This is a genomic window from Armatimonadota bacterium (assembly GCA_022563855.1).
Taxonomy (GTDB): domain Bacteria; phylum Armatimonadota; class Fimbriimonadia; order Fimbriimonadales; family Fimbriimonadaceae; genus JADFMN01.
In genome coordinates this window covers 56,389-166,060 of record JADFMN010000007.1, presented here as the reverse complement: position 1 = coordinate 166,060, position 109,672 = coordinate 56,389, and the positions used below count along the sequence as shown (strand labels likewise).

At 59.8% G+C, this 109,672-nt stretch carries 106 protein-coding genes, 1 tRNA gene and 1 pseudogene (1 of these 108 cut by a window edge); 59 read left to right on the top strand and 49 right to left on the bottom strand.

The window, feature by feature from the left end; translation table 11 throughout:
* Both rpmF and IH944_10320 read right to left on the bottom strand, forming a co-directional pair.
* The coding region (gene rpmF / locus IH944_10325; protein ID MCH7904948.1) for a 50S ribosomal protein L32 at positions 1-162 on the bottom strand (162 nt) is incomplete at its 3' end.
* 36 nt (positions 163-198) lie between these two features.
* Complete coding sequence (locus IH944_10320; protein ID MCH7904947.1) at positions 199-729, bottom strand: DUF177 domain-containing protein; 531 nt, start codon at positions 727-729, stop codon at positions 199-201.
* A 111-nt stretch (positions 730-840) separates the two neighbouring features.
* Between IH944_10320 and IH944_10315 the strand changes: the two genes are divergently transcribed.
* Positions 841-2,442, top strand: coding sequence for an SEC-C domain-containing protein (locus IH944_10315; protein MCH7904946.1), 1,602 nt, complete (start codon positions 841-843; stop codon positions 2,440-2,442).
* A 3-nt stretch (positions 2,443-2,445) separates the two neighbouring features.
* Here IH944_10315 and IH944_10310 read toward each other — a convergent pair whose 3' ends face one another.
* Positions 2,446-3,135 carry a hypothetical protein gene (locus IH944_10310; protein ID MCH7904945.1) on the bottom strand — a complete coding sequence of 230 codons (690 nt, stop codon included), beginning with the start codon at positions 3,133-3,135 and terminating at the stop codon, positions 2,446-2,448.
* A gap of 100 nt (positions 3,136-3,235) precedes the next feature.
* Positions 3,236-3,667 carry an acyl-CoA thioesterase gene (locus IH944_10305; GenBank protein MCH7904944.1) on the bottom strand — a complete coding sequence of 144 codons (432 nt, stop codon included), beginning with the start codon at positions 3,665-3,667 and terminating at the stop codon, positions 3,236-3,238.
* 71 nt (positions 3,668-3,738) lie between these two features.
* Between IH944_10305 and IH944_10300 the strand changes: the two genes are divergently transcribed.
* The 7 genes from IH944_10300 (at position 3,739) to IH944_10270 (ending at position 11,464) form a co-directional block, all read left to right on the top strand.
* Entirely contained in the window at positions 3,739-4,428 is a 690-nt protein-coding gene (locus tag IH944_10300) for an ATP-binding cassette domain-containing protein (GenBank protein ID MCH7904943.1), read from the top strand.
* A complete protein-coding gene (locus IH944_10295) occupies positions 4,421-5,293 on the top strand; it encodes an FtsX-like permease family protein (protein ID MCH7904942.1) in 873 nt (290 codons plus the stop codon). Before IH944_10300 ends, IH944_10295 begins: the two co-directional genes overlap by 8 nt.
* A complete protein-coding gene (locus IH944_10290; protein MCH7904941.1) occupies positions 5,290-6,420 on the top strand; it encodes a peptidoglycan DD-metalloendopeptidase family protein in 1,131 nt (376 codons plus the stop codon). Before IH944_10295 ends, IH944_10290 begins: the two co-directional genes overlap by 4 nt.
* Positions 6,421-6,500: 80 nt before the next feature.
* On the top strand, positions 6,501-7,067 hold the full coding sequence (gene efp, locus IH944_10285) for an elongation factor P (protein MCH7904940.1): 567 nt from the start codon (positions 6,501-6,503) through the stop codon (positions 7,065-7,067).
* Positions 7,068-7,079: 12 nt separating this feature from the next.
* Positions 7,080-8,177 carry a hypothetical protein gene (locus IH944_10280; protein ID MCH7904939.1) on the top strand — a complete coding sequence of 366 codons (1,098 nt, stop codon included), beginning with the start codon at positions 7,080-7,082 and terminating at the stop codon, positions 8,175-8,177.
* Between the two features lie 6 nt (positions 8,178-8,183).
* Entirely contained in the window at positions 8,184-9,245 is a 1,062-nt protein-coding gene (locus IH944_10275; protein MCH7904938.1) for a hypothetical protein, read from the top strand.
* Positions 9,242-11,464, top strand: coding sequence for a hypothetical protein (locus IH944_10270; GenBank protein MCH7904937.1), 2,223 nt, complete (start codon positions 9,242-9,244; stop codon positions 11,462-11,464). The genes IH944_10275 and IH944_10270 overlap by 4 nt, the downstream gene beginning before the upstream one ends.
* Here the strand turns inward: IH944_10270 and IH944_10265 are convergent.
* Positions 11,459-11,534 (bottom strand) — tRNA-Lys (locus IH944_10265). The genes IH944_10270 and IH944_10265 overlap by 6 nt on opposite strands.
* 79 nt (positions 11,535-11,613) lie before the next feature.
* On the opposite strand from IH944_10265, the gene IH944_10260 reads away from it, so the two are divergent.
* Positions 11,614-12,651, top strand: a complete 1,038-nt coding sequence (locus IH944_10260; GenBank protein MCH7904936.1) for a phosphoribosylformylglycinamidine cyclo-ligase — start codon at positions 11,614-11,616, stop codon at positions 12,649-12,651.
* Positions 12,652-12,653: 2 nt separating this feature from the next.
* Here IH944_10260 and IH944_10255 read toward each other — a convergent pair whose 3' ends face one another.
* From IH944_10255 to IH944_10245, 3 genes are read right to left on the bottom strand one after another with little or no spacing between them, the layout of a single operon-like run.
* Complete coding sequence (locus IH944_10255) at positions 12,654-13,133, bottom strand: FHA domain-containing protein (GenBank protein MCH7904935.1); 480 nt, start codon at positions 13,131-13,133, stop codon at positions 12,654-12,656.
* Positions 13,117-14,649: a hypothetical protein gene (locus IH944_10250; GenBank protein ID MCH7904934.1), complete on the bottom strand. Its 1,533-nt coding sequence runs from the start codon at positions 14,647-14,649 to the stop codon at positions 13,117-13,119. The genes IH944_10255 and IH944_10250 overlap by 17 nt, the downstream gene beginning before the upstream one ends.
* Positions 14,643-15,269 (bottom strand): hypothetical protein, encoded by a 627-nt coding sequence (locus IH944_10245; protein ID MCH7904933.1) that lies wholly within the window; start codon positions 15,267-15,269, stop codon positions 14,643-14,645. The genes IH944_10250 and IH944_10245 overlap by 7 nt, the downstream gene beginning before the upstream one ends.
* A gap of 249 nt (positions 15,270-15,518) precedes the next feature.
* On the opposite strand from IH944_10245, the gene dnaA reads away from it, so the two are divergent.
* From dnaA to IH944_10205, 8 genes are read left to right on the top strand one after another with little or no spacing between them, the layout of a single operon-like run.
* A complete protein-coding gene (dnaA, locus tag IH944_10240) occupies positions 15,519-16,916 on the top strand; it encodes a chromosomal replication initiator protein DnaA (GenBank protein MCH7904932.1) in 1,398 nt (465 codons plus the stop codon).
* The gene (locus IH944_10235; GenBank protein ID MCH7904931.1) at positions 16,913-17,665 is read left to right on the top strand and encodes a creatininase family protein; all 753 of its coding nucleotides are present in this window, start codon (positions 16,913-16,915) and stop codon (positions 17,663-17,665) included. The genes dnaA and IH944_10235 overlap by 4 nt, the downstream gene beginning before the upstream one ends.
* 51 nt (positions 17,666-17,716) lie before the next feature.
* Positions 17,717-18,262, top strand: coding sequence for a hypothetical protein (locus tag IH944_10230; protein MCH7904930.1), 546 nt, complete (start codon positions 17,717-17,719; stop codon positions 18,260-18,262).
* A gap of 15 nt (positions 18,263-18,277) precedes the next feature.
* Positions 18,278-19,543 carry a GTPase HflX gene (gene hflX / locus IH944_10225; GenBank protein MCH7904929.1) on the top strand — a complete coding sequence of 422 codons (1,266 nt, stop codon included), beginning with the start codon at positions 18,278-18,280 and terminating at the stop codon, positions 19,541-19,543.
* Positions 19,540-20,364 (top strand): peptide chain release factor N(5)-glutamine methyltransferase, encoded by an 825-nt coding sequence (prmC, locus tag IH944_10220; protein MCH7904928.1) that lies wholly within the window; start codon positions 19,540-19,542, stop codon positions 20,362-20,364. Before hflX ends, prmC begins: the two co-directional genes overlap by 4 nt.
* 21 nt (positions 20,365-20,385) lie before the next feature.
* Positions 20,386-20,919 (top strand): peptide deformylase, encoded by a 534-nt coding sequence (gene def / locus IH944_10215; GenBank protein MCH7904927.1) that lies wholly within the window; start codon positions 20,386-20,388, stop codon positions 20,917-20,919.
* Complete coding sequence (locus IH944_10210; GenBank protein ID MCH7904926.1) at positions 20,916-21,830, top strand: methionyl-tRNA formyltransferase; 915 nt, start codon at positions 20,916-20,918, stop codon at positions 21,828-21,830. Before def ends, IH944_10210 begins: the two co-directional genes overlap by 4 nt.
* A 28-nt stretch (positions 21,831-21,858) precedes the next feature.
* Positions 21,859-23,418, top strand: a complete 1,560-nt coding sequence (locus tag IH944_10205; protein MCH7904925.1) for a PD40 domain-containing protein — start codon at positions 21,859-21,861, stop codon at positions 23,416-23,418.
* On the opposite strand, the gene IH944_10200 is transcribed toward IH944_10205, so the two are convergent.
* From IH944_10200 to lpxK, 4 genes are read right to left on the bottom strand one after another with little or no spacing between them, the layout of a single operon-like run.
* On the bottom strand, positions 23,415-24,338 hold the full coding sequence (locus tag IH944_10200) for a glycosyltransferase family 9 protein (protein ID MCH7904924.1): 924 nt from the start codon (positions 24,336-24,338) through the stop codon (positions 23,415-23,417). The genes IH944_10205 and IH944_10200 overlap by 4 nt on opposite strands.
* Complete coding sequence (locus tag IH944_10195) at positions 24,322-25,293, bottom strand: hypothetical protein (GenBank protein MCH7904923.1); 972 nt, start codon at positions 25,291-25,293, stop codon at positions 24,322-24,324. The genes IH944_10200 and IH944_10195 overlap by 17 nt, the downstream gene beginning before the upstream one ends.
* A complete protein-coding gene (locus IH944_10190; protein MCH7904922.1) occupies positions 25,290-26,186 on the bottom strand; it encodes a lysophospholipid acyltransferase family protein in 897 nt (298 codons plus the stop codon). Before IH944_10190 ends, IH944_10195 begins: the two co-directional genes overlap by 4 nt.
* Positions 26,170-27,144: a tetraacyldisaccharide 4'-kinase gene (gene lpxK / locus IH944_10185; protein MCH7904921.1), complete on the bottom strand. Its 975-nt coding sequence runs from the start codon at positions 27,142-27,144 to the stop codon at positions 26,170-26,172. Before lpxK ends, IH944_10190 begins: the two co-directional genes overlap by 17 nt.
* A 62-nt stretch (positions 27,145-27,206) precedes the next feature.
* Here lpxK and mtaB point away from each other — a divergent pair, with 62 nt between their 5' ends.
* Positions 27,207-28,520 carry a tRNA (N(6)-L-threonylcarbamoyladenosine(37)-C(2))-methylthiotransferase MtaB gene (gene mtaB, locus IH944_10180; GenBank protein ID MCH7904920.1) on the top strand — a complete coding sequence of 438 codons (1,314 nt, stop codon included), beginning with the start codon at positions 27,207-27,209 and terminating at the stop codon, positions 28,518-28,520.
* Positions 28,521-28,679: 159 nt separating this feature from the next.
* Entirely contained in the window at positions 28,680-29,015 is a 336-nt protein-coding gene (locus IH944_10175; protein ID MCH7904919.1) for a histidine triad nucleotide-binding protein, read from the top strand.
* On the opposite strand, the gene IH944_10170 is transcribed toward IH944_10175, so the two are convergent.
* Positions 29,012-30,841, bottom strand: coding sequence for a M14 family metallopeptidase (locus IH944_10170; GenBank protein MCH7904918.1), 1,830 nt, complete (start codon positions 30,839-30,841; stop codon positions 29,012-29,014). The genes IH944_10175 and IH944_10170 overlap by 4 nt on opposite strands.
* A gap of 281 nt (positions 30,842-31,122) precedes the next feature.
* Here IH944_10170 and IH944_10165 point away from each other — a divergent pair, with 281 nt between their 5' ends.
* The 12 genes from IH944_10165 (at position 31,123) to IH944_10110 (ending at position 42,019) form a co-directional block, all read left to right on the top strand.
* Positions 31,123-32,298, top strand: a complete 1,176-nt coding sequence (locus IH944_10165; GenBank protein ID MCH7904917.1) for a DUF1343 domain-containing protein — start codon at positions 31,123-31,125, stop codon at positions 32,296-32,298.
* 243 nt (positions 32,299-32,541) lie between these two features.
* Positions 32,542-33,549, top strand: a complete 1,008-nt coding sequence (locus IH944_10160) for a prepilin-type N-terminal cleavage/methylation domain-containing protein (protein ID MCH7904916.1) — start codon at positions 32,542-32,544, stop codon at positions 33,547-33,549.
* 2 nt (positions 33,550-33,551) lie between these two features.
* A complete protein-coding gene (locus IH944_10155; protein ID MCH7904915.1) occupies positions 33,552-33,728 on the top strand; it encodes a hypothetical protein in 177 nt (58 codons plus the stop codon).
* A gap of 103 nt (positions 33,729-33,831) precedes the next feature.
* On the top strand, positions 33,832-34,161 hold the full coding sequence (locus IH944_10150; GenBank protein ID MCH7904914.1) for a cyclic-di-AMP receptor: 330 nt from the start codon (positions 33,832-33,834) through the stop codon (positions 34,159-34,161).
* Positions 34,142-35,113: a hypothetical protein gene (locus IH944_10145; protein MCH7904913.1), complete on the top strand. Its 972-nt coding sequence runs from the start codon at positions 34,142-34,144 to the stop codon at positions 35,111-35,113. The genes IH944_10150 and IH944_10145 overlap by 20 nt, the downstream gene beginning before the upstream one ends.
* A gap of 40 nt (positions 35,114-35,153) precedes the next feature.
* On the top strand, positions 35,154-35,744 hold the full coding sequence (locus IH944_10140; GenBank protein ID MCH7904912.1) for a sigma-70 family RNA polymerase sigma factor: 591 nt from the start codon (positions 35,154-35,156) through the stop codon (positions 35,742-35,744).
* Positions 35,741-36,199 carry a zf-HC2 domain-containing protein gene (locus tag IH944_10135; protein ID MCH7904911.1) on the top strand — a complete coding sequence of 153 codons (459 nt, stop codon included), beginning with the start codon at positions 35,741-35,743 and terminating at the stop codon, positions 36,197-36,199. The genes IH944_10140 and IH944_10135 overlap by 4 nt, the downstream gene beginning before the upstream one ends.
* 9 nt (positions 36,200-36,208) lie before the next feature.
* Positions 36,209-37,216 (top strand): hypothetical protein, encoded by a 1,008-nt coding sequence (locus IH944_10130; protein ID MCH7904910.1) that lies wholly within the window; start codon positions 36,209-36,211, stop codon positions 37,214-37,216.
* 50 nt (positions 37,217-37,266) lie between these two features.
* Positions 37,267-38,802 (top strand): PDZ domain-containing protein, encoded by a 1,536-nt coding sequence (locus IH944_10125; GenBank protein ID MCH7904909.1) that lies wholly within the window; start codon positions 37,267-37,269, stop codon positions 38,800-38,802.
* A 268-nt stretch (positions 38,803-39,070) separates the two neighbouring features.
* Positions 39,071-39,265, top strand: coding sequence for a hypothetical protein (locus tag IH944_10120; protein ID MCH7904908.1), 195 nt, complete (start codon positions 39,071-39,073; stop codon positions 39,263-39,265).
* A 148-nt stretch (positions 39,266-39,413) separates the two neighbouring features.
* The gene (locus tag IH944_10115; GenBank protein ID MCH7904907.1) at positions 39,414-40,793 is read left to right on the top strand and encodes a DUF1800 domain-containing protein; all 1,380 of its coding nucleotides are present in this window, start codon (positions 39,414-39,416) and stop codon (positions 40,791-40,793) included.
* 26 nt (positions 40,794-40,819) lie between these two features.
* Complete coding sequence (locus IH944_10110; GenBank protein ID MCH7904906.1) at positions 40,820-42,019, top strand: tyrosine--tRNA ligase; 1,200 nt, start codon at positions 40,820-40,822, stop codon at positions 42,017-42,019.
* A gap of 176 nt (positions 42,020-42,195) precedes the next feature.
* On the opposite strand, the gene ftsY is transcribed toward IH944_10110, so the two are convergent.
* Positions 42,196-43,065 carry a signal recognition particle-docking protein FtsY gene (ftsY, locus tag IH944_10105; GenBank protein MCH7904905.1) on the bottom strand — a complete coding sequence of 290 codons (870 nt, stop codon included), beginning with the start codon at positions 43,063-43,065 and terminating at the stop codon, positions 42,196-42,198.
* 57 nt (positions 43,066-43,122) lie between these two features.
* Between ftsY and IH944_10100 the strand changes: the two genes are divergently transcribed.
* The 4 genes from IH944_10100 to IH944_10085 all read left to right on the top strand — a co-directional run bounded on the left by IH944_10100 (position 43,123) and on the right by IH944_10085 (position 47,595).
* Complete coding sequence (locus tag IH944_10100) at positions 43,123-43,584, top strand: hypothetical protein (GenBank protein ID MCH7904904.1); 462 nt, start codon at positions 43,123-43,125, stop codon at positions 43,582-43,584.
* A gap of 113 nt (positions 43,585-43,697) precedes the next feature.
* Entirely contained in the window at positions 43,698-44,363 is a 666-nt protein-coding gene (locus IH944_10095) for an AIM24 family protein (protein MCH7904903.1), read from the top strand.
* 37 nt (positions 44,364-44,400) lie between these two features.
* Positions 44,401-46,077 carry a serine hydrolase gene (locus IH944_10090; GenBank protein ID MCH7904902.1) on the top strand — a complete coding sequence of 559 codons (1,677 nt, stop codon included), beginning with the start codon at positions 44,401-44,403 and terminating at the stop codon, positions 46,075-46,077.
* A gap of 84 nt (positions 46,078-46,161) precedes the next feature.
* On the top strand, positions 46,162-47,595 hold the full coding sequence (locus IH944_10085) for a M20/M25/M40 family metallo-hydrolase (protein MCH7904901.1): 1,434 nt from the start codon (positions 46,162-46,164) through the stop codon (positions 47,593-47,595).
* Here the strand turns inward: IH944_10085 and IH944_10080 are convergent.
* The 7 genes from IH944_10080 to IH944_10050 form a co-directional block, all read right to left on the bottom strand.
* On the bottom strand, positions 47,576-48,043 hold the full coding sequence (locus IH944_10080) for a very short patch repair endonuclease (GenBank protein MCH7904900.1): 468 nt from the start codon (positions 48,041-48,043) through the stop codon (positions 47,576-47,578). The two genes, IH944_10085 and IH944_10080, sit on opposite strands and share 20 nt — an antisense overlap.
* A gap of 9 nt (positions 48,044-48,052) precedes the next feature.
* Positions 48,053-49,849 (bottom strand): elongation factor 4, encoded by a 1,797-nt coding sequence (gene lepA, locus IH944_10075; GenBank protein ID MCH7904899.1) that lies wholly within the window; start codon positions 49,847-49,849, stop codon positions 48,053-48,055.
* Between the two features lie 152 nt (positions 49,850-50,001).
* Positions 50,002-51,504 carry an FAD-binding oxidoreductase gene (locus IH944_10070; protein MCH7904898.1) on the bottom strand — a complete coding sequence of 501 codons (1,503 nt, stop codon included), beginning with the start codon at positions 51,502-51,504 and terminating at the stop codon, positions 50,002-50,004.
* Positions 51,505-51,591: 87 nt separating this feature from the next.
* Entirely contained in the window at positions 51,592-52,185 is a 594-nt protein-coding gene (locus IH944_10065; protein ID MCH7904897.1) for a hypothetical protein, read from the bottom strand.
* A complete protein-coding gene (locus IH944_10060; GenBank protein MCH7904896.1) occupies positions 52,155-52,331 on the bottom strand; it encodes a hypothetical protein in 177 nt (58 codons plus the stop codon). The genes IH944_10065 and IH944_10060 overlap by 31 nt, the downstream gene beginning before the upstream one ends.
* An 80-nt stretch (positions 52,332-52,411) precedes the next feature.
* Positions 52,412-53,596: a saccharopine dehydrogenase NADP-binding domain-containing protein gene (locus tag IH944_10055; GenBank protein MCH7904895.1), complete on the bottom strand. Its 1,185-nt coding sequence runs from the start codon at positions 53,594-53,596 to the stop codon at positions 52,412-52,414.
* A 43-nt stretch (positions 53,597-53,639) separates the two neighbouring features.
* Entirely contained in the window at positions 53,640-54,830 is a 1,191-nt protein-coding gene (locus tag IH944_10050) for a PDZ domain-containing protein (GenBank protein ID MCH7904894.1), read from the bottom strand.
* A gap of 107 nt (positions 54,831-54,937) precedes the next feature.
* Between IH944_10050 and rplA the strand changes: the two genes are divergently transcribed.
* Entirely contained in the window at positions 54,938-55,663 is a 726-nt protein-coding gene (rplA, locus tag IH944_10045; GenBank protein MCH7904893.1) for a 50S ribosomal protein L1, read from the top strand.
* A 55-nt stretch (positions 55,664-55,718) separates the two neighbouring features.
* Here rplA and IH944_10040 read toward each other — a convergent pair whose 3' ends face one another.
* From IH944_10040 to IH944_10025, 4 genes are read right to left on the bottom strand one after another with little or no spacing between them, the layout of a single operon-like run.
* Positions 55,719-56,231 carry a YcxB family protein gene (locus tag IH944_10040; protein ID MCH7904892.1) on the bottom strand — a complete coding sequence of 171 codons (513 nt, stop codon included), beginning with the start codon at positions 56,229-56,231 and terminating at the stop codon, positions 55,719-55,721.
* A 6-nt stretch (positions 56,232-56,237) separates the two neighbouring features.
* On the bottom strand, positions 56,238-57,083 hold the full coding sequence (locus IH944_10035) for a beta-ureidopropionase (GenBank protein ID MCH7904891.1): 846 nt from the start codon (positions 57,081-57,083) through the stop codon (positions 56,238-56,240).
* Between the two features lie 13 nt (positions 57,084-57,096).
* Positions 57,097-59,409 carry a UvrD-helicase domain-containing protein gene (locus IH944_10030; protein ID MCH7904890.1) on the bottom strand — a complete coding sequence of 771 codons (2,313 nt, stop codon included), beginning with the start codon at positions 59,407-59,409 and terminating at the stop codon, positions 57,097-57,099.
* Complete coding sequence (locus tag IH944_10025) at positions 59,406-62,288, bottom strand: hypothetical protein (GenBank protein ID MCH7904889.1); 2,883 nt, start codon at positions 62,286-62,288, stop codon at positions 59,406-59,408. The genes IH944_10030 and IH944_10025 overlap by 4 nt, the downstream gene beginning before the upstream one ends.
* A 15-nt stretch (positions 62,289-62,303) precedes the next feature.
* Here IH944_10025 and IH944_10020 point away from each other — a divergent pair, with 15 nt between their 5' ends.
* Positions 62,304-62,933, top strand: coding sequence for a hypothetical protein (locus IH944_10020; GenBank protein ID MCH7904888.1), 630 nt, complete (start codon positions 62,304-62,306; stop codon positions 62,931-62,933).
* Positions 62,934-62,963: 30 nt separating this feature from the next.
* On the opposite strand, the gene IH944_10015 is transcribed toward IH944_10020, so the two are convergent.
* A complete protein-coding gene (locus tag IH944_10015) occupies positions 62,964-64,394 on the bottom strand; it encodes a hypothetical protein (protein MCH7904887.1) in 1,431 nt (476 codons plus the stop codon).
* Between the two features lie 667 nt (positions 64,395-65,061).
* Here IH944_10015 and IH944_10010 point away from each other — a divergent pair.
* Positions 65,062-65,943 (top strand): isoaspartyl peptidase/L-asparaginase, encoded by an 882-nt coding sequence (locus tag IH944_10010; protein MCH7904886.1) that lies wholly within the window; start codon positions 65,062-65,064, stop codon positions 65,941-65,943.
* On the top strand, positions 65,943-67,784 hold the full coding sequence (gene selB / locus IH944_10005; GenBank protein ID MCH7904885.1) for a selenocysteine-specific translation elongation factor: 1,842 nt from the start codon (positions 65,943-65,945) through the stop codon (positions 67,782-67,784). Before IH944_10010 ends, selB begins: the two co-directional genes overlap by 1 nt.
* Here the strand turns inward: selB and IH944_10000 are convergent.
* From IH944_10000 to IH944_09980, 5 genes are read right to left on the bottom strand one after another with little or no spacing between them, the layout of a single operon-like run.
* Positions 67,781-68,611 (bottom strand): ATP-binding cassette domain-containing protein, encoded by an 831-nt coding sequence (locus IH944_10000; protein MCH7904884.1) that lies wholly within the window; start codon positions 68,609-68,611, stop codon positions 67,781-67,783. The two genes, selB and IH944_10000, sit on opposite strands and share 4 nt — an antisense overlap.
* 5 nt (positions 68,612-68,616) lie before the next feature.
* Positions 68,617-69,687, bottom strand: a complete 1,071-nt coding sequence (locus IH944_09995) for an aminopeptidase P family protein (protein ID MCH7904883.1) — start codon at positions 69,685-69,687, stop codon at positions 68,617-68,619.
* Positions 69,684-70,124, bottom strand: a complete 441-nt coding sequence (gene aroQ / locus IH944_09990) for a type II 3-dehydroquinate dehydratase (GenBank protein MCH7904882.1) — start codon at positions 70,122-70,124, stop codon at positions 69,684-69,686. Before aroQ ends, IH944_09995 begins: the two co-directional genes overlap by 4 nt.
* A 1-nt stretch (position 70,125) precedes the next feature.
* A complete protein-coding gene (locus IH944_09985; protein MCH7904881.1) occupies positions 70,126-70,308 on the bottom strand; it encodes a Trm112 family protein in 183 nt (60 codons plus the stop codon).
* Positions 70,308-71,390, bottom strand: coding sequence for a glycosyltransferase family 4 protein (locus IH944_09980; protein MCH7904880.1), 1,083 nt, complete (start codon positions 71,388-71,390; stop codon positions 70,308-70,310). The genes IH944_09985 and IH944_09980 overlap by 1 nt, the downstream gene beginning before the upstream one ends.
* 96 nt (positions 71,391-71,486) lie before the next feature.
* Between IH944_09980 and IH944_09975 the strand changes: the two genes are divergently transcribed.
* Entirely contained in the window at positions 71,487-71,891 is a 405-nt protein-coding gene (locus tag IH944_09975) for a hypothetical protein (protein ID MCH7904879.1), read from the top strand.
* On the opposite strand, the gene IH944_09970 is transcribed toward IH944_09975, so the two are convergent.
* Genes IH944_09970 through asnS form a run of 3 tightly spaced genes read right to left on the bottom strand, consistent with a single transcriptional unit; the run spans position 71,885 to position 75,810 of the window.
* On the bottom strand, positions 71,885-72,673 hold the full coding sequence (locus IH944_09970) for an ABC transporter ATP-binding protein (protein MCH7904878.1): 789 nt from the start codon (positions 72,671-72,673) through the stop codon (positions 71,885-71,887). The two genes, IH944_09975 and IH944_09970, sit on opposite strands and share 7 nt — an antisense overlap.
* Positions 72,657-74,411: an ABC transporter ATP-binding protein gene (locus IH944_09965; GenBank protein MCH7904877.1), complete on the bottom strand. Its 1,755-nt coding sequence runs from the start codon at positions 74,409-74,411 to the stop codon at positions 72,657-72,659. Before IH944_09965 ends, IH944_09970 begins: the two co-directional genes overlap by 17 nt.
* A 7-nt stretch (positions 74,412-74,418) precedes the next feature.
* Positions 74,419-75,810 carry an asparagine--tRNA ligase gene (gene asnS / locus IH944_09960; GenBank protein MCH7904876.1) on the bottom strand — a complete coding sequence of 464 codons (1,392 nt, stop codon included), beginning with the start codon at positions 75,808-75,810 and terminating at the stop codon, positions 74,419-74,421.
* A 175-nt stretch (positions 75,811-75,985) separates the two neighbouring features.
* Here asnS and IH944_09955 point away from each other — a divergent pair, with 175 nt between their 5' ends.
* From IH944_09955 to IH944_09940, 4 genes are all read left to right on the top strand, one after another.
* Positions 75,986-76,414: a hypothetical protein gene (locus IH944_09955; GenBank protein MCH7904875.1), complete on the top strand. Its 429-nt coding sequence runs from the start codon at positions 75,986-75,988 to the stop codon at positions 76,412-76,414.
* A 141-nt stretch (positions 76,415-76,555) separates the two neighbouring features.
* Positions 76,556-76,972 carry a hypothetical protein gene (locus tag IH944_09950; GenBank protein MCH7904874.1) on the top strand — a complete coding sequence of 139 codons (417 nt, stop codon included), beginning with the start codon at positions 76,556-76,558 and terminating at the stop codon, positions 76,970-76,972.
* A 114-nt stretch (positions 76,973-77,086) separates the two neighbouring features.
* On the top strand, positions 77,087-77,605 hold the full coding sequence (locus tag IH944_09945) for a hypothetical protein (protein ID MCH7904873.1): 519 nt from the start codon (positions 77,087-77,089) through the stop codon (positions 77,603-77,605).
* 253 nt (positions 77,606-77,858) lie between these two features.
* On the top strand, positions 77,859-78,539 hold the full coding sequence (locus tag IH944_09940; protein MCH7904872.1) for a hypothetical protein: 681 nt from the start codon (positions 77,859-77,861) through the stop codon (positions 78,537-78,539).
* A gap of 57 nt (positions 78,540-78,596) precedes the next feature.
* Here the strand turns inward: IH944_09940 and IH944_09935 are convergent, their stop codons facing one another.
* Entirely contained in the window at positions 78,597-79,454 is an 858-nt protein-coding gene (locus tag IH944_09935) for a M48 family metallopeptidase (protein MCH7904871.1), read from the bottom strand.
* A gap of 147 nt (positions 79,455-79,601) precedes the next feature.
* Positions 79,602-80,105, bottom strand: a complete 504-nt coding sequence (locus IH944_09930) for a DinB family protein (protein ID MCH7904870.1) — start codon at positions 80,103-80,105, stop codon at positions 79,602-79,604.
* A 96-nt stretch (positions 80,106-80,201) separates the two neighbouring features.
* On the opposite strand from IH944_09930, the gene IH944_09925 reads away from it, so the two are divergent.
* On the top strand, positions 80,202-81,011 hold the full coding sequence (locus IH944_09925) for a PhzF family phenazine biosynthesis protein (GenBank protein MCH7904869.1): 810 nt from the start codon (positions 80,202-80,204) through the stop codon (positions 81,009-81,011).
* Positions 81,012-81,023: 12 nt separating this feature from the next.
* Positions 81,024-83,150, top strand: coding sequence for a hypothetical protein (locus tag IH944_09920; GenBank protein ID MCH7904868.1), 2,127 nt, complete (start codon positions 81,024-81,026; stop codon positions 83,148-83,150).
* Positions 83,151-83,234: 84 nt separating this feature from the next.
* Here the strand turns inward: IH944_09920 and IH944_09915 are convergent, their stop codons facing one another.
* The 5 genes and pseudogenes from IH944_09915 to IH944_09895 all read right to left on the bottom strand — a co-directional run bounded on the left by IH944_09915 (position 83,235) and on the right by IH944_09895 (position 86,017).
* A complete protein-coding gene (locus IH944_09915; protein MCH7904867.1) occupies positions 83,235-83,720 on the bottom strand; it encodes a chemotaxis protein CheX in 486 nt (161 codons plus the stop codon).
* A gap of 25 nt (positions 83,721-83,745) precedes the next feature.
* A pseudogene (locus IH944_09910) lies at positions 83,746-83,901 on the bottom strand (response regulator).
* A gap of 94 nt (positions 83,902-83,995) precedes the next feature.
* Positions 83,996-84,862, bottom strand: coding sequence for an HDOD domain-containing protein (locus IH944_09905; protein MCH7904866.1), 867 nt, complete (start codon positions 84,860-84,862; stop codon positions 83,996-83,998).
* Positions 84,863-84,872: 10 nt separating this feature from the next.
* Positions 84,873-85,388: a chemotaxis protein CheD gene (locus IH944_09900; protein MCH7904865.1), complete on the bottom strand. Its 516-nt coding sequence runs from the start codon at positions 85,386-85,388 to the stop codon at positions 84,873-84,875.
* Positions 85,388-86,017 (bottom strand): chemotaxis protein CheC, encoded by a 630-nt coding sequence (locus tag IH944_09895; GenBank protein ID MCH7904864.1) that lies wholly within the window; start codon positions 86,015-86,017, stop codon positions 85,388-85,390. The genes IH944_09900 and IH944_09895 overlap by 1 nt, the downstream gene beginning before the upstream one ends.
* Positions 86,018-86,406: 389 nt before the next feature.
* Here IH944_09895 and IH944_09890 point away from each other — a divergent pair, with 389 nt between their 5' ends.
* From IH944_09890 to IH944_09870, 5 genes are all read left to right on the top strand, one after another.
* Complete coding sequence (locus tag IH944_09890) at positions 86,407-86,814, top strand: biotin/lipoyl-binding protein (GenBank protein MCH7904863.1); 408 nt, start codon at positions 86,407-86,409, stop codon at positions 86,812-86,814.
* Positions 86,815-86,843: 29 nt separating this feature from the next.
* Entirely contained in the window at positions 86,844-87,200 is a 357-nt protein-coding gene (locus IH944_09885; protein MCH7904862.1) for a hypothetical protein, read from the top strand.
* A 3-nt stretch (positions 87,201-87,203) separates the two neighbouring features.
* A complete protein-coding gene (gene accC, locus IH944_09880; protein MCH7904861.1) occupies positions 87,204-88,577 on the top strand; it encodes an acetyl-CoA carboxylase biotin carboxylase subunit in 1,374 nt (457 codons plus the stop codon).
* Positions 88,570-89,022, top strand: coding sequence for a transcription antitermination factor NusB (gene nusB / locus IH944_09875; GenBank protein ID MCH7904860.1), 453 nt, complete (start codon positions 88,570-88,572; stop codon positions 89,020-89,022). The genes accC and nusB overlap by 8 nt, the downstream gene beginning before the upstream one ends.
* 155 nt (positions 89,023-89,177) lie before the next feature.
* The gene (locus IH944_09870; protein ID MCH7904859.1) at positions 89,178-91,040 is read left to right on the top strand and encodes a hypothetical protein; all 1,863 of its coding nucleotides are present in this window, start codon (positions 89,178-89,180) and stop codon (positions 91,038-91,040) included.
* Positions 91,041-91,068: 28 nt separating this feature from the next.
* On the opposite strand, the gene IH944_09865 is transcribed toward IH944_09870, so the two are convergent.
* Positions 91,069-91,476, bottom strand: coding sequence for a DUF1801 domain-containing protein (locus tag IH944_09865; protein MCH7904858.1), 408 nt, complete (start codon positions 91,474-91,476; stop codon positions 91,069-91,071).
* A gap of 84 nt (positions 91,477-91,560) precedes the next feature.
* On the opposite strand from IH944_09865, the gene IH944_09860 reads away from it, so the two are divergent.
* Positions 91,561-93,438, top strand: coding sequence for a hypothetical protein (locus IH944_09860; protein MCH7904857.1), 1,878 nt, complete (start codon positions 91,561-91,563; stop codon positions 93,436-93,438).
* 27 nt (positions 93,439-93,465) lie between these two features.
* Here the strand turns inward: IH944_09860 and IH944_09855 are convergent, their stop codons facing one another.
* Both IH944_09855 and IH944_09850 read right to left on the bottom strand, forming a co-directional pair.
* Positions 93,466-94,245: a metallopeptidase gene (locus tag IH944_09855; protein ID MCH7904856.1), complete on the bottom strand. Its 780-nt coding sequence runs from the start codon at positions 94,243-94,245 to the stop codon at positions 93,466-93,468.
* Positions 94,194-96,272 carry a S9 family peptidase gene (locus tag IH944_09850; protein ID MCH7904855.1) on the bottom strand — a complete coding sequence of 693 codons (2,079 nt, stop codon included), beginning with the start codon at positions 96,270-96,272 and terminating at the stop codon, positions 94,194-94,196. The genes IH944_09855 and IH944_09850 overlap by 52 nt, the downstream gene beginning before the upstream one ends.
* Positions 96,273-96,539: 267 nt before the next feature.
* Here IH944_09850 and IH944_09845 point away from each other — a divergent pair, with 267 nt between their 5' ends.
* Together IH944_09845 and IH944_09840 are read left to right on the top strand one after the other, a co-directional pair.
* Positions 96,540-97,781: a replication-associated recombination protein A gene (locus IH944_09845; GenBank protein ID MCH7904854.1), complete on the top strand. Its 1,242-nt coding sequence runs from the start codon at positions 96,540-96,542 to the stop codon at positions 97,779-97,781.
* Between the two features lie 286 nt (positions 97,782-98,067).
* The gene (locus IH944_09840) at positions 98,068-98,751 is read left to right on the top strand and encodes a hypothetical protein (GenBank protein ID MCH7904853.1); all 684 of its coding nucleotides are present in this window, start codon (positions 98,068-98,070) and stop codon (positions 98,749-98,751) included.
* A gap of 76 nt (positions 98,752-98,827) precedes the next feature.
* Here IH944_09840 and sufD read toward each other — a convergent pair whose 3' ends face one another.
* Positions 98,828-100,120, bottom strand: a complete 1,293-nt coding sequence (gene sufD, locus IH944_09835) for a Fe-S cluster assembly protein SufD (GenBank protein ID MCH7904852.1) — start codon at positions 100,118-100,120, stop codon at positions 98,828-98,830.
* The gene (gene sufC, locus IH944_09830; protein ID MCH7904851.1) at positions 100,120-100,875 is read right to left on the bottom strand and encodes a Fe-S cluster assembly ATPase SufC; all 756 of its coding nucleotides are present in this window, start codon (positions 100,873-100,875) and stop codon (positions 100,120-100,122) included. The genes sufD and sufC overlap by 1 nt, the downstream gene beginning before the upstream one ends.
* 176 nt (positions 100,876-101,051) lie before the next feature.
* Between sufC and IH944_09825 the strand changes: the two genes are divergently transcribed.
* Positions 101,052-101,507, top strand: coding sequence for a MarR family transcriptional regulator (locus IH944_09825; protein ID MCH7904850.1), 456 nt, complete (start codon positions 101,052-101,054; stop codon positions 101,505-101,507).
* Here the strand turns inward: IH944_09825 and uvrC are convergent.
* Positions 101,504-103,510, bottom strand: a complete 2,007-nt coding sequence (gene uvrC, locus IH944_09820) for an excinuclease ABC subunit UvrC (GenBank protein ID MCH7904849.1) — start codon at positions 103,508-103,510, stop codon at positions 101,504-101,506. The two genes, IH944_09825 and uvrC, sit on opposite strands and share 4 nt — an antisense overlap.
* 57 nt (positions 103,511-103,567) lie before the next feature.
* On the opposite strand from uvrC, the gene IH944_09815 reads away from it, so the two are divergent.
* Entirely contained in the window at positions 103,568-104,797 is a 1,230-nt protein-coding gene (locus IH944_09815; protein ID MCH7904848.1) for a hypothetical protein, read from the top strand.
* Between the two features lie 3 nt (positions 104,798-104,800).
* Here the strand turns inward: IH944_09815 and IH944_09810 are convergent, their stop codons facing one another.
* Complete coding sequence (locus IH944_09810) at positions 104,801-105,556, bottom strand: PspA/IM30 family protein (protein ID MCH7904847.1); 756 nt, start codon at positions 105,554-105,556, stop codon at positions 104,801-104,803.
* A gap of 242 nt (positions 105,557-105,798) precedes the next feature.
* Positions 105,799-106,065: a PspA/IM30 family protein gene (locus IH944_09805; protein MCH7904846.1), complete on the bottom strand. Its 267-nt coding sequence runs from the start codon at positions 106,063-106,065 to the stop codon at positions 105,799-105,801.
* A gap of 184 nt (positions 106,066-106,249) precedes the next feature.
* Here IH944_09805 and atpD point away from each other — a divergent pair, with 184 nt between their 5' ends.
* The 3 genes from atpD to IH944_09790 all read left to right on the top strand — a co-directional run.
* The gene (gene atpD, locus IH944_09800) at positions 106,250-107,683 is read left to right on the top strand and encodes a F0F1 ATP synthase subunit beta (GenBank protein MCH7904845.1); all 1,434 of its coding nucleotides are present in this window, start codon (positions 106,250-106,252) and stop codon (positions 107,681-107,683) included.
* Positions 107,684-107,686: 3 nt separating this feature from the next.
* The gene (gene atpC / locus IH944_09795) at positions 107,687-108,094 is read left to right on the top strand and encodes an ATP synthase F1 subunit epsilon (GenBank protein ID MCH7904844.1); all 408 of its coding nucleotides are present in this window, start codon (positions 107,687-107,689) and stop codon (positions 108,092-108,094) included.
* Between the two features lie 266 nt (positions 108,095-108,360).
* A protein-coding gene (locus tag IH944_09790) for a hypothetical protein (protein ID MCH7904843.1) crosses the window boundary here: on the top strand, positions 108,361-109,672 show its 5' portion. 86 nt of this gene lie beyond the right edge of the window; 1,312 of the gene's 1,398 nt are visible here — the first part of the coding sequence; it begins with the start codon at positions 108,361-108,363; its stop codon lies off the right edge, out of view.

The window sequence follows — 109,672 nt, the reverse complement described above, 5'->3', positions numbered from 1 at the left end:
GACTTGGGCACCTTTGTAGTGCCCGCAGCTAGGACATACCCGGTGTGGATGTTTGGGCTGGTGACAGTTCGGACACTCCGAGAGCGGTTTCTGGACGAGGGCATCGTGGGCACGACGCTTGCCTCTGCGGCTCTTCGAATGACGCCTCTTGGGATTAGCCATGTTCCAATAATCTCCTTGTACTCGCGGGACTTGCAGTCAGCGCTCGAGGACGCTTTTCAGCGGTTGCCACCTCGGGTCGACCGTGTCGCGGACACAAGAACAGCTCTCGATGTTGCGGTTCACACCGCAGACCGGACAGAGTCCCTGGCAGTCGAGTTTGCAAACGGGCTTCATCGGCAACGCGAGCACAATCTGTTCCCAAATCATATGAGCGAGATCGATTTCATCGTCGCGGTAGAAGCTGACAGCAAGATCGTCGTCGCCCAAACCATGTGCGTCTTCCCCTTCCGCGGCGACGTTATCGGATTGGGGCAGATACAAGAGGTCCAGCTCTTCCCGAAGTCGTGCTGTAAACGACTCTAGACAGCGGACACACGAAAACTCGACTTCGGAGACGAGCCGACCGCTGAGGCGATAGGCGTCGCGATCGGCTCTGACGAGCCGCCCGGTGACGTTCACCGCCTTCGTGATCCGAAACTCGCGGGACTCAATGGGGAGAGCCGAAGGGTCCACCGCACGATCGATGTCCTGCCCCTCTGGGGGCACCCTCTCCAAATCGAGTAACACCTTGAGCCCCTTACGTTAAGCCGTGAATTATAGCACGCGAGCTTGCCGGGTCAATAGAGGTGAACAAAAAGGAAACAAAAACTGCAAATTAAGGGGTAAGGGCTACTCGTTTTGCTCGCCGACGCGATCGAGAACAAGAAGTCGGTCAAAGCGCAGGTCGGCAAGGACGCGGACGTCATTTGGAACACCGATCTCGAGAGCTTGAAGCTGAAGCAGATTCAGAGCGTGCTGTCGACTGCCGAGTTGCGAACTGATCCGCTGCACGACGAAGTTGCGCAATGGTTCCTCGAACTGCACGACATTCCTAAGGAGAACAGATCGCACCTCGACGAAGCGCTTCGACACGGCATACCGCACAACGTCTTGAACGCGAAGTACCACGAGCAGGAAGCTGGCATCATCAGCGAGGCTGGCCGCTTGGGCGGCGTCACGGTCGCCACGAACATGGCCGGTCGCGGCGTCGATATCCTGCTCGGAGGCCGGGTCGTGGATGAGACGGTGGTGCTCGCTCGCGCAAAGGAAGAGGAAGAGGGCGGTGTGTCGCCAGAGTTTGCAGATTCCACGGCGAGCTTCCGCAGGGGCGGCAAGGAGCGCGCGGCACCGCCGCTGCCGCTCGACGAGCAGGAGCGAAGCAAGCTGTCAGATACGGTCGTGAAGCTAGGTGGACTGTACATCCTGGGCACTGAGCGACACGAGAGCCGCCGAATCGACAACCAGTTGCGCGGTCGATCAGGACGACAAGGCGACCCCGGCGAAAGTCGGTTCTTCGTCAGCTTAGAGGATCACCTTTGGACCATTTTCAACGCCAAGATGCTTGACAACCCGATGCTGAAGGCGTGGCCGCCGATGGAGGAGGTGAACGCAAAGTTCATCACCAGAATGATTCTCAAGACGCAGGAGCGGATCGAGAATCACTACTTCGAAGCGAGAAAACACGTTCTGGAATACGACGACGTGCTGAACTCACAGCGCGAGCACATCTACGGGCGCCGCCGAGATGTGCTGCTCGGCGCGGACTGCCGCCCAGAGCTGAAGAAGGGCGTAAAAGAGGTCGTTGCAGACATCGTCAAGGAGGGCTGGGTCTTTAGCGACGACGCCGGGGAGACCGTGTTCGAATACGCGAGCGTCTACGATAGGCTGAACAGGCTGTTCCCGCTCGTCGACTACACGTCGCAAGCCAAAGTTGAAAAGCAGGATCCTGATGAGCTAGCCAAATACCTTGGGGACATCGCTATTGAGGCGTACGACAAGAAGGTTGCCGACATCAGCGAAGAGTTCATGCCGCGCATTGAGCAGCACGTCACGCTGAGATCGGTCAACGACAAGTGGATGGAGCATCTCCAGATGATCGATTACATCCGCGAGGGAATCGGCTTGCGCGGCTACGGGCAGACCGATCCGCTCATCGCGTACAAGCGCGAAACACACGACCTGTTCGAGCACACGCTGAAGGCGATCCGCGACCAGTCGACGAAGATGATCTACGTGGCCGAACTGCGACAGGAGCCGACAAAACCAAGCCGCACGCCGATGATGCGGCGGGTGGACGGCGAATCAGGCGTCGCAACGGACAACGGCCAGGCGACCGGTGACTTCAACGAAGTGACTCAGGACTGGTCGAAGGTGCGGCGCAACGACCGATGCCCGTGCGGAAGCGGCAAGAAGTTCAAGGTGTGCCACTATGCGCAGCTAAGGCACAAAGGCATAATCTAACCGTCAGATCTGCGTGTCCAGCCTAGGGCTGTCGGCCAGTCCGGCCAGCGTTGGCGCTAGATGGTGCGTTCTGACTAGATTAAGAGTTTCACGCGCGGCACGCATGTCTTCTGCCAGGCGCGTGAGCAACGGCTCCGCGCTGATCTGTTGCTGCGATCCTGAGTTGGCGAGCGCTGTCAGCGTCTGCAGCACCCCGTTGGGGCCTGTCAAGTAAAGCGTAGCTTGCCGAATCGCAGCTTCAGCAGCCGGTGTGCCGTCGCCAATGCTGCGCTTGCTGTCTGCCTGAGCCGCATAGGCGTGCAATGCCTTCCGCGTCGCGAGATTCTGCGACTGGTCAACGAATATACTCTTGCCCTCGAAGCTGCTGGACTTGACGAGATCGCTCGCCGTGGCGTCCGCCGAGCGAAGAAGCCGCTGATTTGCGAGCCAGGGGGCTTGGGTTGCGGCGTTTTCACGTAGCCCGTCCAGGGTGCTGTTGAGCAGATCCTCGATTTGGCTGACCGTCTGCGCGGCGGCTTCCAGCCGGTCGCTCAACTTTTTGATCTCCCGCACCGAACGCGCGGCATCCAGCTTGGAAGCCGCCGCCGATCGCGCGACGCCGGGAGGAGACGCTTTGCGCGACGCCCAAAAACGAGCCGGGTCGAGCCGGTATTCGTTGCTCGTGCTTGTGTTCGGGTTGATGCCAAAATCCAAGATGGAACCCCGTGAGGTCGCAGTGACCCATTACTGGAATTCCGGCACCTGTATAGGATATGTTACGGCAGAATTGCTGTACATATCCGATGTCTCGCAGTTATGCCAGCGTGCTGTGCTCCGCAGGGTCGCGCATGAGAAGATCGCGGATGTCGCTCGGTATCGCGACCGCCTTCATGCCGTCCCCGACCAGGACGTGCCAGGAGTACCCTTCGGTACACCTCTTTCCCGTCGATTCATTCACGATTTCGTACTGGAACTTCAGTGAGGAGCGTTTGATCTCGGCGAGGCGAACTTCGATGCGTATCGTATCGTCGTACTTGATTTCTCCGCGATACCGAGCCCAAATCTCCACGACCGGCAGTTTGTAGCCGCACTCCTCCATGCTCTTGTAAGTGAACCCCCGGTCGCGGCACCAAGCGCCCCTGGCCTGCTCGAACCACAAAAGGTAGTTCGCGTAGTACGCGTGCCCCATCTGGTCGGTCTCGCCGTATCGCACGCGGATGCGCTCTTCAGTGACAGCGTCGAACATGGACAAGTCTTACCCTCTGGTCGCCGAGCGCAAGCTCGCCGAGGTACCCTTTAGGGGCTTCTGCCAACACCATGGATGGTCAGGCCGCCTATATTCAGTTCGACCGTGTCGAGGTCAAGTACAGCGACGTCGTATCCGGTCTGCGTGGAGTGTCGCTCAGCATCGCCCGCGGCGAGTTCGTGTTCCTGTGCGGGCAGACCGGGTCTGGCAAGAGCACGCTGCTCAAGTGCCTCACCCAAGAGGTGCGCCCGACGGCCGGCAGGGTATTCCTGGACGGTCGGGACATTACGCGAGTTCCGGATTCCGATATCCCGCTGTTGCGCAGAGAGATGGGCATCGTCCCACAGGACTTTGCCCTGTTGCCGACCAAGAGGGTGTGGGAAAACGTCGCCTACGCGCTGCGGGCGCTGGGAAGGAGCAGAAGCGACGTGCGCCGCGCCGTGCCCGAGATTCTCGAACGCGTGAATATCCTACAGCGTGCAGACGCGTTTCCCAACGAGTTGAGCGGTGGCGAGCAGCAGCGAGTCGCGATTGGCCGGGCTCTGATCAACAGTCCGACGGTGTTGCTAGCCGACGAACCAACCGGCAACCTGGACGCCGAGCACAGCGGCGAGATCATGGACCTGCTCGACGACCTGAACGTCCGAGGCACGACGGTGTTGGTTGCGACTCACGATATGCAGATCGTTGAGCGACAGAAGAAGAGAGTTGTCCAGCTAGAGTTCGGCCGTCTCTCGGAGGGCGGTGCCGAGAGTGCTTGATCGCCTAGAGTTCCTGTTTTCGGAGGCGTTTCTGTCGCTGCGTCGAAATCTGTGGATGACGTTTGCGGCAGTGACGACCTCCGCAATGGCGCTGCTCCTGCTCGGAGGGCTCGGCCTGGTGTACATGCGGATCACTGAGTTCGCTGCCACGTTGCCCGGCAAGCTCGACGTGCGGGTGTACATGGAGTACGAGCTGGACCGAGATCTCGCTCTGGAAATAGGCGATGAGATCGCTGCGTTGCCAGAGGTCGCCAAAGTTGAGTTCGTCCCACGTGAGAAGGGCTGGGAGCAATACCAAGAGCAGTTTCCGAACATAACGCACGACTTGGAAAATCCGTTGCCCGACTCGTATAACGTCCGGCTGCAGGAGGTCGGTGACGCTGACGCTGTGGCCTCAAAAGTGCTCGCGATAGAAGGAGTAGACGAGAATGGCGTGGAGTACCGAAGTGACCTCCACAAATTCCTTGATGAGGCGATTCGCCTCATCAAACTGCTAGGGGTCGGACTTGGTGGAATGATGGGCCTGACAAGTGGAGTACTCATATACAACGCAATACGGATGGCAATTTTGGCCAGGCGAAAAGAGATACGGATTATGCAGTTGGTCGGCGCGTCTCGCGCGACTGTCTGGACGCCGCTGCTCATAGAGGGCGTGATCCAGGGCATCCTGGGCGGAGCGGTCGCTGCATCCGTGCTATGGCTGGCGTACGGATTTACACGCGCGCTGATCGCCAGCGTCAGCACTCTGGGCGACACGAGCCGCTTCCCGACCTTGCTTGCTTTCTCAGTTCTCATCATTACCGGGGCACTTTATGGTTTAATTTGCTCGGCGATAGCCGTTCGTGAACCGAGAAGGATAGTATGAGAGTCAGGACTGTAGTCGCGGCAACAGCCGCATTGGTGATGCTGATCGGGGCACAGGATCAGCAGTCCGCGAAGTCGCTCGCTGACTCGCTCAACCAGGTAGAGGAAAAGAAGGACCAGGTTCAGCGCAAGATCGACAAAGTCAATCGCGACAAGAAAGTCGTCAAGCGCGATATCCGTGCGGTCGACTACCAGCTTACACGCGTTGCGGGCGAATTGGACAAGGCGGCAGACATGCTTGACGAAGCAACATCGCGGCAGGAGGAGTTGGCGAACGAGCTGACTATCGCCGGCGACTTGGTGGCCGAAAGGAAGCAGCTTGTTCAGCAGAGGCTGCGAACGATGTACAGGCAAGTCGATGCGAACGCCCTGATCGTCTTGGTCGGCGCGGAATCAGTGGGGGATTTCGCCGCTCGCAAGTCGCTGCTCGAGAAGATCGCCCGCCGCGACCGAGATTTGTTCGACGATCTTTTGACGCTGAAAAAGGAGATAGCCGGGAAGAAGCGCGAACAGGACGAACTGGTCGATCACGTCAGCGGCCTGCTAGGTATTCAGGAGCAGAAGCAGAACGAGCTAGAGGACGTCCAGCAGGAGAAGCGCGAGGTTCTGTCCGATCTGGAGCGGCGCACAAAAGATCTCGAAAGGCAGTTCAGGGAATGGGAGAACAAGAGCCGAGAGCTGGCGGCACAGATCGCCGCGATCCAACGGTCGAAAGAGGGCACAGACCAGGAGCTAACGTACAGTGGCAAGATGATCATGCCGGCGAGCGGTCGCTTCACGAGCCCGTTCGGAATGCGGAACCACCCGATCCTTCGCAAGCGCAAGATGCACAACGGCGTAGATATCGGCGCAGCAAACCGATCAACGATCAAAGCCGCCGCCGCCGGCAGCGTGATGACGGCTGGCTGGATCAGCGGCTATGGCAACACTGTCACCATCGATCACGGCAGCGGTATTTCAACTCTGTACGCCCACTGTTCGTCGATTTACGTGAAGGCTGGCCAGTACGTTGAGGCCGGTCAGAGGATCGCCGCCGTCGGCGCGACCGGGCTGGCGACAGGCCCGCACCTACACTTCGAGGTTCGAGTCAACGGTAAGCCCGTGAACCCGCGAAACTACCTGCCTTAGGCGAGATTTTGTGCGATGCCGCCCCGACACGGGTTATCCTTACGCCAAGCGTTCTGACGCAGCGGTGAACCCTTTTGGCAATCGACACAAGCGACTTCCGTAACGGCCTTGCCTTCTACCTTTCAGGAGAGGTGCATCAAATCGTAGAGTTTCAGCACGTCAAGCCAGGCAAGGGCGGCGCGTTTGTCAGAACTAAGCTGAAGAGGCTCAATACTGGCGCGACGATCGAAAAGACGTTTCGGGCCGGCGAAAAAGTCGATCTGGCGTTCATCGAAAAGAAGGCGTTCCAGTATCTGTATCGGCAAGGGTCTGATTTCGTGCTGATGGATCTAGAAACGTATGAGCAGATGCCTGTTTCGGCTAAGGATATCGGAGACGGCGCAAAGTACTTGAAGGAGGAGATGGAGGTAATCGCGATCCTGGCGGACGGAGTCTCCTTGGGGTATGAGGTGCCACAGTTCGCCGAACTGGCGGTCGCCGAAACCGATCCCCCGTTCAAGGGCGACACTGTGCGTGGCGGAAGCACAAAACCTGCTAAACTGGAAACTGGTGTACAGATTCAAGTCCCGTTCCATATCGTCGAGGGAGACGTCGTCAAGGTGGATACGAGAAACGGCGAATATCTGGAGCGCGTAAGCAAGAAGTAACAGAGGTAGCAAGTGTCAACAAGACCTTACGGAACCAGTTCGAGAATCTCTGATTCAGTGATCCTCGTCGTCGATACGTTGGCCAGGTGGTGCATGTGGCTGGGAGCCGGCGCACTGCTTGCGGGTATCGGCATGCTCATTTTTACCGGCATCGCAACGCCCAGCGGCGTTCCCGCTGCAGCCGAGCAGGCCAAGGAGAATATTGAGCTGTTCACCAACCTCGCTTTCGTGGGGGCGATCGTGGGCTCTCTCGCCACGGCTTGGATGTTGTGGGGTGAAGAGACGCTCGGTCCGCTGCTTATGATCATTGGGAGTCTCTTGTACTTCTTCCCTTCCTATGCAAGCAACCTGGGTGTCAGTAGGCAGCAGTTCGGGCTGGATGCGATGGCGGCAGTGTCGGTTGTCGGCATACCGGTAGCGGCCATCGGGCTGATGGCGATCATGCTTGATATCGCGCAGAGGATCCGCATCCGCTCCAGCGTCGGGACGAGGGCAGAACACCTCAAGTTCGGTCAAGGCGTCAAGGTTCAGGAAGAGCGCGACATCAGAAACGTGTTCCTCGGCAAGTGCTGGCAACTTCCTTTCTGCAGGAAGTTCATCCGAGAGCGGTGTCCGATCTACCACTCCAAGCGGACCTGCTGGAAGGAGCGCGTCGGCTGCATGTGCGAGGAATCGGTCATACAGAACGCGATGGCTGGGAAGGTCATACCGAAGAACATCGTCGCTGCTGCGAAGATGATTCCGTATAACCGAATACTGACGGCAAATCAGAAGCGCGAGCGGTGCAACGTGTGCGTGATTTACAACGAGCATCTGAAGCACAAGTACAAGCTGGCGCTGCCCGTAACCATCCTGTCCTTGGCCCTAATCTACGTCGCGTTCCGAACATCGCTCATCGCGGGAGTCGAGTCGATGTTGATCGGCGCGGACAAAATATACTCTAACATGACGTTCAGCGGCGGCAACGAAATGTCTGAGGCCGCCAAGGTCACGAGTCTCACCGAGGGGGTGATTCCGTACGGTGAAATCGTCTTGATCGCGGGGCTGCTCATCGTGCTCGCGTACATCGTTCGGTTCCTGGAGTACTTGTTCTTCACTCTCAAGGTATAGCGCCGGGTGACCGAACTCCAAGAACCGATTTTCATCAACGGATCGCACGGCGAAGGTGGCAGCGCCTTGCTGAGGACCGCGATCGCAGTTTCAACGCTCACGAGCCAGCCCGTTCGTATTCACGACGTCCGCGGCGCGATGCGGAAGCCCGGGCTGACGGCCGAGGACCTGACGACGGTGTATGCGTTCGCCGACTGCTGTGATGCCGACCTGGACGGAGCGGAGATTCAATCCTCTGAACTCAAGTTCCGACCGGGAGGAGAGAGCGGAGCGTTAAACGGGGTGTACGACGTGCAGTCCCACGAGAAAGGGAGAATTCCCGGCAACGCGCTGGTCGTCTTGGCCTCGCTGCTGCCGGTGATTGCCAGGTCCACAAGTTACAGCCGCGTAACGGTGCATGGCGAAACGCACGGCGAGAACACGATCTGCTTCGACGCGTTTCAGCGGTTGACGCTGTCGGCGCATCGCGCCCTGGGCATGTACGGGTTTAGCGAGTTGAAGGCGGCCGGATTTGGGTACGCGGGACGGGGCGAAGTTACGCTGGAAGTCGAGCCGAGCGCCCTCAATCCGGTGATGTGGGAATCGCGCGGGAGCCTGGTCGCGTGTACGGTCGATATCGCAACGAGCGGGCTTCGAGATGGAGCCGGTGAGGAGGCTGAGCTAATCGTGAAAAAGGCGCTCACGGAGGATTTGACCGAAGCGGAGTTTTGCCACTCTGCCCTTGAGTCGCAGACGAAGGGCGCATGCATCACCATCGCTGCCGAGTTTGAGCGCGGCCTGGGCGGCGGCTCTGCTTCCCTGAAAGGGCAAGAGACGATCGCAACCGTGGCGGCGCGTGCAGTCGACCGGTTTCGGTCGTGGTACCGAACGGATGCAACGGTGGACGCGTTCCTCGCTGACCAGATGTTGGTCGCCGCGAGCCAAGCCGACGGCAGCACGGTATTCACAACTCCAAATATAACGCGACGGCTCAAGACGATGGCGTGGGTCATCAAGCAGTTCATACCGCTGCAGATCACGATCTTCGGTCGAGAGGGCGAGGCGGGCAAGGTCTCGATTGAGCGATGACCTGGACAGTTGACTACGGTGCAGGACCGCAGCCCGTCGAACTGCCCCACGCTTGGAGGCAGGACGTGCCCGTCGCATGGGAGGGGCCGGCGGTTTACCGCACAGTTATCGACGTCAAAGACCGCGACATCTGGCTCGTCTTTGATGGTGTCAGCTACAGGGCGGAGGTTTCGTTGGACGGAGCGCCTGCGCTGGTCCACGACGGGCTCTGGGACGCGTTTGCCGTGTCGCTCGCCGCGCACGCTGGCAAAACCGTCGAGGTCACGGTCAAGGACACCAAGAACGGCGGTAAGACGTTCCCGGTCAAAGACGTGCTGAGCGGGTTCATTCCGTACGTCTACCACGCGTTTGGCGGCATCTACGGCGACGTTCGGCTCGTGCGCTCGCCGATCGACCCGACGGAGGCGCACCTGCCCGCGCCCGACCCGCGCGTCTCGGTCGACGGTCAACGGCTGTTCTTGGACGGCAAGCCGTTTTATATGCGCGGAGTGCTCAGCTGGGGCTGGTACCCGGAGCTGGGGCACATGAACCCCGCGGAGGAAGCGATCAGGGCGGAAATCCGAACGGCGAAGCAACTCGGGTTCAACACGATCAAGTTCTGCCTCTGGGTTCCGCGCCACAGGTTCTTTGAAATCTTGGAAGAGGAGGGGATGTGCGCGTGGCTGGAGCTGCCGCTTTGGGATCCGACGGACGATCTGGAGCGGCAAGCGAAGATGGAGCGCGAAGTCGGCCGGATCGTGAGACAGTACCGCCACCATGGATCGATCATCGCGTGGACCGTCGGTTGCGAGCTGAGCGGCGCGACCGGCCACGAGTTCCGGCGGCGCCTCGTGGAGATGGTCCAGCGCGAGACAGGGTGCCCGCTGGTCAAGGATAACTCCGGCGGTGCGGAAATGTATGGCGGCGACCTGCGCGAGTACGGTACGTTCGACGACTTCCACCCGTACTGCGATACCCACTTCTACCCCGCCGTCTTGGACTCTCTCCGAGCCGGAGCGCGAAAAAAACGGCCGATCCTGCTCGGCGAGTACAACGACTTCGACGTACACCGAGATCTACACGAATTGAGGGGGAAATCGCCGTTCTGGACCAGCCTAGAGCCCGACCTGAACGACGTCGGCGTCCGGTGGCAGCACGACCTGCCCTCAGTTTTGGAAGAATCACGCTGGACGCGCGAGGATAACGCCGCGCTAACTGCCTCTTCGAGGAAGAAGGGAGCATGGGTCAGGCGGCGCGTATCGGAGCACGTCCGATCTGTCGAGGACATCGCGGGCACCGTCGTCGCCGGCTGGCGCCACACGCCGATTTCGACCTCCGGCATGGTCGACGACACGTTGCAGCCGGTGTTCACACAGGAGGAGATGGACGCATGGAACAGCGACGCGATGCTGTTCCCGATCTTGACGCGCAGACCGCCGTGGGTTCACGGCGGCAACCGGCCCGGATGGCTCGACCCTCAGTGCTACTTCGTTGGCCAGGTGTTCCTGCGGCTCGGCGTGCATTCGGAGCAAGCCCGGTCGGGTGCATTGGCGTGGAGCTTGGGTGACGAACACGGCACCGGCCAGCACGTCGAGGTCGAGGGCTGCGTGCCGACGGAAGTGGCGCAGGTCAGCGTCGAAATCGAGTCGCCCGGCGAGTATCTCCTCAGTGCGGAATTCGACGGCGTCCACGCAGAATGGCCGATCTGGGTTGTGCCGAAGCCAGATTGGCGCGCAGTTAAGGGTTGGTCATTCGAAGACCCGGCAGGACTGCTTGAAGGAGTCGACTTGCCAGGTGGCAACCACCTTCTGACCACGAAGTTGGACGACAGAGCGCTCGATCGCGCTCGAGGCGGAGCCAGGATCGTCGCAATCTTGCAAGCGGACGGCACTGAGCAGATGCCGTTCTGGAGAGAGTGCGCCTTCGAGTTCTCGCCCGGCCTGCTCGATCTGTACCGGGACCGATACGAGCGGCTGTGGGCCGTGGCGAGCGATCGCGCCCTCGATCCTGCTTGGCTCCAAGAGCTGCTCGGCGACTTTGAAATCCTCATGAACAGGGTCGATACCCGGACGTACAAAGAGAACCCTTATGCGGTTCGCGCGGACGTCGGAAAGGGGTCGATCCTCATCCTGGCCCTAAGACCGCACGGGATGCTCGGCGCTCAGCCGTACGGCGTCGACCGCAACCCCGCTGGCAGCGAGCTGCTGCGCAGGGCGCTGTCCGAAGAGGGTTTTTGGTGAGCCGACTGGGACTTGAACCCAGGACCCACGCCTTAAAAGGGCGTTGCTCTACCAACTGAGCTACCGGCTCACGCGTGCAATACGATACCAGCCACGCGGCGCAACGTGGGTCAGCAGGTAGGACAGTGCCCACGGGTAAAGTTGACCATATGTCGGACGAGGAGACATCGTACGCTTCCGCAGGTGTTGACATTGCAGAAGCCACCCGCGCTCTGAACGCTGTCCGTGAGGCGATCGAGCGGACGTACGGAGATCGAGTCGTCGGCGGACTCGGTGCGTTCGGCGGTATGTTTCGGTCGTCGTTTCCCGACCTCCAGAATCCGCTCTTAGTAAGCAGCATAGACGGAGTCGGGACGAAGACCGCCGTCGCACAGATGGTCGGCGACTACAGCGGCATCGGCCGGGACATCGTCCACCACTGCGTCAACGACATCCTGTGCCAGGGGGCTCGTCCGCTGTTCTTCCTCGACTACTTCGGTTGCTCGTCGCTTCCGGCCAAGGCGTTCGAGCAGGTCGTGGCTTCTGCCGCTGCGGCGTGCGAGGCGACTGGCTGCGCGCTCATCGGTGGCGAGACGGCTGAGATGCCGGGCGTTTACCGCGAAGGAGAGATCGACGTCGTGGGGTGCATCGTCGGCGTCGTCGAGTTTGATAAGCGGCTTCCGCGCCCTTGCATGGGCGCGGGCGACCGGCTGATCGGGCTCGCTTCCAGCGGCTTGCACACGAACGGGTTTTCGCTCGCCAGGAAAGCGCTGTTCGAGATCGGCGGAGCGTCGGTCGATGACCTGCTGCCCGGAAGCGACGTGACCACAGGTTCCGCACTGCTGGCCCCGCACACGTGCTATCTGTCGGCGCTCGATCCGCTACTGAAGGACGACCTGATTTGTGGCCTGGCGCACATCACCGGCGGCGGGATACCCGACAACACGCGGCGAATAACCCCCGACGGCTTGCAGGCGGTCATCGAGAGGGGCGCGTGGACCCTGCCCGCAATATTCAGCGAGATTCAGGAGCGCGGCGGGCTGTCCGGCGACGACATGATGGAGGCGTTCAATATGGGCATCGGGATGATCGCGGTCGTCAAACCAGACTCGGCAACAGAAGTGAGAGAGCGACTATCCGCCAGTGGACAGGCAGCGTTCGACATCGGCGAACTACAGCCCGGCGAACCGTCCGTCAAGTTCGTCTAGCGCTACAGCCTGAAGTTGAATCGAGCGTTCCCGAGCGCGATCTGGTCGCCATCGACGATCACGGCCTTCTCGATGCGCTCGAAGTCGTCTCTCAAGATGAACGTCCCGTTTGACGAGCCGAGGTCTTCAATCTCGTAGACGTCGTCTTCCAATGTGATCTTTGCGTGCTTGCGCGAAACGTAGGATCCCTCCTCGACCTGTCCGAGATCGACTTCGATCGGTCCCACCGACGGATCGAACCGGCCGATGACCGCGGGTGGATTGATCTCGAACGAGATGTCGGTCTCCACGCCGTTTCTAACGAGGATCAGGCGCGGCCCCAGTGCAGTTTCAGCGTCATCATCGGTTTCTTCTGCGGCCTGATCGCCATCGCCGTCTTCCTCACCCGGCGCGTCCTCCTCCGAAGCCTCTTCCGGCACGGTCTCTTCTGCTACAGCCTCTTCCTCCTTCAGAACATCATCGTCGCTAGGAATCTGATTCATTCACTTCTCCTCGTCCAAGAGTGCGGGCAACGGCCAACACGATCGCGCTCACCAAGAGCCCCGGCAACAGCGTACCAAGCCCGAACTCCGTTCCGTCTGGGAGCTTCATCATCTGATAACCCGTCCCGAAGCCGATCTCGGCGCCACCGGGCAGCGTCATCATCCAATACTCGTTGCCCAGGCGATAGCTCCAAATGAGCCAGCTCACTGAGATTATGAACGCGGCAGCCATAGAAACGGAGATCGCGCGCCCGGAAAATCGCCTCTTGCCCAGCAAACCGTACGCCGCCATGACCGGCAGGAGCAGCGAACCGACCACGCATCCGCCCCACGCGTACCATAGCGACACGACGCTCGCACGGTTTAAGAACGCGATCACAACCGCCGCTACGCACGCAACGACGATGCCGATGCGAGACAGCAAAAGCAATTTGCCCTCGTCGCGGATTTGAAGCGCCCTGCCGATCAGATCGCGGCCAAACGTAGAGCCGCTCACGAGCGCGTAGCCGACCATCCCGGTGAGGACGGTGCCGAGGATCCCGGCCAGGAACATCGCCTTCAATCCGGCTGGCAAGATCGCATCGCCAAGAAGCGGATAGATCAGGAGCGGGTTGATGTGATCAGTGCTTGCGAAGGGGGATGACATTCGCTCGAGGACGTCTTTAGGCAGCAGCGCAAGCGCGTACATGCCCGTCGTGATCGTCATGAGGTCGAACAGGAACCAGAACCCGATGCAGACGAAAACCCCCTTGCGGCCAACCTCGGGCGAAGCCGCGCTTGTTACCCGTTGGTGGAAGCCGGGGTCGATCAGCGTCCAAGCGCCGAGTATCAAGAAGGAGATCACCGTGAGCCAGCCGGTGCCACCGTCCCAGGTCATCAACTCCGTGCCGCGAAATTCGCTCCACGCCTCGCCGATGGGGAACGTGACGAGGCAGTAGGTCGCGATGATCGCAAACCCGACGTACATCATTGCGAACGACAGCAGCGACACCCGAGCGTCGGCCAGCAATCCCCCCCTGAACAGAAAGAGAGTGCCCCCGATCGTCGCGATGATTACTGACCAGACGAGACTCCAACCCGTGAACGCCTGCACGAGGATGCCGAGCATCAGCACGTGCGCAGCCGGAGTGCCAAGGAGGAAGATCAGGCCCGACCCGATCAGCGCCGCGCCGCGACCGAACTTTGCGTGCAGTCTCTCTGGAATGGAGATCTGATCCGCTTGTCGGATGCGCCGCGCGAACACCAGCGCGTACAACAGCGCAAAGAGGTAGTACGGCACGCCGAGCAGCACCAAAGTTCCGAGACCGAAGCTGCGGACAGCCTCGCCGATTCCGAGGATTCCGGCGTACCAAGTTGCGACGAGCGTGGCCACGAAAATCGGAAGCGTCAGAGTGCGTCCGGCAGCAATGAATTGAAGCGTTGTGTTCTCGCGGAGCCTCGCAGAGAATCCGAGCGCAAGCACCGCGGCGAGAAACGTCCCCAGGACGAGGAGGTCCAGCCAACCGAGTGTTACCATCGCACTTCTGGCGTCTCCAGAAACAGCAGCGCGCAACCGCTGTCGAGCGAAGCTGTTATAACGGTTTCGACGGAGCAGTTCGACACGCTGAGCGCTCCCGATGGCGCGAGGGTAACTCCCGTGAGCGGCCACTCGACGCCAGAGAGTTGAACGCCGATGCAAACGTCCAAAGGGATGAGCGAAACGCGCTGCCCGCGACGGCAAGAAACGTCGAGCTTAACCCCTGGCCGGACCAGCCATCCGATCCCCCTTCGGTACGCAATTCGAACCTGCAAATGCGACTTTTGCGCACTAGAATACGTTGCGAGCACATGGTCGGGCAGGTCGCCTTCAGACCCTGCGAGAGTTACCGCCTGGTGGCCGTCGTTCTCAACTAGGTCGAGCAGTTTGTCGCAGTCGGTGGTGCTCTGGTCGGTCGACTTTTCCAGGCGCAAACCGTGCGAACTATCGAGAGACGTGAAGGAGTCGAAATCGCCGACAACGATCGGCTTGAATCCAAATCCGATCACACGATCAGCGCCGCAGTCCGCAGCGTAAATCACGTCCGCTGATGCACACCAATCGCGCAGACGCTGATCGGTCACGTCCCGACCTCCCAACATTCCAAGTACTCGATCCATTGACGCGCTTGAGATTAGTTTGTCCTGCATCCGCTATCCTGTGCGCGTCTGCCAAAGGAACTGCGCACAACGTTTTGAAAATCACTGAATTTTGAAACAACATTACGGCGATTTGCGTGCGCTAGGTACGGACAAGTCGGCGCGATGTTTTTCGCGCGAGCCCTTCAGAGAAAAAAGTGTTGCGCACACATCGTTCCGTGTGTATACTCCGGATCGTTCTTTGTCCCAATCGGGGCGTGTGATTTTTTAATGTCGAGTGATCAGTTATCAGTTTTTGACGAGGAAGGAGCCGTTCAAGTACAAGCGGTATGGAGGGCGTCCCTCAATCAACTTGCGTCGACTGTTCCCGGCACTGCACACGAGCGTTTCTTGAAACCGCTTACGCCGATCTCAGCGGACGAGGGCGTCGTCACATTGGCCGCACCGGGCAACTTTGTCGCGGAGTGGGTCAAGGACAAATACATCGATCGGATCGAGGCGGCGTTGAGCGGCGAGATCGGCGAACCGGTCCAGGTCAGGATCGTCGTTACGCCAAGGGAGAAGCCCGAGTTAGAAGCGGTCGAGGCGCAAGTTATCACGGCTGAGACTGCGGAGATTCCCGTCCAGAGGGGTTCGCGGTTCAAGCCGAATCCAGACTTTACGTTCGACAGTTTCGTCCTCGGGCAGAGCAACCGGCTGGCTGCGGGCGGGGCGAAGGCCGTCGCGACGTCGCCGGGCATGAAGTACAACCCGCTGTTCATCTATGGCCCTTCCGGACTCGGCAAAACCCACTTGCTCCACGCTATCGCCAACGAGATTCTTCGACGCGACCCCAGATTCCCGCTCGTGTACGTGTCCGGGCAGCAGTTCATGGAGGACTTCGTCAAGGCTCTGCAGCACAACCGGATCGACGAGTTCCGTCGTCGGCACCGAAGCGTCAGCGTCTGGCTGCTGGACGACGTGCAGTTCATCATGGGCAAGGAGAAGACCCAAGAAGAGGTGTTCCACACGTTCAACGAGCTGCACTCGGACGGAAAGCAGATCGTCCTTTGTGGAGACCGACCTCCGCGAGATCTGTTGGAGATGGACGAACGGCTGAGGTCTAGACTGGAGTGCGGGCTGGTGGCCGATGTGCAAATGCCCGATACGGAGACGAGATGCGCGATCCTGCAGAACAAGGCGCAGGCCGACGGTGTCCCCCTCGATCACGATGTTGCGATGTTCCTGGCCGAATCCGTCCCTGGCAACATCCGGATTTTGCAGGGCGCGTTGACAAAGTTGATCGCCGAGAGCAGCTTTTCGGACCGTCCGTTATCCTTGGAGCTCGCCACCGAGTTGGTTGAGAACTACTACAAGGCGATGTTGATCGTCAAGCCGGGCTTTGCGGACATCGTGAACGTCGTGTCCAAGCATTACAGGATCGACGTCGAAGCGATCCTGGGCATCTCCAGAAAGGCGCCGATCGCCCACGCCCGCCACGTGTCCGTGTACCTAGTCCGCGAGATCACGGGCGACTCGTGGAAGCACATCGGAACGCAGTTCGGCAACCGTGACCACTCGTCCATGATGCACGCGTTCACGAAGGTTCGCAACCTGGCCACACACGACCGGGATTTCTCGAACACACTCACGGCGCTCCGTCGGCAGGCTTGGCCGGAGGCCCCGTGAAGCTCGCCGACCTGACGTGGCAGGACGCCGACGATGTGAATCGCGATGTCGTCGTTCTGGTGCCGACGGGTTCGCTGGAACAACACGGTCCACATTTGCCGCTGTTCACCGATACGCTTCTTGTCACCGCCGTGGCTGAAGCGATCGAGGCTGAGCTTCCATCGAAGGTGCTTCTCACGCCGACCGTGTGGCACGGGTGCTCGGCACACCACATCTCGTTCGCGGGGACGGTTTCTGCGAGTTTCGAGGGGTATGAGGCTGCGGTGATGGAGATTGCTCGTTCGCTGATGCGAAACGGCTTGCGGAAGTTCTTCTTGATCAACGGCCACGGCGGAAACACGGAGTCGAACGGCATCGCCTGCCGCAAGCTCAAGGCCGAATCGCCGGACTGCATCTTTGGGCATTCCGGGTATTTCGCGTTCATCCCCGACGACGTCTTGGAGGCCGTGATGGAGGGACCGGCCAAGCGAATTCAACACGCCTGCGAAGCGGAGGCGAGTCTGATGATGCACTTGCACGGCGATCTAGTGCGCAAAGGCAGGCTTCGAGACGACGGCCTCAGCCCTGAGCCTCCCGTTCAGGGGCTGACGCTGTTCTTCGATGAAATCACGGAGCAAGGTTCCCTTGGCTATGCAACGCTTGCGACCGCGGAAAAGGGCAAGACCCTGTTCGACGTAGCGGTGAAGCACTCAGCAGAAAACATCGAGAGGCTGGCGGACGGCTTCGTTCTCAAGGGAATTGCTGAATAAAACTTTGAACTAGCGTAAGGTCGGTTCGTGTCGGAGTAGTATAGCGATATCATGCGATTACGATTGCCGGTCCTCGCCACCGCGCTGCTGTGCCTCGCTGTGCCGAACACCGCGTATGCAGACGAAGACTCGTACTTCGGACCCCAGTTCGGGCTGTACTTCCCGTCGGGCAATACCGTTCGGTCAGCGCTGGGAGATAGCTGGTTCAGTTTCGGAGCGAGTCGCATTCGTACGTTGAAGCTCCAGGAGCGCCACTGGGTGCACGACTGGTCTGGAATAAGCCAATCGCGGAATGGAAGCAAGATTTTCATCCTGACCGCGTCGGCCGGGTACGTCGTACCGTTCAATACGGGTTCCGAGAACTTCGAACCGTACATCGCCGTCCGAGCTGGTTTGTCGTACATCGATTACGCGATCAATACCGGCAGTGGGCGTCGATCCGCCAAGCGCATCGCGCCAAACGGAAACGCTGCGATTGGATTCAACATCAATCGACGGATCAACATCGAAGCGCGGTACGACATCTACACACAATATGATGGCTTGTCGTTCAACGGGCTGACCGTGGCGATTCGGATAGGGCTTGCTCGATTCTGAGCTACTGAGAAACGGATGTCGCACCCGACGGCGCGTGAGCAACCACCAGAGAGAATCTTTCTGGTGTTCGTCAACACCGACGTATCGGAAGATGATTACGTTGAGGCGGAGCTTGAGGGTCTTTGCGTTGCCGTAGGCGCAGAGGCCGTCGGGTCGCTGCGCCAGCGAGTTGGTAAACCGACTCGACCGACTTTCATCGGCAAAGGCAAGGTTGAGGAGCTGACATCGTACGCGGCAGAGGTTGAAGCGGACACCATCGTCATCGACACAGAGCTGAGCGGGACTCAGATTCGAAATCTAGAAGAAGCGGTAGGGAGGCGCGTCATCGATCGGACTCAGCTGATCCTTGACATCTTTGCCCGGCGCGCTCGTACCAAGGAGGGACAGCTGCAGGTCGAACTGGCTCAGCTTCGCTACAGGTTGCCCAGGTTGATGAGCGCCTGGACGAAGTTTGAGCGACAGCGAGGCGGCATCGGCATGAGAGGCCCTGGCGAGACGCAGTTGGAGCGAGACAGACGCACCGTGAACAAGCGGATCTCGAAGCTCAGCGCCGAGATCGACGGACATTCTCGTCACCGTGCCTTGCAGCGCGAGAACCGCAAGGCGAAGCCACACTCCGTAGTCGCCATCGTTGGCTACACCAGCGCGGGCAAGTCCACCCTCATGAACCGATTGGTGGATGCGGACGTCTTGGCCGATGCGATGCCGTTCGCCACGCTCGACCCGACGACTCGCAAACTGGAACTGGACAAGGGGTTTTCGTGCTTCCTCGTCGATACGGTCGGTTTCATTCGCCGTCTGCCGACACAGCTCGTCGCAGCGTTCCGCGGAACCCTCGAAGAGGTCGTCCATGCCGACCTGCTGGTACACGTCGTGGACGCGAGCCTGGAGGACTGGGAGCTGCAGCGCGATTTAGTCTTGGACACGGTCCGGGAGCTAGGTGCCGAGGACGTGCCGATGATCACCGTGTTCAACAAGATCGACCTCCTTAGTGACTCGTCTGTGGCAACAAGGCTGGTTGCGGAGTGGCCCGATTCGGTCGCGATCAGCGCTACGGTCGGCACCGGCATCCCCGATCTGCTGGACCTGATCGTTGCCAAGTGCGAGAGCAAGTTGGAGCTGGTCAAGGCGCTCATCCCGTACGATCAGACGCGCCTGGTCGAGTCGTGCCACCAGTTCGGAAGGGTGCTATTGAAGGACTACCGCGAAGACGGCGTTTACCTTGAGGCCGAACTCGTCCCTGAAATGCGGGCCAAACTCGAACGGTACGAAGTGCCGTGATTCTGCGAGAGGCGATCGCAACAGCCGAGGCGAAGCTCTGCAAGGCCGGGATCGAGGCGGCGCGTCTGGAAGCCCAGGTTCTTGCGGCAGAGGTTTTGGGCGAAGACAGAAGCTACGTACTTGCTCATCTTGATGACGGCTTCGACCAGGCGGCGTTCGCCCGGATCGTCGAACAAAGGTCGAAGGGGGAGCCGCTGGCCTACGTACTTGGTTGGCGCGAGTTCTACTCTCGCCGGTATGAAGTCAACCCGTCCGTTCTGGTCCCGAGGCACGAGACGGAGACGCTTGTCGAACTGGCATTGGATTGGATTCGCGATAGAGCCTCTGCGGTCGTTGCAGACGTCGGTACAGGCTCCGGCTGCATCGGGATCAGCCTTGCGCTGGAGTGCGGCACCTGTTCGGTGATCGGTTCAGACATCAGCGCTGACGCGCTGGACGTTGCAAAGGCGAACGCCCGAGCTCTCGGTGCCGAGATCGGGCTGGTCAGGTCTGATCTGGTGGATGCGTTCCGAGCGTCCTCGATCGATCTTATCGTATGCAATCCGCCTTATGTCGCAACGTCCGACGAGCTGCCTGCCGAGATCGAGCAGCACGAGCCGCACGGCGCTCTTTTTGGGGGAACGGACGGGCTAGACGTGTACCGCCGGCTGGCGAGCGAATGCGATCGCGTCGTTCGTTCGGGCGGGGCCATAGCCGTTGAACTGGGGGACCGGCGGGCTGAGGCCGTGGCGTCGCTGTTTGGCGAATGCGGCTGGCGGTTGATGCGAACGGCGGCAGATTTGCAGGGCATCGACAGGGCCAGTGTGTTTGAGCGCAGGTGACGAACCTGCCATAATTCGGCAATGCAGGTGGTCGTTCCAGAGGAGTTCAAGAGCCTGTACGTTCACGACGAGCAGAACCCGATCATCAAGTATCCCGCTGAGGTCTTAAGAACCGTAGCGGTGCCAATCAAACGGTATACGCGCCGCTACCAGACAGTCGGCGACAACATGGTTCGCGTCATGAATGACGCGCGCGGGTACGGCCTCGCCGCCCCTCAAATCGGGATCAGCGAACGAATAATCGTGCTCGCCAGCGACGGCAAGCCGACGATCATGTTCAATCCGGTCGTCGTCGGCTCTGAGGGGACGCAGCTTGGGGAGGAGGGGTGCCTTTCGATCCCCGGTCTATTCGGCATGGTCGAGAGAGCCGAGAAGGTCGAGGTTGAGGCGTTGGATCGCAAAGGCCGCGAGTCGACCTTTCGCTTCGAGGGTCTTGACGCGCGCGTTGTCCTGCACGAGATCGACCATCTTGACGGAGTGCTGTTCATCGACAAGGCGGACCCGACGACCTTCCGCTGGGAGATGCCAAAGACAGCTGAAAGTGACCCTGAATGAAGCTGGTTTACTTTGGGTCGTCGCAGTTCGCCGTGCCAGCGCTCCGTGTTCTGGCCAGCGACATCGCCTTGGTCGTCTCGCAGCCCGCCCGCCCGTCGGGGCGCGGTCTAAAGCTTCACCCGACGCCGGTGGCGGAGGCCGCTGCAGAGATGGGGCTTGCGGTCGTTACACCTGACCGCTGTCGAGACCCTCAGTTCGTATCGAAGCTCAAGACTGTCGAAGCGGACGCTTTTATCGTAGCTAGCTACGGGCAAATACTGCCCAAGAAGGTGCTGGACTTGCCGCGCGCCGGGTGCTTCAACCTTCACGCGAGCCTGTTGCCGAAGTACCGCGGCGCAGCGCCGATCCAGTACGCGCTTCTGAACGGTGAAGACGTGACCGGAGTGACGCTCATGCTGATGGACGAGCGGATGGATACAGGAGGCGTGATCGCTGAAGAGGCGATTGGCATCGGACGAGAAGAGACAGCCGGCCAGCTTCACGATAGGCTCGCAGCACTGGCTGCTCAGCTGGTGAAGACTTGGATCGTCCCCCTCGCCGCCGGTGACTTCGAGGCAACGCCACAGGACGAAACCAAAGCCAGCTACGCGAAGAAACTAGAGAAGTCGGACGCCCAGCTCAACCCGGTGAACTCGGCTCAAGACGAGTTCAACCGTTACCGTGCGTGCACTCCGGCGCCCGGCGCGTTCCTCATGACGGGGTCCGGCCCGCTCAAGGTTTTGCAGGCTAGTTTGTCGCCCGACGAAGCGGGCCCGCCAGGCACGGTCGTATCGATCAAGCCGAATATGGTCGTGGCGTTCGGTAAGGGTGCGCTCGAGCTGATTCAAGTGCAGCCAAGCGGCAGAGGGCGAATGACCGGCACGGATTATGCGAATGGGGCACACTTAAAGCCAGGAGAGCGTTTACTCTAGTCACACGAGGCGAAGCCAGGTAACCGAAATGCAACAGAAAATAATGGTCCGGACGGTTCTGATCCTCTTCGCCATTGCAGTTATCTTCTTTGGCTACAACTCGCTGGCGGATTGGCTGATCGATCCGGACATCGGCAGCACCGACACCGCCGGCTGGATCGTTGCGGTCGAGCAACTTCCGGACGGCTCTCGCGCAGTCATGTTCACGGCTGACGGAGAAAAAGTGAACTCGAAGGGGTACGAACCGGGGACGTTGGACCAGGATCCCAGGTGGCGCCCCGACGGCAACCGCGTGTTCTTCGTCAGCAATCGCGACGATAACCAGTACAACATCTACCGCTGGAATCCGGACAAGAACGCTGTTGTGCAGAGGTCTACAGGGAGCCGGGCGAAGTCGACTCCGTACTATGGCCCTCCCGATTATCCAAATTTGCTGGAAAGCGGCATGATCGTCTCAGCTGGATACGTCATGGACTACAACCAGCGCGACGGGACATTGCGGCAACTTCTGCCGCCGATCGGTAGAGAAAGAACAGTTGGAGACGAGGAGGGCGGCGCCGCTGGCCAGTTTGATACCCAGTACCGGAGCATCGGTAGCAGCTTCAAGGACGCAAAGTGGGGCGCAGACAGAAGGGTCATCTACGCGGTGATGCGCAGAGACGCGCAGATGGACGAGGTTTTTGTCGTCAATTTGATGAAGCCGATTGGGCTGTCTCAGCCCGGTCCGATCCCGCTGTTCGCCGGCAAGAGAATCGAGTTCGACGTAGGACCAAACGGAACGGCCGTTGTCGCGGTCGAGGGATTCGCCCTTGCGAACCCGAACGCCGCTGACAACGAGTTCATCAAGGAAGGCCGCGTGTTGCTTCCATGGCGCAACTGCCTGTTCGCGATCACGGTCGACAAAGACGGTGCCCCGCAAAGCACTCCGATGTTCTTCGATCGGCCGGAGACCGGCGTTATGACGGCGCCGATTACCGAAGAGTTTCGGCGGCAGCACGACGTTCCGAGCGACATCCAAGGTCTCGCCGTCCAACAAGTCGCACCAGATTCGGCGGCTGACAGGATCGGCATTTCGGTCGGCGACGTGCTCATGAGAATCAACGGCCAGCCGGCGACGGACGACGAGGCTGTCTTCAATGCGCTCAGAGAGGTCTTTTGGGCTGATACGGCGGAGTTCGAGTTTTACAAATCAGCTGGGGACGATCCCGGCGTGAAAACCGTCCAGTACCGGTTCTGGGCGGAGCCTGGCGTGTTCGCGCGACAGCCAGCGATCTCGCCTGACGGCAGGCGAGTCGTCGTAGCAATCGGACGTGGGGCGGTGGAACGTGAGTTCTCGCCGGGCAGCCTCTTCGTCATGCCGATCAAGGAGGCTGGTATGTACGAAGGCCAAGCCGTCGTAAACGGCGAGGTCGCGGAGCCTCGCTGGCACCCGTCAGGGACGACAATCGTGTACTTGAAAGCTGGGCCCGCCGGTGACCGGCAGATTTACACGATCAACGTCGACGGCACAGGGGAGCAAAATGTCTCAGGCGGCACGGGCAACTATATGAGCCCGTCGTTCAGTCCACAGAAGCGCAAGGAAGACTAGCCGGAGATCGCAGCGGTAACCGCGTCGTGCACCGAGTCAACGTCGATGTGCGCGAGCCCTCTAGGATCGTACAGCGCGCGATGCCTCTGGCCGTACGGGCACGTGCGTTCTGGGCGCGTGACCGAGTACATCGAGATAGCGGGAACACCGAGCGCGGCCGCAATGTGCGAGCTGCCCGTGTCACCACCGACGTGTGCCTTCGACAGGCTGATGAGTGCGACCAGCTCTCTGACCCGGGTCTTTCCGATCAAGTCGATCGCTGCGCCGCAACCGTGCCCGCGAACCTCGTCGAAAGCCGCGCGGTCCGACTCAGCGCCGATGAACGCGACCGTCGCGCCGTCCGCTGCCAGGCGATTGGCCAACTGTGCAAACGATTTGGCCGGCCACCGCTTACTCGCCCAACCAGCTCCCGCGTTGCAGATCACGAGGCGACCGTCGCCGACCATCGCTTTCACCTTTGCAACGTCGTCCTGGTTCGGGACGAGCCCAAATACGGCTTCGTCCGCGACCCCTCCCGCAGCTCTAGCGACATCGACGTACTGGTCGACGACGTGCAGGCTGGTGCGATCCGGCTTCACGGCTTGTGTGAAGATCCACGCGAACTCCCTGCGCCAGTGATAGCCGAGCTTCCTGCCCGCGCGGACCAGGGCGACCACCGAGGCGGACTTCAACAGACCTTGAAGATCGAGCGCAACGTCGAACTCTCCTAGCTCGCTCGCGGTTTTTCGCCATGATCGCGGGCGCCTTGGCCAATCGACGATCTGATCGACGTTCGTGCACAGCTCGACGACACCGCGGAACCTTGCATCGACCGCCCACACGATTTCGGCGTCCGGAATTCCGGCCTTCAGCGCTCCGGCAGCGGGCAGAGTGCAAACGACGTCGCCGAGCGAAGATAGCCGACTAATTAGAATGCGCACGGGCCACCCCCTGCAAGCTGTTCTCTACTGCTGCCGCAACGTCGCTGGGCGGGATGCTCTTAGCCCTCTTGCCGTTGCGCAGCACTGTGTTGAGCGGCGACCACGGTGCGTATCGTGCCGGATCGGTCGGGCCGAACAGGCTGACGGTCGGCACGCCAAAAGCCGCTGCGGCGTGTCCGGTCCCCGTGTCAGCGGCGACGTGCACGGTGCTGTCGGCGACCGCCGCAAATGCCGAGCTCAGATCGCACTTTCCAACGAAGTTCTGGACGTCCGGGTGCTCTATCACCGGATCTGTCGGGCCGCCGAGCGCGATGATCGTTCGGTTCGGCTTTGCCAGCAACTCTGCTACTTCGCTCCACAGTTCGGCTGGATATATCTTCCACTTGGCGCTGGTTCCAGTCTGAATCGTGATGACCTGGCCAGATTCGGTCGCGCGTTCCAGCTCTGGCACAGCGTGCCTGAACGTCGGCAGGTACGGCTTCTCCGGTTCCGTGATTGGCAGCAAGCTGTTGACCAGACTGATGTTGCGCTCGACTTCGTGCTGAGGCAGGTTTTCGTCGTCCCTGACCGGATTCAGCATGCGCACAAACCGATCCGTGGCGGAAGACGACACTCTCTGTCTCGGATTGGCGAGCCGCAGAAGCAGCGCGGTCTTGCTGTGCCCGTGGAAGTCAAACCCGTAATCGAATTTATGTCGACGCAACAGAGTGTAGGCGACGACCTGTTCGCGCCATGTGGCTGGCGACCACCGCTGACTCTTCCACCTTTCCCGCGGCAGCTCGTGGCAGAGGTCGACCATGCGATCGGTGTCGATGACGCTGGCAAACTGCGACTGGACGGCCCACGCGATATAAGCCTTGGGGTACGCCAAGCGTATGCCGGTCACTGCCCACGCCGACATGATGCAGTCGCCGATCGCGCTGAACCGAACGATGAGCACGCGCGGCTCGCTCACAGGAGCCCCTCTAGGCGCGCGGCCCTCCAGCGGTCATGTAGCCACAGCCACTGATCGGGGGTTTCCCGGATGACGCTCTCAAGCTTATCGTTGATCGCCCGCATCATCCCCTCTCCCTTGGCGTCGTAGCCGCTGTACGGTTGGAGAGGGTCGTGAAACTCCATCCTGTATTGAGACGGACCCACATAGCGGCAGAACACCGGGATGACCACTGCCCCGGTCCGATCGCTGATAACGCCTGGTCCAAGCGTGGTGCCCGCCGGTTTTCCAAAGAACGGGAGGAAGGCTTCGTACGCGTTTTGATCTGGCGTGATCGCGACGATCCCGTTGTCGCGGAGCCTACGGACGATCTTGATCGCCGCGTCTCCACGAGCGATCAGTTCGGTGCCAAGGCCCTGCCGGAGGCCGTAAACTATGTGGTTGACCCCCTCTTCGTTGGCGTCTCTGACCACGATGCTGATCTTATATCCGTGGACGGAGAGCCAATCCGGAATGCGCTCAAAGTTGCCGAAGTGGCCGGTAATGAGAAGCACGCCTTTGCCGCCCTCCAGCGCTTTTTCGAGCTTCTCAATGCCTACGACGGTCATTGAAGACTCTAGCTCGGCACGGCTTCGCTTTGCGCCCATCAGAAAGTCTGTTCCCGCCCGGCCGAAATGCTCGAACACCTTTTTGGCTAACACGGCCGCCTCATCGGCAGGCATGTCTGGAAAGGCCAGCCGGAGGTTGTTCTGACACGTGAGGCGCCTACGCCTGTCCAGACGCCAGTACAACCTGCCGAATCGAGTGCCAAACCTCTCGACCTGCGCAGGGTTCTTCCGCGTGAGATATCGCTGGATCATCCTCATGGTCGGTGCGGCGACCCAGGCGATCAACCGTTTAGTCAGTCGCTTCATTCAATCTCTTCTTCAACCAGTCGCGAAACTCTTCGGCAGGCTCGATCTGGACTTCATAGCTGGCAATGACAATGCGCCACGGCTCACCGATTTTTCTCGATTTCAACTTGACCCAGTCCTTTTCGGTCACGACGACTGGCAGCATCGGGTTCAAGTCCTGGAGCAGCTTGCGCGATTTGAGTCGATCGTGATCGGGGAAGAACTTGTACTCCTCGACGGTGTTGCCATGATGCTCTAGAGTATCGACGAATCGGGAAGGCCGGGCAAGAGCGCACAGCGCGTTGATCGGACCGAAGATTTCGGCCGGCGACCCGTCCGACTCGTAAAACGTCAGAGACTCCATTCCAATCGTGAATTTTCCTGGAATCGTAAGGTCCGCCCGCATCAGACCAGTCGCCCGCGGCTCGCGATACGGCCCCGAAGGCAGGCAGAAGCGGTTATGGTATTCGGGCACGTCCAACACGATGGTGACGTCTTTGGCCAACGGCAGGTGCTGAAACCCGTCATCGAGCAGCAGAGTCGCGTCGGGGTACAGGTCGCGACAGATTTGCGCTGCGCGAACGCGGTCCTGGCCGACGATGAGCGGCACGTCAGGGAGCTTGTTGCGGATCATCGCCGCTTCGTCGCCCCATTCGGACGGCTCGAGTTCGCCAGTCGGCGCCGACGTCGCGCCAGCCGATCTTGGAGAGCCGTACCCGTTCACGCTCATGACGACATCACGGCCCAACTTGCGGATCACTCCGGCAACGTGGATCGCCAGCGGAGTCTTGCCCGACCCGCCGACGATGAGGTTTCCGATACAGACGACTGGGGCGTGAGGCCGAACCGGCTTCTTGATCCCGAACTTGTACACCGCCTCGTATATCAGCCATCCACAGGCGTACACGAGCGCTAGCGGCAACAGGAGCCACGCCTCTGTGCCACGATCGTCCCAGATTTTCTGCCAGTTGATTCCCATCGCTCAGCCTGATTTTGACAGGTTCGGACTTCGCAGCCCAGGGACGGCGTACAATACGAGCCGTGCCGACGGCGGCGTTCACCACCCTGGGTTGCAAGGTCAACCAGTACGAGACGCAGAAGATCCTGGAGTCCTTCGAGGCGGCCGGGTTCGCCGTCGTGCCGTTCAACCAGCCCGCCGACGTCTACGTAATCAACACTTGCAGCGTGACCTCGGTCGCGGAGTCCAAGAGCCGCTATACAGTGCGGCGCGCGACCAGGACCAACCCCTCGGCCAAGGTGATCGTCACTGGCTGCGCCGTCCAGATGGGGATCAACAAGGGCGTCGAGATGGAGGGCGCGCACGTCGTCGTCCCGAACCCGTCGAAGCTCGAGACGATAGATTTCTTCTTCCGCCAGTACCCCTCGTATGAGAAGTGGGCAAAGGAAGAGCCGTCGCGGACGACCGTCAAGCCTTTCCAGGGCCGCACCCGCGCAACGCTGAAGATCCAGGACGGCTGCGACGTGATGTGCTCTTACTGCTCGATCCCCTTCACCCGCCCGGGCATGCGATCCCGCCCGTGGCACGAGGTGTTGAGTGAGGCGCAGAAGCTCACCGAGCAGGGTTACAAGGAGGCGATACTGACCGGCGTCCTGATCGGTGCGTACGGCCCCTCGACCGGCAGCGAGGGGCTGTCGTTCGAGGAGCTGGTGACGAAGCTTTCTGCTGAATCCGGCCTTGAGCGTATCCGCATCTCGTCTATCGAGATGCACCAGGTCACAGAGCCGATCCTCGCGCTGGTCGAAGACGGCCACGTCGTGCCGCACTTCCACATCCCGCTGCAAAGCGGCGATACGCAGGTGCTGAAGGACATGAACCGTCGGTACGGCCAGGCCGAGTACCTCGCGCTTTGCGACCGCCTCTACGCGCGCTTCCCGCAGCTGTCGATCACGACCGACGTGCTGGTCGGCTTTCCGACCGAGACCGAGGAGCGGTTCCAGTCGTCGATCTTCGTTTTCGAGCATGTCAAGTACCTCAAGGCGCACGTCTTCCGCTTCTCCCCGCGCTTCGGCACTCCCGCCGACGAGTGGGGCGACCCGGTCGATGTAGATACCAAGAAGGAGCGCTCTAGGCGGTTGATCGAGATATCGACCCGAACCGGACGCGAGCACGTCCGCAAGTTCCTCGGCCGCACGATGCGCGTGCTGGTCGAAGGCAAGACCAAGAGGGAGGAACTGCTCGAAGGCACCACCGACAACTGGATCACGGTGCGCATGGCTGGCTCCCCGTCCCTCGCCCGCACCATGCAGTGGGTCCGATTGGAAGAAGAGCGCGACGGCGTCGCGTACGGCGAGATCGTCGCGGAACCGGTCGCTAACGAGATCCGCGTGATGTAGCCGCATCCTTTAGGCCGCGTCCGGACGTATTGGGCCGTGCTTTCAAATGGAAGTCTGCGGCAGACACCGCAAGCTGAAGCATGGGGCTACATTTCGAAACAGCGGCAAATCGCGCAAGCTGAAGCGTACGGCTACATTGCTTGTCGATATAATCAACGTATGCCGACGCTGTTCACGAAGATCATCGAGGGCGAGATACCGGGCGATATCGTCTACCAGGACGAGCACATCGTCGCCTTCCGCGACATCGCCCCGAAAGCGCCGGTGCACATCCTCATCGTGACCCGAGCGGAGATTCCCGGCCTTGCCGACGTCCCCGAGACCGGCGACCACACCCACATCCTCAACGCCGCAAGAAGGATCGCCGAGCAGGAGGGGTTCGCTGAAGACGGCTACCGCCTCGTGATCAACCAGGGTCAACACGGCGGACAGGAAGTCCCCCACCTCCACGCGCACCTGCTGGCCGGACGGCAGATGGGCCCCGATTTCGGCTAGCTTCGGGTGCCACGGTCTGTCCCGAAGGGTAGGCCCTGCTGACAGGATTTTCGTCCGTGGACTAAGAGTCCGCGGGCCTGGATGCGGACTGAGAGTCCGCGCTCCGGGAGGGCGAGCGTCCTCGCGAGCCGCGCCAGCAACAAGATTCGCGGGCTATCGCGCCGTTCGATCAACCCCCTTTCCCTAGCCTTTGCGCGGGTCGACGATTCCTCAGGAATCGTCGACCCGGCAAATCCCAAGGGGGAGGGGACTGTTGCACCGATCTCGGTCACGACTTCGGAAACCACGCCTGAGATATCGCGAACCTTGAAGATTGGAAACACGCTGTTGACCAGCGGCTTTTGCGAAAGCACCTCCCACGCAACGACGCCGTCGAGGCTTTCGGGCTCGAGCAGATAGAAGATGAGCATTCCGAGAGGCTGGCCGGTCCGAACCATGTAATGCCCGCTGGGGAATTCAAATTCGGCGATCTGGAACTCGCCCTCCAGCCGGATCATCCTGTGGCCCTGAAATGCGCGCTCTGCTTGGTCGACTTCGGTAATGATGAAGCCCGCTGCGTCGCCGGTCCAATCCTCGCTCAAGCGCTCGACGACTGCACCTTGCAACAGCAGCAGTTCCAGCACAGCTTTCTCGCTCGGCGGGATGATGTACGCAGCGGGCATCGGGGCTGTGCGCGTCGCCTTGAACCGGTCGAAAATCTGCATCTTCGCGGTCTCAGTCTCGGTGATCTTTCCGGTTCTGCGATCTTCGCCCTCGGTCGGCGCCTTCTCCAGCAGCACGTCCTCCTCGCCCCGCGAAGCGAACTCGAACCGGACGCCGAACGAGCGGTTCTGCTTCGACCACGTCGCCATGTCCGCGTCCGCTTGTCTCGATTGAGCAACCACGCGGTCAGCGTCTGCGGCGATCTCTTCCAGGCACGCCATCACGAACTTGTAGGTCGATTCGACCCGCTCCTCGAACGGCGCATAGCTCATCGCCTCGCTCAGGATCGCGATTCGGTTGCGCAGGCCGCCGTAGTTGGTCACGTAGCGGCCCTCGTGGCTGAAAGTCGACCACGCCGTCACCCCGTCGCGCGGGCCGGTATTGCCGTAGGGGAATATCTTCACGTCGTCGCCGAGCCTCGCTCGAACGCGCGGCATCAGCTCGTCTTGCGTGTACCCGCGCACCAGAGGGTGCGTGTTCGGGTGTAGAGGCGGTGAGAACGTCAGATCGTAACCGTGCCGCGTGCCGTTGGTCGTGTGCAGGTCGAACACCACGTCCGGGTCCCACGCGTTGTAGACGTACTTCAGCACGGTCTGCATCTCGGGCGACTCGGCCTTCATGCAGTCGCGGTTGAGGTCGAGCCCCGCGTCGTTGGTGCGATCGCCGACGACATCCGGCCCGGTTTGGCTGCGGCGTTTCACCTTCCCGTCGCCCCATTTTTCGTTGCCGTCGATGTTGTAGATCGGCACGACGACGAAGATCAGCTGTTCCAGCAACGGGCTGTCGGTGCGGTAGAGGTCGCGCAGGATCATCTGAGCCGCCTCCTTGCCTTCGACCTCGCCGCCGTGGATGTTCGCTTGGATGTAGACAACCGGCTTGCCCGATTGCTTGGCTTCGAGTGGAGTCGAGACCGGCGGTTTCGCGGCGATCACGAGCGGAATCTTGCGTCCGCCCTCGGTCGAACCGACGTAGCTGACTTGCGCGGTCGTTACTTTCGCCAGCGCGTCCAGGAACTCCACGACGTGCTCGTAGTGCGAAGTCTCTTCGAAGTTGGTCGCCTCGGCGTGTGTGACGGGCCACGGGTCTTGTTTGGCGGCGGCGATGGTAAGTACGGCGGCGAGCATCGTGTCGCTAGTTTAGCTCTAGTGCTGAATGCAGAATGCAGAGCGCTGATTGGGAGGGCGAGCGTCCCCGCGAGCCGCGCCAGCGTGAGGCTTGGCGAACAGGGGATTTGTTCGGGTTGGTTCGGATTTGTTCGGGTTTGTTCGGAGTAGTTCAGGCGCAGCTCGAACCTAAACCCTCGGCTCGCTATCGGCCGCACCGCGCTGGCGACCGGGGCAAGCCCCTGCCAGAAGAGCGGCGGCAAGCCACCGCATACCGGACGCGGGCGGTATATTTCGCGCGTATGGCGAAGTTCGGGCTGGACCGGGTGATCGAAGGTGGATTCGAGCAGTTCAAAGGCCAGTCGATAGCGCTCGTCTGCAACCAGGCGTCGATCGCGAGCGACTACGGACACGTCCTCGACCACTTTCTGAAGCCGCACAAGAATGGCAAGCTGAGAATCCAGTGCGTCTTCGGCCCGCAGCACGGGATCTGGGGCCACACGCAGGACAACATGATCGAGTGGGAGGGCTACAAGGATCCGCGCACGGGGATCCCGTTCCATTCGCTTTATGGCGAGAACAGAGAGCCCACAGATCAGATGCTCGAAGGCGTCGAGCGGATCGTGTTCGACGTGCCCGACGTCGGCTCGCGGTATTACACGTTCATCTGGACCCTCGCGCTGTGCATGAAGGCGTGCGAGCCGAAAGGCATCCCGATCACCGTGCTCGACCGACCCAACCCGATCAACGGCGTCACGGTAGAAGGCGCGTTTCTCGACCCTGAGTTCTCGAGCTTCGTAGGCCTCTACCCGCTCCCGATGCGCCATGGGATGACGGTCGCAGAGGTCGCCATGTACCTCAAACAGACCCAGTTCCCAGACTGCCAGCTTGAGGTCGTGAAGATGGAGGGCTGGGACCGCACCAAGTACCAGGACGAGATCGACATGCCTTGGGCGATGCCAAGCCCGAACATGCCGACGGTCGACACCGCCGTCGTCTACCCTGGGATGTGCCTGATCGAAGGCACCCAGCTTAGCGAGGGAAGGGGCACGACGAGACCGTTCGAGATAGTCGGCGCGCCGTACGTCGACGCCTGGGAGCTGACCGATAGGTTGAACGATCTCGGTCTTTCCGGCGTCAGGTTCCGCGCGTACCAGTTCGAGCCGACGTTCAACAAGTTCCAAGGGCAAGTCTGCCTTGGCACGTTCGTCCACGTCACCGACCGCGCCGAGTTCAAGCCTGTTATCACGGCTGTTGCGCTGCTCCAAGAGGTCTGGCGGCTCTACGCCACGGAGTTCAAGTGGCTCGAACCGCCCTACGAGTACGAGTACGAAAAGAACCCGTTCGACATCCTTGCTGGAAACGACTGGCTCCGTCCAGCGATCGAAGACCTCTGTCCGCTTGCCCAGATCGAGTCGCGGTTCGCCGACGAATGTGCGCCGTTCCTGGCCGAATGGCAGGCAATTTTGCTGTATTAGAGCGACTCTTCACCCAATCTCAGATATCTTTTTGACGTTTCCCACACCGAGCTATCCTAATGTAGTTAGGCGACAGCACGAGTTGTCAAAATATTGTTAGTAAGACTGCCCCAATCACCAACGTGCGGCATCAGTTATTCAGACCTACCGACTGACCTAGACTCAGTACCCAGTAGAATTCGCAGTTATAATGAAGGTTGGGAGTGGTCAGCGTGCATCCGGTGATCCGTAACCCGCACGCCTATGGGCGTCTCGGAGGAATTATCAGTGATTAGAAGAAAAGCGTTTACGCTTATAGAATTACTTGTCGTTATTGCAATCATCGCGATTCTTGCGGCGATTCTGTTCCCTGTATTTGCACAGGCGAAGGTCGCTGCAAAAAAGACTGCGGCGATTTCCAACCAGGCGCAGATCGGCAAGTCGATCTTGCTGTACATGATCGATTACGACGACATCTACCCGCGCAACGACGAATGCGTTGCTGGCTCGTCTTTGAACAAGGCCCTGAACGGTTTTGCGTTCAATCCAGCCGGAGAAGGATGCAATTGGCCGAGGTTCTACTACCGCGTCAACCACTACTCTTGGCAGAAGTGGGTTTTCCCATATATGGGGAACGTCGATATCTTCACCCATCCTGGTCGTGCGAAACTCACCGAACCGTGGGATTTGCACGGTGAGATCATGGGTGGGTTTGCGCTCAACTTGTCGCTGACCGGCGCGCTGAACACGTGGCAAAGCGGGAGCGATGCTTGTCTCCTGCCAAACGCACCTCGCGGGTGCTTCCGCAACAGCTTCGTCGGCGGAAGGCAGGCTAGGATTCGAGATGTTGCAAAGGCGATGCTGTTGTTCGACTTTGGTAACCCGGGTATCAACTTCGCCCCGGTGATCGCCGACAACGCGGCGAGCGAAGATACTTCGTACACAGTGTATCCGCCAGCGGTTCGCGAATGGTGGGCTCGCAACCTGATGATTTGGTCCGACTGCACAGGTTGGAATATGAATGAGATCAGCGACAGGCCTGATCCGCGAGCTACGATCGGCGGTGGCATCGTTCTCGGATTTGCCGACTCGCACTCAAGGTTCTACCCGGCGCAGAAGTTCCTTGGGGAGACGCCGCTCATGAACGAGTACATCGTCGGTGGTTCGCTGCCAGGCGGGCACACTTGCGGCCTGTCTGGAGGTGTGTTCGCGTGGGACGCCGACGTTGACCTTACAGTGGACTACCCGCTGTGGGCGCTTGGCGGTTTCTAGACATGAGGCGACTCTTAACTGCGATTGTGCTTGCGGCGCTTGCGATCGGCGGCATCGGCTGTGGGTCGGCTAATTCGGGCGTGTCGGAGGATGACGTCGACTCGAAACAAAAGCAGATGGAGACGGCGACGGAGAATCTGACTGGCAAGTCAGCCTCTGAACGCGAGACGCGAAACTGATCCCTCCTGAGAGGGCGTGACGAGCGGGCGGCGCAGCGATGAGCTGCGCCGCCCGCACTATTTTTTATCCGGATCGGGCGAATCCAGCATATAATTAACCCACATGAAGCTGGCGGTGTGCATCGTACACAACCGGGACCGTAACCGTCTCACTGACGAGCTGGTCGCTGGCGGCTTCAAGTTCACGGTGATTGGGTCTACTGGAGGGTTCCTCCGCGAGGGCAACTCGACGCTTCTGATCGGCGTCGAGGAGGGGGAGGTCGAGGCTCTCAAGGAGGTCATCAAAAAAAACTGCGAGGCCAGAGAGCAGCTAGTGAACGTCATGCCGTTCGAGGCCGCGCCCCCGGGAGCGTTTGTTCCGAGCCCGGTCAAGGTGCCTGTTGGCGGCGCAACGGTGTTCCTGATCAATGTCGATGAGTTCATCCGTTTCTGAGCCCCCCATGCTCGGCGATCTGAGCCGCGCCAAGGGCACACTGTCCACGGTCGCTCGAAAGGGCGCTGCCGTACACGCGGTGTTGCTCTATGGACCGGAGGGCGTGGGGAAGGGCGTACTGGCGCGTGAGCTGGCTCAGGCGTGGATGTGCCCCGAATCCGGCGAAGACGGGGTCGCCTGCGGCGAATGCCGGATTTGCAAGGCCGTCGAGGCTGACAAAGCCGTTGATCTGCAGTCCGTGACGCCTTGGGGCCCGAGCTGGATCATCAAGCTTGGTGCGCTGCGCGAGCAGCCGGATGACAACGACCCGCCGCCAAACATCCCGCTCTTGGAGTTCTTCAGAACTGGGCCGATGATGGCGAAGCGGAAGGTAGCGGTGCTTCACGAGGTGCACAGGATGAACCCTTCGACTTCAAACGCGTTCCTCAAGGCCCTGGAAGAGCCTGCGCCGTACGTGCGGATCGTGATGACGACGAGCGCGTTCAGCCAGGTCTTGCCGACGATTCGCTCGCGCTGCATGTGTGTGGCATGCGATTTGCCGGATGAGAAGAGCATCGCGCTTGCCTTGGGCGGGCTGTCGTCGATTGAATCGGTTTTCGGCGACTCGCCCGGCAGCGTGATGCATATCCGCGAGCACTCCGTTCATTTTGAAGAGCTGCTCGCTCTGCTCGACGGGTGCCGGAGCGCGCCGTTCGGCAAAGCACTGCTGCTGGCCGAAGGTTGCCGAGCCATCGCCGAGAGATACGCTGCCGACGCAGGCCTATCGAACCGCAACGCCAACGCTGAGATCGTGCAGGCGGTAGGACGCTGGGCCGTCAACCGGATCCCGGAGCACCACCGATTCTTGGGCGCAGTAGCTGAGTCCCACAGGTTGATTCGCGGCAACGCCCTAGCTGCGCTCGTGTACGAGACCCTGTTCCTGAGGTTGATGAACGAAATTGCGGAACTATAAGCCGAAGGACGAACGTAGGGACAAGTCGAGGAATGGGAACGTGATTGCGTCTTGGGTCAAGTCCTCTGCGGAGCCGAATGCAGACTGTGGGCCGTTGTTCGAGCGGCTGATGGGCAAGTCGTATCGACAGGCGTACAACATGGCGATGCGACTGGCGTCGAACCAAGCCGAGGCGGAGGATTTGGTGCAGGAGACCTATATGCGGGCTTTCCGGTTCTTCCACCGATACGATCAGGCTCTCCCGTTTACGAGCTGGCTGTATCGGATCATGACCAATCTGCACATCGACGCGGTCAGAAGGAAATCGCGATTGCGGACTGTCAGCATCGAGCAAGGCGGCAGCGAAGGGAACCAGACATGGGACTTCCGTGACGACGCGCAGCCCGCCGATCGCCTGCTCATGGAGTCGACGCTGGAAGAGCCGCTTCAATTAGGGCTGCAAGCCATGACTTTGCAGTTCCGCACGGCCGTCGTCCTCGCCGATATCGAAGGTCTGTCGTACGAGGAGATCGCCGACGTGATGAAAACCTCGGTCGGTACGGTCCGATCCAGGATTCATCGTGGCAGGAAGCAGCTTCGCGAATACCTCGTGAACGTACATCCGGATCGATACGAGGTGTCCCTAAAGTGAACTGCAGCAACGTTCAGAACGCGATTTCGGCGTACATCGACCGGGAATTGACCGGCGAGCAGATGCTGAGCATCCGCGGCCACCTCAACTGCTGTCCGCGCTGCGCTCAGGAGCACCAGGCGCTGTCGGTATTGAAGGCCGAATTGGTGCAGCTTCCTTCGTTTGAGCCGAGTGCGCAGCTTGAGCGCGAGATTCTACAAGCGATCAATCGCGAAGATTCCGAAGCTCGGCCGGTAAGGCTTTCGTTCCGATCATGGGGGGCGCTCGTCGCGACCTCGGCCGCTGCCGCAGCGCTTGCCCTGCTCACCTACAACGTTTTCTTTGGCGCTTCTCGGGCCGAGCAGCTTGCAGAGGACGCTCCGTTCGACGCCGTAGCAGACCATGAGATCGGGGGCAGCGATCCGCTTTCCGGATCGGCCCCGCTCGTGCCTGCGGGAATGAGGCCCTCTGATTGAGGCGGGGCCGTGAGAACCGTCCTTGCCGCGCTGATCTTCTTGATCGCCACCGCGCCTATCTCGACGGCAGCACAAACACCTGACGACGCCACTGCGGTGCTACTCCGCGCGCTCAAGAGCAAAAGGAGCGTCCACAGCACGATGCTGCAGCGGCGGACGATGGGTGAGTACACGATCCTAGTCAAAGTCCAAGTCGTGCCGAACGTCGGTATCAGGTCGCGGGTGCTATCGCCGATGTCCATGAACTCCATCTTGTCGTTCGACGATGGCAAGGAGTGGAGGACTTACAACTCCGATGACAACAGCTTGAGGATCGAACGGTCCCCAGCGCTGCATGCGGTACCGCACCGCGAGCTTGCGGCACTGTTGGAGCGTAACTACCGGGTCTCTTTCCTCGATTCGGCATGGGTCGCAAGCAGGCGCACGTTCGTGGTTCGACTGTCTCCGCTTGCTGAGGAGCTGCCTTCGCGCACGCTGTTCATCGACAAGGAGAAGCACGCCATTCTTCGCTACAAGCTCGATACGGCCGAGGGCAGCCGGACCGTGATCGACACACAGTGGGTGAGCTTCGATCCGGGATTCAGCGCCGCCGATCTGGATTTGGCCGTCCCTCCGAACGTCCGGGTCAAGCGCGCATGGGGGCCGAAAGAAGTCCGGAACCTCCGCGAGGCAGAGGAGCTGGCCGGGTTCAGGCCGACGTCGCCAAAGAGCCTTCCATTCGGTTTTGCAACGGGCAAAGTGCATCTTGTCGGCCGACGGGAGCAGCCTTTCGTCGCGGTTAGAATCAGCGACGGGATCGCTCACGTCACCGTCTACCAGTGGTCAGCTGGGGCGAGCGGCTTCAATCCGTTCCCAAACAGAAAGCCGTTGGTCAACCTCTCTCAGATACATATACTGGCGGTCGGCGACGTCGGCTCTAAGGTGCTAGAATTGATAGAGAAGGCGTTTGCCGAATCCAGCGATAGGGAACCTGGCGCACCCAGGAACTTCTGGATGGTGGCTGGGCGTTCTATGTAGGGCAAGCTAGCACATACGGCCCAAGATGTGCCTTGCATGGTGAATAAGCGATGAAGAGTACGACGATTGGAATGATCCGCCCTTACGTGATTCTCGTAATTGGAGCAGTGATCGGCGCTGGCATCATCACTGCGGTGAAGCTGATGGCTGACGCCGGTGACAAGCCGATGCAGTATCAGCAGACGCAGTACCGCCCCGCATCTCTTTTTGAGTCTAGCGTCGGCGACGTCGACATTCAATCGATAGACAGCCTGTTCACCGAGCTTTCGATGTTTATATCCGATGCCGTCGTGCACATCAGCGTGCAAACTGGCGTGCGGCAGAATCCTGACACGGGCGAATTCCTGAGGCCTCGATCTGGCGACGGGTCGGGCTTCGTCTATACCAGCGACGGGTGGATCGTGACCAACGACCATGTCGTCGAGGGGGCTGATACCGTGCAAGTCGTGTTGGCGAACGGTCGCGTGGTCGAGGGGGTGGTGTACCGCGCAAACGATCCGCAGCTCGATATCGCGCTGGTCAAAGTAAACGTTGAGGGGCTTCCTACACTTGAGCTGGCAGACAGCAACGGTGTCCGTCCCGGCCAGTTCGCGATCGCAGTAGGCGTTCCGTTCGGCTTGGAGAACTCAGTGACGATCGGCCACGTCAGCGCAATCGGCCGGAGCGGAGAGGCTAGCGACGGGAGAGGCCCGCCGCGTCCTTACTCCGGCATGATCCAGACGGATGCGTCGATCAATCCCGGCAACTCTGGCGGCCCGCTTGTCGACATCAACGGTCGAGTTATCGGGATCAATACGTCCATTTTCAGCACGTCCGGGGTCAGCTCAGGCATCGGGTTTGCGATTCCGAGCAACATCATTCGCGCTGTCGTCGATGAAATGATCGAGACGGGCAAGTTCGATCGCGGGCTGATGGGAATCGTGCCTGAGGACATGAAGCCGTTCGAGCAAGCCGAGTTTAAGGTGGCAGCAGGAGCGGTCATCCGCATCGTGGAGCCGAACGATCCAGCGGACAACGCTGGTCTTCGGGTTAACGACGTCATCATTTTAATCGACTCCGTCAAGATCACGAACGAGCTGGATCTGAGGGTCGCCCTTTATGCGAAGTCGCCAGATGACAAGATCAACGTAACTTATGTACGCAAGGGCAAGGAGAGGACGACCGACCTTCAACTGACGTCACCGAGGATCGTCGTCGCGCAGCAGCGAGAGTCCGACTTTTCGTATCCGTTCGGCAATAGGCAGCCAAACACGCGGCCCGACCGTGACCGGGGCCAGATGGCCAGGCCGACCCTAGGCGTGTCGCTGTACCCCGTCGACGACGCTACTCGCGCTCAGTACGATCTTCCAAACACCGTTAGAGGCGTGGTGGTCGTGTCGGTTACTCCTGGTTCGACGGCAGATAACGCCGGTTTGAGAGAAGGCGATGTAATCTTTTCTATAGACGGTAAACCTGTACGCGACACCGAAGACGTCGTCGAAGCGATGTCCTCGGCGGACTGGGGCGATCGAATGGAGATCGGGTACGAACGGGTTGAGGACGGCGAAGTCGAGCGTGACACAGTCAGAGTTCGCTTCCGTCGCTAAGGTGCGCTCTCAGCACTGGAAACGAGTGCGGGTTGATGGCTTTGAGAACCTTATTTCGGTGTATCTGGTCGTCGTTTTCGCCCATCTTCGAGCCGACCAGGCATAGGTTCATTTTAACTTAGGTGGAGAAAATGCGCCGTTAGGCTTGACCTAGACGGAATTAGCTGGCAAACTTCCTAGTACGTTCCCGGTAGGAATCGAAGCGGCTAGTGCGTTCGGCACGGGAGCAGTAATGACCGGAATTGGTAATTATTTGTACAGGAGGATCATGCAGTTCTACAATCTCAAAACTCGATCGCACGTGGACGTTCCGGATACCGAGGTCAAAAAGGTTCGAATGACCCGCAAGACGAAGAACGGTGAGCAAGTGCGCTATGCGCTGACAGCGACATTCGAAGGGAGCAAGCTTTTTAAGTTCGTCAACGAGGCGACTTATAACGCAATGAACGTCCCCGACGCGTAACGAACGGTACTTACCGGGTTTAATTGGGCTTGAAGCGTACTGCTTCAGGCCCGAAGCTCTTTTGGGAGGCCGAAGCGAACGGAGGGGCGCTATTTGCGTCAGACATGATATGCCGCTGCAGTCGGAACGGGAACGAGTAGCACACCTCTTGCGGCGATTTGGACTTGGCGCAAGCGAAGCCGAAGTCGACTTTTACGGTGCGGACGGTGTGTCGGGGGCCATCGATCGGCTCTTGGACTACGAGGATGCCGACGAGGGCTTTCCGGTTGAGCTCTCCGTCTTTGCGAATCCGAACAACGGAGTCGTGCCGATTTTCGGCGTTCAGTCCTGGTGGTACTTGCGACTGATGGCGACTCGCCATCCGCTTGAACAGAAACTGACCCTATTCTGGCACGACCATTTTGCGACTAGCGCTGCTAAGGTCACTCAGCCTAACGCCATGTACCGGCACATCGAGACGCTGCGGGAAAACGCGACCGGCAGGTTTCTCACTCTGCTGACCGAGGTGTCGAAGGATCCAGCGATGCTTTATTGGTTGGACAACAACCAAAACGTCAAGGGCACGCCGAACGAGAACTTCGCGCGGGAGGTCATGGAGCTGTTCACGCTCGGAGTCGACAACCTGTACACGGAGCACGACGTCCTGGAATCCGCGCGCGCCTTTACGGGCTGGACTTTTGGCGTTCGCAGGGGGGCTCGCGTCATTCCCACCAATTTGCCCGTTCGGAATTCGCGGTTTGTGAACATCGCCGACCGGCACGACGGCGGCATGAAGTCGGTGTTTGGCGAGACTGGCGCTTGGACAGGCGATGACGTACTCGAGATCCTGTGCGATCTAGACGAGACCGCCGAGTACATCACGCTAAAGATGTGGGAGTGGTTCGCCTACGCCGGTCCTGACGAAGCATTGATCAAGCGGCTCGCGAAAAGCTGGCAGCGCAGCGGACTGGACGTCCGCGAGCTGGTGCGCTCGATTGTGAAATCGGAGGAGTTCTATTCGGATCAGGCAGTTAGATCTCACATCAAGAACCCAGTCGAGTTTTGCATCTCTACGGTGAGGGCGCTTGGCCTCGGTCGCGTCGTGGTCGATCGAATGATGCAGGTAGAGGCAGTCCAAGCGCGACGCGTGGCTGGCATATCCAGGCTGATTTCACTGAGGACGAAGTCGATGGGTATGGAACTCCTGTTCCCGCCAGACGTTGACGGGTGGGTCAGCGGAACGGAGTGGATCACGACCGGCTCCATGATCGAGCGGATCAAGTTCGCAGACGTGCTGTTCGGCAGGCAGGCTCGCGCGACGATGGCATTGATGGGAGACCGCATCCCTGCCGAAGGGGCGTCCCCCACCGCGGCTGTGGACCGACTGTTGTCCGTGTTCGATGTGGGTCTTGGCGAAAGCAAGGTCCAGCGCCTTTACGACGCGGCTGTACAGTTCTCCGGCGGCACGATCACCGCGCGGAACCTGCAGCCCACGTTGAACAGCATCACGCGTTTAATCTTCAGTACGCCCGAGTTCCAGTTCTCTTAAGTCAGCGGCGGTAGAATCTCCCGCGAATGACCATCGAAGAGCAGCTTGTGGTACTCCGTCGTGGCACGACCGAGATCATCAGCGAGGAAGACCTCGCTGAGAAGCTCAAGCTCGGCAGGCCCCTTCGCATCAAGCTTGGTGTCGATCCCACTGCGCGCGACGTGACGCTCGGATGGGCGGTCGTGCTGCGCAAGCTCCGCGACTTCCAGCGGCTCGGGCACACGGCGTGCCTCATCATCGGCGACTTCACCGCGATGATCGGCGACCCGAGCGGCAAGACCAAGGTGCGAAGGGGACTCGAACGCGAAGCGATCGAGGCCAACGTCGAAGCGATCAAGACGCAGCTGTTCAAAATCCTCGACCCCGACAAGACGGAGATCCTCTACAACCGCGACTGGCTGGGAAAGATGGACTTCGAAGCGGTGATCAAGCTGTGCTCGCGCTACACGGTCGCCCGGATCCTCGAGCGCGACGACTTCACCAACCGGCTCAAAGAGCAGAAGCCGATTTCCATGCACGAAATCCTCTACCCGCTCTGTCAAGGACTCGACTCGGTCGAGATCGAGGCGGACGTCGAGCTGGGCGGCACCGACCAGAAGTTCAACAACCTCGTTGGTCGCGACTTGCAAGGTCAGTACGACCAACAGCCGCAGGTCGTCGTGCTCTGCCCGCTGCTCATCGGCACCGACGGCAAGGACAAGATGTCGCAGTCGCTGACGAACTACGTTTCGATCATGGCCCCTCCGAACGAGATGTTCGGCAAGACCATGTCGATCCCCGACGACCTGATCGAGAGCTGGTTCGAGCTATGCACAGACGTGCCCATGGACGAAGTGCGCGGTCTTCTAGGCGAGGGGAAGAACCCGCGCGACGCGAAGATGCGCCTAGCGAAGGAGATCGTCGCGCTCTACCACGACGTGAAAGCGGCGGATGAGGCGGAAAAGTACTTCGTAGAGACGTTCAGCAAGCGCAAACAGCCGGTCGAAGCCGAAGAGGCTGCGATCCCCCCGCAAGCGATCAACGACGATGGCCAGGTCGGTCTCGCCGCGATGATCGCCAGGCTCGGAATGGCGAAGAGCAACGGCGAAGCGCGGCGGCTGATGAAGGCTGGCGCGGTCTCTATCGAGGGAGAGAAAGTCACCGACGGCTTCGCCTCCTTTCCCCCGGACGACTTAAAAGGGAAAGTCCTCAAAGTCGGCAAGCACCAGTTCAGAAAGATCGTTTAGGTCGAAGAAGTCCTATACGACCTATACGATCAGTCGAACAGCTGCTCGACGGAAGCCGCCGAATGTAGCCGCATCCTTCAGGTTGCGTCCGGACGAGTCCCCTCCCCCTTGGGATTTGCCGTCAAGGGTCTCCGGTGGAGAGCCATGACGTGCAAAGGTTAGGGAGGGGGTATGAATCAGACGAACAACTGCTCGGCGAAAGCCGCCGAGTCGAAGTCCCGCAGATCCTCTACTTTCTCGCCGTCTCCAATCAGTTTGATCGGTACGTGGAACCGGTCCCAAACGCCGATGAGCGCGCCGCCGCGCGACGTGCCGTCGAGCTTTGTCAGGATCAGTCCGGTGACGCCTGCGGATTTGATGAACTCCTCCGCCTGCCTGATCGCGTTCTGGCCGGTGTTCGCATCTAGCACGAGCAGAACCTCGTCTGGCTTGCGGCCGAGCGCTCGCTCTGTGATCGTAACGACCTTCTTCAGCTGCGCCATCAACGTTCCCTTCGTGTGCTGCCGGCCTGCAGTGTCGGCCAGAACGTAATCGATTTTGCGCGCTTTCGCGGCTGCAACCGCGTCGAACACGACCGACGCAGGATCGGCCCCTGCCTGTGCGCTAACGACCTCGGAACCGGAACGGTCCGCCCACACCTGCAGCTGCTCTATCGCCGCTGCCCTGAACGTATCGCCAGACGCCAGAAGCACGCTGCGGCCCGCACGAGTCAGGCGGTGAGCGAGCTTGCCGATCGTCGTCGTTTTTCCGACACCGTTTACGCCTACGAAAAGGTAAACAGTCGGAGACGAAGCGCCGACGGCAAGGGACGAATCGCTTTGTGAAAAGCGACCAGCGATCGACTCCTGCAAAGCTAATTTGATCCCTTTCGCGTCGCGGATTTTGTTCGACCGCACGTCCTTGCGAAGATCGTCGAGGATGTCTTGCACGGTGTTGACGTTGGTGTCGGCCTGCAGCAGCGCTTCCTCGAGCTCTTCATAGAGCGCATCGTCGATGACCCCACGCCGCAGCATGCGGTCCACGCTGTGCATCAGCCGCTTGAACACTGCCAGAGAGTATGGCAGGGCACGCGGTGATACACTGGGGTCGTGAGAAGGGCTCGCATGTTATGGGCCGTTGCCGCGATCTGTCTGCTGCTGGGTAGTTGCAGCAAGATATCAAGGCTTTACGTGTTCAACGACACGAATAGCACGATGACGTTGATCGTGTCGTGCGACGGAGAGAAGGCAGAGGAGTTCGAAGTACCTCCTGGGGAGTGGACCGACGAGTACGGGTGCTACCAGCCGGAGAATTTCAGCATCGGCGTCAAAGGACAGACCGGCAGTGCGTATCAACTGACTATTGACGCGAAGAGCCAATCGAGGAATTACCTGGATACGACTTTCGTCAGACTGGACTCAACCGGTATTCGCAGTACGTCGGCGCCGTTCTGGTATGTGATTCAGCAGCCGGTCGTAGTCGTGATGATCACGGTGGGTTCGTTAGCGGTCTTCTCGATCTTGGTCCTGATCTTCAGCTTTCGCAAACACAAGTACATGCCAGACACCCGTCGGAAACGCGACTGAGGACATCTGCCGGACCAATATGGCTCTTATCGCGCGAAACCGATCGGGCCGTCGCAAGTAGATCACGGGCGGAGGCCGCAAGCAAGGCCTTGGGATAGCGTAAGATCATACGCATGGACTACCGCATCGTAGGCGAACTGGCGCAGGTCGCGCATCTTGAGTTCATAGCAGGAGAGTCGACTTGGGCGAGCAAGGGATCGATCCTGCAGATGGACGTAGACCTCCAGTGGCACCTCAAGGTCCCCGGCGACATCACGGCCGTCGGCAGCCGGATGCTGAGCGGCGAAGGCATCACGATGACCTACATCGAAAGCTCGCGCACCGGCCAGAAGGTCAGCCTGACCGCGAACCAGCCCGGAAAGATCATGCCATGGGACCTCACTAACGACGGGGCTGTGGTCACGACGCGGGGCTCGTTCGTCGCGGCGTGGGGCGAGGCCGTCAAGATCGACGTCACGATGGCCCGTCGTGCGGGCGCGGCGTTCTTCGGCGGCGCGGGGCTCTTCCTGCAACGGATCAGCGGCACCGGAACTGCCTTGATACACGGCGCGGGCGACTTCGTCGAACGCAATCTCGAGCCGGGCGAGGAGATGCTGGTCAGCACCGGCAACCTCGCGGCCTTCGCGGATAGCGTGGACTACAACATCCGAGGAGTCGCGGGCTGCCGCAAGATCGTCTTCGGCGGGGAAGGCCTGTTCATGGTCCACTTGACCGGCCCAGGCCGCGTCCTGCTGCAGTCGATGAAGCGAGTTACCCCGGGCCAACAGTCGTCGCGCTAGCAACCGACGCCATCCACCAACCGTACTGATTACAGATATGTCGCTCATCCGTCGCTCAATCGCTGTCGTTGCTCTCGTATCACTCTCAGCCGCGGTTTTGGCCGGCCAGCAGCAGACTGCGCCGATCTCCTTGACCGAGAAGATCGACTCGATCTGCGAGAAGTGGGACGTAACCGATGCGCCGGGAGGCGTCGTCGGGATCGTCAAGGACGGCAAGATGATCTTCGCCAAAGCCTACGGTCTTGCGAACGTCGAAAACGGCGTCCCCAATACTGTGAATACGTTGTTCGACGTCGGCAGCGTGTCCAAGCAGTTCACGGCGATGTGCGTGCTGATCTTGGAGGATCGAGGAGAGCTCTCGATCGACGACCCGGTGAGCAAGCACTTTTCTGGCATACCTGCTGCGAAGAACGGAATGACGATCAAGCAACTGATGCAGCACACAAGCGGCATCCGCGACTACTTCGGCCTGATGGCGATTTCTGGACAGCAAGTCTTCGACAACGACGACGTGATGGACGTGCTCCGGCGACAGATCGACACCAATTTCCCTCCGGGTCAAGCGTTCAGTTACTCGAACACGGGTTACTTCTTGCTGGCCGAACTGGTCGAGCAAATCTCCGGTGAATCGCTGCGCGAGTTTGCAAAGGAGAACGTCTTCGAGCCGCTGGGCATGAACGCAACGGTGTTCCAAGACGACTTCCGGCAGCTGATCATGCACAAGGCGTACGGGTATGTCGAGTCGCCGGAGGACGGCCTGCTCGCCGGAGTCGTTCCGCTTGCGGTGGCCGGCGCGGGCGGCCTGATCACGACTCTGCACGACATGATGCTCTGGACGGAGAACTGGAAGCACAACAAGCTCGGGCCACAGTCGGTGATCGAGCGGATGCAGACCAAGGCCAAGTTGGCGTCGGGAGATGAATCCAGCTACGGTTTGGCACTGTTCATCGACGATTTGGATGGCGTGGATCGAGTGCAGCACGGCGGGGACTTTATCGGTTTTCACGCCCAGGTGAGCACCTTTCCAGAGCACGATCTGGCGGTCTACACGTTCGGCAACGACGGTACGCAGCTCGCCAAATCGATCAACGATAAGATCGCGCGGTATCTGCTCGCGGACGTCATCGATCCGGAGGAGGCGTTGGCAGCAAAGGGCGAAATCGAGCTTACTGCAGAGGAGATAAAGGAGTACGTAGGGCGTTACAACCTGTTGGATCGCGCGGTCATGGAGTTTCTGATCGACGAAGGCAAACTAAAAATTCAGGTCACGGGGCAGCCGAAGATCGAGATATTCTGCAGCGAGAAGGATCACTTCTTCCTCAAAGTCGTTGAAGCGACTGCAGTTTTCAACCGTGACGAAGAAGGGGCGATATCAAGCATCACTTTCAGCCAGGGCGGGCAGACGTTTGAGCTGTCTCCGATGGACCCGTTCGAGCTTTCGGATGAGGACATCAAGACGCTGTCTGGACGGTACTACAGCGTCGAGATGGAGGTGGTGCTGACGGTCTTCGAAAGGGACGGCGAGCTGTGGGCGAAGACGGACAAGTTCATGGACCCGACCAAAATTGAAATGGTCGTCGCCGACCGCGGGTCGCTTTCGCCCTTCACGCTCCAGTTCGAGCGCAAGGACGGTAAGGTAACCGCCGTTTTTGTCTCGATTATGAGGTCGAACAACATCCGGTTCAACCGGATGTCTGCGGATTGGGGCGACTAGCATGATCGGTCGCGAGTTTCTGTACTACGTCGACGGCAACCCGTTCTTCCTGTGGGAAGGCGACGAAGGGTAGCCTCGGCTCGAATGTCCGATCGACAGCGCGTCATTGAGAGTCTGCCAGCGATCTTAGAAGAGTTCGCGGGCATTCTGCGAATTCCTTCTGTAGCTTCTTCGCCGGACGGACTAAGGAAGTGCGCGAAGCAGATTGCGGCGATGCTATCAAAGCGAGATCTCGATGTGAGGTTGGTCGATCAGGACGGTGCCGCACCGCTTGTTGTCGGCAAACTGGATTTCGGAGCAGAAAAAACCGTCGCGATCTACAGCCATTACGATGGTCAACCGGTCAATCAACCGAACTGGGTGAACGACCCATGGACGCCGACACTGCACGCAGGGATCGCCGAAGACGGCGCACCACGAGTCGAATCCATCAGCGACGTCGACGAAGCCGACTACCGCCTTTACGCACGTTGCACAAGCGACGACAAAGCGCCAACACAGGCCCTTTGCTCTGCCCTCGATTTGCTCGGCGATGACCGACCGGCGTGCAATCTGCTCGTGATTACCGAGGGCGAGGAGGAGAGCGGTTCGACAAACTTCCAAGACCTGCTCGCAAAAGTGCCCGAGACCGAAAACGTTGACGCATGGTTGATCTGCGATGGCCCGGTGCACCCATCGAGAAAACAACAGGTCATCTTCGGAGCGCGCGGGGTCGTCTCTCTTCAGATGACGGTTTACGGCCCGTCGAGAACGCTCCACAGCGGTCACTTTGGCAACTGGATTCCAAACCCCGCGATGAGGCTCGTCCACCTCCTCTCATCGATGCGCGACGACCGAGGTTTTGTGACGATCGACGCTTACAGCGACCGCGTGTTGAAGTTGACCGCAGAAGAAATACAGGCCATCGACGCCATGCCCGCCAACGACGCAACACTCCTCGAGGAGTTGGGAGTCAACGGCCCAGAAGACGGTGAATCGGGACTGAGCCTATCAACAATGCGCCCAGCGATCAACCTGCACGGCATTCAAGCGGGGCACGTACGAAACGAGGCGACCAATGCGATCATGCAGACCGCGCACTCGTCGATGGACATCCGTCTCGTGCCGGATCAAACCGTCGCCCAAGTGCGGGAGGACATCGAAAGGCATGTCGAGAAACAACGGTATCACATCGTCAAACAGGATCCGGAGAAGGAGGCGCTGAGAAATCACGAGAAGGTCGTCAAGATGGAGTGGGGACACGGCTACGAGGCTGCCCGGACGCCTCTTTCCTCACCATTCGCTCAGAGTCTCATCAAGGCCGCAAAGCACCATAAAAAAGACCTCGTCGTCAACCCAATGCTCGGTGGCTCTGTTCCCATCAGCAAGATCGTCGCCACGGCCGACAAGCCCGCCGCAATCCTCCCGATCGCCAACCACGACAACAACCAGCACGGAGCGAACGAGAACATCCGCATACAGAATCTCATCGATGGGATACTGCTCTATAAGACAGTACTCAAGAATCTGACTCTCTGAGAGCTTTCTCCACTTTCCGCACGACTCGATCGACGTTCTTGCGCACCTCACACTCCCACGCGACGATCACTGTGTAGCCCATCTTTTTCAGTGTAGCTCTGTTTCTTTTGTCTCGGGCGACGTTGCCATCGAACTTCGCTTTCCAGTACTTGCTGTTCGTCTTCGGATGAATGTTGCGCGTGCACTTTGCGCACCGGTGCCAGTAGCACCCGTGTACGAAAACCGCGAGCTTCAAAGGCCCGAAGACGATGTCGGGAGAACCGGGGAGCCTGCGCACGTTCTTCCGGTATCCGCGCAGCCCCGCATCCCACAGAGCCGATCTCAGGATTCTCTCCGGTTCGGTCTCCGTGCTGCGGTTCGCCTGCATCGACCTGCGCACCGACTCCTTGACGACCCACGTCTCGCGCAGCTTGTTGATGCCGTATTGCTTGGGCCGTTCGTTGCCCATGTGTAGATTCTACTCCGCGACCTTGAGCACGCTCATGAACGCTTCTTGCGGGACCTCGATCTTGCCGATGCTCTTCATCCGCTTCTTGCCCTTCTTCTGCTTTTCGAGCAGCTTGCGCTTGCGGGTGACGTCGCCGCCGTAGCACTTGGCGATGACGTTCTTGCGGAACGGTTTGATCGTGTCCGCTGCGATCACCTTCTGCCCGATCGCGGCCTGGATACGAACTTCGTACTGCTGGCGCGGGACGACTTTTCGGAGCTGCGCGACCATCGCTTTGCCGCGATTATAGGAGAACTCGCGGCTCACGATGAACGACAGCGCGTCCACAGGGTCGCCGTTCAGCTTGATGTCAACCTTGACCAGATCGGCCGGCTCGTACCCCTTTAACTCGTAGTCGAACGACGCATACCCCTTCGTCGTGGACTTTAGTTTGTCGAAGAAGTCGAGAAGAATCTCGCTGAGCGGCAGCGTATAGTGCAGCATCGCGCGGTTTGGCGAGGGGTACTCAGTTTTTACGAAAACCCCGCGCCGATCTTGGCACAGCTTCATGATGGTGCCGATGTACTCGGTCGGGACCATGATCGTGGCGTCGACCATCGGCTCCTTGATCCCGGCGATCATCGTCGGCTCCGGCATCTCGCTCGGGTTGCTGACGTGCAGATCCTCGCCCTTCTTGCGCTGCACGACGTAGTCGACGCTCGGCGCGGTCAGGATCAGGTCGAGATCGAACTCTCGCTCAAGCCTTTCGCGCGCGATCTCCATGTGCAGAAGGCCGAGGAACCCGCACCGGAAACCGAACCCCAGAGCCGCTGAAGTCTCAGGTTCGAAGTGCAAGCTCGCGTCGTTCATCTTCAACTTTTCGATAGCATCGCGCAAGTCGGCGTAGGAGTCGCTGTCCGTCGGGTACAGCCCGCAGAAAACCATCGGCTTCGCCTCGCGGTACCCCATCAAAGGCTCTGCTGCAGGGTCTGCGGCGAGCGTGATCGTGTCGCCGACCGCCGCGTCGCCGATGTTCTTGATCGCGCCTGTGATGAAGCCGACCTCGCCGGCGTGCAGCGATTCGCCGCGCTTCAGCTTCGGCTGGAACACTCCGACGTCGTCCACGTCGAAATTCTTGCCGGACGACATCATCTGGATCGTGTCGCCAGTCCTCACCGCGCCGTCAACAACGCGCACATACGCGACCGCGCCCTGATAGCTGTCGAAGTGCGAATCAAAAATGAGGGCGCGCAGCGGCGCGTCGGGATCGCCAGACGGCGGCGGAACCCGCTCGACGATCGCTTCCAGAATGTCCTCGACGCCCTCGCCAGTCTTCGCGCTGCACGGAATCGCGTCGCTCGCGTCGATCATCAGCGCGTTCTCGATCTCCTCCTTCGCCTGCTCGACGTCCGCGTGCGGCAGATCGGTCTTGTTGATGACCGGGATGATCTCGAGGTTTTGATTCATCGCCAGTCCGGCGTTCGCGATCGTCTGCGCTTCGACCCCTTGCGTCGCGTCCACGACCAGCACCGCGCCTTCGCAGGCATAGAGGGCGCGGCTGACCTCATACGTGAAGTCCACGTGCCCCGGGGTGTCGATCAGGTTGAGCTGGTACGTCTCGCCGTTCCTCGCCTTGTACTCCAGCCGCACGGCGGTCATCTTGATCGTGATCCCGCGCTCGCGCTCCAGGTCCATCGTGTCGAGCATCTGCTCCTTCGCCTTGCCGCGCACGACGCCGGTCCGCTCGAGGATTCGGTCTGCGAGCGTCGACTTGCCGTGGTCGATGTGGGCAATGATGCAGAAGTTGCGGATGTGTGCCTGGTCCATGTGGGTGGCTGAGCCTGATTTTACCGCTGGAAGGGAGCGGGAGATCAGGACGCGAGCGGGGGAGATGGCTGTGTCAAAGGGAGCCTCGCACCCACGAATCTGGGCATTGAGCTGTAACTCGATCCTGGCCTCGCAGCTGGGTGGAACGCCGCCTAGGCATCGAACATTTCGACGTAATGCCGGTACCAGTCGCTCTGGAACAGCCGTTCAGGGTCGTAGGACGCCTTCTTTTGGAGGAACTCCGGGAACTGAGGATAACACGCTAGAATCTGATCCTTCCTCGCCCAGCGATGGTAAGTGAGATAGTAGCTTCCGCCCCGTTCGATCGCCAGGTCGATGAGGAGTCGGAACGCGTCCGCTGCTTCAGCGATCTTCTCCTCTGTGTGCACGACATGAAGATTGAAAATGATGCACGCGTAGGGCTGCTTCGCCCACGCTAGAAACGACACATCGTCCTTCTCGATCAGCCGAACCGTGCCGTAGATAACGTTCGCTTTGACTTTTCTAAACTCCACGGCGGTCGCGTCCAAGAAATCCACGAGACGGTCGCGCGGCACGTAGATCTCGGTGATCATTTCTGTTGCCGGGTCGATCGCTTTCATCCTGCGGTCCGTATCGACGTGGTAATCGACGTCGTACCCGCCGATCTGCGACGTGTCTGACCAGTACACCTGGCCAGACGACTCCATATAGAAGTCGGAGTACAGTTGGAAGCCCCTGGCCTTGTCCGTATGCGCCAGGTAGACGAGCTCCTTCCACGCGCGATCCGAGACGCCGACCTGGTCGTCCTCGATCTCCGTATCGATCGGAACAGGCTTGTAGCACGAGAAGACCCCTTTGTGCAGATAGTCGTCTGTGCTCTCATCGATGGCGTACTGCCAGTCGCCTGACGTGTACCCATCTGCTATCCTTTCCTCGAAGGTCGACATGACTTGGTCGGCGTCGAGGATTTCGACGATCCTCTGTATTTTTTGCCGCCTCTCAAGACGATACACGACCGAGTGCACAAGGCCGAACAGTCCGTACCCGCCCGTTGCCAGGCTGAACAGCTCCCCGTTGTCGTCGCGGCTGGCGATGACAGTCTCTCCGTCCGCGTTGACGATGAGAAGTTCGGCCATGTCGGCGACTATCGGAGGGTGGCTCAGAGCTCGCCCGTGCGCGTTCGCTGAGATCGCGCCGCCGAGAGTGAGCTTGTCCGCGCCGGTCTGCTTGCTGCGAATGGTCCAGTAGTCCGGCGTCCCTTTCTGCCGGGAGGCTAGCTCCTCCACAAGCTCAGGCCACTCGATCCCTGCTTCCACTTGTATCAGGCCGGCCTTCGTGTCCAGATCCATCACCGACTTCAGTCCTCTTGTGTCCAGAAGGGTCGCGCCGTCGGCGAACTGCTGGCCGCCCATCGCGTGGCGCGAACCCGAGACGCAGAGCGTCTCCTTCTCTCGCACGGCCCTGCGAACGATGCCCAGCACCTCCTCGAGCGTTTCCGGACGTTCGATCGCCCTGACTCTCGCAGCGTTCAGCTTGGAGTGGATGTCGTTGACGTCGAGCGACAATGCGCCTGGTCCCGCCGACGGGCGGTTCTTGAGCCAGAGGCCGCCGGCAAGTCCACCCGCGCCAACTGCCGTACCCCCCAGAAGATAGAGGAACTCTCGCCTGTTCATCTTACTCCCAGTATATCGCTAGAGTCGGAAGGAGCGAGCCCGCTGCGCTGCTGAGATCGGCACAGGCTTGGTCTCGCGCGTCTCCGCCTAAGAGCGGTTGGCGTGACCGCCAACTTCAGCCAGTGCCTCGCGGGCCAGTTCCGCCAAGCCAAGCTCTTTGGCCCATTGCAGGAAGTCCTGAGTGCCGAACTCCTCTCCCTGAGTTTCGATCAGTTTGACGACGTCGTTCCATTGGCGGTCGCTGACGCGGTTGGAGAGCTCGTACCAGCGCAGCTTTTCCAAGGCGATCGCCTCGGGAGCCAAGACCCGAGCAAAGACGCCGTCGAAGATCTCCAACCGTTTCGCCGCCTCTGTCTCCCATCGCGCGAACGGGGAGTCGTCAATCAAGAAGACATCGACCTTGAATACAGACTCTTCGTGAATCGCTTGGAACGAACGTGGCCACGATTCGTCCGACTTTGCCTCGGTCACAGCATTGGACTCGATGACAAATCGGTTCTGAAGTTCGCTGACGAGGCAAACACCGTTATCGGAGATTCGAACCATGAAATCAATGTCGTTCGTAACACGCGGCTCACCCCAGATCGAAGACGCCACTGAGCCGCCAATGATCGGCTCGATGCGACACTTCTGGCAAGCGTCCAGGAAATCTACGACTGCCGCTTGGAATCTGCTTTCCATCTATCTCCGGCAGCCCGCAATGACCGCGTAAATTCGACGAGCTCAATGACTCTCGCCACTTTTTCCTTCGGCGTCATCCGGCGCAACATCCGCACGTACGTCCGGTGCGCCTCCACGCTGGTATCTAGCAGATCGGTTCTGCGCATGCTCGGCTCCATTCTACAGGATCAGCACCATTCTAACGTCCGGCAGCCGCAGCCGCGTGTCAGCGAAGCGGAAGCTCGAACTACATCCCCGTCGGGCTCAGCTCGTGCGTCATCTTGATCTGGATGTCGATGTTCCGTCTGGCGAGCTGCGACAGAAAGGCCGTCCCGGTCATCGCGTCTTCATAACGCACCGCCCCCTTGGCCACCCGCCCCTGCGCGACTTCTTGCGCGATGATCGAGGTCGAGAAGCCGGTCAGCCGCTCCATCGACGTGAATCCTGTTTCCTCGCACTCCATGTCGAAGATGTCGATCTGAATCGTGGTCTCCCTTCCGTCTTTCACACCGGCCCCAATTCCGCGGACCGCGCACTGATCCTTGTCGACGTACTTTGCGAGCTGCGGGCCGAACACTGCGTTGAAAACGTCCTTCGGAACGACCTCTGCACCGCGCACGTCGATCTTCTCCTCGCTCCAAAAGCCGAAGTCCTTGAAGATCCTCATCAGCTTGCAGTGGCCGGGGAACCGAATCGTCTTGTACTCGTAGCTGTGCGTCTTTCCCTGTAGCGTGTAAGGCGCAGTAGACGCGCCGCCAGATGTCACGAACGCCTCCATCTCGCCGAGCTGCTCGATGTACAGCGTCTCGACCTCGGAGAGCGTTTCGACCATCTCGATTTCACCGTCGCGCAAGACGACCGCTTTGTAATCGTACTCTGTGACCAGCCCCTCCATGTTGAACGTCAGCTTGTAGTTGAACGGAGGTTGCGGGTTCTGCGGCAATACCCCGCAGTACAGTTTCACGCTATCGCACTCGTCTAGGTTCTCAACCATGTACAGTCCGATGTTGTTGACCAGCCCCGGCGCGAGCCCGGTATCTGGCACCAAGGAGATATCGGCCTCCTTCGCCCGCTCGTCCAGATCGAGCGTCTTCATCGTGATGTCCGTGTTGCCGCCCATATCGACCATGTCGGTCATCGTGTCGATCGCGACTTCGGCGATCCTGGGGTGCATCCAGTACGGCACGCAGCTGACCACGACGTCCACCTCCTTCAAGAAGTCGGCCAGCTCGGCAGCGTCCATCGCGTTCACTTCGTGTGCTTCGCAGATCGACTTGCCGAGCAGTTCGTTGACGCGATTGGCGCACGACTCTGCCTGTCGAAGGTCAACGTCACCAACCAGTATCCGGTCGGTCTGCGCAAATGTCGCGAGGTCGTAGGCAGCGGCCGTGCCCTGCATGCCAGAGCCGAGAATCGCAAACGTGTTGGTCATTCAGTCACCGGTTCGCGCAGTGCCCGGCGCGAACGGCGGCAGGTTACCCAGCGGCTCTCAACTCGACTAGACCAGGGGCCTCAGTCTGAGCGCTCAAGATCTCCAATGCCCGCGCCAGGAACAGGTCGTTCCCATCGGCGTCGAACTCGTCGATCACGGCGACGTGAGGCTCGACGCCCACGCCTTCGAGCCTAATTCCATCCACGATGACATCGATCATCGGGATTTCGAGAACCGCCCAGTCGCCGATCCAGAACGGCGATGTGCCGAGCACGTTGCCGCCCGTGCGCTCACCGACCAACGTCGCCCGGCCAGATTTCTTCAGGATATATGCGAGCACTTCCTTGGCGCTGCGCGAGCCCTTGTCGATGATCACGACAAGCGGCTTCGAGTAGCCGAACGCTGTGACTAACCCACCGCTCCCGATCCTCATCTCAATGTTGATCCCTGGTCGGAAGAACGGGTCAGCGTACTCTTCCGGTCGGCCGCCAAACCCGTCTCTAAGGTCGAGGATGAAGCCGTCGGTATTCCTCGCGCGACCGTTGATAAAGCCGTGCAAAGTCGTCTTGAAACGTTTCTCTGCCATCGTCCAGAGATGGATATAGCCGAACGTCTTTTCGTCATGCTCTAAGATCTCTTTGCTGGCGCGCGTTGCGTCATAGAACAAACCCATGCCTTCGTCTTCCAGCACGTTCATCGTGACGGTTTTTCGTCGTCCGGAGCGCAGTATGATCTCGAACTCCGCCTCCTCGTCCACCAGCGGCATCAAAGACTTGATCGGGTGGAAGGGACTGCCGTTGACCGACTCGATCGAATCGCCGGGAAGAAGCCCGGCATTCGCGGCGGGAGATCCCTCCAGCACCATGCTGATGACCTGGCGACCGTCCCGCTCGACGAACCACGCTCCGACGTGTGGCATGTCCAGTTCGTGATCGCCGCCAATTAGCGCTCCGATAGCGTAGAACCCTTGATCCGCGTCGGTGAGGAAGTCGAAGTGCGAGTCGCCGAACTCCACGATCATCTGAACGACGGCGCTTGAGAACTCGGCTTTGGTCACGGCTCGCTTGGCAAGGGGCTCGTACTTGTCCAAAAGGGCTTTCATCTCGTCACCGCGGGCCTCTCGCGCGTAGTAGCGAGTCTGAATCGCTCGTCTAGTACGAGTCCAAGCGTCGGCGAAGTCGATCTTCTGCTGAGGCGCTAAGATCGCCGATGCGAGTAGGGTTGTGAGGATCATCAGTAGTACATATAGCAGGATGGGGCCCTAGGATTCCGGTTTAGCCTGGTATCCTCATGAATCTGTGGGAGGCTCATCCAGGGCCGCAGGTACCACCGAGGCCGAAAATGGCAAGAAAAACGAAAAGAAAGAACAAGACCTCTCAGCGCTTTGCTGAGATCGACAAACAGGTCGATCCGCTCAAGTACTACACCCTCAACGAGGCGATCGACCTCGTCAAGAAGACCGCAACCGCAAAGTTCAAAGAAAGCGTCGACATGGCCGTTCGACTGGGCATCGACGCCAAGAAGAGCGAGCAGAACGTGCGCGGAATCACGAACCTCCCGCACGGCACGGGCAAGAAGACTAACGTCGCGGTGCTCGCAAACGGCGAAGACATCAAGATCGCCGAGGAAGCCGGCGCAGACACGGTGGGCGACGACGACCTGATCAAGAAGATTCAAGGCGGTTGGAAGGCGTTCGACGTCATGGTCGCGACTGCCGCGATGGCGCCGCAGATCGGCAAGATCGGAAAGTTCCTCGGCCCGAAGACGCCGAACAAGCGCAACGGCACGGTGACCACGGATATTGCGAAAACGGTCAAGGAGATCAAAGCCGCGACGCGCGCCGAATACCGGATCGACAAAGCCGGCGTCATCCACATGGGTATCGGAAAGACCGAGTACTCGGCTGACCAGATCCGCGAGAACTTCAACACCGTGCTGGACGCGATCAACAGAGCCCGGCCGTCCTCGACCAAGGGCAAGTTCATCGTCTCCATCACGCTCAGCAGCACGATGGGGCCGGGCGTCAAGGTTGACTCGGTTCTCGCGGTGAAGGGCGCTGGCGGCTAAGTCCAGGGTCTTGCGATCAAGTTGCGAACAGGCTCGACGGATTATTCCGTCGAGGCTATTTTATTAGCTTTAGCTTGCGCTCTACCAGTTTAAAGGTCTTCGACCAATCTTCATCGGACTTGAAGACACGCTTGGAGAGAATGAAGCCGAGCACCGGGTTCATTTGCAAAGCGATACCAAAGGGCAACATTCGGTATCCGATGAATGAAGTCCACGGCATCCAACCTTCCGAATCATTGACGTTCGATCTGATGCCGTCTTCGAAAATCGTCACCGAGCCGGTCATTTCGGCAGGCTGGCTTCGCGCCTTTCTAACGTAAAGCCGAATCGTCACGTAATAAATGGCAGCTAGGAGCAACGCATAAGCGATCAAGGCGACCACGATTGTCAGCGCGTTCGCCTGAAAGCTATATTTCAGAACGAAAAAAGTGATCACCTCTACGACGAGAACGATAATTAAGGAGCGTCGTCGCTGCAGATGCCAGGCATACGTCACATGCTCGCTTTCGCTGAATTCGTACTTTTCAATCTGCGCCACGAGCGTCTTGTCAGTGTAGTCGATGCTCATTTCTCACTAATCCTTCGAGAGATTCATGATCGTCTCCCAACTCTCCCTCAGGTCGTCCAGCAAAGGCGCCTTTGACCGTGCCTGCGCGATCTTGGACAGATCGATTTCGGCGACGACCATGTGGTCGTCTAGGATGTCGCCCTTCGCCAGCCGCTCGCCGAACGGATCGAAGATCACGCTTCCGCCGACCAAGCCCTTGCCGCCCTCGAAGCCGGTCAACATCGACGTGATCGTGAACACCCCGTGCTCTTCGCTGATCGCGCGAGCCATGCGTTCGTACCGCTCAACGTTTGATGGCTCAGATCCCTGGAAACCTCTGGCGGGAGACGCTATCGGCGCGCAGATGATCTCCGCACCTTTGAGGGCTAGCACACTGCTGAGAACGGAGTGCCACACGTCTTCGCAGATCAAGACCCCGACCTTTCCTAGCCGCGTGTCGAACAGCCCAAGCTCAGTGCCGCGTGTGACAAACCGCTCCTCGTCGAACACGGTGTACGTCGGCAGGAAGAACTTTCGATAAACGCCGACAACTCGCGAACCGATCTCCAGATACGCCGCGGAGTTGTGCGGCTGCCCAACCGACTTTTCATAAAACCCGACCAGCACATCGACGGGTCGCTTGAGCCCAGAAAGCCGCTCGGAGAACAGCGACAACACTTCGTCGGCGGCCAAGGCGTTTTCGCTTGCCGCGCCCTCGACGTAGTACCCGCTGATCGCCGTTTCTGGAAAGCAGACGAGTTCAGCACCCTCTTCCTGCACAGCCTGCGCGACGATCGCCGCCATGCGCTCAACGTTGTCAGCGATACGCCCCATGTCCGGGCGAAACTGTACTGACGCGACCTTGAAGCTCATGGATGGAGTCTACCTACGAGTCGGACGGAACCTCACGGACGTGCACGCCCATCGGTACGTTCTCGTTGAACCGAGTTCGGCTACAGATGAGGCCGGCGATGTTCTCCTCGTTCGGGCTGCGGCTCACCACGATGCACAGCTTCTTCTTGGCGCGCGTCATCGCGACGTAGAGGACCCGAAGGCTCTCTGCGTGCGCGCTCGAAGATAGGCGATCTCTCAGCCATCGCGAGACCAGCGATTCGCTCCTGCCGAACATCGCGTGCACGAGGCCGGGGCTGGCGTCGATCATGATGTCTTGCGGCCTGCGCCTTAGTCTCTTGTGCGTCTCCGGCAGAACGACGACGTCGAACTCTACTCCTTTCGCCTGATGTATCGTCATCAGCGTCACGGCTTCAGAGTCCTGGTCTAGAGCTGGCGCATCGCTCTCGCGGTGTCGCAACTCTTGTATCTCGCGAATCTGATCGGCGAATTCGCTCGGCCCTAACTCTGGACTTTCGGTCGCCAGACGCATGAGCTTTCGGATGTTGGCGAGGGTCTGGTGCGCGTTGTGGCGGCGAGCGATCACCTCCATGTACTCAGTCTGTCGCATGACTTTGCCCAGCACTTCCCACGCCGGAATCCTGTCGGCATACTCCGATAGCGGGAGGTACCAGTCGAGGAACCGCGCGATCTTATCCGTGTCCTCTTCGATCGGCGGAACAAAATCTTTCAAGGAATTGATCACCGGTCGCTTCGCGCTCAGCATGACGACCGAGTCCAAACTCAGGCCGACGAACGGGCTTCGCAGCAGCGCGAGCAGCGCGTAGTCGGAGCGTGGGTTCGTGAGCGAGTCGAGTGCGTTGGCGATGTCCCTCACCTCAAGCCTCGTGTAGAACCGCTCTGACGCGCCGAGCAGCCGCGTTGGCACTCCCAGTCTTCTTAACTCCTCAGAAATCTGGGCTGCCGTCGCATGCTGCTGGATCAAGACCGCTATTTCCCCGGGTCTGTGCCCGTCTTCGATCAAGCTGGCGATGCATTTGGCCGTGCCAAACCGATCGGGTCCTGCCTGTGGCCAAAACTCGACGCCCTGATAGTTGATCGGCGTGTCGGCGCCGAACAGTTCGGCTGGCGCGCGGTCCTCGAGGCCGCCGGCGGACATAGGGTAGTAATCGCCCTTCCAAAGGCTTCCGAAGATCGCATCTACGAAGCGAAGAATCCCGGGGTCGCTGCGGTGATTGATCGTCAGCGGCAGCGTCGGCAGCTCCTCTGTTCGCTTGATCATCAGCCTCCGATCAGCTTGACGAAAACCGAAGATCGACTGCTGAGGGTCGCCAACGAACATCTCCAGTTCCGGTGAAAGCGCCGAAAGAAGATGGAACTGCTGCGGATTAACGTCCTGCGCTTCGTCAACGAGCACGACCGGGTACTGTTTGCGAAGTCGCTCCTTGACCATCTCATCGCTCTTCAGCAGTTGCACCGCCAGGTCTTCGAGCATGTTGAAGTCGAACTGCTGGGCCTCGGCCATATGCGATTCCAGCCACTCCCAAGAGAGCAGAGCAAGCTGCATCAGTCCACAGGTTTGCTCTGCGGCTGCCTCATCAAACGGGATGGCGCGCGCCGTCAGCCAAGACGGCTTTCTCAAACCTGCTTCTTTGAACGCGGCTACTAACGACTCTCCGAGTCCTTCCGGATCGCATTGGGCCACGGCTTTTGCCACCTCAGAAGGCAAATCGTTCATGAACGCTTCCATCCAGCGCTGCGTCGTCGCTGGGACGTTGCCGTACATGCTCTGAAGCGCCTCGGTCGTCCAGCCAGCCCCCCGCAACGAACTCAGGACTTGCTTGATCGACCGAGCAAGCATGGGGGATGCGTCGTACGCCTCTTTGCCTGCAAGCCAGCCGACTAGAGCCTGCGCTTCCGGGTAATCAGCGAGCGAGCCCTGCAACGTCCACCGAACCGAGCGCTCGATCAAAGAACCCGTTTGTGTTTCGCCGATGACGTCGAACTGAGGATCGATTCCTGCCGCGAGCGCGTTCTCGCGAAGCGTCCTCTCGCAGAAGCTGTGAATCGTCTGTATCGGCCCGGTCTCGGCGACTTGCGCATCCGCGAACCGATCTAAGTCTTGGAGCGACCTGACGATACGCCTCTTCATCTCGGCGGCGGCTTTTCGCGTGAAGGTGATCGTGAGAATCTGATTCGGCTTATAACCGAGCTCCAAGACGCACACCATGTACCTTTCGACGAGCACCGACGTTTTGCCCGAGCCTGCCGCAGCCCGAACGGTGTACCGCTGCTCCGTGGAGCGCGACGCCTCCTTCTGCTCGCGCGTTGCTTGGAAGCCGCTCATCGGCGCGCCTCCTCAAACGGATCGTGCTGCTCTCCAAACTGGCTGGATACCCGGCACAGCTCACCGTACGGACACGCCTTGCACGCATCGCTCGGGCGCGCCTCCATGCTGCCCTTTTCCATGATCGCTACGGCGCGCTCGAGCCGGTCGACGATCTTACGGTAGAACACGCTCGGTTTCTGGTCGATCGTTATGACTTCGAACCCCTCCTTTGGGCGTCTTGGCATCGCCGCCGTGAACGACTGAAACGCCAGCAGAGTGCGTTTGCCCGTCATCGAGTCGATCTCAATGGCGGAGTTCGGCTGCCCCGTCTTCATCTGCGTCATCAAGTACAGGCCGTAAAGAAACGTGTCCGTGTTGTCTTCGGGCAGGCTTCCGATGTCTGCGAGGTTCGGTGCGTGCGGAACGAAAAACTGCAGGATCGAGTAGTCGTCGGTCGTCGTCATCGCGGCCATTCGATCTTCGAGCCGCACTGACATGTCATTGATGGGGATCGTATTTCGCAAACCGTGCGTTCCCAAGGCAACGTCCGTGAACACCCTTGCGCCGGGCTTGCGCCACAGTTCGCGGGCGCGAAACTCGCGCTCAACCCACTCGTTCCGCAGTCGATCGCCAGCGGCTTGCAACAGCCCGATCTCCCACGTCTCTAGTTCGCTGTACAACCCGTCGATCAGCTCCTTTTGCGCGGCTTGAAGCGCTCTTGTCGCCTCCTCCCGAGTCTCCATTGCCGCCAGTCCGACTTGCTTCGGCAGGTTTTGCAGGCTGTTCATCAACCTTCTGCGCACTGGCGGAAAAAGCTCCAACCGGTAGCGCATTGCGGACCAAAAGGAGCATGTCAGCGAGCGGGCCAGCTCGGCAGGCGGAACCCCGTCTTCAAAGTTTGGTCTTATGAGCGTCTGGGCATCCTCCGAAACCAGCGGTCCGTGGCTCGGCTCTACCCGGTCTCCATCCAGCGCCTGACGCAAGCGCTGGTCGGCATCGGCTCGGCACTCGCTCTCAGCCGGTGCCAGCGACGATCGACTGCGCACAACGTATCGGGCGCTCTTGCCGACTGCGCGCTTCAGGTCCTCAAGATAGAATGCGGGCACGTTGTCCCGCTGTTCGTCCGTCTCCGGATAGCTGAGGACGATGGTGCGATCGACGCTTGAGCACAGCCGGACGAACTCGTCTCGCTCGGCGATCGCCCGGTCGTGAGAGCTTTGCAAGCGAACCCCTCTCTTCGCCAGTTTTGAAAGCTCCTCGCGCTCGTCGTCGAAAAGGATGGGGTCTTCGGACCGCCTGCGCGGCAGGTTCCCCTCGAGCATTCCGATGACGAACAGCGTGTCGTATTCGGCGAGAGCGGCGGTGCTGGACAGGAACCGCACACCGTTTGGATGCCCCTCGATCACAACCGTCTCCTCGCGCCACAGTCGGTCTGCCAGCTCGACAAACTCGCGGAGGTTCAGCTCTCTCTTGACAGACTGATCAAACACGTAGGCGTAATCGGCGATCGCTCGCTGCATCACGGTCTGTGCGCGCGAGTCCCGTTTGCTGGTCGGCGCTCCCGGTTTGAGCGACAGGTCCACCATGCCGGCTCCCCCGACAAGCGTGCGGAATCGGTGAAGCCACTCCGCAAGTCCGGCTGGGCTCGACATCGCAACTTCGCGCCATGTCAGCAAGTGGTCAAGCCAGGGGAAATCCTCTTCGTGTTCAACGGCCCACTCCTGGATCAGCGTCCACGAATCTCGCGCGCCGATCGATGCGGCGATCAGCGCCTCGTGAAGCTCCTGCTCTCCATCCGCGGAAATCGAAACGTAGGTGGACTGTGCGAGCCTCGCCAGAGACAGCACGTCGCTGGCACATAGATATTGCAGGGTGCTGGATACTAGGCGAACAAATCCGTTCGTCGTCAAAGGCACCGCCAAGTTCTGACTCAGCGGCAACCCCAGACGCTCGCTGGCAAGTTGGACCAAAGGCGCATAAGTCGTCCTGTCGCGGGCAAAGATGCACAGTCGATTTGGCAGCACGTCCTCAGCCATCCGCTCTTGGCAGCCGCGGACCGCCCACTCCGCCTCGGAGAGCGGATCGGGCGTGCTGGAGATGACGACGCTCGGTGCGCCGGTTGCAGCTTTCATCGTGAAGAGCGCCGAGGTCCAACTACGCTTTTGCGTCTCCTCGATCTCGCACCCCAGCCTGTCCGCTACACGCCTTCCGATCGCGAAAAGCTCGTCGTTGTCCGGCACGGAGTCAACGAGCACGTCAACCGTGATGCCTTGGCTGGCAGTCCAACCCAACAGGCGTTCGTAGACCGGCCTTTCGCTGTTGCCAATGAGCACGACGAGATGCTTCAGCGGCCCTCGCTCGGGATCAACTACTTCAAGACACGCGTGCGCGACGTCGGTTGAAAAGGCTCTGTTGGTCTTCTCCATCAGTTCGCCGACGGAGCGCTCGATCTCGGCCAGCGCCTGCAACTTTGGCGACAGTCCGGGACTCGCCAAGTTTGCCAGTGCATCGAGCTCTTCCGAATCGAACCCCCAATCGCGCAGTTCGCCGAGCCGCTCGGCTAAGATCGGTGCGAGCCCTGGTCGCCGGGCCGAGGCCGCCAGAGGCGAGCCTTCCTCAAGGGCCTTGGCGCAGATATCGACCATTGCTCGCTGCTGCCCGCGCGTCACGAGGCGGCCGATCGGCCGGCCCTGCATTCTCAGCAGGCGGGCGACTAACGAGCCCAGAGGAACAATTTCAGTCTCCGCCCCGTCTTTCAAGAGGCTCCGGACAGCGTTGAGCTTTGCGTCCTCAAACGCCGTCACGACCGTCGAAGCGTTGACGATTTTGGCCAGCGCCGCTCGCAATCCGCGTCCCGAGGGCGCAACCCCGATTACGCGAAGTCGGCCTTCTGCCATAGTTCAGGTTGTATTATGTCGCCGAGCGAGAAACGGGTGTGGACTACCGGTCGAAAGATGATCGGCAATCTGTTGCCGCTGCTGCTGTCTGCGCCGCTGCTGTATCCGGCGGCGATAGCATTTGGCGACGGTGGCTTTCGTCAAGCGCCCTTCTACTACTGGCTAGGCGGATTTGTGGCGACGGCCTGGCTCCTTGTAGGCTTACTCGGCTTGACAGGCACCGGTGGAGCGCGGAACGAGATGGGACGCCGTCTTCACATGGAGCGGCCGTTCGACCAACAAGCAAAGGTGTTCGTCGGTTTCGCGAGGCCATCGTACAAGGGGTTGCTCGACGCTCACGAAGAGGTCGGTTTCCTCTTCATCCACGACGACGAGATCGAATACTGGGGCGAGACTTGCAAAGTACGCATCCGGCGGAACGATATCGACGAGATTCGCTTTCGGCCTAACCCGCACTCTTGGATCGGACTGGGACGGTGGATATGCGTCGAAGCCAATGTATCGGGAAAGCCGATCCGGCTGTTGGTCGAGCCGAGGCAGCGCGCCACGATGTTCGGAAACGTGCGCGAAGGGAAGAGGCTGCTCAAGGAACTGCGGGCCTGGCAAAAGCAAGAACCCCAGGCCGAAGCCCAGGGTCCTGCTTAGTTTTCAAGCGAGTCTTGAAAGACTTCGTGGTTAGCGGAGAAGCCCGAGAACTGCCGACGGGGCCGAGTTGGCCTGCGCGAGTACGGATAGACCGGACTGCATCAGAATCTGGAGCCTCGTGAAGTTCGTCATCTCCTGAGCGACGTCGATTTCTCGAAGCGTCGAGTCAGTGGCTGCCAGGTTCTCTCGTGCAACACCGAGCGCCCGGATGTTCGATTCGACAGTGAACCGCATGAACGATCCGATGTCGCCGCGCTGGCGGGAGATCGTGTCGATTGCGGAGTCGATCAGTGTCATCGCGCTGCTAGCGCCGCCAGCGGACGTGATGTCTAAGCTGCTGATACCGAGCGTGCTCGAGGACGCGCTGGCCAGAGCGAGCTGGGTCGTTTGACCAGCGTTAGCGCCGATCTGGAAAGTCGCCGAACCAGCCGTTACCTGTGCGGCGCCTACATACGTCGCAACAGCGTTACCGTCAGCCGTGAGCTTCACGGAGTTCAACGCGCTGTCCGTCATGGTCAGGCCGTCGTTGCCGTTCTGGCCGCCTGTGAAGACGACTGGGTTTAACACGCCGACTGTGACGCTCGCAATGGCGTCGATGCCTGCGTTGGATACGGAGCTCGCTACGGTCTGGATAATGCCGACCGAGTCGGTCAGGTTGACCTTGGAGAGCGAGCCGTACGTGTTCTGGTCCAGCTTGATCTGACCGTTGCCGCCGCCGAAGATTCCTTCTGCGCGCACGCCGGTCTGGCCCTGCACGGCGTTGATCTTGTTGATGACATCGCCGAACGTCTCAGTCGAAGATATCTCGATCGTGACGCCGTTGATGGCGAACGAACCGGAAACGCCGACTGCGAGCGCGAGGTACGTCGAGAGGTCTGCAGCAGCTGTCGCCTTGGTGCCAGTGTGGGTCGCCTGCGTAGCGGCGGTTGTTACGTCGACCGTCACTGCACCGTCAGCCGTGATCGACTGTGTGCCGACCGTTCCACCGAGGTAGATGCTGTCGATCTTCGCGCCGTTGACCACTGTCGCCTGAACGCCAGAGCTACCGTCGAGGAGCTTTTTGGTGCCGAACGCAGTGTTCGTGGCGATGCGATCGATCGAGGCCATGATCGAGTTGAGCTGGTTTTGGTTCGCTTGCAACTGCAAAGAGTCGAGCGAGCCTGAGAAGGCGACCGCCAGTGAGCGAGCATCGCGCAACAGTCGGTTGACTTCGTCGAGAGCGCCTTCAGCGGTCTTGGCGTAGTTTAGAGCGTCCTGGTTGTTCTTGAGAGCCTGGTCCATGCTAGCAATTTGTGCACGGAACTTCTCCGAAGCGATTAGGCCCGACGGGTCATCGCCTGCGTTATTGATTCGCAGACCGGTGGACAGCCGGGTTACAGATTGCGCGAGCAGCTTGCCTGTCATGTTCAGGTTTCGCAGCGCGTTCATCGCGGAAACGTTAGTATTGATTCGAAACGACATTTGTCTTCCTTGATATCTCTAAGTTGAGATTGATTTGGACGGGGCACAATCCGCCATCGTCATCCTGACTTCCGTCCAAGAGAAGACATTGGCCGTCGCGCAACAAGACTAACCTGTTAAAGTTACCAGGGCAGAAGAATCCTAGTATCTTTAACAGGATTAGGTATCAGGGTTGGAGAATTGATCTTCCTAGTATATTTACCAGGAAACCTTATTGATTAGGTAGAGGTGAATGTCCTAAGCACTAACGTTCTCAAACCTGCGCTGTTGCACACGCCTTGCTCCGCCTTCACAAGGAGCCGTGCCCCCGCATGGGCGCTACAGTGATGAGCCTCGTTTGACAGCGACGACGTCCAAATTGAACCTAAAGCGAGCCCTCTGGCGTTGTCAGAAGGGGCATCGAGTATGCATCAGGCACATCGATCAGTAGATGCTTACGGGGCCTTGATGGCCGGCAGGCCGCTATCATCGAGCGGAGTTGTCTTCAGAGGAAGCATCCAGGAAGGTGATCTTGAAAACAGCGAACCTTTCCATTATAGGTTACGGGCAGGTGGGATTGAGGGACCACGATTGTGGCCATGTATACGATCGCAGATGAGAAGGGGCATACAGTGCCGTAAGATCGGTTTCCCAGTATATATACCTGGATTCTGGTACAGTTGTTCGCATGGCGATTATGCTTGCCACGTGGGAGCGGCCGGGTGAAGTTGCGATCCGTGCCGCTGCAGATGCAAGAGCTGAGGGCGCGACAGTCATTCGGTGCCTCGAGCGGGGACTCGTGGTCGCGGAGGACGATCCTGAGCTGGTTGCGATCGGGCGCGGAGCGAGGCCAAACTGTGATGGCGACATCGAGCTGGACGCCGGCATCATGGATGGGCGCGACCTGAATTGCGGGGCGGTGTGTGCGCTCCGTGGAATCCTCCCGGCGATCACCGTTGCCCGACTCGTGATGGAGAAAACCCGGCACAACATGATCGCTGGCGAACAGGCTCGGCGATTCGCAATTGAAAACGGGTTCGCTCCACAGAACCTGATGACGCCGAAATCGATCGAGGATTACGAGGGCTACCTCGCGGACCCGGCGAGAGCTGAGCAGTACATTCACACGGTCGACGAGATTCCGCCTGATACGATAACGATGGTCGGCGTCGAGGACGGGAGGTTCAGCGCGGCTAGCTCCACAAGCGGGTTGGGCTACAAGATCCCCGGTCGGGTGGGCGACTCTCCGATCATTGGAGCCGGCATCTACGCCGACGACGAGGTCGGCGCCGCCGGGGCGACCGGTTGGGGCGAGGAACTCTGGAAGCACTGCGTTTCGGTTCGCGTCATCGACGCGATGCGCGCTGGCATGTCGGCGCAGACAGCCTGCGAATCCGTGATGCGCGAGATGGTCCGACGCAGGCCAGAGACCGGTGATCGGCACTGCGTCGTGTTTGCGCTCGCGAAGGACGGGAGCCACGGAGCCGGGGTAATCGGCAAGAAATTTGATCTTTGGCAATACCGCGACGGCGATATCAGTATGCAAAGCTATCAGCCGTTGGAACTTTAATGTCGAAGTTGATCGGAACCGCTGGCCATGTCGATCATGGGAAGACTACGTTAATCCAGGCCTTGACCGGAATTGACACAGATCGGCTGCCCGAAGAGAAAAGGCGCGGGCTCACGATCGACATCGGGTTCGCTTACATCGACCTGCCCGAAGTAGGCCGCGTGTCGATCGTCGATGTTCCGGGCCACGAGCGGTTTCTAACGAACATGCTGGTCGGCGCTTTGGGCATAGACGTAGCGCTGCTTTGCGTAGCGGCAGACGAATCGGTCATGCCGCAGACGGTCGAACACTTTCAGATTCTTGAGCTTCTGCCGGTTCAAAGGCTGGTCGTCGCAGTTACCAGGGCGGACCTCGCCGACAGCGACATGATCGATTTCACGAGCGAGGAGGTGGCGGAGCTGTTGGCGCCGACTCGCTTCAAAGACTCTCCGATCATCCCCGTCTCGGCAAAAGAGGGCAGCGGCCTTGACGAGCTTCGCCAGGAGCTGGCGAGGGCGTTCAAATCGGCTCCTGAAGCGGCGGCCGCGTCTTGGTACTTGCCGATCGACCGGGTCTTTACGGTGAAAGGTCACGGAGCCGTCGTCACGGGCACGCTGGCTCAGGGGAACGTTGAGACCGGCGCGAGAGCCGTCGTGATACCCGGCGATCTGCATGCACGGATTCGCTCAATTCACAGTCATGACGAGTCGTTGGAAGTCGGCAATCGGGGGAGCCGGACGGCGCTGAACCTCAGCGGCGTCAAGGCGGAGGATCTGCACCGCGGCCAAGCGGTCGGATCGCCGGGGGTACTGTTCGAAACTGAGCTGTTCGACGCTAATGTTCGATGGCTCAACCCTCCGCGTCATAGCGAACGAGTTCGTGTTTCGATCGGTGCGGACGAGGTAATTGCCCGCGCGTTCCTGAACGACTACGAATCCGACCTCGTCCAGCTGCGCTGTGAAAGGCCTGTCGCCGCAGCCAAGGGCCAGCCGTTGATCATCAGGAAATACAGTCCACCACGGCTGCTTGGCGGCGGCACGGTCACTGTGCCAGAGGCGGTGCTCAGGAGGAAGAGCGCGCAAATCGAAACTGTGGATGAGGGCCTTGACGAAGCAGAGGCGATCATCACGCTGGTCGGGAGGGCGCCGCACGGACTGGACACTGCGGACGTGTGCCGGTTGGTCGGCAAGTCGCAACAGGCGCTCGGCGGCGTGTTCGAAAAGCTCAAGGAAGAAGGGAAGCTCGTGGGCTTCGCCGGCTTATGGTTCGTTCCAGATCGATTCAGCGAATCTGTCTCGCTGTTCCTCAATGCCTTGAGATCGATTCACGAGCGCGAACCGACGAAGCTCAATCACTCTCGCGAACTGGCAGTGAAGAGCGCTGGCCTGCCGTGGTTGGGCAAGCCGCTAGATCGGATCATCGCGCACCTAGCGGCCCGCGGCGACTTGCGCGTCGCTGGAACGAACGTCGCGTTGGCGGCGTTCGAGGTGAAGCTGTCAGATCGTCAGGCGGCGCTGCTTGCTCGGGTAGCGCAGGAGCTAGAGGGTGCCGGCGTCTCCGTTCCGAACGCCCGCGCGATCGCAGAGTCGCTCGTTGTGCCGGTCCAGGCAGTCGAGCAGATCATCGGTGTCGGCCTCGAAGCCGGAGAACTCGTGCGGGTCGGCGACGGCCTCTTCTACACAAAGCGCCAGATTCAGCAGGTGACAGAAAAAGTGAGGGAGAACTTTGCCGACAAGAAGTTCACGGCGTCCGAGTTCCGTGGGATGCTCGGCACATCGCGCAAGTACGCGATACCGCTTCTGGAGTTCTTGGATGCCCGAGGGGTGACGAAGCGGTTTGGCGATACCCGGGTCGTGAACTAGAACAGCCGTAGCAGCGCGTCTTCAAGGCTCGGCGTCTTGACGACGACCGTTTCAACAGTGCCGTACCCTTGCGTGATCAATCGTGCGGCAAGCTCTTGGCCCTTTTCGGCCGTAACGATCAACTTGTTCCCCGATGCGCGAACGCCGAGCGCGAACGGCTCGACCATGGAGCGTACGGTACTCAGGTCGTCCGTCTCGATCGTGATCTCGGTCGGCTCCTGAGAATCGATCAAGTCTTGGACTGATCCAGCGTAAATCGGCTCGCCTTCTCGGAAAACAATGAGCTTGCCGAAACGCTCTGCAAGGTCTGGACGGTTGGTCGCAACCATGAATGCCGAACCCTCATCAGCGAGTTGGAACATCGCTTCGAGCGTACTCTCCAACTGCCAAGGGTCGAGGAGGTCGAGGTGGCCGTCGATGAGGATGATGTCGTCGTCGCAGACCAGACACGGCAGAAGGTCGCACGCGGCGAGCATCGAGCGCGGCATCTTCGACATGCTCTCGTTGCGAACGTCCCATAAGCCGAGAGCTGACAGCGCGAAAGAGATGCGCTCCCTCGGAACGTCCCGAGCGGCTGCCTTCGCAGCGCCAAACGGCGTCTGGCGACCTTTGCCCGTAGAGTACTCGGCCGCAAGAAGCGAACCGGCCAGCAGCGCAGATCCGCAAGCAGGAACCTCGTCGCCGGCCAGCGTGTCGAGGAACACGCTCTTGCCACCGCCAGCTGGGCCGATGACCGCGTAGATCTCGCCCTGGTGCAACTCCAGGTTGAGCAGCGGTCCGTCTTTGGCCAGCGCGAACCGATCCAGGACTAAAACGGGTTTGGCCATCGACTTTAACCGATCACGAGAAGCTCTTTGGTGTAGTGCGTCAGCAGTTCCGGGCCGCTGTCGGTGACGAGAACGTCGTCTTCGATCCGCACCCCACCAAAGCCCTCGATGTAAACGCCCGGCTCCACCGTCCAGACCTGTCCTGCCTCGATCGTGTCGGTGGAGCTTGAACTGAGACCGCCGTAATCGTGTACGGCGCGGCCGAGACCGTGGCCGAGTCCGTGGCCGAAGTACTTGTCAAGGTCTTTTTCGGCGAGAATCGATCGGGAAAGCTGATCGACGTCCTTTGCAGCGGTTCCTGGTTGCAACGCCTCTATCGCGGCAAGCTGCGCCTTCAAGACCTGGTCGTAGACCTCTCGGTGCCGCTCGGACGGCTGTCCGACTACGAACGTACGAGTGATGTCGCTGTTGTAACCTGCCTTGCGCGCCCCCAGGTCCAGCGTTACGAAGTCACCTTCCTGCAAAGTCCGATCGCCGGCTTGACCGTGCGGTTTTGCGCTGTTCGGGCCGCTGACCACGATCGGGTCGAATGCGATATCGGCCCCCTGCCGGCGGAGGAAGAACTCCAGGTCCAACTGAATGTCGAACTCGCTGCGGCCAGCCTGCATTCGACCGTGCAAGTACTCGCAGCAGGCGTCAGCGATTCCACACGCGTCGCGGATAAGGGCGATCTCTTCCGGAGTCTTGATCATGCGAAGCGGTTTGAAGAGGTCGGGTGAATCGGTCCACTCAACGCCTCCGATCTTGCTCCCCCAAGACTGCCAAGTTGCGTAGGATATGGAGGGCTCGAACGCGATCTTGCTGATCCCCAGGTCCGCCAGGCACTCGCCGGCGAACTGTTCGAAGGTCTTCGGCCTCTGGTACCAACGCACTTCAAATCCAGAGACTTCCTCGTTCGCTTGGATCGTGTATCTGCTGTCCGTCAAGAACAGCGCTTGATCGCCGGTTACGATCACGAAGCCGCTAGAACCTGTGAAACCGGTCAGCCAACCCACGTTCAGCAAGTCCGACACGAACGCTGCGTCGACGTTTTCGGCCGACATCTGACGGCGCAGCCGGTCGAGCGGCTGGCTCATACAACCGACTTCTCCATGTTTCGGAGCGCGGACATCGCTAGCAGGTAGCTGTCAGGCCCGAATCCGGCTATCGTGCCGACGCACACCGGCGCGATCACGCTGGTTTTTCTAAACTCCTCCCGCGCATTGACGTTCGACAGGTGAACTTCGACAACCGGCAGGCGCACGCTGGAAAGCGCGTCGCGCAACGCATACGAATAGTGCGTCAGTGCGCCGGGATTGACGACGATCGCGTGCGCCCACGTCCTGTGCTCGTGGATCGTGTCGATCAAAATTCCCTCGTGGTTGGATTGCAGGATTCGAACTTCTTGATCTAGCTCCTTCGCCCGATCCTGTATCGCGGCATCGATGTCGGCCAGCGGCATCTTGCCGTACATCTCAGGTTCTCTAAAACTCGTCAGATTCAGGTTTGGCCCGTGCAACACGAGCACGTTCATCTTAACTTCGCTCATCTTTGTCCTCAGGTGGGATGGCGTCTTCGACCAAGAGATGCGGTATGCCGTCGACTACCGGATACGCATAGCCACATTCGGTGCACACGAGTTGATCCTCGCGCTCGGCCAACGCCGGGCGGGTATCGCATCTCGGGCAAGCAAGGATTTCTAAGAGCTTCTTGTCCATCAGCCGATCACTTTGCGGTAGACGTCGATCGTGCTACGCGCCGTCTTGTCCCACGAGTATTCGCCGAGGCGAGATCGCCCTCGTTGACGCAACTGCTCTAATTTACTCGAATCAGCCAGAACATCGGCGATCACGGCTGTCCAATCGGCTGCGATCCAAGAAGTCACGACCTCGGCAGCGTCGGCCGCGATCTCCGGAAGCGCTCCCCCGCTGCTGCAGACTACAGGGCAGCCGCAAGCCCACGCTTCGAGCAGCGGGATGCCGAACCCCTCATGAAAGCTGGGAGCAACGTAGAGGTCGGCACACTGGTAGAGCGCGGTGAGCTGCGTGTCCGAAACGTATCCGGTGAACTGCGTTCGTTGGTGGTCTGCCAGATCGCCCCAACCGGCCTTGCCGGTCACGACCAACCGGTGCGGAACGGTTTCTGGCAATCCGGCGCACGCCTCGATCGCAAGACGGATGTTCTTCCTCGGCCAGCGGGTCCCTACCGTGAGAACGTACGGGCCGACGACACCGAGGTCATCGCTCACGATGCGCCTTGCTTCCTCGGCGGGCATCGGCTTGATGTTGTCGCCGAGCGCGTTGTAAGTCACGTTGACCTTCCCTTTTGATGCGGGTATGAACCGCTCCAACTCCGATTTGGAGGTCTCCGAAACCGTGATGACCTGCCTCGCGCGCTTGACGGAAGCAGGCACCTGCCACCGCAGCAACAGGCGATCCTTCAGGCCGAACCACTCGGGGCCGATGAAGAATGAGACGTCGTGTATGGTCGTGACCGCCAGATTGCCGCAGAGCGGCGATACGTTGTACTGAGTGTGGATCACGTCGGCGCCTTGCCGCACCGCCGCCCTGGGAAATGTAACGAGGCTCCAGAGCCGATCGTGGCTCGCTGGAAGATGAATCCACTCAAAATCCGGCGTTTCAGGAGCATTTGCGGGTTTTGAGGCGTTGGAATAGAGCAGAATTCGGAGATCGGCGGCCACATCGGCCAACCCGCGCAGAAGCCCGCGCCAATAGCTTGTGTCGCCAGTGCTGCTGCGGCAAATTAGCCTTGCGTCTATGGCGACAGTCGGTGTTTTCATCGGAAAAGAGCCAAGTTGGGCATTGGCCTGGGAATTGCTTGAAATTGAACGCAACGACAGTGTATTCGGAGGCGGGCGATCGTTGCCCGTGAACGCATGAAAGAACGGAAGAAACCGATCCTATTGGTCACAGCCATCGTCGTCCTGCTCGGGGTCATCATGGTCATCAACGCTACCGGAATGTTTGGAAGTAACAAACCGGAGAGCGTGGACGCACCTCCTGAGCAGATCAGCCCAGCTCAGAACGCCAGCAACCTCGATCGAGCCGAAGCGATAGACAGGCTGAAGGCGGCCGCAAATATAGGCAACAACAGTGCGGACGATGTCGCGGCAGATACCGTTGCCTTCGCGGTTCCAGAGAATCCGACAATAGAGATTCCTAGATCGACCGGGATTAAGCAGAAGCCGGATGAGGACAGCATTGCCGGACAGTGGTGGACCGATGACTCGCACTCGAAGGAAGTTGCCGAAGATATCGAACGGAAACGCGGCGGTCAGTAGACCTTTTCCGGGAAGATTGTGAGCACTCCGTCGTCGGTTTGTGAGCGTTGAAAACTGACTCCGAACGCCTCATCGAGCCTCATGTCGGAAATCGTTTCGCCCGTGTTTCCTGACAGCCAGATCCTGCCCTGATGCAACACAACCGCCCTTTGGGAAAACCGGGCTGTCCAATTCAAGTCGTGCATGGCAACCAAGATTCCGATTCCTTCAGCAGCTAGCTCCAAGATTAGGTCGCCGATCTCTAGCTGGTGTCGCACGTCGAGGTGTGAAGTTGGCTCGTCCAGCAGCATCAAGCTGGTTTCCTGAGCAAGCGCCCTAGCGATGAGCGCGCGCTGGCCTTCGCCGCCGCTCAATTCGCTGACCGGTCTGTCTGCCAGGTCGATGCAGTCTGCGCGCACCATGGCGCGCTCGGCTGCGGCGCGGTCCTCCGGCGTTTCGAACAGGCCGTCCGAGTGGGAGATGCGCCCCATCAAAACGATCTCGCGGACGGTGAAGTCAAACGTTGGGCTCTCGGACTGCGGAACGTAGCCGAGCAGGACCGCCACTTCGCGAGGCTTCATGTCTGCGATTCTTCTTCCCCCAAGCATCACCCTTCCAACTAGCGGAGGGATCGCGCCCGCAAAGGTCTTAAGCAGCGTGCTCTTCCCGCTCCCATTGGACCCGAGCAGCGCGACAACCTCCCCTCTGTTGATTTCCAGATCGATTGCGGTCAGCACGGTCCGGCTGCCGTATCCGCAGACAAGTCCTGATGTGCGGATGAGCGGGTCAAGCGATTCCGCCATTCATTACCCCACTGGTGAAAGCTCGGTACATCGTCGCGTACGCTCCGCCCTTTGCCATCAGCTCGGTGTGCGATCCCGTTTCGACTACAACACCTTGCTGCAGCATGACGATCCTGGTAGCCCGCGATGCGGTGGTCAGCCGGTGCGCGATCAAGAGGGTCGTTCTTTCGTTCATGATCTCATCGAGAGCTTCTGTCACCAGGCTTTCGCTGTGCGCGTCGAGGTTGCTGGTCGCCTCGTCGAGCAGCAGCAGCTTTGGCTGACGGATGATCGCCCGCGCGATCGCCAGTCGCTGTCCCTCGCCTCCGCTGAGGCGCACACCACGCTCGCCTAGCTCCGTCTCGTACCGGTCATCGGTCGCATCGATGAAGACGTCTGCGTGCGCAGCTCTGGCGGCCCCTTGGATCTCTTCGTCGGTCGCATCCGGCTTTCCGAGCCGCAGGTTTTCTGAGATCGACCCAGCGAAGAGGAAGGTCTGCTGCGGCACGACGCCGATCTGCGATCTGTACCACTGCCCCTTCAGTTCGCGAATGTCTACTCCGTCAAAGAGAATCTGCCCGTCGGTCGGGTCGTAGAAACGCAACAGCAGATCGGCGACCGTCGATTTGCCCGCGCCGCTCGGCCCGACCAGCGCCAAGGAAGTCCCCGGCTCGATCGAGAAGCTGACGTTATCGAGAGCTTTCGTACCGTCCGGATAGCTGAACGAGACGTTCTTGAACTCGATTCTTCCTTCAGGGGATGCGATCTCGCGTGCGTCGGGGGCGTCCCCCATCGTCTCAGACGCGTCGAGCACCTCTTCGTAAATGCGGTCCGTCGCCGCCTGCACCTGCGCTAGGGTCTGGTTCAACTGGCCGAGGTTCCGAAAGCCCTGATTGATTATGTCGAGCGAGTACAAGAACGCAATGAGGTCTGGAAGCTCAAGGCTCCCCTGTACCACGAGGTATCCGCAGACGACTAAGGTCACAGCCAGCGCGGTGGCTCCCAGAAACTCGACCATGGGGCGCAGCTTCGACATCCTCTTGATCGCCGCTGCCTGGCGCTCATACCAGCTGTCGACCAGTGCGGCAAACTTGCCCGTCACGGCCTTCTCTGCGCCGAACGCCTTGACGATCCGTGTACCGGCCAGCTGTTCGTGCATCATCGCCGTCAGCGTCCCCAGGCTCTCCTGCACGTCAGACTGCGCGGTCTTCATCTTCCGGGCGTTGCTCTGGATGAACTTCGCCATGACCGGGAACACGAGGATCGCGACCAGCGCGAGCTGCCACTGGAAGTAGAACACCATGCCAACGCCGATCAGGATTTTCAGCGGACCGTCGATCGCGTCCCGCACCGAACCGACCGCGATCTGAAATACGTTGACGTCGTTCGTCAGCGTGCTTTGGATCGAGCCGGACCGTTTCTCGTTGAAGTAGCTGACCGGCAGTCGCTGAATCTTCTCGAACAGCCGAATCCTCATGTCTGCGCCCAGTCGTGCAGCGGCCTTTCCGAGAAGATAGATCTGGCCGCGCGCAAGGAAGTACCGAACGCCGAACACGACGACGACACCTGCGGCGAGCAGCATCAGTCCGTCCTTGTTCTTGTCTTCGACGAGACCGATCAGCTCCTTGATGAGGAGCGCCGTCACACCGAGCAGCGCCGCCGCACCCGCCGAACAGAGAAGTCCAGCGATGACCATCCGCTTCTGGCGGACGATCTCCGACCAGATGCGCTCGTCGATCCGACGCTTGAGCCAGTTCATGCTTCGCCTAGAACTCCGCCTGGCCGACGGCGCGGTGGAACGGGATGACGTCGCGGATGTTCTTCATCCCGGTCAGGTACATCATCAGCCGCTCGAACCCCAGCCCGAACCCCGCGTGCGGCGCGGAGCCGAAGCGCCGCAAATCCAAGTACCACCAGTACGCCTCTTTCGGCAGCCCCATCTCTTCGATGCGCGACTCCAGCTTGTCGAGCCGGTCCTCACGCTGCGAGCCGCCGATCAGCTCGCCGATCCGCGGGACCAGAACGTCCATCGCGCGCACGGTTTTGCCGTCGTCGTTGCCGTACATGTAGAACGCCTTGATCTGCTTCGGGTAGTCGACGACGATCGCGGGCTTGCCGATCTTCGTCTCGGTCAGCCACCGCTCGTGCTCGCTCTGCAGGTCGCTGCCCCACTCGACGGGGAACTCAAAGTTCTCGCCGCTCGCCTTGAGCATATCAACCGCCTCTGTATAGGTTATACGCTCAAAATTTGACTTTACAACGTGATTCAGAGTCTCCAAAAGCTTAGGTTCGATCCGCTTGTTGAAAAAATCCAGGTCGTCGGAGCAGTTGTCGAGACAGTCCTGAACGATCTCTCGGACGAACTCCTCAGCGAGGTTCATGTTGCCCTCGATGTCGCAGAACGCCTGCTCCGGCTCGATCATCCAGAACTCGGCGAGGTGACGAGATGTGTTCGAGTTCTCTGCGCGAAACGTCGGGCTGAACGTATATACGTTGGTCATGCCGAGGCAGTAGCTCTCGACGTTTAGCTGTCCGCTGACGGTGAGGAAAGACGGCTTGCCAAAGAAGTCGTCCGCCGGGTCGTCGCTCTTCAGTCGGTACTTTCCGTCCTCGACATCGAGCGCCGTCGTGACGTGAAACATCTCGCCCGCACCCTCTGCGTCGCTCGCCGTGATCATGGGCGTATGGATCCACGAGAACCCGCGGTCTTGAAAAAACTTGTGCACTGCCCAAGACGCCCGATGCCGCACGCGAGTCACCGCGCCGAAGCTGTTGCCGCGCACCCGCAAGTGCGCGATCTCGCGCAGGAACTCGAACGACGCTCCCTTCTTCTGCAGAGGATAACTTTCCGGGTCGGCCGGGCCGTAAACTTCCAGCGCCGTCGCCTTCATCTCGATCGCCTGGCCAGACCCCGGCGACTCGACGAGCTCGCCGTCGAACCGCACACAAGCGCCGGTAGTGACCTTCTTCAGCTCCGCCTCTGGCAGAGAGCCGACGTCGATCACGACCTGGAAGTCAGCAAAGCACGACCCGTCGTTGAGCTGGACAAAATGAACGCCCTTGCTGTCGCGCCTGGTCTTCACCCAGCCGTAAGCGCTGACGACCTCGCCAGGAGACGACGCCAACAGGTCGCGCAGATACGTGCGACGGTAGTCCATTCGAAGCGCGATTGTACCGTTAGCCCCTTGAGATCGGACCGGGTCTCGGGGCCGACCAGGGCGAACCCGGCGTCGTGGGAACCGCATCGAGCCTGGACGACCGATTTCGGCAAGCAATCGGCTCTGATGCCGTACAATAGTTGAGGGCTCGAATTACGAGCCGGGACGGGAAAAGATGAAGAACCATACTATTTCGATTTGTGTCGGCGTACTGGCCGCTTTCGCCATCGCGGGCTGCGGCGTGTCCGACAAGGACGTAATCGGCAGTTGGACGGGCAAGCCCACATCAGCAGGCGCTAGCGGCGGAATGGCTAGCGCGTTCGCGGACATGATGTCAGTCCAGCTCGAACTGAAGAGCGACCACACGTATACCATGATGATGTTGATCTTCCCAGTCGAAGGATCTTGGAAGGTGAAGGGCAACACGGTGATCTTGACCAGGGAGTCGTTTATGGGTATGTCCTCAGACGAGCTTGCGCGCGCGCGCGGCCAGTCGGGTGCGGATGAACCGATGGTGCTCAGGGTTTCCAAGGACAGGAAGACGATGACCGGAACTGACACTAACTCAGCCACGTCAGCAGAGCTCGTGTTCACGCGTAACTAATAGCGCTGCTAATTGAGCAGCCAAGTTGTGCGTCGCCGCCGATGTTGCGTCGAATCCTGGACAGGTGATTTGAGCAACCCACGGCGCTGAATGTCGTAACATCGGTAGGGGCTACGGGAGTTAGCCGGGGAGGGTTTGAAAATGAGAAAAAACTGCATAGCTTTTTGTGTCGGCATACTGGCCGCCCTTGCCATAGTCGGCTGCGGCGCGTCCGACGAGGACGTGATCGGTAAATGGACGGCCAAGGGTCGCGCGGCGATGGACGACGGAAATATGTCTCCCGGAATGGCGGACGTCGCTGAGATGATCGCGGACATGAAGTCGACCAAGCTCGAACTGAGGAAGGACCACACGTTCACAATGGACGGGTACTTCGCTGCGAAAGGAACATGGAAGCTCAAAGGGAACGACCTGACCCTGTCGATGACCGAAGTACGCGGGCTGGCAAGCGAGAGACAAACGGTGTTGCACCTGTCGGAGGACGGAAGGACTCTCAACGGAGACGATCAGTTCTTCAGCAAGGTCACGGAGATCGCGTTCACTCGCGACGACGGCTAGCTCTCGCGCTCTGTGTCGCATTCGGTCGCCACGTCGCGCGTCGTCGTACTCATCGAACTGAAGGAAACCGTCGTATACTGTCCGTAGGCTGCAATGTAGCCTGGAGACCTCACGTTGAAATCCACGAATCTCGCCTTGGCGTTCGCCGCTCTTCTCGCAATCCAGGGATGCAGCAGTACAAATGTGTTGCCAGTGCCGCCGCGTGTATCAGAGCAGGACGTTGTCGGCAAGTGGACTGGGAAGATTAGTCTGTCCGAGGCAGCCAGCAATCGGGCTGCAGAGCAAACGGCGGATGACGTTGCGGGGAAGCAAGCGTTGGAGATGATCAGCAAGTTGCAGTTTCCCACCGAGTTGAGGCCCGATAAGACGTTTTCACTCGTAATGCTGTTCATCGAGTTCACGGGAACGTGGAGCCTCGACGGCGAAGCGGTCCACGTGAGGTTTGAGGGCGTCAACAATGAGCAGGTCGCCAAGGCGATGGAGCAAGGCGGCGGCCTGTTCGGCGATCGCGAGTTCGTACTGACGGTGAGCGAGGACAAGATGTCGATGTCGGGTTCGCCAGAGGGCGATCCGGGTACCGTATTCACGTTCGTGAAGGTGGTAGATGAGGAGGAGATCGACGATGAACCCTAGCTGCCGGGCTGGTCGCGGGCTGCGGCTCAGGAGTTAAGGGAAGAACGTCGCGAACGCGTACGGCTTGAGGCCACCGAGGGTGGCAAGACGATGGAAGCGCCGGATCCGAACTTCGACGGCCTATCGCTCAAGTTCGATAAGGGTTCCTGAACATGATGCGTGTCGCTCGCACGACAGTCAGATTGCGCCCAACCAGGCAATTGTTCCAGGTTGGCGAGAGCCTGATTGCGGAAAATTAAGTTGGGGTAACAAGATGACTGTCAATTGGAGACATGGGATCAGTGCGCTAGCAGCTTTGGGCGTGCTTGGCGCGCTCAGCGGGTGCGGGACTGGAATCGTGAGCGTAGTGGATCAAGATTACGATTTTAAGGCACTCGATTCATACTTGGTCGATAGAGACGATGTCGGCCTGGCGTTTGCCAAGCCCGTAAGGTCCGAGACCGGGACTGCTTATGCCACAGGTGGCTCCGACGCCGCTGGTGCCAGCACGCCGACGCACAAGGTGTCCACGGCGTCCTGGTCGGCAAGCGACTTTGTCGGCGAGTGGATCGGCAGCATCGACATGAGCGACGACAGCGAGTCGTTCGAATCGACCGGCGATCCCGAACAGGACGCGATGATGCGAGAGATGGGCGAGGCGATGGCGGGCGCGCTCTCGGGCATGATGCAGATGCCGCTTTCACTGAAGAGCGACGGCACGTTCTCCATGGTCATGGTCGTGTTTCCAATCGAAGGGACCTGGTCCGTCGAAGGAAACTCGATCACCTTGGAGCCCGAGACGGTAATGGGCATGACTCAAGCGGAGATGACACGCCAAGACCCGTCCAAGTCGGAAGATTGGGAGTCGATGGATCTAACGGTCATGGAAGACGGAACGCTTGAGATGGTCGATCCCGACAACCCCAGCAGCGTCATGATCTTCGCACGGAAGTAAGCAGAAGCGATCGAAAGTTCAACGGGGCAGCCACTTGTTGGCTGCCCCGTTCTTCGTTTAACCGGCCTTGGCCTCTTCTTTGACGTACGTTCCGTCGATGATCCTTTGATACGAACCGTCGGCGTGCCACTTGTCCAACTGCTGCATCCGGTGAACCGGCATCGGGTGAGTCGCGGTCATGCCGTACAGGTAAAAGATCAGGATCTTCCCGATCGCGTCAGAGAGATTCATGTCCTGGTAAGTGCGAGCCTGATCCAGGAACGCTTCGACGTTCGCCTCTCCGGACATCCGGCTCGGGCCGTGCGCCATCGCCAGGAGCGAAGTGCTCGATATGTCAAAGCTCTGGGAGCACAGCATTCCCGAGCGGTCGCAACTGATCTCCGCCTGTCGCGACCACTCGAAGAAAGCCGCCAAGAGCGCGATCTGGGCCGCGTCGCCGAGCCCGAACGTGCGGCGCGCGATGAGCTCGAGCAGCGGGATCAGCACGATGGCGACCGACTTGTACAGCACGTGGCCGCATTTGATGTGGCCTAGCTCATGGCCCATCAAATGGTACATCTGCTCGTCGTCGAGCGTGTTGATGATCGCGCTGCGAATCGTGATGTACGGCCGCTCCACGCCGCCGGTGTGCGCGTTCGGGAACGGGTTGCTGGTGACGTACAGCTCAGGCTTCGGCATGTCGAGCACTTCGCAGCACTCCCCGAGGATGCCGTCCAGAGTGCCGAATTGCTTCGGCCCGCAGCGAACGCTGGTGCCCATGTTCCAGCAGTACAGCCACCGGTCCGCGCCGATCTCGTAGAACTTCTTGATCGCGATCGGGAGCAGCGGGATCTTCTTCAGCACGTTGAGCGCCTTTCGGTCGGTGTCCGCCTGGAATGCCTCGTGGCTGATGTTGGGAAGCGTCTTGCGTGCCATGTACAGACCAGTGTACGGCAAGTCGCCTAACGTGCGTTGCAAGGCCCGGGCGAACTGGGACTCGCCGCAGCGCAATTTCTAGCCCGTATCGCTGGCCCTAACAGCCTGGCTCGGCTCTCAGACCCGAGCCAGGCTGCGGCACAGCGGCTACATATGGAAGTCGTGGTCGCCGTAGCAGGTCTGCACGTAGTCCACCTGTGAGGCGAAGCTGAAGTAGTGCGTCCCTAGATGGAAGATCATTTCAGCGACGGCCATCTCACCGAACGGAGACGGGACCGTCGCCCCAAACCTCTCTGCCGACAGTCCGTTGATGACCGCTATGAGATTTGTGTGGCTCTCTTCGATCGCGGCCACGACTTTCTCGCCCGTGTCGATCTCGGCTTCCGCCTTCGCCATCATCGCCATCATCTCGTCCATCTCGGGCATCGGGTCGCTGCTTCCCTCTATCATGCCCGCTAAGCCGTTGTTCATAACAGCGAGGTGCGCGCCGATCTGAATCGGAGTCTTTGCCGAGGGTGATGGCGTGTAGTTCAGTTTGTCGTCTCCGACAGCGCCGAACGTCTTCAGGAACCGTCCTTTGCCAGCTTCTGCAAAGCCGACGGCATGCCCGATCATCTCGGTGTGGCTAGCTCTTTGTAACGTATCGCTCATAGTTCTTGTCCTAGTTTTGGAGTCTACCGAATTCCCTACTTGCCCCAGCGCGATGCGGTTTCCAGGGTCCCGGGACACCGGTGGTAGCATCACAGCATGCCCCAGCGCATCTTCCTCGTTGACGCATTCGCGCACGCGCCGTTCACGGGCAACCCGGCGGGGGTCTGCCCGCTCGACGCGCCGGCGGAAGAGCAATGGATGCAGGGCGTCGCGTTGGAGATGAACCAGGCTGAGACCGCGTTCTTCTGGCCTGAGGGCGACCGCTGGGGCTTGCGGTGGTTCACGCCGGTGGTCGAGGTCGACCTCTGCGGCCACGCGACGCTGGCGAGCGCGCACATCATGTACGAGACCGGATTGCTGCCATCGAGCGACCCAGCTCGGTTCATGACCAAGAGCGGCGAGCTGGTCTGCACCAAAACCGACGGAGGTATCGCCATGGACTTTCCTTCGGAGATGCCGGAAGGGGTCGATCCGTTTCCTGTGTCAAAAGCGATCGGCGTAGAGCCGACTTGGTTCGGCGCGAACCGTATGGACTGGTTCTTCGTGCTGGAGTCGGAAAAGCAGGTGCGGTCGCTTGCTCCGAACTTCCGTGAGATCGCCGATCTTGGCGAACGCGGAGTGATCGTCACCGCGCAGGCCAACACATCGCCAGAGACCGGCGACAAAACGCCCGCTGACTTCGTCTCACGCTTCTTCGCTCCGCAGAGCGGCATCGACGAAGACCCCGTGACCGGCTCCGCGCACTGCGCCCTCGGCCCCTTCTGGTCCGCCCGCCTCGGCAAAAAGACCGTCGTCGGGTATCAGGCCTCCCGCCGCGGCGGGTTCGTTACTGTCGAAAACCGCAACGACCGCGTGAACCTGATCGGCAAAGCGCAGACGGTTTTTGTCGGCGAGCTGAAACTCTGATACAATCTCAGCATGAGGATGTGGGGGCTGGTCGGAGTTCTGTGCCTTTGCACATGCGCGCTCGCACAAGAGCAGCGAATAACACTCACCGTGCCTGGCGCGACGCCGCGTAACGCCATCGCGCAGATCGCTGAGCTAACAGGTGAGAAGCTAGAGGTCGCAGACAACATCAACCTCTGCACGCTCGTCTTGCGCCTCGACGACGTTTTGCTCGAAGACGCGTTGAGCAAGATAGCAGAAGTGACTATCGGGTATTGGGCCAAGGTCGGCGACAGGCGGATTCTTCGGCTCGATCAAGAGCGGACAAATTCAGCGCGCGCAGAATCCCTCGAGTTGATGAAGACGTCGATAGAGGAACAGAATGCGCGCGCTCTGGAATCGCTCGAACCGTGGGAGACGTACCGCCACAAACTGCCCGGATTGGCGACGCAAATCGGCGAGGTGACGGCTGGTGGTTATACGAATAACGAGTGGTACGGAAAACTGGAACCACTTCGTGAAAGCGGCGTCGAGAGCAGACTGCTCGTTCGAATCGCAGCTGCATTGTCCGTAGACGACATGCTCGATCTAGAGTCCGACGAGCGCGCCGTGTACTCGAACCGGCCGACTTCCATGCAGCGCCCCATGCCAGCAGGCGCGAAGGCGGCGATCGATCAGTTTCAAGTCGAGTACGCGGAGTGGCAGCGCGTTGCGGTGGAATCGCTTCAGCAGTATCCAGTCCTGGTGCAGCCCGACCCGCGCCTTTTCGTCGATGTCGCCGAGAGTCCGCCTAGTCACTTCGTGCTTGATGTCATTCATCTGGACTACGTCGATGCGTTAATGATGTATTTGCACGTTTATGACGACAACGGCCAACAAGTCTCCTATGCAACGTACAGAATACCGCTGACGCCCACCGTCGCTTCCGTACAACCTCTGGAGCTTCCAGACATTGAGCTGACGCCTGAGGAGCTGCAGTTTTCGGCGTTGATGTCGAGCCTGTATAACAACTTCCTGCCCGACGGAAGATCTGTCGGCGAAGTTGCGGATACGTATCTCCGAAGACTGTCGAACGCGGACACCGACGACCCGATCTCATACCATCCCGGGCCGATTCTTCTCAAAGCGGCCAAGCAGAGCGGCAGAAATTTGGTGGCGCTGATTCCGGATGCGGCGTTTTATCAGATGGCCAGTATCAGGAGCCCGGTGATGCCTGGACTATCCGGAGCAAGCCTTGAACAGCTCATTCATCAGGACTGGCGTTGCTCTGCAGCGCAGGACGGCGTTTGGTTGGTTGTCGCGCCAAGAAACCCAGAGGCCGCACGAAAAAACTACCTGAGAAGGGAGCCGCTGGCGCGTCTTGTCCGCTCGTTCACCGCTGATCGGTCTGTATCGCTTGAAAGCGCGTTCCGCTACGCCAAGGAGCAGGAAGGAGGGCTGGCGTTCAGGGACATTGAAGCGCGGCTAGTGTGGTTGGCGTCACCGATCGCGAGCAATTACGGTGCAGACAATCTCGTCAGTTCTTTATCGGAGAGCCCGCTCAAGTTCCTCGGCGAACTGAGCGATGAAGAGTTCCAGAGCGCGTCAACATCTCGCGGTGTACAGATTGGCTTGTTGAACAAAGACGCGAGGGACTCGCTGGCGTCTTGGCTGTTCGCCCATCGAAATCGCATGTGGGGCATTCAGCACTCCCGCCGCGAGCCAGTACCGTACAACGAGTACAAGTTCGATACTCCGTCGTGGATCGAACGTAATGCATCCGATGCACTGCCACGAGGCATCCCGGCAGGCTCCACGTTGCGTGTGTGGACCGAAGAGAAAGTTCTTCTGCTGTTCAAGATTGAGGATGTGAGAGTGGTCGTCAGCGAAATCAAAGAGAATGCTGGGTGGCGGTTGCTCGAAGACGGGGCGACCGGTCGAGCGCGCGACCTGCAGCCAACAGAGCTGACGGTCGTGCATCTGGTGTTCACGTTCGGGCCCGACGTCACAGTGGACTACACGCTGGAGGTCGTTCCGGCAATCGGCGCAAGGTGGTTTACGCTGGATCAGCTACCGGCCGCTCTCCGAGACGAATTGGCGCTGCTAAGAGATGAGGCCGCCAAGCAGCGCGAATCGGGTGTATTCGACCGCGGACGATCACGGCCGCCGCCCAGGCAATGAAAGTGCGCTCGCTGGCGTTTCGGCCAGTGAGCGCACATGTAAACCGCTGCTGTTTCGGTCACGAGACCGACGAACGAAGTCGTGCTATGCCGCGGACTTTGTCGCCGCCTTCGAAACTAGGCTAACGTTGATCTCGATCTCTCCGATTTCGTCGATCTTCATCGGAATGACGAGCGCGGGAGCGTTCAACGTAGCGATCTTGACGTTCGTGCCTTTGATGATCGTCGGCGGCGTGATCTGGCATTTGAAACCTTGTTCGGAGAGCAGCGTCATGCTGTTGCCGCTGATCATGTTGCCGAGTTCGGCGATCGCTGACGCGGCGAGCTGATCAAACGTCACGATGGTTTGACCAAGCATTTTCGACGCAATCTTGTCGGCCGTCACGATGGACATTCCGTAGATGACTTGGCCCTCGATGTCGCCGGTTATCCCGCAAACGATGTTCACTTGCTGTGAAGTGAACACTTGCGGTCGTGCGCTCAGTTGTCCGCGCTCTGGCGTTGTACCAAGCAGCTTCTCAAAGACGCCGAACGATGCCTCGACAAACGGACTAATGTATTCAACTTTCATGGTATTCCCACGATTGCAGTCTTAGTTACGCCGCCGCGTCCAGTTTGCCGAGCGCCTCTAAGACGCGCTCAGGTTGGAACGGCTTGACGATGAAATCCTTCGCTCCCGCTTGAATGGCCTCTACGACCATTCCTTTCTGTCCCATGGCCGCACACATGACGACGTTAGCGTTCGCGTCCAAGGACATGCTACTGCCTTGTCGAACTAGCTCGATAGCCAGTCCCTCAGCATGCGAAGAATGAATGGCGAGTCGTCGATCGTTACAACTCTCAACATCAGCCCGCAAGCTCCTTGAACATCGATTCGTACTCTTCGTAGGCCACGACAAAATTGTCGGTGATTTGATCGAGATCGTCAGGTTCGATTTCGAGTCGCTCAAAGCATTCGCTGAACAGTTCGTAACGCAAGCCGTCGCCGCCGAGGCCAAGGCCCATCGTCATCGTCAGGTAGCCGCCGATATGAACGCAGTCGATGATCGGCAGAGGCGGTTTGGCGTCGTTCGGACGATGGTGGTATCTGATCGCTGCAACGATGTCCTCTGGGAGGTTCCAATTACGTCCAAGGTACTCGCCGACTTCCGTGTGGTCGAAGCCGAGGATTCGTCGCTCGGCTGCATCAAATGCGATCCCCTCCCGCTCTGCGTAGTACACGATCGCCTTCAACTTTGAGCCGATCCAAACGTTGAGTGCGACCTTGCCAATATCGTGCAGAAGGCCGGCGGTGAACGCTGCGTCGGGATCGCATCGTTTGCTCAACGTCGCTATGGTCTTGGCGCCTAGAGCGGTGCCGAACGAGTGGTTCCACATTTCCTCAGGACCAAGCCCGTAGCCGTTTAGCGACTTGCTCATCCACGGGTACGTCGCAGCGACTATCGCGAGGTTTTTCACCGTCCTCATGCCGAGAACGACGACGCTCTCTGGAAGATGAACGATCTGCCGAGGCATGCCGTAGTAGGCGCTGTTGGCCAGGCGAAGGACTCTCACGCTCAGGGCTTGGTCCTGCGCAAGCACGTTTGCCAACTGCTCTGCCGATGAGCTGTTCTGTTCGGCCAAGTGCATCACCCGCAAGGCGGCGTTCGAAAAGCTCGGCAGGTCGGCCGTCTTTTCGACGATGTCCTTCAGGGTGATTACTGCGGACGACATTTGATGTTCCTTAAGCAGCCGTCATTCTGCAGAGCAGCGCCTCACCTGCCCTCACCGTTCTGACCCAGACTTCTCCTGACTTCACGCACAGGCTCAAGCTCCGTCCGTCGGTGCCGCCGACGTCAAATCCCAGGCACCGAAGGTCCAGTTTCTTGATCGCTGCCTCGACCGCCTTGCTGTTCCGGGCTCCGACGTTGATCCTGTCGGGTAGCTTGGAGCCGAAGCTGAAGACGCTGGCTCCGCCCGCGTAAGCGACAACGATTCGCTTGCGAGCCGCTCCTTCTTTTTCCATCAGGCGAATGATTTCAGGAACGCCGGTGTCTGCAAACTTGCCTAACCTGTCTATCGGTCGATCCGGGAACCGTGCTGGGAGCATTATGTGTGCGAGCCCGGCGACTTGAGCATCTGAGTCGTAAGCTACGAGGCCGACGCAGCTGCCCAGGCCCAGGCAGCAGAGGTTCGCTGATCCCGTGGCAATCTTGATTTCGGCCATGCCGACCATCAGGCGGTTGCCCGTGGCGACCACTAAGCGATCTCCTCCAGTCGTAATCCCTTGAAGAACTTGTGGAGGCTGTCAACTGCCGGAATATAGAGGAAGTAGCCGCCGGTCTGTTGTTCTCCGAGGGAAGTCAGCTCCGTCTCAATAGCCAGGGCGACGACCTCGCTCATCTCCGCCTCCGCCACGATAGAGCTCACGATGGAGTAGCAGTTGTCGACTGCAACGAGCGGTGGACTGGCATATACCCTAAGGCCGCTCATGTCGGAAATTGCATTCATGAATGCGGAATTGATGATGTTCCCCGTTTCAAGCATCGCCGATGCGGCAAGCTCGTCGATTTCACTGGCATCTTGTGGATAGTCGCCCAACAACATTTCCCAAAGGACTTGCGCCTTTTGCCACGGAAATATGAATGCCATGTGGCCTTCCACATCGCCCGTGATCTGCATATACACGCCAACAGCGACTTCGTCGGTCCCCCCAATCATCTCAGGGACGCTCTCAAGATTGACCGTTCGGACGCTCGGAACATCCATCGTGAACCGGTGTCCCGTCAGTTCGGAGAGGGCAGTAGTAGCGTGTCCGAGGCCGATGTTCGCCATCTCCTTGATGGCAGACATCTCCATCCGTGAAAAATTAGTCCCAGCGAGTTCCATTGCAATCACCCAAGCAGTAGCGGCAGAAGCGATGGATATCGGATTCGCACCGCCGATTAGGTCGTTCCACAATTCCCTCGAATGTACATCCGCACAAATACGGGGCTGATCGACGACCTTTGTCCGAGGCGCTAGGTACAACGAATAGGCTGGCTTGAACCTACCGGAGCACAAATTCCACAAATTGTAGAACGCTGGGACGTGGTTTGCCGTCTTTTATTAAATAGAAGTGGGGGTCGCGATTAGCCCGCCGACAGAGTGGGCGATGAGCGGCTCTACATAACACTTCTTGAAACAACTTCGGGATATGGCGTTGCTCCTCTCCAGCCGTATCCCGCTTTTTTGCCCTAGACTCAGGCACATTCGCGGCTGGCGGTACAATCTTCGGGATGGCCGGTGTTGACTCCGATCTGGTGCAGTACGCCTTGCGCACGGCGAGAGCGCACGGATTTAGACGCCTGCGCCTTGTACAGGGTGAGGGAAGCTTCGAGGCGACCCTCGGCGATTTAGCCGTTGATGAAGGCCAAGTCGCTGATCCAGCTCGCGAGGAACGTGATGAGGGTGAGCCGGAGAAGCAGGTTGTGCACGTGACCTCGCCCGCGGTTGGGTACTTCCGTCTCCCGGACGGTTCCATCGAAGTCGGCGCTCGAATCGAACGTGGCATCAAGATCGGCGAGGTCATTGCGGTCGGCATGGCGAACGACGTTACGGCGGACGTCGACGGCGAAATCACCGAAGTGCTAGTGGCGGACGGAGACGCCGTAGAGTTCGGTCAGCCGCTGATCACGGTGCGGTAGTTATGGGTAGGCGCGCTGGAAGAGGTCTCGTGGAAGTTCTGATCGTGATCGCGCTGGTTGCGTTCTTCATGGTGATGTGGGCGTCTGGTGGGTTAGGCTTCTTAGGCGGCGGAGGCAAATCCGACCGCGCAGACGGCGAGGGCAAGACTCTCGTCGGCAAATCGCTTCTGGCGGGCAAGGACACGAAGTGCCGATCGAACATCAGTCAGGTGCGAATGTCGATAGAGATTGCGCGCGACCCCTCAACGGACCAGGCGCCGAGCAGCTTGGCCGAGACCCGCTTGGGCGCAGATTTCTACAGTTGTGCCGTCGGCGGGGAGACCTACGAATACGACCCAGCAACCGGAGACGTTTCCTGCCCACATCCAGGGCACGACAAGTACTGATCCATGTTCAAGACGATTCTGATCGCGAACCGCGGCGAAATCGCGTGCCGTGTGATACGAGCCTGCCACGGGCTCGGTATCGAGGCTGTCGCAATCTATTCGCAGGTCGATCGCGACAGCAGGCACGTGCAACTGGCAGACCGGGCGATCTGCGTCGGTGAGGCGACCAACAGCGACAGTTACCTGAACTTAGCCAACGTGCTGATGGCCGTCGAGATCAGCGGCGCCGACGGCGTACACCCTGGGTACGGGTACTTCAGCGAAAACGCTCGCTTTGCCGAAGCGCTGACTGGCGAGAGCGTCAAGTTCATCGGGCCGTCGGTCGAGGCCATCAAGGCAATGGGTGACAAGGCCAAGGCTAAGAAGATTGCGATATCCGCCGACTGCCCAGTGGTGCCCGGCTCGGCTGGGGTCGTGGCTACGGAGGCCGAAGCGACAGAGTTCGCCTCCAAAATCGGCTACCCGATTCTCGTTAAAGCCGTGGCAGGCGGTGGCGGTAAGGGCATTCGGCGCGTCGATGCTGCGGACGAGTTGAGCTCTGCTTGGCAGATCGCAAGGTCCGAGGCGCAGGCGAGCTTCGGCAACTCTGACATGCTCGTCGAAAAATGGGTGCAGGAGCCTCGGCACGTCGAGGTGCAGATTCTCGGTGACGAGCACGGCAACATGATCTATCTCGGCGAACGCGAGTGCTCGATTCAGAATCTCCGGCATCAGAAGATCGTGGAAGAGGCGCCGTGCGCTGTGCTGGAGGCGGATACGAGGCGGCGAATGGGAGAGGCAGCCGTTCGAGTGGCGAAGCTCGCTGATTACACGAACGCCGGCACCGTAGAGTTTCTGTACGACAGTTCGGGCGTCTTCTACTTCCTGGAGATGAACACGCGCATCCAGGTCGAGCACCCGGTGACCGAGGAAGTGACAGGGCTCGACCTCGTCGAATGGCAGATCAGGATCGCTGCAGGCGAGAAGCTTGCTATCAAACAAGCTGACGTCCGATTGAGCGGCCACGCGATCGAAGCCCGTATCACGGCGCAAGACCCCGACAACGACTTCGCGCCAAGCTCCGGCAAGATCACGGCCTGGAACCCACCTGGATTCGGCGGTGTGCGCCTTGACACCTACGTCGGCGCGGGATGCTCGATATCGCCGTACTACGACCCGATGATCGCGAAGCTGATCGTGCGCGGGCGGGATCGAGCCGAAGCGGTCAAGCGTCTGCAAGTCGCTCTGCGGGAGTTCAAAGTCGAAGGGATTACCACGAACATCCCGTTCTTGAGGCGATTGGTGGCCAGCGACGAGTTTGTCTCCGGCGACGTGAGCACGGCGTTCGTTCCGCAGTTCCTGGCCGAGTCCCGCGAGGAAGAAACCGTCGTTGTCTAACCGGCCGGTCAAGTCGCGCCGCGCCGCTCGCGAAGCCGCCTTTCAAGCCGCGTACCAATGTTTTGTCGGGGACGTGCCGATCGAAGAGGCGATAGAAGATGCCCTTGAGCGCACTGAGTACGCAGCAGATGCCGCCGAGATGGTTCGAGAGATCGCCGAAGGGATCGTAAACCAGGGGCGAGAAGACGAGCCGCACTTCGCCAAGCACCTCAAAGAGGGCTGGTCGCCCGATCGACTCGCGATCAGCGACAGGATCGCCCTGCGGCTCGCGGTATACGAGCTGTACCACATGCCCGACATTCCGCCCAAGGTGACGATCTCCGAGGCCGTGCACCTCGCCAAGAAGTTCGGAACCGAGGACAGCGGCGCGTTCGTCAACGGAGTCTTGGCAAAGGTTTTGCTCGATACTCCCAAAAAGGACTGGGACCCAGCGAGCAAGCCATAGCGCCAGACCATGGAAGGAAGAAGCAGTTTCGTTCGCGAGATTGACGCGTAGAATGCCTCGAGTAGCCACCGGAGTTTTGGAGGTCGTACAGATGAGCTGTGCGGATTGACGGCATAAGCTCGCACAAGACCGACTGTCATCGCTATACTAAATGCGTGGTTGGGGCAACAATTCTGGTCGCCGCGCTCTTCGCGTGGTCTACACCTATTGCAACAACGGCTGACGACGTTGATCTTGATAAGCTGCTAGATCTGTACAAGTCCTACGGCCTTCCACTTCCTCCCAAGAACGCCGTGCCGGTCGTGTTTCGAACCCGGTTCAGGGACGGAGATCTTCCAGGGGGCGGCCCAGCCCATATCGTGGTCTTTAAGTACACAAGCGAAGACGGGAAGACGAGATTTATGTACGGTCCTGTCGATGATTGGAAGCCGCAGGACAACACAGAAACGGAACTCTCGCACCAGGATGGTGAAGTCCGTGCATTGCTGTCGTCGGACTGGTCGTACTCCGACGAACGAGTTTCGCGAGATGTCGGACAAGACAACATGCTCGCGACCGGCATGCAGGCGTACTCGCTCGGGCACAAAGATCTTGCACAATTTCTGGTGAGCAACGACCGCGGCGGCCAATTCGCGAGAATAGGTTGGTATGGCGTTTCGGGAGCGGCCTCCGATGAACGCCGAGTGACCTATCTCGCCCTGCACGACGCACTCAACGACTGGACCGATCCAGCACATGACAGGATTGAGGTAGCTGAACGGATTCAAGAAATCGTCGCGACAGGCCAGATCTATAGTCGGTATTCCCTCATGAACGAGTTCCGCGACAAGTTCATGTCAGCACTACAAGAAACGGTTAGGATTAGCCTTCTGCCCGATAACCCAATTGAGTACTTGATAGACGGGCTTGTAATGGTCGAGGGGCGGCTACTGTCTCGCTCACTCGAAATCCGAATTGAGCACCAGCGCCTCCTTGTCGAACTTGGCGCCGACGCTATTCCTACACTGGCAGAGCATCTCGAAGATGACCGGCTGACTGGCATCCCCTACCAAGGAATGAACAACTCGCACCCCGGGATATTGAGGGTGGGGAATCTCGTTTCTGAAGTACTGAGTCTGGTAACGAACGGATATGTTTGCGGTCGGTCCGAAGCCTACGGCAAAGAGATCGCTCACGCGTACCTCAGATGGCAGGAAACCGGAGACAAGACAATCTATTTTCGGGCCGTAGTTGATCATGGGAGAATCTATCCGGAATGCGAAACCCTCGGCGAATACGTTTCGGAGTTTCCGGGCGATTTCCTTAAGAAACTCGAACAGATGATTGAGGAAGGCACTGGCAACATGGGCGCATTGGCAGAAAGTATTCCGAGCAGCAATCTGACAGATGATCAGAAGGTGTCCGTCTTGACGAAGTTCGGCGAAAAAGTGGATGGAGCCGCAAGCTGGGCGATCCGAAACTTGCTCAAGTTTTCTGTTGAAGATGCGCGCAGGGTGTTTGCTTCATGGTTCGAGAGAGCGTTCTCGAGTCAGGAGCGCAATGGGCTGAAAGGGTGGAGGCCGATGGAAATCGGATACTACATGGTCAGGGTAGGCGACCAGGAACTCTGGGAACGATTCGAGCGGGTTCTCGTCCATGCAGATTCGACCACAAAAATCTGGTTGATCGCAGGTCTCTCAGTCGGGGGCGACGGCGTCTACGGATGTGATCCCGCAGTCAAATTGTTGATGGCCATGATGGCAGACGAGAGCGCCGTTCCAGTAACGCGCGACCCACTGAACTGGCCCGGCCGGTTCGGCGGTCCGTATGAAGGCCAGACGATGGGCGATCTTGTCACGGTAATGCTGTACAAGGCAATCGTCGTGCGAAATCCCTTCACCGAACGTCCGCCGAAGGACGCCGCAGGCGTCGAGGAAGTTAGGCAACGACTACTGAGGGAACTTAAGAGGCTGGGCTACATCGAGTACTCGCCGTCAGCGCAGATCAGGAAAATCTCCTCCCCCTTGGGGGAGGGTTAGGGAGAGGGTCACGGCGGACGACCGCAAACTACGTCGAGTAGTCGCCGTCAGCGCAGATCAGGAAGATCTCTTTCAGCACATCGACGTCTAGGTCGTCCAGCTTCTTGAACCGGATGCAGCTCTTTCCGATGTTCGCCTTCGGCAGCCGGTGCCTGTTCAGCTCTGCGACGTACCCGCCCTTGCACACACCACAAGCGTAGATCGAGATGTAGTTCTTGTTGCTGGCCAAGCCGATCTTGAACCAGTCGCCCTCGCGGCCGGTTGCGTACTTGTAGTGGTACGTGCCGTAGCCGATCATCTTGCTGCGGATGTGCGGCTCCAGGTCCGGCACCGTCCTCCGGATCAGGTCGTGGATCCGCTGAATCTCAGACTTCCTCGGCTCTTCGAGGGCAGCGATGTACTCTTCCGGTGTCTCGACGTCGAGTTGGCCTTTCATGGGGAAACTGTACCGCAAGCAACTCGCGGGGCAATAGAGAACAGTTACTCACAGAGTCGCGGGCGACCCTGATATACTAGAGCCATGGTAGGGGCAACAATTCTGGTCGCAATGCTGTCAGCACCGGCTGTACCTGCGAAGACCGACGACATCGATCTCGACGCGCTGCTCAAGCTGTACATGTCGTACGGTCTCCCGCTGCCGCCAAGGGATGCCGTTCCGGTCGTGTTCGAGACAGGGTTGCGCGGAGGAGGGCTTCCTTCTGGCAAGCCGGCTCACCTCCTCGTGTTCAAGTTCACGGGCGAAGACGGGAAGGCAAGATACATGTGCGGAGCAATCGACGACTGGAAGCCGTACCGGCAAGCGGAGACAGAGCTTTCTTTCGACGACCCAGATGTGCGAGTGCTCTTCAGGTCGCAGTTTTGGTATTCAGATGAGCGGGGAACACGTCAGGTAGGTCAAGACGACATGCTTGCGACCGGTATTCAAGCCTATTCGCTCGGGCACAAAGAGCTTGCGCAGTTCCTTGTCGGCAGCAAGTACGGCGGCGTCTTTGCCGGCGCTAGTTGGAGCAGTGTGCCTCGCGAAGCGACCCCCGAACTAAGAGTGACCTATCTCGCGCTGCACGACGCGCTCAACGACTGGTTCGACGTCGGCCAGGACAGGATCGAGATCTCCGGGCGGATACTAAGAATCGTCGTCGATGAAAAGAAGATCGTCACGCCTTTTTCGGGGATCAACGAATTCAGGGACGAGTTCATCAAAGATCTGATGCAGACCGTTGCCCTGCTTCCGATCCCGGACGACGAGGTCGAACGTCTGATCGAAAACCTGCTATCGGAGGGTGGGCACATGACGATCAGCCAAAAACCTGAGTACTCGGAAGCCATGAAGCGGATATTGGAGCGCGGAGTCGACGCCCTGCCAGCGCTCAAGCGCCACATAGAAGACGAACGACTGACGCGCTACTCGATCTCGCAGATGAACAACTCGTCGGGCGAGCCGCTGAGGCTGTCATCCGTCATAGCGAGCCTGATCAGCCACATCACGAACGGCGACGTCGCTGTCCGCCCAGAAACCGGATACGAAAGACTCGTCGATGCATGGATCAGATCGAGAGAAGAAGATGACAAACGTATCTTCTTCAGGGTTGCGATGGAGTTCCACGACCACTCAGCAAGGAGAGGCGTGCAGAGAGAGTACGTCACCAAGTTTCCGCAGGACTTCAAGGCGACATACATGCGCTTGGTAGGACAAGGGCAATACTCGACGTTCGGCATGGCCGACGTCGTCGTGGAAGGCGAATTCACGGACGATGAGAAGGTCGCCATGCTGCGACTGTTCGGCGAGAAGGGCCCGCTAGGGGGAGCGCGCTATGCGATGAGAATCTTGCCGTCCGTTTCGATCGATCACGCCAGGTCAGTCTTCGTCTCCTGGTTTGACAAGGCGTTCGACGGCCCACCCGACGAGCAGAAGCGATGGGACGCAGGAGACGCAGCCTACTTCATGGACCGGTATGCTGACGACGCGCTCTGGGCGAGGTTCGGCGAGAATTACAGAGAGGCCGACGCGCCGGTCCAGATCGATGCACTCATGGGAATTGCAACGCGGAGGCGGTTCGGACTCGACGGGCAAGAACAAGCGATCGAGCTCCTCATCGACAGGATTCGCGACGAGACACCAGCACCGGACCAGGACGAACGCAAGATATGGCACCAGTGGTTCGGAGGACCTTACGAAGGCCAGACGATGGGCGACGCGGTAACCGTCATGCTCTTCAAGTCGCTAGTAGACGCAAGCCGTCGCAGCCCCAACGTACCGACTGACTCCAAAGGCGTCGAGCGTCTCCGCGAGCAGCTCGTGACGAAGCTCAAGGAGCTGGGCTACAAAGTGGACGGTGGTCAGTCCAGCTGCATCCCCAACATCCGGAACAGAAACGCCACCTCTCTTGTGCCGTCGTAGCACGCTAGCGAACGGCTCCTTGAACTCCTAACCCCGAATTGGCCCCCAGATCTCTTCCATCAACGCAAACCCCCGTGGGTCGAACTCCTTCAGCTCCGCCCGCACGAACGGGTAGAAGTCGTTCACGCCGAAGTACGCCTCGGTCGTCTCCGCGAAGTACTCCATCTGATTGTTCAAGCCGTAGTGTCGCACCGTGCGACCCGTGTGGCTCAACACCTCTTCGTATATCTCTGCCTCGACGGCGTTGTCATACGCAGCCTTCACAAGTGGATTAGAAAAACCGCCCTCAAGCACTTGGTTGTGATACGCGTGCGCCAGCTCGTGCAACACCACGTAAGGGTGCTTCGCCCACTGCCGCGCATCGGTAAGCTGTTCGGCCGAAGGAATGTGAACGTGTTTGACAAGTCGGGGATCAAGACCGTTTTCGACCAGCCATCCACGCCCGGGATGGAACTGCATGTTGTGCCCGCCGATCTTCTTTAGCGCGGCGTTCTCCAGCTCCAGCCACAGCGGCAGTCCACGCATCTTCTCAAGCGGTCCCGCTGGCATGACGTAAGTGATGCGCTGCAGGTGGTTCGCCAGCGCCTTGAGGGCAACGTCACCGGTCTCCTTGTGCTCGCCGCTCAAGAGCCGCGGGTCGACCTTGACGGTCCACCCCTCGACCTTCATCTCGATCGGGTCGTAGAACTGCGGCTTGTCCTGAGCCGAAGACGCAGCTGCGAGTAGAGACAGAACCAAGAAGGAAACAGCACGTGTCACGCGGCCACCTCTATCCCCAACATCCGGAACAGGAACGCCATTTCCCATGCGCTGTCGCGGTAGGTCTGCATCGGCGGACGCCCGCCGGAGTGCCCCATGCTCACCGAGTAGTTCAGCACGACCGGCAGTCCGCTCGTCGTCGCGTGCTGCAGCTTCGCCACCATCTTCCGCGCCTGCGTCGAGTCGACCCGGCTGTCCTTATCGCCCTGAATGACAAGCACCGCAGGATAGGCGACTCCCTCGCGCACGTTCTGATACGGCGACCAGTCGTACACGTACTTGAACTGCTCCGGCTTGCTCGCGTCACCGTACTCTGCCAGCGCTGGCGGGTTTATGTTCGCGTAACGCGGGAAGCCGACCAGGTCGAACTCCGGCACAGAAATCAGCGCAACGCGGAACAGATCAGGTCGTTGCGTGATCACAGCCCCCATCAGCAGTCCGCCGTTGCTCCCGCCGCGAATCGCGAGCTTCGAGGAAGAAGTGTAACCGCGTTCGATTAAGTGTTCTGCCGCAGAAATAAAGTCGTCGAACACGTTCTGCTTGTGGCTGAGCATGCCGCCCTTGTGCCACCGACGTCCGAACTCGCTGCCGCCGCGCAGATTGACAACCGCGTAAACGCCGCCGTGGTTCATGAAGTACGTCCACGTGTCGCTGAACCCCGGCTCCAGCGCGACGTTAAAACCGCCGTACCCCGTCAGCAGAGTCGGGTTCGCCCCGTCAAGCTCCGTGCCCTCCTTGTAGCAAATCCAGACCGGCACCATCGTTCCATCCACCGATTCGAACCACTCCTGCACGACCTCGATCCCATCGACCGGGAACATCGGCTCGCGTTGGTTCGTGATCTTGCGCTCGGTGGTCTCGACGTCGTACTCGAAGCTGATCGGCGGCACGTTGTAGTGCTGATACGTGAACCGCACCTTGGTGCCGTCCCACTCGCCTCTCGGCTGCGTAGCACGCCCGTTGCCGGGCATCTCCAACTCGCGCACAACGTTCCCCTTCATGTCGCACATCTTCAGAACACTCGAGACGTTTCGCAAGTACCGCAGCCACATGTGCCCTGCCGCGAACGACACGCCCTTCAAGATTTCCGCGTGGTGCTCTGCCACAATCTCCTCCCACTCAGAAGGCGCACCAGGATCGTCCGACGAGGTCTTCATCAGCCGACCGTTTGGCGCGTCGAGGTCGGTGATGATCCAGAGGTCTTCGTCGCGTGGAGTCATGTTGATCTGCGCGTCGAGCCCGGTGATGTACGGCGTCCACTCCGTGTCACCAATGTCCTGGATAAACGACTGCTGGTACTGCCAGCCGTAGCCAAGCGTCGCAAGCCGCCTCTTCCCCTCGTCGATCTCCCAGGCGTTGACCCAGTACTCGCGGCTCGGCCCCTCAAAGATCACTGCGTCGGAAGAGACCGCCGTCCCGAACTCGTGATAGAACACCTGCCCGCCGCGGTCTTTGTGGTCGATCGAATAGTAGAACCCCGAGCCGTCGTGCGAGAAGTGGAAGCTCCAGTGCATACCGCGCGGGATCACGTCGTCGAGGTCCTTGCCGGTTTCGATGTCGCGAAATCGAAATTCGATCTCGTCTTCTCCCCCGTCGCGCACGCGGTAGGCGAGCACCTTCTTGTCCGGGTCGAGCCCCATGCTCTGCACGATCACCCACGGGTCGGCGCTGAACTCTGCCGGGTCTAGGAACACCACCCACTCGTCGTCCTCGCCCTTGCGTTTGTAAACTCTCTGCCGCGCCTCGTCCTTCTCGCGCCTAAACGAGATGGTGTAGTCGCCCGCCGTCAGAACCGGTCCGCCTTGCTCACGGACGTACATCTTCTCGAACTCCTCGTATATCTTTGCGAACGCCGGGCTTGAGCCGAGCACTGTCTCAGCGAACGCCTGCTGGCTCTTCACCCACGCCCGCGTCTCCGCGCTCCACTGATCCTCGAGCCAGCGGTATGGATCGGGGATTTCGATCCCGTGCAGGGTCTCAACGAAGTCCACACGCTCCGCTGGCGGATGCGGCGGCCACTGCGCGGACGCGACCAGCGGAAGAAGGACGGCTAACAGTGCAGCGAAACGTTTCATGGTGGTCTCTGGCCGCGTAGCATACAGCAACATTCGGTATCAGTATTGGTGGACCGTCGGGCGTGCGACGCGTTGTCTCGCAATCCGTAAGTTCGAGTCCGGAAAATCCCCTCCCCCTTGGGGGAGGGTTAGGGAGGGGGCGATTCGTGCGTGCCTCTCGATCACGGTTCCCTCCGAACTTCTCGCGAACTCAAGTAGCATAGGGTCGTGTCCACCGACCTGTTCCAGTCCACAGGCGAACCGGCGACGCTCCCCCTCGCCTCGCGGATGCGGCCGCGCGATCTGGACGAGTTCGTCGGTCAGCAGGAACTGCTCGGCCCGGGCACGCCGGTCAGGCAGGCGATAGAAGAAGGCAAGCTCGGATCGGTCGTCCTTTGGGCGCCGCCGGGATGCGGCAAGACGACCCTCGCATATATCGTCGCCAAGCACATGGACGCGCACATCGAGGCGAAGAGCGCGGTCACGGCGGGGGTCGCGGACATCCGCCGCATCGCCAAGGCCGCGCGAGAGAGACAGTCGTTCGACGGTCGCGCGACGTTGCTGCTGCTCGACGAGATCCACCACTTCAACAAATCGCAGCAGGACGCGCTGCTCGGCTACCTCGAAGACGGCACGTTCTCTTTGATCGGCGCGACGACCGAAAACCCCTTCTTCGTCCTCAACTCCCCCTTGCTCTCTCGCGCACGGGTCTTGCCGATGAAGCCGCTGTCGCCGGACGACGTGCGCGAGTTGATCGACCGAAGTCTGAAAGACGAAGAGCGCGGTCTCGGATCGCGCGGACTCACCCTCGCCGAAGACGCGCGCGAACACCTCGTCACCTGCGCGAACGGCGACGCTCGCACGGCCCTCAATGCATTAGAATCCGCGTCGCTTCTTGCGCCGCTGAAAGGAGAGATAACGCTGGCGCTGGTCGAGCAAGTTCTGCAAAGGCAAGCGGTGCGGTACGACCGCCAGGGCGACTACCACTACGACACGATCAGCGCGTTCATCAAGAGCGTGCGCGGCTCCGACTCCGACGCCGCGCTGCACTACCTCGCGCGGATGCTGCAGGCCGGTGAAGACCCGCGCTTCATCGTCCGCCGCCTCATCATCCTCGCGAGCGAGGACATCGGCAACGCCGAGCCGCAGGCGCTCGTCATGGCCGTCTCCGCGTCGCAAGCGGTCGAGCGAGTCGGCATGCCCGAGTCGCGCCTGATCCTCTCGCAAGTCGTGACGTTCCTCGCCGAAGCCCCCAAGTCCAACCGCGCAACCGTCGCGATCGGAAAGGCGGAGGCAGACGTCGAGAACAAACCGCTCCAACCCATCCCCATGCACCTGCGCAACGCACCCGCCACCGGCATGAAAGAGCTAGGCCACGGCGAAGGGTACGAATACCCCCACGACGCCCCCGGCGCGTACATCGACAAGGATTATCTGCCTGAAGACGCCGGGCTGGATACTCCGTACTACGAACCCACCGATCGGGGTTATGAAAAACGGATAAAAGAGAGAAGGGACGGGCGGACATAGGTCGAGGGTGTTTTCGGAGTGCGCGGACGTGTCCGCGCTTTCGACAGCAGTGGAGATCGGATTCTGTACCTGCGGCACTGCTGTGCCAGCGCTAGGGAAAGCTCTGACGCGTCAGAGCACTCCGAAGATTCTCTCGCTCCAGCCGAAACCTCCATCCCCCCAACCGCCTTCCTCCTCCACTCCACTCCGTGCAAGAGGAAGGGGCCAACTCCCTCCACTCTTGCGCCGATGGCATTTCCCTTCACACTCGCAGTGTGGAGGGAAATGCAAGTAAAATTAAGTTACTGTGGAGATTTGGACGAAACATAACTTTGAAAGAAAAAAGAAAGAGCAAGAAGAAAGAGAGGAGCGAGAGCGAGCGAAATTGACCTCGCGAGCACGGGCTGCTTACGACGAAATACGCAATAACCGCCGGGAGGCCGTTCGCGCAATAACTTGGAAAAGCAGACTTACGATCTTGGTCGAGCAATTCGACAGGCTTGGCCCTTGGGATCGTGCTAGCGATAAATTCAGGCTTGCTGTCGACCGATTCTTGCCTGTAGCGACCAAAGAGCGAGACGAAGTGATTGAGCAGACTAAGAAGATCAAGGAGGAGGTCATTCAGTGCGAACTCAAGTGCAATCAGGTTATGCGCGAAGAGCGAATTAAGAGTTTCAGCCCGGAGAGTCAAGAAAAGGCTTGGGCATTGTTCGAGCAACTTGACAAAGAACTAGCGGACCTGCCGGAGCCGCAGGCGAAGCCGAGCTTCAACGACGCCCAAAACGAGGTCGATCGGATTGAACTAAGATTAAAACGAGCAAACGAATGCGAAGACAAGGAGACGGCAGGCTTGCTTACTGACGAGCTCTCGAAGGCAAAGAACGTTTTGGAAGAGATGCGCAAGGCCATGGAGCACTACCAGGCGCGATTCAAAGACCTTCAAGAAACGTGCGAAGCAGCACTAACCGAACTAGAGCTAGGCGCAGAATAGACCCAGATCCATCAATTTTAAATTAGTCGAACGGACGAGGGAGTCACGGTGCCGACGACGCAAACCGGCATCCGATCTACGAAGACAGCTTCGCTAGAATCCGCTTCTCCAGACTCTTGCGAACACCCTCGTCCGAGATCAAATCGAGCACCTCGGCTGCAAACGCGAACACCAGAATAGCGGTCGCGTCACCGACCGCCAGACCGCGTGTGCGGAGGTAGAACAGCTGCTCCTCTTCGATCTGGCCGACCGTCGCGCCGTGGGTGCACTTCACGTCGTCGGCGAAGATCTCCAGCTGCGGCTTGCTGTTGATCGTCGCTTTGGGCGAGAGCAGCAGCGCTTGGTTCGTCTGCACGGCGTCTGTCTTCTGCGCGTCTTGATGCACGAAGATCTTGCCGTTGAAAACGACCGTCGCCTCGCCGTCCACGATCTGCTTGTAGATCTCGAAACTGTTGCAGTTCGGCATCGCGTGGTCGAGGCGCGTGTGGTTGTCGATCAGCTGCTTGCCGTTTGCGATCACGATGCCGTCCAAACGCGTGACGATGTACTCGCCGCCGAGCCAGAGGTTCTGGTCCGTGCGCGCGATCGCGCCGCCGAACGCGATGTTGTAAGAGCGGTACTCGCTCTCGCCCTCCTGTCTGATCTCCCAAAGCGCAACGCTGTACGTCTTATCGCTTTCGACTTGCACGCGCACATGCTCGATGTTCGCCCCGCTGGCTGTCAAGACCTCAGTGACCGGCAGCACTAGATTCGTGCCGTCGCCGTCGGTCACATACGTCTCCACGATGCTCGCTTTCGTGCCTTGCTCGGCGATTATCAGAACGCGAGGCGTAATGATCTGCCCATCGCCGGAAGTAACGTGAACGATCTCAATCGTCTCGCTGACGGAAGTGCCAGCCGCGAGGTGGATGTAAACCCCGTCCTCGAACAAGGCGGTGTTCAGAGCGGCCAAAGAGTGCTCTTCGATCTTTGCGATCTCACCAAGAGAGCCCTCAACCTCGCCCGCGTCGATAGCGTCCCGCAACGACTTGATCGTCAGCCCAGAAACAGGCTTGAAAGAGAGTTGATTTCGGTCGAACAGACCGTTGACGAAAACGACCCTCGCCCCATCAGAAACAAATGGCAAATCACGTTCAAAAACAGCAGGGCCCGGCTCGGCCAGGCGCCACTCTCGCGAGGCGGCCGCACGAAGCGGCGTGTACTTCCACTCCTCGTTCTTCGGGGTCGGAAAACCGTGCTCGCGGTGGATCGCGATCGCCTGCTCGCGCAGACCGCGCAACCACGCGGCGCCGTGCGCCGCCTGCGCTTCGGCGTGATCCAACAGCGACGAGAGGTCGGTTTCGTAACGCCGCATCAGCTCAATCGCCATCACGCGTTCGCCAGCTCCTCTTCGAGCCAGCCGTACCCCTTCTCCTCAAGCTCGAGCGCCAGCTCCTTGCCGCCGCTGCGAACGATCCGCCCTTCGATCATCACGTGCACGAAGTCGGGGATGATGAAGTTGAGCAGCCGCTGGTAGTGCGTCACGACCAAGAACGATCGATCAGGACTGCGCAGGCTGTTCACCCCCGCGGCCACGATCTGGAGCGCGTCGATGTCGAGCCCTGAGTCGGTCTCGTCCAGGATGCACATCCGAGGCTCTAGAACCGCGAGCTGGAATATCTCGTTCTTCTTCTTCTCGCCTCCGGAGAAGCCGGCGTTGACGCTTCTACTCAGAATATCGTCGGACATGTTCAGCAGTTTGATCTTTTCGCGGACTAATTTGAGGAACGACATCGCGTCGATCTCCTCCTCGCCGCGCGCGGTTCGTATGGCGTTCAGCGCCGCGCGCAGGAAGTACGTGTTGCTGACTCCGGGGATCTCGACCGGGTACTGGAACGCCAAAAACAGCCCTGCGTGGGCCCTCTCCTCAGGCGACATCTCGAGCAGGTCCTTTCCGTCGTACTGAACGGTGCCCTCCCCGACTTCGTACGTTTCGCGACCGGCAAGAACGTTGGCGAGAGTACTCTTCCCAGAGCCGTTTGGCCCCATGAGAGCGTGAACCTCGCCGGACTTGATTTTCAGGTTGACGCCGGTGAGAATTTTGTTCTCCTCTACATGGGCGTGCAAGTTAGTGATCTCTAGCATGAATAGGCCCGTAGTTTACGGCCTCTGACGGTTCGCACCGGATCGAAAGTCCGATCAAACTGTACTTTTATTTCAATTTAAGCGGCGCAGTCCAAATACCGATATTAGATGCGCGGGCAACAATTGCACGTGCAACTTTAATCATCACGGCTTCGTCAGTACTTGAGGGGATGCAGATGAACGATGCCAGCGTAGATCCGAAGCAGGTCGCGTACAGCCGGTTTATGGCCGCTCACGCGAGCCTGAGAGCCGCGATTTCAGAGCTCATGGAGCTCAATGCCAAGCTCCCGCTCGAGTTCTACGAAGTTCTCGTGATCTTAGACGGCGAACCTGAAAACAGCATCCGCCTCAGCGCGCTGGCAGACAAAGCCTGCCTCTCGCGCAGTGGCCTGACCAGGAGGTTAGACCGAATGGAGCGGTACGGGCTGGTCAAACGAAAGCAGTGCGAGGGCGACCGGCGCGGAGCGGACGCCGTTCTCACCAAAGACGGGGCACAGACTCTAGAATCTGCCAAACCGGCGTACGCGGCCGCAGTGGAGGCCCTGTTCGGTAGCAAGCTGACGACCGGAGAGGCAAAGCAGTTGGCCGCCGTCATGAACCGGCTCATCGAGCCGCTGAGATCGAACGGCTAGTCGGGTCGCAAGAACTCTTTCACCGTCTCAGCCTGCCGCAGAGTCAAAGTCGGCACTGCGGCGATCTCGGTGACCGAGGCGCGCCTAATCCCCTCTATCGAGCCGAACGTGCGCAACAGCATCCGCCGCCGCTTTGGCCCGATCCCGGGGATTTCGTCTAAGACGCTGCCGTGGAACCGCTTGTCGCGCAACTTGCGGTGATACGTGATCGCGAACCGGTGCGCCTCGTCTCGCAGCTTGCGCATCAGCATCAGCCCGGGCGATGTCAGCGGCATGACCACCTCGCGGTACCGGTACCGGTCGAGTTTGCCAAGTCCCCGTTCGTTCAGGCGGCCAGTTGGGGTGCGTTCGGGAGTTCGGGGGTTCGGGGGTTCGGGTTGGTTCGGGTTGGTTAGGGTTGGTTCGGGTTCGTTTTCGCGCACCTCGTACCCCGAACCTCGTACCTCATGAACCTCCTTCAGCACCGGAACGTACACCAACTCGTGCTTCTTCGCTAAGCCGACCATCGCAAATGAAAGACCCAGCGCGTCGCGCGCCCGCAACGCTGCAGAAAGCTGCCCTTTCCCGCCGTCGACTACGATTAAATCCGGAGCAGAAGAGAACTTCTCGTCCTTCTCGACGAACGCCTTCAGCCGTCGCGTCAGCACCTCGTGCATCATCGCAAAGTCGTTCGGGTCCTCCGGGTGGTACCGAATCTTGAAGCGGCGGTACTCCTTCTTGGCGACCTCTCCGTCCTCTAGGACGACCATCGATCCGACGGGCGCCTTGCCTTGGATGTTGCTGATGTCGTAGCACTCGATGCGCTGCGGGGGGCTCGGCAGGTCAAGCTCTTCGGCTAGTTGGACCGCGGCCTGTTCAGCCCACTGCTCCTTCTGCTCGATCTCCATGCTGAACGTCTTGAGCGCCTGCTCTGCGTTCTTGGCGGCCAGGTCGACCAGCCTCAGCCCTATGCCGCCTTGCGGAACCTCCACCTTGACCGCGGCGCCACGTTTCTGCCGCAGCCACTGCTCGACGATCTGCTTCTCTGCGATCTCGACGGGCAGCAGGATCTCTCTTGGCACCTCCGGCACTCTGCTGTAGTACTGCTTGACGAACTCTTGCACAGCCTCCGTGGGCGCTGAATCCTTCGAGCCGTCCAACATGAAGCTGCGCTGGCCGATCAGCCGTCCGCCCCGCACGTAGAGCATCTGGATAGCCGCGCCCCGTTCGTCTTTGACTACGGCGATGATGTCCCTGTCCTGCTCGTCGTCGCTGAGCACCTTCTGCTTTTCGAGAACGGCTCGCAAAGCATCGATCTTGTCCCGGATCTGAGCTGCGGTTTCGTACTCTTCCCTTTCGGACGCGTCGTTCATCTTCGCTTCAAGGTCGTCGATGACTCCAGCCTCGCGCCCCTCAAGAAAGTCAGTCACCTGCTGGATCACGGCCTTGTAACTCTCGCGATCAGCCAGGCCGGCGCAAGGCGCGAGGCACTGGTTCAGATGGAAGTACAGGCAAGGCTTCTGCTGGTTCTTTCCGCTCCAGCTCTTGCCGCACGGGATCAGCGGGAACACCTTGTGCAGCAGTTGAAGCGTCTCGCGCACGGCGTACGCGCTCGAGTACGGACCGTAAGTCTTGCCAAACCCTTTGTGCGGGTTCCGCGTGAACAGCACTCGCGGAAACGGCTCCTTCGTGATGCAGATGAACGGGTAGCTCTTGTCGTCGCGCAGGCGGACGTTGTACTGCGGGCGATGCTCCTTGATCAGGTTGCACTCAAGCACCAGCGCCTCTAGTTCGCTGTCGACGACGATCCACTCGATGTCGCGGATTTTTCGCACCAATCGCTCGATCCGCGCTCCGTGCTTCGTGCTCTTGCGAAAGTAGCTGCGAATCCGCGTTCGCAGGTTGATCGCCTTGCCGACGTAGAGCACCCCACCCTTGTCGTCCCGGTAAATATAGCAGCCCGTCTTCGACGGCGCGGCCTTGAGCCGCTTCTCGACCAGTTCGCTCACCGTGCGCAAGGCCATCGTTGTCCCAACTTTACTACGTCGCGCCAGAACATAATGTCAGTGGGTGACTGAGTTGTGAAGAAGTGGGTTGCGTGGTCGTTCTTCGGTGTAGCCGTACTGAGCATTTTCCTCGTGAAGATGTTCGTTCCGACCACGCTCACCGGGCCAGTATCGGTTGTAGACCTTATCGAGCTCACTGACGCTTCGCTTGCTCCAGGACTATATACGGTTTGGATCGACGAATTGAAGGCGGACGCTCCCGACTCCAGCCGACTCTCGCAAGTCCAAGGCCAGTTGGTGCACGCAGGCTTGGCTTCGGACAGCGAGTGGCAGGAGCTGCTCGGTTCGATCGAGGGCGCCACGCCTTGGGAACTGTTGGACAGTACGCCGGTCGTGCCGGTCAGCTCGCTCGAAGAGCTCATTGCTTCCGTCTGGTGGAACCTCGCCAGGGCCCGGCTTCTGCTCGACCAAGGCAGCGACGAAGAGGCTTGCGATCTTGTTGCGGAGCTGTCGCGCCAGACTGCGCTGGGGTTGGAGGTCGCCACTTCGCCGGACGACCTGGCGATCGCTGGAGCGTCGAGAGGACTCGTCCTTCGGTTCGCTGCACGCAATGCAGATGCGTTGAGGTCGTGCGGCCTTGGGGGTTCGTGGGTCACGGCCGCGCATCGCGAGCGCCTCTTCGAGGTTCTTCAAGCGGACTTTTTTGAGGAGTTGTTGCCGCAGATTTCAGAGATGAGCGGCCGCGAGCCTTGGGAGTGGGCGCCGGACGTCAGCGGGTTGCCTGATAACGACGCCTCGCAGGAGTTCTTCCGATACGTGCTGAGCGGCCACGCTGCGGCGTTCGATCCCGCAGAGACGGCGACCGTGGCTTCGGACGATCTGGTGGGTCTGCGAACCGGTCTGAGTGCGCGCTGGAGAGCGTTCGAGGCTTGGAGCGACGGGCGGCTCGCCCGAGCGGCACAGGTCATTCCGAACGTGGTCTTTCAACTCAGTTCCGAAAACCTGGACAGCAGTATTCTTCGTGCCTCAGTGAAGATGCTCCTTGCCGATTCTGACAACCCGCTCGGCGCGCTCATGCTCGATGCCGTCGTGCAGAACTACGCGAGTGCCGCCGAAAATGCGTACCTGATGGACTTTCAAGAGGCGGCGGTGCTGTTCGCGCTGACCGGCGCTGACGTGACAAGCCCTATCTCTGGCGCACTGCTGTCGCCGCCCGTAGACGGCGTCTTTTCGGAGAGCATCTCGATCGTGGACGAGCGATTCCTACTGATACAGTCGCTGGCGGAATCCGGCTGGCAACCGTAGCGGCTACTGGTTCAGCCGGTCTTCCAACTGCTCGAGTTCGGTTTCGATTTCCGCTTCGACCTCGGGATCCTGTATCTGAGTTTCAACTCCGGGGCCTGCGATCCCCAGCTTCTCTTCGAGCTTGCGGAGCTCGGCTTCTGCGGCGTAGTCCATGGCCTGATCCTCCATGTCCATCATCTTGCCCTGCACGCTGCCAGAGAGCATCTCGCCGCGCGCAGCCGCCTCAGCCTGCTTCTCCTGAATCCGGTCCTTCGCCGACGCGAACGAACCCTCGTACTCGGCCTCGAAGGTGAGCCCCTCTAAAGCCTTGCTGATCGAGGTCTGAATCTGAGCCTGCTTCCACTGCGCCTTGAGCGCCAGCGCCTCGGCGGTCTTCTTGCGGACCTCGCTTTCTTGCCGCTTGATCGCGCTCTTCACCGCTTCGACGGTCTCCACGGCCTGCGACAGCGTCTGCTTCAACGTCGCGAGCACGGTGTCGTTGGCGGCCTTCTCGCGCAGGAACTGCCGCGCCAGCTCCCGGTTGCCCTGCTGGAGCGCCGTCGAGGCCTGCGCCTCGTACTGGACCGACTTCGCCTCGGAGTGGTCGAGCATCTGCTGCAGACGGTTCTTTTGGGTGATGGCCTGGACGGCCTTTTCTCGGTTCTGGACCAGCGCCTCCTGCATGTCGCGCCGAGCCTGGTCCAGCATGACCTCAGGGTCTTCCAGGTTGTCCATCGTCTTGTGGAACAGCGCCTTGATCCATCGGAAAAATCGTTTCATCGCAGTCGTACCCCACCCCGTCTCGGGTGATCGAACCCAACCATTATACAGTAGCCCCGGCAAAACGGTGGAACCGCTAGGCCAGGATTGGGCCGATCCGACCCTCTGCCTTGTGGTCCAAAAGGAGCACCCTGGAAGCGAAAAGCAAGTAGCAGAAGCCGAGTTTAAGAGAATTTACGCTTCAGTGTCGGTGAACCAGAACTTGGCAGGCCTCAAGGTCGTCGTACCGCATATGCGTTCAGTCAGCGGAAAGCTATTGCACCAAGGAGAAACGCGAATACGATGACTAAGATGATAACAGCAGTTGCAATCGCTATTTTCGCCTCAGACTGGTCGAGCATCTGTTGCAGGCGGTTCTTTTGAGTGATCGACTGGACGGCCTTCTCTCTTTTCTGCACCAGCGCTTCTTGCATATCGCGCCGAGCCCGATCCAGCATGACATCTGGATCTTCCAGGTTGGCCATGGTGTTGTGGAACAGAGCCTTGAGCCATCGGAAAAATCCTTTCATCGCAGTCGTACTCCACCCCGTGCCGGGTGACCAAACCTAACTATTTATACAGTAGCGCGGGTAATTAGGTTGATTTTACCCGGCCGATCCTGGGCCCATAGCCGCCAACCGAACCCCTGATCGCACAGGTAGAATCCGCCCCGTTCGGCTACGCTGCCGGACGCCTGGAGGAACCTGGAAAAGAATGCCTAGCGCCGGCACCGTCGTTCAAGTCATGGGCCCGATCGTGGACGTGCTGTTCAGCACCGGCTCGCTCCCCGAACTGAACAACGCGATCACCATCAAAGACCCGGAACGCGACATCAACCTCGTCTGCGAGGTGGCCCAGCACCTGGGCGACGGCATGGTCCGCACGGTCGCCCTCGCGAGCACCGACGGGCTCGTGCGAGGAATGCCTGCCGAAGACAGCGGCGATGCTATCAGGGTGCCGGTCGGCGAAGCGACCCTCGGGCGCGTGTTCAACCTGCTCGGCGAGCCTATCGACGACAAAGGCCCGGTCAACGCGACCCAGTACAACAGCATTCACCGGAAGCCGCCCGTCTTCACCGATCAGAGCGTGAAGGTCGAGCTTTTGCAGACCGGCCTGAAGGTCGTCGACCTGCTGGTGCCGTTCAACAAGGGCGGCAAGATCGGGCTGTTCGGCGGCGCGGGCCTCGGCAAGACGGTGCTCATCCAGGAGCTGATCCGCAACATCGCCGTCGAGGCGTCAGGCGTGTCCGTCTTCGCCGGAGTCGGCGAGCGCACCCGCGAAGGGAACGACCTCTGGCTCGAGATGCAAAGCACGAAGTTCAAGGACGTCGACGGCGTCGAGAAGGCGGTGCTCGACAAGACCGCGATGGTGTTCGGCCAGATGAACGAGCCCCCCGGTGCGCGCCTCCGGGTCGCTCTCACCGCGCTCACGATGGCTGAGTACTTCCGCGACGAAATGGGCACCGACGTGCTTATCTTCGTGGACAACATCTTCCGGTTCGTCCAAGCGGGCTCCGAGGTGTCGGCGCTGCTCGGTCGAATGCCGAGCGCGGTCGGCTACCAGCCGACGCTCGCCACCGAGATGGGCTTCCTGCAGGAGCGCATCACGTCGACGAGCAAAGGCTCGGTCACCTCGGTCCAAGCCGTCTACGTCCCTGCCGACGATCCGACCGACCCCGCGCCGGCGACCACGTTCAGCCACCTCGACGCGTACGTGTACCTGGAGCGCTCGATCGCTTCGAAGGGCCTATACCCGGCAGTCGACCCGCTGGCGTCGACGTCCAAGAACCTCGACCCGGCGGTCGTTGGGCAAGAGCACTACGACGTCGCCACGCAGGTGCAGCAGGTCTTACAGCGGTACAGGGAGCTGCAGGACATCATCGCCATTCTGGGCATCGACGAGCTGAGCGACGACGACAAGCTGGCCGTCGCCCGCGCCAGAAAGATCGAGCGGTTCCTCTCGCAGCCGAACTTCGTCGCAGAGCAGTTCACCGGCAACCCAGGACGGTACGTCACGATCGACGAAACGGTGACCGCCTTCAAGGAGATCGTCGACGGCAACCTCGATCATGTGCCGGAGCAGGCGTTCCTGTACTGCGGCGGCATCGAGGACCTCCACGAGAAGGCGAAGAAGCTGGAAGCGGTTTAAGCAGTGGCGAAAGAGTTCAAGCTGTCAGTCGTAGCGCCAGACCGCACCGTGTTCGAAGACATGGTGGTGTCCTTCATCGCGCCGGGGGAGAACGGCTATCTGGGCGTGCTCGCGGGCCACGAGGCCTCGATCGTCGCGCTCAAGACCGGCATCGTCGAGTTCGTCACCGCCAGCGACCAGAGACAGTACGTCTCGATCGGCGGAGGTTTTCTCGAGATGAGCGGCGACGGCGCGATCATCCTCGCCGACACGGCCGAACGGTCGACAGATATCGACATTGAGCGCGCTGAGAAGGCGCTCGAAGAGGCTCGCCGAGCCTTGCGCGGAGAGGTCTCCGGCGTCACCAGCCAGCAGGCCGTGGCCGAGCTAGACCGCGCCATGAACCGAGTGAAAGCCGCAAAGCACAACTAGTTTTGGATCGCGGCGGCTTGCCGCGTTCGGTTCATGTTCGGCTTTGTTCGGGTTGGTTCGGATTTGTCCTGTACCTCGACCCTCTCCGCAAACCGTCAGCTGCCAACTGCCAACTGCCAACCGTCAACTGCCGATCGTGTGGCATGGTTGTCCCGATGTGTGGGCGGGGCAGCCATGAGTCCGCAGCACTCGGTGCCACTTCGCACCGTAATCCAGCGTCTTTCGTCGTAAACTATGAGGGCTTCCGACCGAGTATGAAGATACCGATGTCCCGATACCGGATCGTCCCAGCACTGGCCTTCGCGGTGGTCGCACCCGCGATTCCCTCACCCGCGCCAGCACCGGAGAGCAGCTTCACGCTAGAGGAGCGCGCTGCCGTCGTCGAGTACTGGTCGCAGCCCGGACGCTACGAGGCCAAACCGCTCGGCGAGGTCGACGGTACCGACATCTGGTTCGCAAAGTACACGCCCGAAGGCTCGCTGTGGATCCGCGAGTTCTACCGCCTGCGCAGCGACGGCAAGGTCATTCCGACGATCACTCCAGAGGCTGAGAACGAGCAGCAATTGCGCTGGGACAACTGGCTGAACGCCCGCGTGGCGCGGGACCGCTTGCTCGCTGAAATCGAGGCGGAGGTACAGAACGCCATCGAAACGGGCGATGCGATCCCAATACGAGACGGAAGCGAAGCGCCAGCCCCCGGCGAAATGCCCGCCGACCTGGCCGGCCTCATCGCTGCGCCGCCAAACTTCTTCCACATCGCGATCCCATACGCGCACACCATACGGTTCGACGACGCAACGATCGAGTACCAAGACCACGTTGGCGTGCCGGACAAGTATGCTTACTTCCGCAATGAAAAGGGCGTTCGCAGCTTCGGCACCAAGGCAGCAGATCGCGGACCCGACTACATCAACCTCCTGTACCAAAGGGCGGGCATCCCCGTAGACCAGCAGCGGGTTTTCGCCGCGGTGTCGCTCCTGGAGGGGGGCTTTGATTCGGTCAACACATACGACACCGGATTCGTTTCGGTCGGGTTCATCCAGTTCGCCGCCCTGAGCGAAGGCGCAGGCTCGCTCGGGCAGGTCATGCTCCGTATGAAGACCGAGTACCCCGAAGAGTTCGAGGGGAACTTTCGCCGGTTCGGCCTCGACGTGACCGACGACGGCGTGCTGGTAGTCGCCGATCCGACGGTCGGCGCAGAGTTGCACGGTCCCGACGCCAACCAGCGCATCATCCACGACAAACGGTTGATCGCCGTCTTCCAAAGAGCCGGCCAGCTCAGCGACGAGTTCAACGTCTGCCAGATTCTCACCGCCCGCGATAACTATTATCCGGCGGACGACGAGATCGTCGTCGAGGTCGGGGGCCGAGAGATGAAGTGCCTGGTCAAGGACATCTTCAAGAGCGAGGCCGGTTTGGCGACGATGATGGACCGCAAGGTCAACACCGGCAAGCTCGATCCGCTCGGCGAGTACCTGCGCGACTTGGTCGAGCAGACCGGCATGACCGATCTGAAGGACGCCGCCAAATACGAATGGGCGCTCATCAGGGCCATGAAGTACCGTGAGGACTACCTAG

Excerpts from the sequence above, each read along its gene's own strand:
- IH944_10305 (MCH7904944.1), bottom strand. The coding sequence starts at position 3,667 with ATGTTCGACGCTGTCACTGAAGAGCGCATCCGCGTGCGATACGGCGAG.
- IH944_10300 (MCH7904943.1), top strand. The coding sequence starts at position 3,739 with ATGGATGGTCAGGCCGCCTATATTCAGTTCGACCGTGTCGAGGTCAAG.
- IH944_10290 (MCH7904941.1), top strand. The coding sequence starts at position 5,290 with ATGAGAGTCAGGACTGTAGTCGCGGCAACAGCCGCATTGGTGATGCTG.
- IH944_10270 (MCH7904937.1), top strand. The coding sequence starts at position 9,242 with ATGACCTGGACAGTTGACTACGGTGCAGGACCGCAGCCCGTCGAACTG.
- IH944_10260 (MCH7904936.1), top strand. The coding sequence starts at position 11,614 with ATGTCGGACGAGGAGACATCGTACGCTTCCGCAGGTGTTGACATTGCA.
- IH944_10255 (MCH7904935.1), bottom strand. The coding sequence starts at position 13,133 with ATGAATCAGATTCCTAGCGACGATGATGTTCTGAAGGAGGAAGAGGCT.
- IH944_10250 (MCH7904934.1), bottom strand. The coding sequence starts at position 14,649 with ATGGTAACACTCGGTTGGCTGGACCTCCTCGTCCTGGGGACGTTTCTC.
- IH944_10245 (MCH7904933.1), bottom strand. The coding sequence starts at position 15,269 with ATGGATCGAGTACTTGGAATGTTGGGAGGTCGGGACGTGACCGATCAG.
- dnaA (MCH7904932.1), top strand. The coding sequence starts at position 15,519 with ATGTCGAGTGATCAGTTATCAGTTTTTGACGAGGAAGGAGCCGTTCAA.
- IH944_10230 (MCH7904930.1), top strand. The coding sequence starts at position 17,717 with ATGCGATTACGATTGCCGGTCCTCGCCACCGCGCTGCTGTGCCTCGCT.
- hflX (MCH7904929.1), top strand. The coding sequence starts at position 18,278 with ATGTCGCACCCGACGGCGCGTGAGCAACCACCAGAGAGAATCTTTCTG.
- def (MCH7904927.1), top strand. The coding sequence starts at position 20,386 with ATGCAGGTGGTCGTTCCAGAGGAGTTCAAGAGCCTGTACGTTCACGAC.
- IH944_10210 (MCH7904926.1), top strand. The coding sequence starts at position 20,916 with ATGAAGCTGGTTTACTTTGGGTCGTCGCAGTTCGCCGTGCCAGCGCTC.
- IH944_10205 (MCH7904925.1), top strand. The coding sequence starts at position 21,859 with ATGCAACAGAAAATAATGGTCCGGACGGTTCTGATCCTCTTCGCCATT.
- IH944_10190 (MCH7904922.1), bottom strand. The coding sequence starts at position 26,186 with ATGAAGCGACTGACTAAACGGTTGATCGCCTGGGTCGCCGCACCGACC.
- lpxK (MCH7904921.1), bottom strand. The coding sequence starts at position 27,144 with ATGGGAATCAACTGGCAGAAAATCTGGGACGATCGTGGCACAGAGGCG.
- IH944_10175 (MCH7904919.1), top strand. The coding sequence starts at position 28,680 with ATGCCGACGCTGTTCACGAAGATCATCGAGGGCGAGATACCGGGCGAT.
- IH944_10170 (MCH7904918.1), bottom strand. The coding sequence starts at position 30,841 with ATGCTCGCCGCCGTACTTACCATCGCCGCCGCCAAACAAGACCCGTGG.
- IH944_10165 (MCH7904917.1), top strand. The coding sequence starts at position 31,123 with ATGGCGAAGTTCGGGCTGGACCGGGTGATCGAAGGTGGATTCGAGCAG.
- IH944_10160 (MCH7904916.1), top strand. The coding sequence starts at position 32,542 with ATGGGCGTCTCGGAGGAATTATCAGTGATTAGAAGAAAAGCGTTTACG.
- IH944_10155 (MCH7904915.1), top strand. The coding sequence starts at position 33,552 with ATGAGGCGACTCTTAACTGCGATTGTGCTTGCGGCGCTTGCGATCGGC.
- IH944_10150 (MCH7904914.1), top strand. The coding sequence starts at position 33,832 with ATGAAGCTGGCGGTGTGCATCGTACACAACCGGGACCGTAACCGTCTC.
- IH944_10145 (MCH7904913.1), top strand. The coding sequence starts at position 34,142 with ATGAGTTCATCCGTTTCTGAGCCCCCCATGCTCGGCGATCTGAGCCGC.
- IH944_10125 (MCH7904909.1), top strand. The coding sequence starts at position 37,267 with ATGAAGAGTACGACGATTGGAATGATCCGCCCTTACGTGATTCTCGTA.
- IH944_10120 (MCH7904908.1), top strand. The coding sequence starts at position 39,071 with ATGCAGTTCTACAATCTCAAAACTCGATCGCACGTGGACGTTCCGGAT.
- IH944_10110 (MCH7904906.1), top strand. The coding sequence starts at position 40,820 with ATGACCATCGAAGAGCAGCTTGTGGTACTCCGTCGTGGCACGACCGAG.
- IH944_10100 (MCH7904904.1), top strand. The coding sequence starts at position 43,123 with ATGTTATGGGCCGTTGCCGCGATCTGTCTGCTGCTGGGTAGTTGCAGC.
- IH944_10095 (MCH7904903.1), top strand. The coding sequence starts at position 43,698 with ATGGACTACCGCATCGTAGGCGAACTGGCGCAGGTCGCGCATCTTGAG.
- IH944_10090 (MCH7904902.1), top strand. The coding sequence starts at position 44,401 with ATGTCGCTCATCCGTCGCTCAATCGCTGTCGTTGCTCTCGTATCACTC.
- IH944_10085 (MCH7904901.1), top strand. The coding sequence starts at position 46,162 with ATGTCCGATCGACAGCGCGTCATTGAGAGTCTGCCAGCGATCTTAGAA.
- IH944_10080 (MCH7904900.1), bottom strand. The coding sequence starts at position 48,043 with ATGGGCAACGAACGGCCCAAGCAATACGGCATCAACAAGCTGCGCGAG.
- lepA (MCH7904899.1), bottom strand. The coding sequence starts at position 49,849 with ATGGACCAGGCACACATCCGCAACTTCTGCATCATTGCCCACATCGAC.
- IH944_10070 (MCH7904898.1), bottom strand. The coding sequence starts at position 51,504 with ATGAACAGGCGAGAGTTCCTCTATCTTCTGGGGGGTACGGCAGTTGGC.
- IH944_10065 (MCH7904897.1), bottom strand. The coding sequence starts at position 52,185 with ATGGAAAGCAGATTCCAAGCGGCAGTCGTAGATTTCCTGGACGCTTGC.
- IH944_10060 (MCH7904896.1), bottom strand. The coding sequence starts at position 52,331 with ATGCGCAGAACCGATCTGCTAGATACCAGCGTGGAGGCGCACCGGACG.
- IH944_10055 (MCH7904895.1), bottom strand. The coding sequence starts at position 53,596 with ATGACCAACACGTTTGCGATTCTCGGCTCTGGCATGCAGGGCACGGCC.
- IH944_10050 (MCH7904894.1), bottom strand. The coding sequence starts at position 54,830 with ATGATCCTCACAACCCTACTCGCATCGGCGATCTTAGCGCCTCAGCAG.
- rplA (MCH7904893.1), top strand. The coding sequence starts at position 54,938 with ATGGCAAGAAAAACGAAAAGAAAGAACAAGACCTCTCAGCGCTTTGCT.
- IH944_10040 (MCH7904892.1), bottom strand. The coding sequence starts at position 56,231 with ATGAGCATCGACTACACTGACAAGACGCTCGTGGCGCAGATTGAAAAG.
- IH944_10035 (MCH7904891.1), bottom strand. The coding sequence starts at position 57,083 with ATGAGCTTCAAGGTCGCGTCAGTACAGTTTCGCCCGGACATGGGGCGT.
- IH944_10030 (MCH7904890.1), bottom strand. The coding sequence starts at position 59,409 with ATGAGCGGCTTCCAAGCAACGCGCGAGCAGAAGGAGGCGTCGCGCTCC.
- IH944_10025 (MCH7904889.1), bottom strand. The coding sequence starts at position 62,288 with ATGGCAGAAGGCCGACTTCGCGTAATCGGGGTTGCGCCCTCGGGACGC.
- IH944_10020 (MCH7904888.1), top strand. The coding sequence starts at position 62,304 with ATGTCGCCGAGCGAGAAACGGGTGTGGACTACCGGTCGAAAGATGATC.
- IH944_10015 (MCH7904887.1), bottom strand. The coding sequence starts at position 64,394 with ATGTCGTTTCGAATCAATACTAACGTTTCCGCGATGAACGCGCTGCGA.
- IH944_10010 (MCH7904886.1), top strand. The coding sequence starts at position 65,062 with ATGGCGATTATGCTTGCCACGTGGGAGCGGCCGGGTGAAGTTGCGATC.
- selB (MCH7904885.1), top strand. The coding sequence starts at position 65,943 with ATGTCGAAGTTGATCGGAACCGCTGGCCATGTCGATCATGGGAAGACT.
- IH944_10000 (MCH7904884.1), bottom strand. The coding sequence starts at position 68,611 with ATGGCCAAACCCGTTTTAGTCCTGGATCGGTTCGCGCTGGCCAAAGAC.
- IH944_09995 (MCH7904883.1), bottom strand. The coding sequence starts at position 69,687 with ATGAGCCAGCCGCTCGACCGGCTGCGCCGTCAGATGTCGGCCGAAAAC.
- aroQ (MCH7904882.1), bottom strand. The coding sequence starts at position 70,124 with ATGAACGTGCTCGTGTTGCACGGGCCAAACCTGAATCTGACGAGTTTT.
- IH944_09985 (MCH7904881.1), bottom strand. The coding sequence starts at position 70,308 with ATGGACAAGAAGCTCTTAGAAATCCTTGCTTGCCCGAGATGCGATACC.
- IH944_09980 (MCH7904880.1), bottom strand. The coding sequence starts at position 71,390 with ATGAAAACACCGACTGTCGCCATAGACGCAAGGCTAATTTGCCGCAGC.
- IH944_09975 (MCH7904879.1), top strand. The coding sequence starts at position 71,487 with ATGAAAGAACGGAAGAAACCGATCCTATTGGTCACAGCCATCGTCGTC.
- IH944_09970 (MCH7904878.1), bottom strand. The coding sequence starts at position 72,673 with ATGGCGGAATCGCTTGACCCGCTCATCCGCACATCAGGACTTGTCTGC.
- IH944_09965 (MCH7904877.1), bottom strand. The coding sequence starts at position 74,411 with ATGAACTGGCTCAAGCGTCGGATCGACGAGCGCATCTGGTCGGAGATC.
- asnS (MCH7904876.1), bottom strand. The coding sequence starts at position 75,810 with ATGGACTACCGTCGCACGTATCTGCGCGACCTGTTGGCGTCGTCTCCT.
- IH944_09955 (MCH7904875.1), top strand. The coding sequence starts at position 75,986 with ATGAAGAACCATACTATTTCGATTTGTGTCGGCGTACTGGCCGCTTTC.
- IH944_09950 (MCH7904874.1), top strand. The coding sequence starts at position 76,556 with ATGAGAAAAAACTGCATAGCTTTTTGTGTCGGCATACTGGCCGCCCTT.
- IH944_09940 (MCH7904872.1), top strand. The coding sequence starts at position 77,859 with ATGACTGTCAATTGGAGACATGGGATCAGTGCGCTAGCAGCTTTGGGC.
- IH944_09935 (MCH7904871.1), bottom strand. The coding sequence starts at position 79,454 with ATGGCACGCAAGACGCTTCCCAACATCAGCCACGAGGCATTCCAGGCG.
- IH944_09930 (MCH7904870.1), bottom strand. The coding sequence starts at position 80,105 with ATGAGCGATACGTTACAAAGAGCTAGCCACACCGAGATGATCGGGCAT.
- IH944_09925 (MCH7904869.1), top strand. The coding sequence starts at position 80,202 with ATGCCCCAGCGCATCTTCCTCGTTGACGCATTCGCGCACGCGCCGTTC.
- IH944_09920 (MCH7904868.1), top strand. The coding sequence starts at position 81,024 with ATGAGGATGTGGGGGCTGGTCGGAGTTCTGTGCCTTTGCACATGCGCG.
- IH944_09915 (MCH7904867.1), bottom strand. The coding sequence starts at position 83,720 with ATGAAAGTTGAATACATTAGTCCGTTTGTCGAGGCATCGTTCGGCGTC.
- IH944_09905 (MCH7904866.1), bottom strand. The coding sequence starts at position 84,862 with ATGTCGTCCGCAGTAATCACCCTGAAGGACATCGTCGAAAAGACGGCC.
- IH944_09895 (MCH7904864.1), bottom strand. The coding sequence starts at position 86,017 with ATGGAACTCGCTGGGACTAATTTTTCACGGATGGAGATGTCTGCCATC.
- IH944_09890 (MCH7904863.1), top strand. The coding sequence starts at position 86,407 with ATGGCCGGTGTTGACTCCGATCTGGTGCAGTACGCCTTGCGCACGGCG.
- accC (MCH7904861.1), top strand. The coding sequence starts at position 87,204 with ATGTTCAAGACGATTCTGATCGCGAACCGCGGCGAAATCGCGTGCCGT.
- IH944_09865 (MCH7904858.1), bottom strand. The coding sequence starts at position 91,476 with ATGAAAGGCCAACTCGACGTCGAGACACCGGAAGAGTACATCGCTGCC.
- IH944_09860 (MCH7904857.1), top strand. The coding sequence starts at position 91,561 with ATGGTAGGGGCAACAATTCTGGTCGCAATGCTGTCAGCACCGGCTGTA.
- IH944_09855 (MCH7904856.1), bottom strand. The coding sequence starts at position 94,245 with ATGGGAAATGGCGTTCCTGTTCCGGATGTTGGGGATAGAGGTGGCCGC.
- IH944_09850 (MCH7904855.1), bottom strand. The coding sequence starts at position 96,272 with ATGAAACGTTTCGCTGCACTGTTAGCCGTCCTTCTTCCGCTGGTCGCG.
- IH944_09845 (MCH7904854.1), top strand. The coding sequence starts at position 96,540 with ATGCGGCCGCGCGATCTGGACGAGTTCGTCGGTCAGCAGGAACTGCTC.
- sufD (MCH7904852.1), bottom strand. The coding sequence starts at position 100,120 with ATGGCGATTGAGCTGATGCGGCGTTACGAAACCGACCTCTCGTCGCTG.
- sufC (MCH7904851.1), bottom strand. The coding sequence starts at position 100,875 with ATGCTAGAGATCACTAACTTGCACGCCCATGTAGAGGAGAACAAAATT.
- IH944_09825 (MCH7904850.1), top strand. The coding sequence starts at position 101,052 with ATGAACGATGCCAGCGTAGATCCGAAGCAGGTCGCGTACAGCCGGTTT.
- uvrC (MCH7904849.1), bottom strand. The coding sequence starts at position 103,510 with ATGGCCTTGCGCACGGTGAGCGAACTGGTCGAGAAGCGGCTCAAGGCC.
- IH944_09810 (MCH7904847.1), bottom strand. The coding sequence starts at position 105,556 with ATGAAACGATTTTTCCGATGGATCAAGGCGCTGTTCCACAAGACGATG.
- IH944_09805 (MCH7904846.1), bottom strand. The coding sequence starts at position 106,065 with ATGAAAGGATTTTTCCGATGGCTCAAGGCTCTGTTCCACAACACCATG.
- atpD (MCH7904845.1), top strand. The coding sequence starts at position 106,250 with ATGCCTAGCGCCGGCACCGTCGTTCAAGTCATGGGCCCGATCGTGGAC.